Origin of the sequence: Psychrobacillus sp. FSL H8-0487, assembly GCF_038008385.1 — a bacterium.
GTDB lineage: Bacteria > Bacillota > Bacilli > Bacillales_A > Planococcaceae > Psychrobacillus > Psychrobacillus psychrotolerans.
In genome coordinates, this window is the sequence record NZ_JBBOZA010000001.1 from 2,970,001 (window position 1) to 3,085,343 (window position 115,343).

At 36.5% G+C, this 115,343-nt stretch carries 116 protein-coding genes, 1 pseudogene, 3 riboswitches and 1 other annotated feature (1 of these 121 running past the window's edge); of the genes and pseudogenes, 38 read left to right on the forward strand and 79 right to left on the reverse strand.

Annotated elements, in window-relative coordinates; all coding sequences use genetic code 11:
• Positions 1-655: the 5' portion of a nucleotidyltransferase-like protein gene (locus MHI47_RS15245; protein ID WP_093538187.1), read on the reverse strand. The gene continues 212 nt to the left of window position 1, outside the view; 655 of the gene's 867 nt are visible here — the first part of the coding sequence; its start codon is at positions 653-655; the stop codon falls past the left edge of the window.
• A gap of 132 nt (positions 656-787) precedes the next feature.
• On the opposite strand from MHI47_RS15245, the gene MHI47_RS15250 reads away from it, so the two are divergent.
• A complete protein-coding gene (locus tag MHI47_RS15250) occupies positions 788-1,132 on the forward strand; it encodes a YgzB family protein (protein ID WP_093538186.1) in 345 nt (114 codons plus the stop codon).
• A gap of 118 nt (positions 1,133-1,250) precedes the next feature.
• On the opposite strand, the gene perR is transcribed toward MHI47_RS15250, so the two are convergent.
• The 3 genes from perR to bcp all read right to left on the reverse strand — a co-directional run bounded on the left by perR (position 1,251) and on the right by bcp (position 3,233).
• A complete protein-coding gene (gene perR, locus MHI47_RS15255; protein ID WP_139185114.1) occupies positions 1,251-1,694 on the reverse strand; it encodes a peroxide-responsive transcriptional repressor PerR in 444 nt (147 codons plus the stop codon).
• A 113-nt stretch (positions 1,695-1,807) separates the two neighbouring features.
• Positions 1,808-2,749 (reverse strand): D-2-hydroxyacid dehydrogenase, encoded by a 942-nt coding sequence (locus tag MHI47_RS15260; protein ID WP_340831381.1) that lies wholly within the window; start codon positions 2,747-2,749, stop codon positions 1,808-1,810.
• Between the two features lies 1 nt (position 2,750).
• Positions 2,751-3,233, reverse strand: a complete 483-nt coding sequence (gene bcp / locus MHI47_RS15265; protein ID WP_340832072.1) for a thioredoxin-dependent thiol peroxidase — start codon at positions 3,231-3,233, stop codon at positions 2,751-2,753.
• A 181-nt stretch (positions 3,234-3,414) separates the two neighbouring features.
• Between bcp and MHI47_RS15270 the strand changes: the two genes are divergently transcribed.
• Together MHI47_RS15270 and MHI47_RS15275 are read left to right on the forward strand one after the other, a co-directional pair.
• Positions 3,415-4,704: a glutamate-1-semialdehyde 2,1-aminomutase gene (locus MHI47_RS15270; protein WP_093538183.1), complete on the forward strand. Its 1,290-nt coding sequence runs from the start codon at positions 3,415-3,417 to the stop codon at positions 4,702-4,704.
• Between the two features lie 36 nt (positions 4,705-4,740).
• Positions 4,741-5,823: an FUSC family protein gene (locus MHI47_RS15275; protein ID WP_093538182.1), complete on the forward strand. Its 1,083-nt coding sequence runs from the start codon at positions 4,741-4,743 to the stop codon at positions 5,821-5,823.
• Between the two features lie 171 nt (positions 5,824-5,994).
• On the opposite strand, the gene nikC is transcribed toward MHI47_RS15275, so the two are convergent.
• The 10 genes from nikC to mutY form a co-directional block, all read right to left on the reverse strand.
• Entirely contained in the window at positions 5,995-6,885 is an 891-nt protein-coding gene (gene nikC, locus MHI47_RS15280) for a nickel transporter permease (protein WP_245762752.1), read from the reverse strand.
• A 23-nt stretch (positions 6,886-6,908) separates the two neighbouring features.
• Complete coding sequence (locus MHI47_RS15285) at positions 6,909-7,913, reverse strand: ABC transporter permease (RefSeq protein WP_093538180.1); 1,005 nt, start codon at positions 7,911-7,913, stop codon at positions 6,909-6,911.
• A gap of 231 nt (positions 7,914-8,144) precedes the next feature.
• Positions 8,145-9,773: an ABC transporter substrate-binding protein gene (locus tag MHI47_RS15290; protein WP_093538179.1), complete on the reverse strand. Its 1,629-nt coding sequence runs from the start codon at positions 9,771-9,773 to the stop codon at positions 8,145-8,147.
• 28 nt (positions 9,774-9,801) lie between these two features.
• Positions 9,802-10,785, reverse strand: a complete 984-nt coding sequence (locus tag MHI47_RS15295) for an ABC transporter ATP-binding protein (RefSeq protein ID WP_340831382.1) — start codon at positions 10,783-10,785, stop codon at positions 9,802-9,804.
• Complete coding sequence (locus MHI47_RS15300; RefSeq protein ID WP_093538177.1) at positions 10,760-11,779, reverse strand: ABC transporter ATP-binding protein; 1,020 nt, start codon at positions 11,777-11,779, stop codon at positions 10,760-10,762. The genes MHI47_RS15295 and MHI47_RS15300 overlap by 26 nt, the downstream gene beginning before the upstream one ends.
• A 176-nt stretch (positions 11,780-11,955) precedes the next feature.
• Positions 11,956-13,707, reverse strand: coding sequence for an ABC transporter ATP-binding protein (locus MHI47_RS15305; RefSeq protein WP_093538176.1), 1,752 nt, complete (start codon positions 13,705-13,707; stop codon positions 11,956-11,958).
• A 59-nt stretch (positions 13,708-13,766) separates the two neighbouring features.
• Entirely contained in the window at positions 13,767-14,306 is a 540-nt protein-coding gene (gene ntdP / locus MHI47_RS15310) for a nucleoside tri-diphosphate phosphatase (protein WP_093538175.1), read from the reverse strand.
• A gap of 137 nt (positions 14,307-14,443) precedes the next feature.
• Positions 14,444-14,596, reverse strand: a complete 153-nt coding sequence (locus MHI47_RS15315; RefSeq protein ID WP_245762747.1) for a gamma-type small acid-soluble spore protein — start codon at positions 14,594-14,596, stop codon at positions 14,444-14,446.
• A gap of 416 nt (positions 14,597-15,012) precedes the next feature.
• Positions 15,013-15,756, reverse strand: a complete 744-nt coding sequence (gene fabL, locus MHI47_RS15320; RefSeq protein ID WP_340831384.1) for an enoyl-[acyl-carrier-protein] reductase FabL — start codon at positions 15,754-15,756, stop codon at positions 15,013-15,015.
• A 2-nt stretch (positions 15,757-15,758) separates the two neighbouring features.
• Complete coding sequence (gene mutY / locus MHI47_RS15325; RefSeq protein WP_245762746.1) at positions 15,759-16,823, reverse strand: A/G-specific adenine glycosylase; 1,065 nt, start codon at positions 16,821-16,823, stop codon at positions 15,759-15,761.
• Positions 16,824-16,943: 120 nt separating this feature from the next.
• Between mutY and MHI47_RS15330 the strand changes: the two genes are divergently transcribed.
• Positions 16,944-17,927: a metal-dependent hydrolase gene (locus MHI47_RS15330; protein ID WP_093538171.1), complete on the forward strand. Its 984-nt coding sequence runs from the start codon at positions 16,944-16,946 to the stop codon at positions 17,925-17,927.
• Positions 17,928-17,963: 36 nt separating this feature from the next.
• Here the strand turns inward: MHI47_RS15330 and MHI47_RS15335 are convergent, their stop codons facing one another.
• The 3 genes from MHI47_RS15335 to recX are packed head-to-tail and all read right to left on the reverse strand — an operon-like array spanning position 17,964 to position 19,366.
• Positions 17,964-18,230: a YfhJ family protein gene (locus tag MHI47_RS15335; protein ID WP_340763324.1), complete on the reverse strand. Its 267-nt coding sequence runs from the start codon at positions 18,228-18,230 to the stop codon at positions 17,964-17,966.
• Between the two features lies 1 nt (position 18,231).
• Positions 18,232-18,561: a YfhH family protein gene (locus MHI47_RS15340; protein WP_093538169.1), complete on the reverse strand. Its 330-nt coding sequence runs from the start codon at positions 18,559-18,561 to the stop codon at positions 18,232-18,234.
• Positions 18,554-19,366 (reverse strand): recombination regulator RecX, encoded by an 813-nt coding sequence (gene recX / locus MHI47_RS15345; protein ID WP_093538168.1) that lies wholly within the window; start codon positions 19,364-19,366, stop codon positions 18,554-18,556. The genes MHI47_RS15340 and recX overlap by 8 nt, the downstream gene beginning before the upstream one ends.
• Positions 19,367-19,468: 102 nt before the next feature.
• Here recX and MHI47_RS15350 point away from each other — a divergent pair, with 102 nt between their 5' ends.
• Genes MHI47_RS15350 through rlmD form a run of 3 tightly spaced genes read left to right on the forward strand, consistent with a single transcriptional unit; the run spans position 19,469 to position 22,646 of the window.
• Positions 19,469-20,365, forward strand: coding sequence for a TIGR01777 family oxidoreductase (locus MHI47_RS15350; protein ID WP_340831386.1), 897 nt, complete (start codon positions 19,469-19,471; stop codon positions 20,363-20,365).
• A 52-nt stretch (positions 20,366-20,417) separates the two neighbouring features.
• Positions 20,418-21,230: a polysaccharide deacetylase family protein gene (locus MHI47_RS15355; RefSeq protein WP_340831387.1), complete on the forward strand. Its 813-nt coding sequence runs from the start codon at positions 20,418-20,420 to the stop codon at positions 21,228-21,230.
• 42 nt (positions 21,231-21,272) lie between these two features.
• Entirely contained in the window at positions 21,273-22,646 is a 1,374-nt protein-coding gene (gene rlmD / locus MHI47_RS15360; RefSeq protein WP_340831388.1) for a 23S rRNA (uracil(1939)-C(5))-methyltransferase RlmD, read from the forward strand.
• Between the two features lie 59 nt (positions 22,647-22,705).
• On the opposite strand, the gene MHI47_RS15365 is transcribed toward rlmD, so the two are convergent.
• Positions 22,706-24,039, reverse strand: a protein-coding gene (locus MHI47_RS15365; protein ID WP_340830615.1) for an IS3 family transposase whose coding sequence is annotated in 2 segments (ribosomal slippage) — positions 22,706-23,652 and positions 23,652-24,039 — 1,335 coding nt in all. Because the reading frame shifts where the segments join, the coding sequence is not laid out codon by codon here.
• Between the two features lie 240 nt (positions 24,040-24,279).
• On the opposite strand from MHI47_RS15365, the gene MHI47_RS15370 reads away from it, so the two are divergent.
• The gene (locus MHI47_RS15370) at positions 24,280-25,419 is read left to right on the forward strand and encodes a zinc-dependent alcohol dehydrogenase (protein ID WP_093538165.1); all 1,140 of its coding nucleotides are present in this window, start codon (positions 24,280-24,282) and stop codon (positions 25,417-25,419) included.
• A 46-nt stretch (positions 25,420-25,465) separates the two neighbouring features.
• Here the strand turns inward: MHI47_RS15370 and MHI47_RS15375 are convergent, their stop codons facing one another.
• From MHI47_RS15375 to MHI47_RS15385, 3 genes are all read right to left on the reverse strand, one after another.
• A complete protein-coding gene (locus MHI47_RS15375; protein ID WP_340831390.1) occupies positions 25,466-26,305 on the reverse strand; it encodes a DUF2785 domain-containing protein in 840 nt (279 codons plus the stop codon).
• Positions 26,306-26,368: 63 nt separating this feature from the next.
• The gene (locus MHI47_RS15380; RefSeq protein ID WP_340831392.1) at positions 26,369-26,806 is read right to left on the reverse strand and encodes a hypothetical protein; all 438 of its coding nucleotides are present in this window, start codon (positions 26,804-26,806) and stop codon (positions 26,369-26,371) included.
• A gap of 228 nt (positions 26,807-27,034) precedes the next feature.
• Positions 27,035-28,231 carry an MFS transporter gene (locus tag MHI47_RS15385; protein WP_340831394.1) on the reverse strand — a complete coding sequence of 399 codons (1,197 nt, stop codon included), beginning with the start codon at positions 28,229-28,231 and terminating at the stop codon, positions 27,035-27,037.
• Positions 28,232-28,467: 236 nt separating this feature from the next.
• Here MHI47_RS15385 and MHI47_RS15390 point away from each other — a divergent pair, with 236 nt between their 5' ends.
• Positions 28,468-28,626: a hypothetical protein gene (locus tag MHI47_RS15390; RefSeq protein WP_340831396.1), complete on the forward strand. Its 159-nt coding sequence runs from the start codon at positions 28,468-28,470 to the stop codon at positions 28,624-28,626.
• A gap of 128 nt (positions 28,627-28,754) precedes the next feature.
• On the opposite strand, the gene MHI47_RS15395 is transcribed toward MHI47_RS15390, so the two are convergent.
• Both MHI47_RS15395 and MHI47_RS15400 read right to left on the reverse strand, forming a co-directional pair.
• A complete protein-coding gene (locus tag MHI47_RS15395) occupies positions 28,755-30,506 on the reverse strand; it encodes a methyl-accepting chemotaxis protein (RefSeq protein ID WP_340831398.1) in 1,752 nt (583 codons plus the stop codon).
• Complete coding sequence (locus tag MHI47_RS15400; RefSeq protein WP_340763341.1) at positions 30,503-31,681, reverse strand: MFS transporter; 1,179 nt, start codon at positions 31,679-31,681, stop codon at positions 30,503-30,505. Before MHI47_RS15400 ends, MHI47_RS15395 begins: the two co-directional genes overlap by 4 nt.
• A 391-nt stretch (positions 31,682-32,072) precedes the next feature.
• On the opposite strand from MHI47_RS15400, the gene MHI47_RS15405 reads away from it, so the two are divergent.
• The 3 genes from MHI47_RS15405 (at position 32,073) to MHI47_RS15415 (ending at position 36,289) form a co-directional block, all read left to right on the forward strand.
• Positions 32,073-32,258: an SE1561 family protein gene (locus MHI47_RS15405; RefSeq protein ID WP_093538158.1), complete on the forward strand. Its 186-nt coding sequence runs from the start codon at positions 32,073-32,075 to the stop codon at positions 32,256-32,258.
• Positions 32,259-32,704: 446 nt separating this feature from the next.
• Complete coding sequence (locus MHI47_RS15410; protein WP_340831399.1) at positions 32,705-34,234, forward strand: fumarate hydratase; 1,530 nt, start codon at positions 32,705-32,707, stop codon at positions 34,232-34,234.
• 144 nt (positions 34,235-34,378) lie between these two features.
• A complete protein-coding gene (locus MHI47_RS15415) occupies positions 34,379-36,289 on the forward strand; it encodes a heavy metal translocating P-type ATPase (RefSeq protein ID WP_340831400.1) in 1,911 nt (636 codons plus the stop codon).
• Between the two features lie 30 nt (positions 36,290-36,319).
• On the opposite strand, the gene MHI47_RS15420 is transcribed toward MHI47_RS15415, so the two are convergent.
• Complete coding sequence (locus MHI47_RS15420; RefSeq protein ID WP_245762745.1) at positions 36,320-37,288, reverse strand: YihY/virulence factor BrkB family protein; 969 nt, start codon at positions 37,286-37,288, stop codon at positions 36,320-36,322.
• A gap of 26 nt (positions 37,289-37,314) precedes the next feature.
• Positions 37,315-37,698, reverse strand: a complete 384-nt coding sequence (locus MHI47_RS15425; protein ID WP_093538154.1) for a hypothetical protein — start codon at positions 37,696-37,698, stop codon at positions 37,315-37,317.
• A 190-nt stretch (positions 37,699-37,888) separates the two neighbouring features.
• Between MHI47_RS15425 and MHI47_RS15430 the strand changes: the two genes are divergently transcribed.
• Positions 37,889-39,247 carry an alanine/glycine:cation symporter family protein gene (locus MHI47_RS15430; protein WP_340770061.1) on the forward strand — a complete coding sequence of 453 codons (1,359 nt, stop codon included), beginning with the start codon at positions 37,889-37,891 and terminating at the stop codon, positions 39,245-39,247.
• Positions 39,248-39,311: 64 nt separating this feature from the next.
• Positions 39,312-39,533 (forward strand): DUF1128 domain-containing protein, encoded by a 222-nt coding sequence (locus MHI47_RS15435; protein ID WP_093538152.1) that lies wholly within the window; start codon positions 39,312-39,314, stop codon positions 39,531-39,533.
• Positions 39,534-39,957: 424 nt separating this feature from the next.
• Here the strand turns inward: MHI47_RS15435 and MHI47_RS15440 are convergent, their stop codons facing one another.
• The 4 genes from MHI47_RS15440 to motA form a co-directional block, all read right to left on the reverse strand.
• Entirely contained in the window at positions 39,958-40,869 is a 912-nt protein-coding gene (locus MHI47_RS15440) for a pseudouridine-5'-phosphate glycosidase (RefSeq protein ID WP_093538151.1), read from the reverse strand.
• A complete protein-coding gene (locus tag MHI47_RS15445) occupies positions 40,866-41,966 on the reverse strand; it encodes a carbohydrate kinase (protein ID WP_340831402.1) in 1,101 nt (366 codons plus the stop codon). The genes MHI47_RS15440 and MHI47_RS15445 overlap by 4 nt, the downstream gene beginning before the upstream one ends.
• Before the next feature lie 109 nt (positions 41,967-42,075).
• Entirely contained in the window at positions 42,076-42,849 is a 774-nt protein-coding gene (gene motB / locus MHI47_RS15450) for a flagellar motor protein MotB (RefSeq protein WP_093538150.1), read from the reverse strand.
• Positions 42,833-43,636 carry a flagellar motor stator protein MotA gene (motA, locus tag MHI47_RS15455; RefSeq protein ID WP_093538149.1) on the reverse strand — a complete coding sequence of 268 codons (804 nt, stop codon included), beginning with the start codon at positions 43,634-43,636 and terminating at the stop codon, positions 42,833-42,835. Before motA ends, motB begins: the two co-directional genes overlap by 17 nt.
• A gap of 190 nt (positions 43,637-43,826) precedes the next feature.
• Between motA and MHI47_RS15460 the strand changes: the two genes are divergently transcribed.
• The 4 genes from MHI47_RS15460 (at position 43,827) to MHI47_RS15475 (ending at position 47,312) form a co-directional block, all read left to right on the forward strand.
• On the forward strand, positions 43,827-45,059 hold the full coding sequence (locus MHI47_RS15460) for an aminopeptidase (protein ID WP_340770070.1): 1,233 nt from the start codon (positions 43,827-43,829) through the stop codon (positions 45,057-45,059).
• An 89-nt stretch (positions 45,060-45,148) separates the two neighbouring features.
• Entirely contained in the window at positions 45,149-45,283 is a 135-nt protein-coding gene (locus MHI47_RS15465; RefSeq protein WP_281249761.1) for a hypothetical protein, read from the forward strand.
• 255 nt (positions 45,284-45,538) lie between these two features.
• Positions 45,539-46,546, forward strand: coding sequence for a rod-share determining protein MreBH (mreBH, locus tag MHI47_RS15470; RefSeq protein WP_093538147.1), 1,008 nt, complete (start codon positions 45,539-45,541; stop codon positions 46,544-46,546).
• A 196-nt stretch (positions 46,547-46,742) separates the two neighbouring features.
• The gene (locus MHI47_RS15475; protein ID WP_093538146.1) at positions 46,743-47,312 is read left to right on the forward strand and encodes a beta-class carbonic anhydrase; all 570 of its coding nucleotides are present in this window, start codon (positions 46,743-46,745) and stop codon (positions 47,310-47,312) included.
• Positions 47,313-47,410: 98 nt separating this feature from the next.
• Here MHI47_RS15475 and MHI47_RS15480 read toward each other — a convergent pair whose 3' ends face one another.
• Positions 47,411-47,959 (reverse strand): GNAT family N-acetyltransferase, encoded by a 549-nt coding sequence (locus MHI47_RS15480; protein ID WP_340770072.1) that lies wholly within the window; start codon positions 47,957-47,959, stop codon positions 47,411-47,413.
• Positions 47,960-47,965: 6 nt separating this feature from the next.
• Positions 47,966-49,768 (reverse strand): M3 family oligoendopeptidase, encoded by a 1,803-nt coding sequence (locus tag MHI47_RS15485; RefSeq protein ID WP_340831403.1) that lies wholly within the window; start codon positions 49,766-49,768, stop codon positions 47,966-47,968.
• 157 nt (positions 49,769-49,925) lie between these two features.
• Here MHI47_RS15485 and MHI47_RS15490 point away from each other — a divergent pair, with 157 nt between their 5' ends.
• Positions 49,926-50,654 (forward strand): tryptophan-rich sensory protein, encoded by a 729-nt coding sequence (locus MHI47_RS15490; protein WP_340831405.1) that lies wholly within the window; start codon positions 49,926-49,928, stop codon positions 50,652-50,654.
• Positions 50,655-50,958: 304 nt separating this feature from the next.
• On the opposite strand, the gene map is transcribed toward MHI47_RS15490, so the two are convergent.
• Both map and thiT read right to left on the reverse strand, forming a co-directional pair.
• Positions 50,959-51,708 (reverse strand): type I methionyl aminopeptidase, encoded by a 750-nt coding sequence (gene map / locus MHI47_RS15495; RefSeq protein ID WP_093538142.1) that lies wholly within the window; start codon positions 51,706-51,708, stop codon positions 50,959-50,961.
• Positions 51,709-51,755: 47 nt separating this feature from the next.
• The gene (gene thiT / locus MHI47_RS15500) at positions 51,756-52,337 is read right to left on the reverse strand and encodes an energy-coupled thiamine transporter ThiT (RefSeq protein ID WP_093538141.1); all 582 of its coding nucleotides are present in this window, start codon (positions 52,335-52,337) and stop codon (positions 51,756-51,758) included.
• 65 nt (positions 52,338-52,402) lie between these two features.
• A riboswitch (TPP riboswitch) is annotated at positions 52,403-52,494 on the reverse strand.
• A gap of 104 nt (positions 52,495-52,598) precedes the next feature.
• Between thiT and MHI47_RS15505 the strand changes: the two genes are divergently transcribed.
• Together MHI47_RS15505 and MHI47_RS15510 are read left to right on the forward strand one after the other, a co-directional pair.
• Complete coding sequence (locus MHI47_RS15505) at positions 52,599-53,684, forward strand: M20 family metallopeptidase (RefSeq protein WP_340831406.1); 1,086 nt, start codon at positions 52,599-52,601, stop codon at positions 53,682-53,684.
• A gap of 31 nt (positions 53,685-53,715) precedes the next feature.
• Positions 53,716-54,048, forward strand: a complete 333-nt coding sequence (locus tag MHI47_RS15510; protein ID WP_340832074.1) for a DUF4870 domain-containing protein — start codon at positions 53,716-53,718, stop codon at positions 54,046-54,048.
• Positions 54,049-54,361: 313 nt separating this feature from the next.
• On the opposite strand, the gene MHI47_RS15515 is transcribed toward MHI47_RS15510, so the two are convergent.
• The 6 genes from MHI47_RS15515 to MHI47_RS15540 form a co-directional block, all read right to left on the reverse strand.
• Positions 54,362-55,222, reverse strand: coding sequence for an SGNH/GDSL hydrolase family protein (locus MHI47_RS15515; RefSeq protein WP_340832075.1), 861 nt, complete (start codon positions 55,220-55,222; stop codon positions 54,362-54,364).
• Between the two features lie 21 nt (positions 55,223-55,243).
• Positions 55,244-56,473 carry an aminopeptidase gene (locus tag MHI47_RS15520; protein WP_340763367.1) on the reverse strand — a complete coding sequence of 410 codons (1,230 nt, stop codon included), beginning with the start codon at positions 56,471-56,473 and terminating at the stop codon, positions 55,244-55,246.
• Between the two features lie 2 nt (positions 56,474-56,475).
• Complete coding sequence (locus MHI47_RS15525) at positions 56,476-57,627, reverse strand: DEAD/DEAH box helicase (protein ID WP_093538137.1); 1,152 nt, start codon at positions 57,625-57,627, stop codon at positions 56,476-56,478.
• Between the two features lie 112 nt (positions 57,628-57,739).
• Positions 57,740-57,898, reverse strand: coding sequence for a Fur-regulated basic protein FbpA (locus MHI47_RS15530; RefSeq protein ID WP_139219931.1), 159 nt, complete (start codon positions 57,896-57,898; stop codon positions 57,740-57,742).
• 52 nt (positions 57,899-57,950) lie between these two features.
• On the reverse strand, positions 57,951-58,532 hold the full coding sequence (locus MHI47_RS15535) for a VanZ family protein (RefSeq protein ID WP_340831407.1): 582 nt from the start codon (positions 58,530-58,532) through the stop codon (positions 57,951-57,953).
• Positions 58,533-59,267 (reverse strand): AAA family ATPase, encoded by a 735-nt coding sequence (locus MHI47_RS15540; RefSeq protein ID WP_093538135.1) that lies wholly within the window; start codon positions 59,265-59,267, stop codon positions 58,533-58,535.
• 57 nt (positions 59,268-59,324) lie between these two features.
• On the opposite strand from MHI47_RS15540, the gene MHI47_RS15545 reads away from it, so the two are divergent.
• Positions 59,325-59,933 (forward strand): DUF3298 and DUF4163 domain-containing protein, encoded by a 609-nt coding sequence (locus MHI47_RS15545; RefSeq protein WP_340831409.1) that lies wholly within the window; start codon positions 59,325-59,327, stop codon positions 59,931-59,933.
• Between the two features lie 60 nt (positions 59,934-59,993).
• Positions 59,994-60,773 carry an HAD family hydrolase gene (locus tag MHI47_RS15550; RefSeq protein ID WP_340831410.1) on the forward strand — a complete coding sequence of 260 codons (780 nt, stop codon included), beginning with the start codon at positions 59,994-59,996 and terminating at the stop codon, positions 60,771-60,773.
• 798 nt (positions 60,774-61,571) lie between these two features.
• Here MHI47_RS15550 and serA read toward each other — a convergent pair.
• Positions 61,572-63,158: a phosphoglycerate dehydrogenase gene (gene serA / locus MHI47_RS15555; RefSeq protein ID WP_340831412.1), complete on the reverse strand. Its 1,587-nt coding sequence runs from the start codon at positions 63,156-63,158 to the stop codon at positions 61,572-61,574.
• 115 nt (positions 63,159-63,273) lie between these two features.
• Positions 63,274-63,506 (reverse strand) — a binding site (T-box leader).
• A gap of 376 nt (positions 63,507-63,882) precedes the next feature.
• Between serA and MHI47_RS15560 the strand changes: the two genes are divergently transcribed.
• On the forward strand, positions 63,883-65,247 hold the full coding sequence (locus MHI47_RS15560) for an aspartate kinase (RefSeq protein ID WP_340763374.1): 1,365 nt from the start codon (positions 63,883-63,885) through the stop codon (positions 65,245-65,247).
• 177 nt (positions 65,248-65,424) lie between these two features.
• Here the strand turns inward: MHI47_RS15560 and MHI47_RS15565 are convergent, their stop codons facing one another.
• The 11 genes and pseudogenes from MHI47_RS15565 to MHI47_RS15610 all read right to left on the reverse strand — a co-directional run bounded on the left by MHI47_RS15565 (position 65,425) and on the right by MHI47_RS15610 (position 75,550).
• The gene (locus MHI47_RS15565) at positions 65,425-66,402 is read right to left on the reverse strand and encodes a GNAT family N-acetyltransferase (protein ID WP_340831413.1); all 978 of its coding nucleotides are present in this window, start codon (positions 66,400-66,402) and stop codon (positions 65,425-65,427) included.
• A gap of 400 nt (positions 66,403-66,802) precedes the next feature.
• Positions 66,803-68,077, reverse strand: a complete 1,275-nt coding sequence (locus MHI47_RS15570) for an MDR family MFS transporter (RefSeq protein ID WP_093538130.1) — start codon at positions 68,075-68,077, stop codon at positions 66,803-66,805.
• Positions 68,078-68,337: 260 nt separating this feature from the next.
• On the reverse strand, positions 68,338-68,778 hold the full coding sequence (locus tag MHI47_RS15575; protein WP_340763379.1) for a cell wall hydrolase: 441 nt from the start codon (positions 68,776-68,778) through the stop codon (positions 68,338-68,340).
• A gap of 63 nt (positions 68,779-68,841) precedes the next feature.
• Positions 68,842-69,810 carry a UV DNA damage repair endonuclease UvsE gene (uvsE, locus tag MHI47_RS15580; RefSeq protein WP_340831414.1) on the reverse strand — a complete coding sequence of 323 codons (969 nt, stop codon included), beginning with the start codon at positions 69,808-69,810 and terminating at the stop codon, positions 68,842-68,844.
• Between the two features lie 104 nt (positions 69,811-69,914).
• Positions 69,915-71,189, reverse strand: a complete 1,275-nt coding sequence (locus tag MHI47_RS15585) for a nucleobase:cation symporter-2 family protein (RefSeq protein ID WP_340831415.1) — start codon at positions 71,187-71,189, stop codon at positions 69,915-69,917.
• On the reverse strand, positions 71,186-71,773 hold the full coding sequence (locus tag MHI47_RS15590; RefSeq protein WP_093538126.1) for a xanthine phosphoribosyltransferase: 588 nt from the start codon (positions 71,771-71,773) through the stop codon (positions 71,186-71,188). The genes MHI47_RS15585 and MHI47_RS15590 overlap by 4 nt, the downstream gene beginning before the upstream one ends.
• A gap of 148 nt (positions 71,774-71,921) precedes the next feature.
• Positions 71,922-72,023: riboswitch (purine riboswitch) on the reverse strand.
• A 114-nt stretch (positions 72,024-72,137) separates the two neighbouring features.
• Positions 72,138-72,428 (reverse strand): hypothetical protein, encoded by a 291-nt coding sequence (locus tag MHI47_RS15595; protein WP_093538125.1) that lies wholly within the window; start codon positions 72,426-72,428, stop codon positions 72,138-72,140.
• Between the two features lie 65 nt (positions 72,429-72,493).
• A complete protein-coding gene (locus MHI47_RS20215) occupies positions 72,494-72,985 on the reverse strand; it encodes a methyl-accepting chemotaxis protein (RefSeq protein ID WP_411747672.1) in 492 nt (163 codons plus the stop codon).
• Between the two features lie 45 nt (positions 72,986-73,030).
• Positions 73,031-73,369 (reverse strand): annotated as a pseudogene (locus MHI47_RS20220) (PAS domain S-box protein); the annotation flags it as partial.
• A 57-nt stretch (positions 73,370-73,426) separates the two neighbouring features.
• The gene (locus tag MHI47_RS15605; RefSeq protein WP_340831417.1) at positions 73,427-74,515 is read right to left on the reverse strand and encodes an NAD(P)/FAD-dependent oxidoreductase; all 1,089 of its coding nucleotides are present in this window, start codon (positions 74,513-74,515) and stop codon (positions 73,427-73,429) included.
• A 3-nt stretch (positions 74,516-74,518) separates the two neighbouring features.
• The gene (locus MHI47_RS15610) at positions 74,519-75,550 is read right to left on the reverse strand and encodes a S66 family peptidase (protein ID WP_340831418.1); all 1,032 of its coding nucleotides are present in this window, start codon (positions 75,548-75,550) and stop codon (positions 74,519-74,521) included.
• A 121-nt stretch (positions 75,551-75,671) separates the two neighbouring features.
• Between MHI47_RS15610 and ypfJ the strand changes: the two genes are divergently transcribed.
• The 3 genes from ypfJ to MHI47_RS15625 all read left to right on the forward strand — a co-directional run bounded on the left by ypfJ (position 75,672) and on the right by MHI47_RS15625 (position 78,330).
• Positions 75,672-76,520 (forward strand): KPN_02809 family neutral zinc metallopeptidase, encoded by an 849-nt coding sequence (gene ypfJ, locus MHI47_RS15615; protein WP_340831419.1) that lies wholly within the window; start codon positions 75,672-75,674, stop codon positions 76,518-76,520.
• Positions 76,521-76,592: 72 nt separating this feature from the next.
• Complete coding sequence (gene dapF / locus MHI47_RS15620) at positions 76,593-77,435, forward strand: diaminopimelate epimerase (RefSeq protein WP_340831420.1); 843 nt, start codon at positions 76,593-76,595, stop codon at positions 77,433-77,435.
• Positions 77,436-77,763: 328 nt separating this feature from the next.
• Positions 77,764-78,330 carry a 3D domain-containing protein gene (locus MHI47_RS15625; RefSeq protein ID WP_340831421.1) on the forward strand — a complete coding sequence of 189 codons (567 nt, stop codon included), beginning with the start codon at positions 77,764-77,766 and terminating at the stop codon, positions 78,328-78,330.
• Positions 78,331-78,346: 16 nt separating this feature from the next.
• Here MHI47_RS15625 and MHI47_RS15630 read toward each other — a convergent pair whose 3' ends face one another.
• The 5 genes from MHI47_RS15630 to MHI47_RS15650 form a co-directional block, all read right to left on the reverse strand.
• Positions 78,347-78,988 carry an NUDIX hydrolase gene (locus MHI47_RS15630; RefSeq protein WP_340831422.1) on the reverse strand — a complete coding sequence of 214 codons (642 nt, stop codon included), beginning with the start codon at positions 78,986-78,988 and terminating at the stop codon, positions 78,347-78,349.
• An 89-nt stretch (positions 78,989-79,077) separates the two neighbouring features.
• Positions 79,078-79,557 (reverse strand): hypothetical protein, encoded by a 480-nt coding sequence (locus MHI47_RS15635; RefSeq protein WP_340831423.1) that lies wholly within the window; start codon positions 79,555-79,557, stop codon positions 79,078-79,080.
• 190 nt (positions 79,558-79,747) lie between these two features.
• Positions 79,748-80,401, reverse strand: a complete 654-nt coding sequence (locus tag MHI47_RS15640) for an HAD family hydrolase (RefSeq protein WP_093538118.1) — start codon at positions 80,399-80,401, stop codon at positions 79,748-79,750.
• 138 nt (positions 80,402-80,539) lie between these two features.
• On the reverse strand, positions 80,540-81,019 hold the full coding sequence (locus MHI47_RS15645) for a hypothetical protein (protein ID WP_340831425.1): 480 nt from the start codon (positions 81,017-81,019) through the stop codon (positions 80,540-80,542).
• A gap of 63 nt (positions 81,020-81,082) precedes the next feature.
• Positions 81,083-81,781 carry a Type 1 glutamine amidotransferase-like domain-containing protein gene (locus tag MHI47_RS15650; RefSeq protein WP_340831426.1) on the reverse strand — a complete coding sequence of 233 codons (699 nt, stop codon included), beginning with the start codon at positions 81,779-81,781 and terminating at the stop codon, positions 81,083-81,085.
• A gap of 267 nt (positions 81,782-82,048) precedes the next feature.
• On the opposite strand from MHI47_RS15650, the gene MHI47_RS15655 reads away from it, so the two are divergent.
• The 3 genes from MHI47_RS15655 (at position 82,049) to MHI47_RS15665 (ending at position 84,261) form a co-directional block, all read left to right on the forward strand.
• Positions 82,049-82,273, forward strand: coding sequence for a hypothetical protein (locus MHI47_RS15655; RefSeq protein WP_340768304.1), 225 nt, complete (start codon positions 82,049-82,051; stop codon positions 82,271-82,273).
• Positions 82,274-82,850: 577 nt separating this feature from the next.
• Complete coding sequence (locus MHI47_RS15660; RefSeq protein WP_340831427.1) at positions 82,851-83,576, forward strand: GNAT family N-acetyltransferase; 726 nt, start codon at positions 82,851-82,853, stop codon at positions 83,574-83,576.
• A gap of 178 nt (positions 83,577-83,754) precedes the next feature.
• Entirely contained in the window at positions 83,755-84,261 is a 507-nt protein-coding gene (locus MHI47_RS15665; RefSeq protein ID WP_340831428.1) for a hypothetical protein, read from the forward strand.
• Between the two features lie 215 nt (positions 84,262-84,476).
• Here the strand turns inward: MHI47_RS15665 and MHI47_RS15670 are convergent, their stop codons facing one another.
• The gene (locus MHI47_RS15670) at positions 84,477-85,700 is read right to left on the reverse strand and encodes an IS110 family transposase (RefSeq protein ID WP_340830698.1); all 1,224 of its coding nucleotides are present in this window, start codon (positions 85,698-85,700) and stop codon (positions 84,477-84,479) included.
• Positions 85,701-86,094: 394 nt separating this feature from the next.
• Here MHI47_RS15670 and MHI47_RS15675 point away from each other — a divergent pair, with 394 nt between their 5' ends.
• Positions 86,095-86,274, forward strand: coding sequence for a hypothetical protein (locus tag MHI47_RS15675; RefSeq protein ID WP_340763414.1), 180 nt, complete (start codon positions 86,095-86,097; stop codon positions 86,272-86,274).
• A gap of 511 nt (positions 86,275-86,785) precedes the next feature.
• On the opposite strand, the gene MHI47_RS15680 is transcribed toward MHI47_RS15675, so the two are convergent.
• Together MHI47_RS15680 and MHI47_RS15685 are read right to left on the reverse strand one after the other, a co-directional pair.
• A complete protein-coding gene (locus tag MHI47_RS15680) occupies positions 86,786-87,031 on the reverse strand; it encodes a DUF3006 domain-containing protein (protein WP_093538112.1) in 246 nt (81 codons plus the stop codon).
• Positions 87,018-88,220 (reverse strand): MBL fold metallo-hydrolase, encoded by a 1,203-nt coding sequence (locus MHI47_RS15685; RefSeq protein WP_340831429.1) that lies wholly within the window; start codon positions 88,218-88,220, stop codon positions 87,018-87,020. The genes MHI47_RS15680 and MHI47_RS15685 overlap by 14 nt, the downstream gene beginning before the upstream one ends.
• Before the next feature lie 114 nt (positions 88,221-88,334).
• Positions 88,335-88,379, forward strand: a riboswitch (PreQ1 riboswitch).
• Between the two features lie 7 nt (positions 88,380-88,386).
• Between MHI47_RS15685 and MHI47_RS15690 the strand changes: the two genes are divergently transcribed.
• Complete coding sequence (locus MHI47_RS15690) at positions 88,387-88,869, forward strand: QueT transporter family protein (RefSeq protein WP_090568286.1); 483 nt, start codon at positions 88,387-88,389, stop codon at positions 88,867-88,869.
• A 41-nt stretch (positions 88,870-88,910) separates the two neighbouring features.
• Here MHI47_RS15690 and MHI47_RS15695 read toward each other — a convergent pair whose 3' ends face one another.
• The 6 genes from MHI47_RS15695 to MHI47_RS15720 form a co-directional block, all read right to left on the reverse strand.
• Positions 88,911-89,804, reverse strand: coding sequence for a glycine betaine ABC transporter substrate-binding protein (locus tag MHI47_RS15695; RefSeq protein ID WP_340763420.1), 894 nt, complete (start codon positions 89,802-89,804; stop codon positions 88,911-88,913).
• A gap of 4 nt (positions 89,805-89,808) precedes the next feature.
• Positions 89,809-90,396 carry an ABC transporter permease gene (locus MHI47_RS15700; RefSeq protein ID WP_411747102.1) on the reverse strand — a complete coding sequence of 196 codons (588 nt, stop codon included), beginning with the start codon at positions 90,394-90,396 and terminating at the stop codon, positions 89,809-89,811.
• A 57-nt stretch (positions 90,397-90,453) separates the two neighbouring features.
• Positions 90,454-91,416, reverse strand: a complete 963-nt coding sequence (locus MHI47_RS15705) for an ABC transporter ATP-binding protein (RefSeq protein ID WP_340831430.1) — start codon at positions 91,414-91,416, stop codon at positions 90,454-90,456.
• 304 nt (positions 91,417-91,720) lie between these two features.
• Positions 91,721-92,698: a ring-cleaving dioxygenase gene (locus MHI47_RS15710; protein ID WP_340831431.1), complete on the reverse strand. Its 978-nt coding sequence runs from the start codon at positions 92,696-92,698 to the stop codon at positions 91,721-91,723.
• A 185-nt stretch (positions 92,699-92,883) separates the two neighbouring features.
• Positions 92,884-93,867 carry an ornithine cyclodeaminase family protein gene (locus MHI47_RS15715; RefSeq protein ID WP_340831432.1) on the reverse strand — a complete coding sequence of 328 codons (984 nt, stop codon included), beginning with the start codon at positions 93,865-93,867 and terminating at the stop codon, positions 92,884-92,886.
• Between the two features lie 63 nt (positions 93,868-93,930).
• Positions 93,931-95,271: an MFS transporter gene (locus MHI47_RS15720; RefSeq protein ID WP_093538105.1), complete on the reverse strand. Its 1,341-nt coding sequence runs from the start codon at positions 95,269-95,271 to the stop codon at positions 93,931-93,933.
• A gap of 167 nt (positions 95,272-95,438) precedes the next feature.
• On the opposite strand from MHI47_RS15720, the gene MHI47_RS15725 reads away from it, so the two are divergent.
• Positions 95,439-95,951 (forward strand): helix-turn-helix domain-containing protein, encoded by a 513-nt coding sequence (locus MHI47_RS15725; RefSeq protein WP_093538104.1) that lies wholly within the window; start codon positions 95,439-95,441, stop codon positions 95,949-95,951.
• Positions 95,952-96,133: 182 nt separating this feature from the next.
• Entirely contained in the window at positions 96,134-97,588 is a 1,455-nt protein-coding gene (locus MHI47_RS15730; RefSeq protein ID WP_093538103.1) for a phospholipase D family protein, read from the forward strand.
• Between the two features lie 109 nt (positions 97,589-97,697).
• Here MHI47_RS15730 and MHI47_RS15735 read toward each other — a convergent pair whose 3' ends face one another.
• From MHI47_RS15735 to MHI47_RS15780, 10 genes are all read right to left on the reverse strand, one after another.
• Positions 97,698-98,168: an NUDIX hydrolase gene (locus MHI47_RS15735; RefSeq protein WP_340831433.1), complete on the reverse strand. Its 471-nt coding sequence runs from the start codon at positions 98,166-98,168 to the stop codon at positions 97,698-97,700.
• 96 nt (positions 98,169-98,264) lie between these two features.
• Positions 98,265-98,531 (reverse strand): hypothetical protein, encoded by a 267-nt coding sequence (locus MHI47_RS15740; RefSeq protein WP_093538101.1) that lies wholly within the window; start codon positions 98,529-98,531, stop codon positions 98,265-98,267.
• Between the two features lie 28 nt (positions 98,532-98,559).
• Positions 98,560-99,315 carry a class I SAM-dependent methyltransferase gene (locus MHI47_RS15745; protein ID WP_340831435.1) on the reverse strand — a complete coding sequence of 252 codons (756 nt, stop codon included), beginning with the start codon at positions 99,313-99,315 and terminating at the stop codon, positions 98,560-98,562.
• A 423-nt stretch (positions 99,316-99,738) separates the two neighbouring features.
• Positions 99,739-100,188: a GNAT family N-acetyltransferase gene (locus MHI47_RS15750; RefSeq protein ID WP_340832077.1), complete on the reverse strand. Its 450-nt coding sequence runs from the start codon at positions 100,186-100,188 to the stop codon at positions 99,739-99,741.
• 219 nt (positions 100,189-100,407) lie between these two features.
• Complete coding sequence (locus MHI47_RS15755; protein WP_340831436.1) at positions 100,408-100,908, reverse strand: hypothetical protein; 501 nt, start codon at positions 100,906-100,908, stop codon at positions 100,408-100,410.
• A gap of 60 nt (positions 100,909-100,968) precedes the next feature.
• Positions 100,969-101,745 (reverse strand): methyltransferase domain-containing protein, encoded by a 777-nt coding sequence (locus tag MHI47_RS15760; protein ID WP_340831437.1) that lies wholly within the window; start codon positions 101,743-101,745, stop codon positions 100,969-100,971.
• On the reverse strand, positions 101,735-102,445 hold the full coding sequence (locus MHI47_RS15765) for a YwaF family protein (RefSeq protein WP_340831438.1): 711 nt from the start codon (positions 102,443-102,445) through the stop codon (positions 101,735-101,737). Before MHI47_RS15765 ends, MHI47_RS15760 begins: the two co-directional genes overlap by 11 nt.
• Positions 102,446-102,749: 304 nt before the next feature.
• The gene (locus MHI47_RS15770; protein WP_340831439.1) at positions 102,750-103,142 is read right to left on the reverse strand and encodes a DUF4870 domain-containing protein; all 393 of its coding nucleotides are present in this window, start codon (positions 103,140-103,142) and stop codon (positions 102,750-102,752) included.
• Positions 103,143-103,340: 198 nt separating this feature from the next.
• Positions 103,341-103,844 carry a GNAT family N-acetyltransferase gene (locus MHI47_RS15775; protein ID WP_340831440.1) on the reverse strand — a complete coding sequence of 168 codons (504 nt, stop codon included), beginning with the start codon at positions 103,842-103,844 and terminating at the stop codon, positions 103,341-103,343.
• A gap of 15 nt (positions 103,845-103,859) precedes the next feature.
• Positions 103,860-104,858 (reverse strand): glutathione S-transferase family protein, encoded by a 999-nt coding sequence (locus tag MHI47_RS15780; RefSeq protein WP_340831441.1) that lies wholly within the window; start codon positions 104,856-104,858, stop codon positions 103,860-103,862.
• A gap of 351 nt (positions 104,859-105,209) precedes the next feature.
• Between MHI47_RS15780 and MHI47_RS15785 the strand changes: the two genes are divergently transcribed.
• From MHI47_RS15785 to MHI47_RS15795, 3 genes are all read left to right on the forward strand, one after another.
• Positions 105,210-105,464 (forward strand): phospholipase, encoded by a 255-nt coding sequence (locus tag MHI47_RS15785; RefSeq protein WP_340764545.1) that lies wholly within the window; start codon positions 105,210-105,212, stop codon positions 105,462-105,464.
• A 121-nt stretch (positions 105,465-105,585) separates the two neighbouring features.
• Positions 105,586-106,329 (forward strand): GTP pyrophosphokinase, encoded by a 744-nt coding sequence (locus tag MHI47_RS15790; protein WP_340763442.1) that lies wholly within the window; start codon positions 105,586-105,588, stop codon positions 106,327-106,329.
• A 186-nt stretch (positions 106,330-106,515) separates the two neighbouring features.
• Complete coding sequence (locus MHI47_RS15795) at positions 106,516-108,324, forward strand: sulfatase-like hydrolase/transferase (protein ID WP_340831442.1); 1,809 nt, start codon at positions 106,516-106,518, stop codon at positions 108,322-108,324.
• A 110-nt stretch (positions 108,325-108,434) separates the two neighbouring features.
• Here the strand turns inward: MHI47_RS15795 and MHI47_RS15800 are convergent, their stop codons facing one another.
• Positions 108,435-109,124, reverse strand: a complete 690-nt coding sequence (locus MHI47_RS15800) for a hypothetical protein (protein ID WP_340831443.1) — start codon at positions 109,122-109,124, stop codon at positions 108,435-108,437.
• Positions 109,125-109,297: 173 nt separating this feature from the next.
• On the opposite strand from MHI47_RS15800, the gene MHI47_RS15805 reads away from it, so the two are divergent.
• On the forward strand, positions 109,298-109,792 hold the full coding sequence (locus tag MHI47_RS15805) for a L,D-transpeptidase family protein (protein ID WP_340832079.1): 495 nt from the start codon (positions 109,298-109,300) through the stop codon (positions 109,790-109,792).
• 190 nt (positions 109,793-109,982) lie between these two features.
• On the opposite strand, the gene MHI47_RS15810 is transcribed toward MHI47_RS15805, so the two are convergent.
• The 3 genes from MHI47_RS15810 to MHI47_RS15820 form a co-directional block, all read right to left on the reverse strand.
• A complete protein-coding gene (locus MHI47_RS15810) occupies positions 109,983-112,355 on the reverse strand; it encodes a polyprenyl synthetase family protein (protein WP_340831444.1) in 2,373 nt (790 codons plus the stop codon).
• Positions 112,356-112,572: 217 nt separating this feature from the next.
• A complete protein-coding gene (locus MHI47_RS15815; protein WP_340831445.1) occupies positions 112,573-113,637 on the reverse strand; it encodes an LLM class flavin-dependent oxidoreductase in 1,065 nt (354 codons plus the stop codon).
• Between the two features lie 231 nt (positions 113,638-113,868).
• Positions 113,869-115,056: a DHH family phosphoesterase gene (locus MHI47_RS15820; protein WP_340831446.1), complete on the reverse strand. Its 1,188-nt coding sequence runs from the start codon at positions 115,054-115,056 to the stop codon at positions 113,869-113,871.
• Between the last annotated feature and the right edge of the window lie 287 nt (positions 115,057-115,343).

The following is a 115,343-nucleotide window of genomic DNA, read 5'->3' on the forward strand; positions in this document are numbered from 1 at the left end:
ATCGGGAATGAATCAAAAAGTCACTCGCTAAAAACAAAAGCTCTAATCTTTTTTCTAATGATTCATCACTAGAGATTAACTCATCGTACAATTTATATATAGAAGGATCTAATGCTTTTACTTGATTCCATACCATCACTTCTGGGTGCATACCATTTTCAAAAACAGCTAATCGTGCTAGATGATGTAAAGAATCTACCATATGATTATAAGCATCTAAGAAATTACGTTGTTCAAAAAATAGCTTCCCTTCTAAATACCGTCTCGTTAGTTTGGCAAACTCTATACCCATTCGAGCTTTTCTTCCGTTTATCGGAAATACGTATAGCTCTTGTTTTAAACTTTCTACATATTCATTGCGATCAAATACCACACGACCGTTGATTAACCAATCCACCAGTTTCGGGTTAGTTCCCAACAAGAGCCATTTTCTTAACTGCTTTTCTGTAATTATATGAAGCGCAGTTTTTTTATCCTCATACGTATAATGCTTTGTAAAAACAGGTACCTCAGATTCTTTCGTTAATATTAATAAAATAGAGTCAAACATATCTGTAATAGGACTAAAATCTGCCCGTTTCTCTACTAAAATAACACCAAGTGTATTAGGTTCACTTGCTCTTTCTTGATAAATCGGTCTCAATAACGCTTCCAAAATGAAGCCTCCTTTATTTACTTCTACTATAAATTTTCGACAACTTTTCTATATTTCCTTCTATAATTCATTCCTAACTTAACTTTATACTAAAATATGATATAGTGTATGTAGAAATTAGGAGGCTGAAAAATGAAACCCTATAAAAACAAAATAAATCGTATACGTTCGTTTGCACTTGGACTTATATTCTTTGGTTTTATCATTATGTACGGTGCAATCTTTTTTAAAGATAACGGTATATTAGTTACCATTTTCGTAACGCTGGGGCTACTATCTATTTTGGCTAGTACAGCAGTCTATGGCTGGATTGGATTATTATCAACAAAAGCAGTGCCTGTTGTATGTCCTAACTGTGGTAAGCATACTAAAGTATTAGGTAGAGTAGATATGTGTATGTATTGTAAAGAACCTTTAACGCTAGATCCTAATCTTGAAGGTCAAGAATTTGATGAAGCATTGAATAAAAAAAGATAATGGACACTTTGCTTTTTTAGCAAAGTGTTTTTTCTATTCTAAGTAGGTAGAAGGTGGAAATGAAAATGCTATGTTTTCAAATAAAAAACCGAGCGTGTCTTACTACGCTCGGTTTTGCTTATTGAACTTTAGTTGCATGCTCTTTGCATGTTGGACAAACACCGTAAATTTCCATTCGATGATAACTTACATCAAACCCAGTTAAATGAGAAGCTAAATGTTCTACTTCATCTAATCCAGGATAATGAAAATCAACAATTTTACCGCAAGCGTCGCAAATCATATGATAATGATCATTCGTAACAAAATCAAAACGACTAGAAGAATCGCCGTAGGTTAACTCTTTAACGAGTCCTGCTTCTCTAAAAACACGTAAATTATTATAAACCGTTGCAACACTCATGCTAGGAAATTTACTTTCTAGTGCTTTATATATATCGTCCGCTGTGGGATGTGACATAGATTGGATAATAAATTCCAGTATCGCATGGCGTTGAGGTGTAATTCGTACACCAGTCGATTTTAATGTATCTAAAGCATCTCTTAAATGTACTTCCGTCATCGCAATGCACCTCTTTTCATATTCATTCTTTAATTATAATTGTTACAATAAGTATAAATAGAAAGGGCATGAACTGTCAAATTTATTACTCGTTAAGGAAAGATATACATAGATTAGTAACCCTTTTCCAAATCAATCTCATTTTCCAGTGGCTTTTGCTCCATCCAAGCATTTAAATTACTTGAGAAAATTTGTAGCGCTCTTATTACATATTGAGAAGAGTGACTGGAGATATGTGGAGAAACGATTACATTATTCATACTCCAAAATGGGTGTTCTGCGGCAAGTGGTTCCTTCTCAAATACATCCAGTACTGCATATGCGATTCTCTCTTCTTCTAATGCACGTAGTAAGTGTTGTTCTTTCACTAAATCACCACGTCCAAAATTCATAAAGATTGCACTCTGCTTCATAGACTGTAAATGCTCGTATGTGAATAATCCCTTTGTTTGCTCCGTACTTGGTAGAATGGAAATAACAATATCCGCTTTCGGTAAAACTTCATTTAGTTTATCGAAGGTAACTATTTCGTCCATAAATGGAGGCAGTTTTCCACTGCTATTACATCCAATTGTGTGCACGCCAAAAGCCTGTAGTATTCTTCCTACTTCCCCGCCTATTGCACCGGGACCTAATATTATTGCAGTTGAACCTAGTAATTCGGTTGGAGACACACGCTTAGACCATTCCCCTTTTCGTTGATTTTCATTGATCAACGGGAGTGACTTATTAATAGAAAGTATATGGGCTAAGATCGTTTCTGCCATTGGAGTTTTGTGAATTCCACGTACATTGGTAACGACAATGCCTCGCTTTGCAATTTCCAGTAACGGCATTTTTTCTAAGCCAGCAGAAGCCACCATAATCCATTTTAGCTGTTCGGCAGTTTTGAGATGAGGTGCATCTATGTCTTCGCCGTATGTAACTAGAATTGACGCTGACTTTAGCAGTTCTTCATTTAAACCTTTTTGAAATATAAATTCTGCATCTGGGTACTTTTTTACTAATTCATCCTGTTGCTCCGGCTTTGGTAAAAAAGAAAACAATATATTCATATTATTGCCCTACAGTCACTAATGATTTTAATGTTAGAAGTGCTTCTTCTACGTGTCCGTCGACTTTAACTTTATTCCATTCTTTTACGACCGTTCCAGTAGGATCGATTAAAAAAGTAGAACGTTCGATACCCATATACTCTTTTCCAAAATTCTTTTTCAACTTCCATACTCCATATGCCTCCGATACTTCATGCGTATCATCTACTAATAGCGAAAATGGAAGACCATGCTTGTCTATAAATTTTGTATGAGCCTTTTCATCATCTGCGCTAACTCCAAGAATAACTGCATTTAAATCAGTGAAACTTGTATGAGCGGCTTTAAAATCACATGCTTCCGTTGTACAGCCCGGTGTAGCATCCTTTGGGTAAAAATACAAAACGACATATTTCTTCCCTGCAAAGTCTTTTAATGAAATAATTTCTCCTTTTTCATTTTTCAATGAAAAGTTAGGTGCTACCATGCCTTCTAGTTTTTCCATCATAATCCCTCCTATTATATATATATCGTAACGAAGTTACTCACTTTGTTCAATTTTCTTAGCAATTTTCAATATTATTGTCTACAATTAAGAGGAACTTAAAGAATTAGTATACTAGACAATAATTGAATAGAAACGTTATACTTTCTATCTGTAAACAAACTGAGCGGAGGCTAGGACATTGAAACAAACACAATCAGAAAAAATTCAAATTGAGGCACTAGAACATATAGTAGGTGGTGTAAACAGTCCATCACGATCATATAAAGCAGTAGGTGGAGGAGCACCTATCGTTATGGAAAGAGCAGAAGGTGCTTATTTTTATGACGTGGATGGCAATAAATATATCGACTATTTAGCGGCATACGGACCTATTATTACAGGTCATGCACATCCTCATATTACCGAGGCCATCACAAAAGCGGCACAAACTGGTTTGTTATATGGGACTCCAACAAAACATGAAGTAACCTTTGCAAAAATGTTAAAGGATGCTATTCCCTCAATGGACAAAGTTCGTTTTGTTAACTCAGGAACAGAAGCAGTAATGACAACAATTCGAGTTGCTCGTGCTTATACTGGAAGAACAAAAGTGATGAAATTCGCGGGATGCTATCATGGCCACTTTGATTTAGTACTAGTTGCAGCTGGTTCAGGTCCTGCTACATTAGGTACTCCTGACTCTGCGGGTGTTTCTAAAGAAACAGCGAAAGAAGTAATTACTATTCCATTTAATGATCCAAAAGCTTTTGAGGAAGCTATGGAGAAATGGGGAGACGAATTAGCTTGTATTTTAGTGGAGCCAATCGTAGGAAACTTTGGCATGGTAGAGCCAAATGAAGATTTCCTTCCACTAGTTCATAAATTGGCAAAAGATAAAGGTGCACTAGTTATTTACGACGAAGTAATTACCGCATTCCGTTTCCATTACGGCGCAGCATCTACTATGTTAGAGCAAACACCTGACTTAACAGCATTAGGTAAAATCATCGGTGGAGGTCTTCCAATAGGTGCTTACGGCGGCAGAAAAGAAATTATGGAGCAAGTTGCCCCATTAGGACCAGCATACCAAGCGGGAACTATGGCAGGTAATCCAGCGTCTATGCAAGCGGGTATTGCTTGCTTAGAAGTTTTACAAACTCCCGGGTTATATGATGAACTCGATAGACTAGGTGGACTACTTGAGGTCGGTATTTTAGAAGCAGCCAAGAAAAATAATGTCACCATCACTATTAATCGTATTAAAGGCGCACTTTCCGTTTACTTCACAGATGTGAAAGTAGAGAATTATGAACAAGCAGAAGCAAGTGATGGGGAAATGTTTGCGAAGTTCTTTAAGCTAATGTTAAACCAAGGTATTAACTTGGCACCTTCAAAATACGAAGCTTGGTTTATCACAACTGCGCATACAGAAAGTGATATTCAAGAAACACTTTCTGCAGTTAATAATGCATTTGCTAAACTTCAATAAACAAGTGCGCTGTTTCTTACGAAAGGATTGGATTTAATGAAATTAGGAGCTCGAATATTTAAAACTGGAGTAGCTATTGTATTTTCTTTATTCATAGCTGAATTACTTCAGCTTCCCAATCCTGTATTTGCAGGAATAGCAGCTATTTTCGCCATTCAACCTTCTATATATAGGTCGTATAAAACAGCCACTGAACAAATTCAAGGGAACTTAATCGGAGCCATTGTTGCGGTTATCTTCTCTTTAGTTTTCGGTAAAGATTATGTAATCGTAGGATTTGCTGCAATCATCACCATTACAATTATGCTTAAACTAAAATTAGAGAAAGCCTTAACACTTGCTCTTGTTACGGTAATTGCGATTATGGAAATACAAGGAGATGACTTTCTACTATTTGCAGTATTACGATTTGCTACCATTCTAGTTGGAGTAATATCTGCTTTTATTGTGAATTTAGTATTTTTACCTCCTAAGTTTGAAAAGAAGCTATTCAATGCAATTCACTATACACAGGACGAAATAATTCGTTGGTTACGAATAGCAGTTCGACAAGCATCCGATCATCAATCGACTAAACAAACCATTAGTCAATTAAATGAAAGACTTGTTCGTGTTGATCAAATATACTCATTCTTTAAAGAAGAACGTGGATACACTAAGAAAGCAAACCACACAAAGGGAAGAAAATTAGTCGTCTACCGCGAATTAATTTCGGCTTCCTATAAAAGCTTAGATGTACTAAAAAAGTTGCATCACCATGAGCATGAATTTACTCTTCTTCCCGAACATTTTCTAATGATGATAAAGGAAAGATTGGATACTCTATTAACCTATCATGAACAGCTCCATTTGAAATTCATCGGTAAGTTAAGACCCGAGCATATTGAAGAGAACGATTCCGAGGCATTTTTACAAAGGCAAGAAGTAATGGATATTTTCGTCAAACAAATTACTATTACACAAATGGAAGAGGAGTTTTCTTCATACCATCTGCTACATTTACTATCTGCTATTTTAAGCTATGAGGAACAATTGGAACATGTGGATAAACTCATCACCTCATATCAAAACTTTCATAGCGAAGAGCTGACTGTTGAAATTGAAGAAACTCCTTATTAAAAAAACTGGTTGATCGTGAGTTTTCTCGCGACCAACCAGTTTTTTTTTAGATATTATTAGTTGGATCGTCCGATTGTTGTTTAGCAAATACAACAAATAAAATAGTAACGCCTCGTAAAAGTTCTTCTAAAAAAATGCCACTTAGCGTTAGAATGCTAAGTGGCACGGTTATTAATTTTTCATCTTCGGATCTAGTGCATCTCGGAGTCCATCACCCATCAAGTTAAATCCTACAACTGTTAACATTATTGCTACTCCTGGGAAAATCATCGTCCACGGTGCATTTCTTAAATACATACGGGCATCCGCTAGCATTTTCCCCCATTCAGGAGCAGGCGCTTGAGCTCCCAATCCTAAGAACCCTAGAGCAGCTGCTTCAATAATAGCTGAAGCGATTGCCAGTGTTCCTGCAACAATAACCGGTGCCATAGAATTAGGTAGAATATGAGAAAACAAAATTCGAATGTCCCTCATCCCAATTGCTTTAGCAGATGTTATGTACTCTTCTTCTTTAATACTTAGAACTTTCGAGCGTATTAGGCGACCAAAGTTAGGAATATTAATAATCGCAATAGCAATCAATGCATTTTGTAAAGACGGTCCTAAGACAGAAACTACAGCAATGGCCAATAATATACTTGGAAAAGCTAACATGATATCGAAAATTCTTGAAATAATCATGTCTATCCATTTCCCATAGTAACCTGCAATAATACCTAAAATACTACCAGCTACTACAGAACCAATAACAGAGAAAAACCCTACCATTAAGGAGATTCTAGCTCCATAAATAATTCTAGAGAATATATCACGACCAAAATCATCCGTACCAAACCAATACTTACTAGACGGTGGTTTCAATCGATCTGTTAAAAGCTGATCATTAATACCTTGTGGTGCAAGCCAAGGACCAAAAAATGCTAAAAATAAGAAGAATAAGACAATCCCTGCTCCTACAAGCGCTCCTTTGTTTTTTCGAAAGCTACGCCATGCATCTCGCCAAGGACCGGTCGACGTTTCTTTAGTTACTATTAGTTGATCATTTGTCGCATTCGGAACCATTTCGGACATATCTATTCCTCCTTTTAATCATATTTAATCCTCGGATCTACTAACCCATATAAAATATCTACAAATAAGTTAATCATCACGAATATAAAAGCGACAACCAATATACCCGACTGAATTACTGGATAATCACGGAACGAAATAGCTTCGTAAATATACCTGCCGATTCCTGGCCATCCGAAGATAGTCTCCGTTAAAATAGCGCCTCCAAGTAAAAGCCCAGTTTGAAGTCCAATTACAGTTAATACGGGTATAATTGCATTTTTTAAAGCATGTTTGTAAACTACAAAAAACATTTTCTGCCCTTTAGCTCTAGCAGTACGAACATAATCCGCTCTCATTACTTCAAGCATACTTGATCTAGTCATACGAGCAATTATCGCCATCGGAATTGTTGCTAACGCAATACCAGGTAATATTAAATGTTTCAGTACAGTACCTAGTTGATCGAATCTTCCCTGTATAATTGTATCTATTACATACAAGCTCGTGATGGAGTTAATGGGATCTCGAACCTCTTCTCGACCAGTCGTTGGAAGCCATTGTAATTCAATACCAAAAATCCACTGTTCCATCAAACCTAACCAAAAAATTGGCATGGATACTCCGATTAAAGCTAAGACCATTGCCATATAATCGAACCAAGAGTTTTGGAACCAAGCCGATATAATACCTGCATTAACTCCAATTATTACTGCAATAATAATGGCAAAGAAAGCTAGCTCCATTGTTGCAGCCAAGTATGGCCAAATCTCTTTAGCAACTGGTTGAACCGTTCGCATAGATTCGCCCAAATCACCTTTTAGGAGACCAGCTAAATAGTCAAAGTATTGTGTATACCAAGGCTGGTTCAAGCCTAGTTTAATCTCCAATGCTTCTATCGCTTCTTTAGATGCTAATTGTCCTAATATTACTTGTGCGGGATTACCAGGAATTGCTCGTATGATCATGAAAACAACAAATGTCATACCAAGTAATACAGGTATCAATTGTAATAATCGTTTACCGATATAGTGAAGCATTTTCTTCACCTCTCTAATTTAAATTAAGAAAAGCACAAACGCCTATGTAATTGGAAGTCAGTATATGATTATGATCGTCGTGTCACAACTACTGACCCTCATCATACGCCCCTGATATCTTGAAGCAACTCGAGGGACTAGACGTAGGAGCTAAACAAATGCTGAATAAATACAATTTCTAATTTAATGAATAAAGGGGAGAAATCACGAAGACCTCCCCCCTTAAGCTTATTACTTAAAGTCGACCTTGTTTAATCTATCAGAACCAGTTGGATGTGGGAAGAAATTAGTAATTTCAGCATCTCCAGCTAGTAATGGTGTTGAGTGAGCAAGTGGAACCCACGGAGCATCCTCAAAGATTAATTCTTGTGCTTGTTTATAAAGTTCATTACGTTTGTCTTCGTCTACTTCTGTTTGTGCTTCGATTAAGATTTTATGTGTCTCATCGTTTTTGTAGTAGCTATAGTTGTTACTTCCGATATTATCTTCGTCAAGTAAAACATAGATAAAGTTGTCCGCATCTCCATTATCACCAGTCCAACCTAATAAGAATGCATCTGCTTCACCATTTTTAGCTTTTTCTAAATAAGTAGCCCATTCGTAAGATACGATATTAGCAGTAATACCAACATCAGCTAAGTTCTTTTGAATAGCTTCAGCAACTTTTGCACCATCTGGCATATAAGGACGTGGTACAGGCATTGCCCATAGTTCCATTTCAAAACCGTCAGCCATACCAGCATCTGCTAATAATTGCTTCGCTTTTTCTGGATCGTACTCATAACCCGGAATATCTTCATTGTATCCACTAATAGAAGATGGCATAGGGTTTTTCGCTACCTCTGCACGACCTTCAAAGAAAGCGTCCACAATAGCTTGTTTATCAATTGCATAGTTTACAGCTTGACGAACTTTTGGGTTATCGAATGGAGGACGAGTATTTGTTAACCCAAGGTACCCAACATTCATAGATGGACGTTCGAATAGTTGTAGAGCTGCCTCTGACTCAACTGTAGCTCCGTCCGAAGGATTTACACCATCAGCTAAATCAATTTCTCCAGTTAAAAGAGAGTTTAAACGAGCAGAGTTATCAGGAATTGCACGGAAAACAACACGATCTAATTTCGGCTCTTCTGAATTCCAATACTCTTCATACTTTTCAATAGTGATAGAATCATTACGTTTCCACTCTACAAATTTGAATGGTCCAGTACCGACTGGGCTATCTCCATATTTATCTCCTGCTGCTTCAAATGCAGTTGGACTTGCAATAGCGAATGGACTCATTGCAATATTTTTCAAGAAAGGTGCTTGTGCACGCGTAAGTTTGAATATTACAGTGTAATCTCCCTCAGCAGTAACTGATTCAATTACATGACCTTCATCACCAGCATATCCACCGAACATAGACCCATAATAAGGGAATAGATCTTCAGAACCACTAGCCCAACGTTCAAAGTTTTTAACAACTGCTTCTGCATTAAAATCAGTTCCATCATGGAATTTTACACCTTCACGAAGTGTGAATGTATACGAAAGTCCATCTTCTGATGGCTCCCACTTTGTAGCTAATCCTTCATTAATTGTTGTATCTTGCTCACCAAAGTTTAATAAAGTTTCTTGCACGTTTTGTGTAACTTTGAATGATTCACCATCCGTTACAGCAGCTGGATCTAGTGAAACAGAATCTCCTCCACGACCAAAGATTAATACTTTATCTTCCGCAGTTTCTGTAGTTCCCTTGTCATTATCTTTTTTTGTATCGCCGTCTGATGAATCGTCAGATGAACACGCAGCAAGTACCATAGTAAGTGCAACGAACATCAGCAGCAAAAATGACCATATCTTCGTTTTTCCCATTTGGACCCCTCCAATTATTTATTTATTATCAATGTTGCAATTGCTCATTATATAAATGGCATGCAACAAAATGACCTGTTTTAGCTTCTTGTAAATGTGGAACATCCTTCACACAAATATCCATCTTAAAAGGACATCTTGTATGGAAGGTACACCCAGAAGGTGGATTTGAGGGACTTGGAATGTCTCCTTCTAAAATAATTTGTTCCCGTTTAAACTCCGGATCTGGAACTGGAACTGCAGAAAGTAAAGCTTTTGTATAAGGATGTAAAGGTTCAGCATACATGGATTCACTTGTAGCGAGTTCTACCATTCTTCCTAAATACATTACCCCTACACGATCACTGATATGGCGAACAACTCCCAAATCATGAGCAATAAAGATATAAGTTAACTTGAGCTCCTTCTGTAAATCTTGCATGAGATTCAAGACTTGTGCCTGTATCGAAACGTCGAGTGCCGACACTGGCTCATCCGCTATTATCAACTTCGGATTAGTCATCAATGCTCTTGCTATTCCTATACGTTGCCTTTGTCCTCCACTAAATTGATGTGGATAACGTTTGGCATGATAGCTACTTAAACCGACAATTTCTAGAAAGTCATGTACTTTCTTTTTTCTACTCTTTGGGTCTCCAATATTATGGACAATTAAAGGCTCCATTAGAATCTTTTCAATTGTATGACGTGGATTTAAAGAAGCATAAGGATCTTGGAATACCATTTGTATTTCACGTCTAGCTTTTCTCATCTCATCATTTGAAATACTCGTTAGTTCTTTTCCGTTAAAGGTCACTTTTCCTTCAGTAGGCTCTAGTAATCTCATAAGCATCCTGCCTGTAGTAGATTTACCACAACCAGATTCACCCACTATTCCTAGAGTTTCTCCTTCATTTACAAAGAAAGAAATATCATCTACAGCTTTCACATTACCTGTATGTTTTCCTAACATCCCAGTACGTATTGGAAAATACTTTTTCAATCCTTCAACTTTTAACAGCGGCTCTGTCATCTTGCAAAACCTCCTTTTCATCGTATAAGAAGCATCTTGTTTTATGACCTTCCGCTGTTTCATATAGAGGAGGATTTTCTTCCGTACATCTTCCTACTACAAATTCACAGCGAGCTGCAAATCTGCAACCTTGTTTGATGGATCCAGGTTTTGGAACACTCCCAGGAATAGAGTAGAGGCGCTGTTTTTTATATCGCATATCTGGCACAGAAGCAATCAAACCTTTTGTATATGGATGCTGTGGGTTATTAAAGATTGTATCCACGGTGCCCTCTTCTACTACTTTTCCTGCATACATCACTACAACTCGTTCACAAGTTTCAGCTACTACGCCTAGATCATGCGTTATTAATATTACCGCCGTATTCAGCCGTTCATTTAACTCGCGCATTAACTTTAATATTTGGGCTTGAATAGTTACATCTAAAGCTGTTGTCGGTTCATCAGCTATCAAGAGCTTGGGATCACAAACTAATGCCATAGCTATCATTACACGTTGTCTCATTCCACCGGAGAGCTGATGTGGATAGTCATTCATAAGTTCTTCTGCTCTCGGAAGTCCAACTAGTTTTAGCATTTCTATCGCTCTTGCTTTCGCTTTCTTTTTGTTCCAGTCTTTCTTATGTAAGGTTATTGCCTCTAGTAATTGATTTCCAATTGTAAATAAAGGATTTAATGATGTCATTGGTTCTTGGAAAATCATTGCCACATCGTTGCCGCGAACTTTGCGCATTTCTTTCTCAGAAAACTTTGTTAAGTCTTTGCCCTCAAACAATATTTGACCACTCGTAATTTTCCCTGGTGGACTTGGAACTAGTCCCATGATGGAAAGAGAAGTAACACTTTTTCCACATCCTGATTCTCCAACAATACCTAGAATCTCGCCTTCTCTTACATGAAAATCAATATGATCTACGGATGGAATAACACCATCATCTGTGAAAAAGGACGTTTGAAGATCTTTCACTTCCAAAATTGTTTGTCGTTCACTCATGATGTTCCCTCTTTTCACAAATATTTGAATCTTCTAACTAAAGTACTATAAATGATATTTTACACAAAAAATTCTGTTATGCAACACTTTTCTGAAAAGTCATACGACTATCCTCCCTTCCTAAATATAAAAAAACATCTTATAAGCGGAAGAAACACTTATAAGATGTTTGAGTATTATTCTGTATCAAGTTGTTGAATTTGAAATAGATTGTAATAAGTATTTTTTTGTTTCATCAATTGCGCATGTGAACCGTTCTCAATCACTTTACCATTTTCAATAACGATTATATTATCGGCATGCGTAATAGTAGATAGACGGTGTGCTACGATTATGGTCGTACGATTGGAAGCTAGCTTCTCTAAAGAATCCTGTATTAAAGATTCACTCTCTAAGTCTAATGCTGAAGTTGCTTCATCTAGAACTAAAATAGATGGATTTTTCAAAAATACTCTGGCGATCGCAACACGCTGCTTTTGACCTCCTGAAAGTTTCACTCCACGCTCGCCGACTTTTGTTTCATATCCTTCAGGAAGCTCCATGATAAAGTCATGTGCGTTTGCTGCTATAGCCGCTTCCACTACTTCTTCATCTGTAGCACCAGGTTTCCCCATTAATATATTGGACTTGACCGAATCACTAAAAAGAATATTATCTTGTAGCACTATACCAATTTGCTTTCTTAAGGATTCAATGGTGACATCACGAACATCCTTACCGTCAATTAGTATTTGTCCCTTAGTAACATCATAAAATCTAGGAATTAAGCTAATAATAGTCGATTTACCACCGCCACTCATACCTACAAAAGCTACTGTTTCTCCTGCATTAACACGGAAATCGATATCCTCTAAAATCATATGTCCATCTTTTTCATACTGGAATGATACGTTAGAAAATGTCACTTCTCCGCTAGAGGTTCCTAAAGTAGAAGCACCTTTTTTATCGACAATATCATACTCTTCATCCATTAGCTCAAATACACGATCCATCGAAGCGAATGATTGCGTTAATGTTGTGGATGAATTTACTAAACGTCTTAACGGGCTGTATAAGCGCTCCACATAAGCAATAAATGCAGCCATTGTCCCTACAGAAAGTCTTCCATGAATAGCTTCATAACCCGCATAAGCAATAACAAGTAAAGGAGCAATATCTGTAATCGTATTAACTACTGCAAATGCTTTTGCATTCCATACGGTTTGTTTTACTGCTGCATCTAAAAATTCTCCATTTGTCTCATTAAATAATTTTTGTTCATGCTTTTCTAGCGTAAAGGTTTTAATAATACTCATTCCTTGTACACGCTCATGTAAGTAACTTTGAACACCAGCTAATGCTTGAGAACGCTCTTTTGTTAAATCCCGTAATCTTCCGAAGAAGTATTTAACGCTGAATGCATAGAACGGAAATGCTAATAATGTAACTAAAGTAAGCTTTACATTCATCGTTAACATGATGCCAATAGCGATTAAAATAGTCGCTAGGTCCAACCAGACGTTCATCAATCCAATCATGACAAAGTTTTTCGTCTGCTCCACATCATTGATAACTCGAGAAATAACCTCGCCAGCACGTGTGTTGGAGTAGTACTTTAAGCTAAGCTTTTGTAAATGGATATACATTTTCTTACGTATATCAAACAAGATTTTATTACTCACTAATTGCGCTAAGTATTGTCTATAATACTCTATTGGTGGTCGAACGATTAAGAATACTAATGCAGTCCCGCCAAGCCAATATATTAATTGAGTCATTTTTTCATCATTGGTTAATGCTTCTGCTCCGATAATATCATCAATTACAATCTTGATAAGAATCGGAATAAATAATGGGATAGCAAATTTTATAACCCCTATGACGATTGTCAAGAAAATTTGAAAGTTATACGGTTTTACAAATTCCATATATCTTTTCATCGAATTCATATAAAAACTCCCTTCTACCATGAGAAAAACCTGTTGCATATTTCAACAGGTTTCTCTAACTACTCATTCAACTGTTTTTGGAAATGATAACGACTTGTCCAAGCCTCAATAAAATCTGGTGCAAACGGACCTTTTCTTTGTTTGATCCAGGAAATGAGCTTCTCGACATTTCGATTTAAAATACCATCAATTTCTTCTGGATACTTCATTTCTTTTTTATGTTGCTCATATTCGTCTTCATCCAGAATTGTGTAGGTCATATCAGGAAATACCTTCACATCTAAATCATAATCAATGTACTTTAGCATTCCATTGTTATAGACAAACGGAGAACTCATGTTGATGTAATAGTATACACCATCTTCTCGTAGCATACAAATAATGTTAAACCAATATTCTGCATGAAAGTAACAAATAGAAGGTTCTCTAGTAATCCAAGTTCTACCATCGGATTCAATTACAAGTGTTCGTTCATTTGCTCCAATTACAATATTTTTGGTTCCTTTTAAAACCATCGTTTCTTGCCAGACCCGGTGGATTCGACCATTATGCTTGTAGCTGTGAATTTGAATAGTTTCTCCTTCATTTGGAATCGCCATGATTTAGCCACCTTTTCATCAAGCGTAAATTTAGAATTTTTATACTTATTTTCTTATTATAGCAATTCAATGTAAAAAACTATAGTAAAAAAATCAGCGAGGGTTATTTACCCTCGCTGATTTTTGGTGAATCCATGTTATTTAGTTCGGTTAGAAGAACGATTTGCTTGTGGACCGCTAGCTTGTTGTTTTTTCAACTCTGCTTGACGATTTTGTTCTTTAACTTTTTGAATATCAGTTTCAGAAGCAAACTCTTGGTTTTGGTTCTGCTGTTTTCTGTTATTCTTCATGGATTGTTCACCTCCGTACATAATTATCATGTGCAGATGGCTTAATTTTATTCATTCTTTGAGTCAATTTCATATAGTGTGCTAGCAATAAAAGAAGTTTCACCCGGATGTGCGCTGCCGCACGCTACGCATGAGCCTTTAAGGATGAGTCACTCCGTTCCTTCACCCTTTTAAAGTCTCATTCTTCGCGCTCATGCGGCTTGGAAGGCGCACATCCAACCGACCACTGTGTATGAAGTATATAGCTACTATAAATAGATAGTCATTTATGAAACTAGCTTACATTTGCATCTTCGCCTTCAAGTTTAGATAGACAGTCTTCATTATACGAATATAAGAAGTTTTACTCAGATGTGGCCGTCGCACGCCACGCATTTATGTCTTCCTAGCTGAAAAATTAGTGGGAGTGTAAGACACTACATTTTTAACGATCTTCCGCCATCGACAATAATTGTTTGGCCTCTAATCATGGAAGCGTCATCAGATAGCAAGAACATAGCTGTTTTGACCATGTCATCTATTTCTACCATCCGTCCTGCTGGTGTATTTACTCTGGCATCGTCTAATAATTCATCTCGATTTGGAAAATGCTTGAGTGCGTCTGTGTCGAGCGCACCACCAGATACAGTATTTACTACAATTCCTTTAGGTGCAAGCTCCACTGCTAAATACCTTGTGAGTGATTCTATTGCGGCTTTTGAAACTCCGACTGTTGTGTAGTTTTCTAAATAACGGATAGACCCTAAAGAACTGATCCCCAAAATTTTCCCACCGTCTGGCATTAACTTAGCCGCTTCTTGGGCACCAAATAACATTCCTTTGGCGTTAATATTCATTGTCCAGTCCCAATGTGATTCCTCTAATTCCATAATAGGTCTTAAAACACCGGAAGCTGCATTGCTAACAAAAATATCTAAACGACCAAACTCTTCTTTAATAGTGTGGAACATATCACGAAGCTTTTCCACATCTCCTACATTCGCCTTTACTAAAAGTGCTTTTCTTCCTAGGTTTTCAATTTCCTTCACTGTCTCAAGAGCAGCGGTTTTACTTCGAGCATAGTTTACGACGATATCATATCCGTTTTTGGCAAGTTCGATAGCAATAGCTTTCCCTAAACCTCTGCTACTACCTGTAACTAAAGCTTTATTTGTTGTCATTTTCAAATCTCCCTCTCTTTCCATGCATTCCAAATTTTCAACATCGGGACGGGCATCGGTTGTAGATTTATTTCTTCTATAGTAAGCCACTTACAACGATTAGGAAGCTCTTTTTCCTGCTTCAAGATTGCTTCAAAACTTTCCATTTCCCATACTAGGTGCGAAAACACATGTTTAAACTCATTGATTAACGGACCTTTTTCAATCTCTATTCCGTAATCATGTTCGACAATCTCTTCTACTGTATGGTTAGGCGTTGGTAACTCTACCATTGGGAATTGCCACATATTCGCTAGTAAGCCTTTAGAAGCTCGTTTTTCAAGTAATACATGTCCATCCTTATTCTGTATAACTACTGTTTTCACTTTATGGGTCTTTGATTTCTTTTGAATTGTTTTTATAGGCAACTCATCTTGCACACCTTCAAAAAATGCAGAGCAATTTTCTCTTAATGGACACAAAAGACATTTTGGTTTAGTTGGGGTACAAATTACTGCACCTAGTTCCATAAGACCTTGGTTAAAGGCAGAGGGATTTTCACGATCTATCAAATCCATTACTGCCTCTTCAAATATTTTCTTTGTTTTTGGCTTCGCAATGTCTTCTTTTATCAATAAGACTCTAGAAAGTACACGCATAACATTGCCATCTACAGCATGTTCTGGCACTCCGTATGCAATACTTAAAATAGCACCAGCAGTATATGGACCAATACCCTTCAACTTGGAAATTTCTTTTCGATTGGAAGGTACAACGCTATTATAATGTTCAACTACTTCTTTAACACCACTCTGTAAGTTTCTGGCACGGGAATAATATCCTAATCCTTCCCACTCTTTTAATAGTTCTCCTTCTTCTGCATTAGCTAATGATTGTGGTGAAGGATATTTTGCGATAAATCTTTCATAATAAGGAATAACCGTATCCACTTTTGTTTGTTGTAGCATTACTTCGGAAACCCAAATTTTATATGGGTCTGTTGTTTTCCTCCACGGCAAGTCACGTTTTTCTTCTAAGAACCATGAAACTAGGGATTCTCTAACATTTTTTTTGTATAATTCGTTCACTGTAAAATCCTTCCTTGCGATTATTGACATTAAATTTGGGTATATGAATATTAGCGGCTTTGTTTTTTAACTAATCTATTTTAAGATGTAGTAAGCTGTAATCCTAAAGGAGCTGGTTGTATGGACACAGGTACACATGTTGTTATGGGTGTTGCACTAGGCGGTCTATCTCTTATTGACCCCGTTGTTGCAGGGAGCACACTTACAACGACTGCAGTTATAGCAGGTACAATTATAGGCTCTCAAGCCCCTGATATAGATACTGTTCTAAAATTACGCAATAATGCAGTTTATATTCGACATCATCGTGGAATTACTCACTCAATTCCAGCCGTTATTTTATGGCCTATTTTAATAGCAGGTGTGTTATGGCTTATTTTCCCTGAAGCCAATTTACTGCATTTATGGTTATGGACTTTTCTTGCTGTATTTGTACATGTTTTTGTAGATATCTTCAATTCTTATGGAACTCAAGCTTTAAGGCCATTTTCAAAGAAATGGGTTGCCCTGGGAGTTATTAATACATTTGATCCAATTATTTTTGGTATTCATGTGGTTGGTATACTTTTATGGATGTTAAGCTTAAATCCTGTACCAACTTTTCTTACTATGTACGCTATTATTTTCCTGTACTATATTTTACGATTCGCCGTACAGCATGCAGTGAAAAATTCTGTTAAGCATACTATTCCCGATGCAGATGAAATTATTGTTGCACCTACGATGAAATTTTTTCAATGGAGAGTAGCTGCAAATTCTAAAACGCATCATTATGTAGGAAGAGCATACGGCAGATCTATCACTATTTATGATAAGTTCGAACGTAATCCGCTGCCCGAATCTGATTTAGTAAAAGCTGCTTTGAAAGACCAAAATATGAGTGCATTTACTTCGTTTTCTCCTATTTACCGCTGGGAGATTACGGAATTTGAGCATATATATGAAGTAAGACTAATTGACTTACGATATCGCAGTAATGACTTTTATCCATTCGTAGCCGTGGCACATTTAAATGAAGATTTAGAAATAGTCAATTCCTACACAGGTTGGATATTCAGTGAAGATAAGCTACGTAAAAAACTAGATTTTATCCCACATAACTAATAAAGAAAAAACGCTAGGATACATTTCCTAGCGTTTTTAATTGCTAAAATCGTCGGTCTCCAATAAATGTTTATACTTCTCGTTCGTATTTGCAAATTCATGTAGCTGTGCACCGTAGCCATCTATCCATTTTCTAATGACCATTTCTGTGACAGCAGCCCCTTTATAATCATATCCAGCTTTGGCATACGAGGATTCAAAGTCTGACCATAGTAACTCTATCCAAGCTCTTGCCTTTGCAGAAGATAGCTTATCATTTTTTTCTAGAAGTGCGAAAGTTAATTCATCTATTTTTGTTTGCATATTATTTTCTTTCCTCCAGTGATTCTAGCATTGAGATTGGCAAGGCTTCTTCATATTTTTCTCCACCTAATCTGTAACCCCATGCAAATCTTCCTTTTAAGTATTCTACCTGAAAAAACACACCAGGATCTCCAATAATTCGATACATCTCACCTGGTTTAATAGTAGCAGGATCTATTAGGAAAGCTTGGGCCATCAATGCTTTTCTTTCGTAAACGGCATATTCATTTACTATTCCTAGTTGCTCGGCTTTTCGTGATTTCTCTTTTAAATTTGCAATTTCCGTTCTAAGCTCTGGTACAGTCATATCACCATATTTTTTTTCACTCATCTTGCTCTTCCAACTCCTTCTTTTCTATATATAGATCAATTTGTTCTGCAGGAAAACCTTTTTGATATAACGCTGTCTTTATACGTCTTCGTAAATCGTTTCCTTTATATTTAGCCGAATGTTTTCGCCAAATTTTGTCTCCCTGCGTAGCAATTATATCGATCCATTCTTCTTCATTTTTTTCTAATTCGAATGTTGAAAGTGCTTGGGTAATTATACTAAAATTATACCCTTTTCTTTGAAGTGTATCTTGGACTTTTTGTTTTATCTGCCTTGGTGTTTTATCCTGATTTTGATTGATAATCTTTTCTGCCAAAGTTCTCGCTATATCTACTTGCTCTTCTTCTGAATAATTGCCCAATACTTTCTCTTGAAGATCTTTATCAATTCCTTTTTTCTTCAGTTCCTGACGTATTGCAGTAGGTCCTTTTTTGCTATTTTTCTTTTGTGTTTCTACTAAGGCTTTCGTAAAGCTTTCATCATTAAGAAAGCCATACTCATATAATTTTCGAATTGCTTCTAATATAACTGCTTCACCATACTCATTTTGCAATAGTTTTTGTTTTACTTCGTACTCACTTCTCATACGGTAACTTAAAAAGTTAATGGCTTTGTTAAACGCCTTTCTTACTTCATCGTCAAAAACAATTTCATCTAGTGTAAATTCTTCGATGACTTTGCCCTTAGATAATTGGTACTTGATCAGAACTGCTTCATCCAAACTAAATGCATACTTTTCATCCAAATATAAGTTATACCGTTCATTATTATTCTTTTGTCGTCCAATTCTCGTAATAACCGGCATTTTCACTCTCTCCATTCGCCTTTCTTCAATTATAGCGTATAAGTTGGTTGGTGATAAATGATTGAACTGTTATGATAAAAATAAGAAGGAGGTTGAAGATAAATGAAAATTGCAATTACTGGAGGAACTGGATTTGTAGGAAGCGAACTGACAGAGTTACTGTTGCAAAAAGGCCATGATGTATATATACTATCTCGTTCTAAACAGGGAACGGAACATGGCATAACATATGTACAGTGGCTATCTGAAAATGCCCACCCTGAAAAACAGTTAGAAGGCATCGATGCTTTTGTAAATCTGGCTGGTGAGTCCATTAATAATGGGCGATGGACAGAAGTACAAAAACAAAAAATCTATGACAGTCGGATGCAAACAACGGATGAACTGCTCCGGATATTAAAAGCGCTTGCTGTAAAACCGAAAGTACTAGTAAATGCAAGTGCGATTGGCATTTATCCAGCCTCGACTAGTACAAGATATACAGAAAAATCGAAAGAAGTTGGTACTGACTTTCTAGCTCGAACGGTTCGAGATTGGGAGCTGAAAGCTAAAAGTGCAGAAGAGCTTCAGATACGTGTTGCTTATGGTAGATTCGGAATTATTTTAGGTAAATCTGAAGGTGCACTTCCATTGATGGCATTACCATACAAGCTTTTTGTTGGTGGACCTATTGGAACAGGTGATAATTGGATGTCGTGGGTACATGTTAAAGATGTTGCAAGTGCCTTATTATTTGCAATAGAACAACCCATTAATGGTCCATTTAATATTACTGCGCCGCATGCAAAAAAGATGAACGATTTTGGAAAAACCTTAGCAACTGTATTGAAAAGGCCACATTATTTTCCCGTTCCATCTTTTGCTTTAAAGTTTGCTTTAGGTGAAAAAAGTCAGCTTGTCATAGAAGGCCAACATGTTATACCACAGGTTCTACTGGATGAAGGTTATACATTCCATTTCCCTAATTTAGAAAGTGGTTTACGCGCTATTTATAAATGAATAACTAACTCTTATTGGCGCAACCTACTTAAAAAAGAAAGGTTGCGTTTTTATGTGGAAATCTCACCTAGTAGGAATTATTATTGCAACAATCATTTTAAGTATCGGATTTATGAATAAACCTTTTTCTGCCCAAGCTGATAAGGAAATCCATTGGGGCTTAAAAAAAGCTACAAATGAACAACAAGCAGAAGCAGGTGGAGAAATGGATGCCTTGCTCAAAAAACATGGTTCCATATATAAGGGATCTGCAGATGAAAAAATTCTATATTTTACATTCGATAACGGCTATGAAAACGGCTATACCGAAAGTATTTTAGACACTTTAAAAGCTGAAAATATTCAAGCTACATTCTTTTTAACTGGGCACTATTTAGAAAGTGCAACTCCTTTAGTAAAAAGAATGATTGCAGAAGGACACCAGATTGGCAACCATTCATATGGACACCCGAACCTAGCAAGGCTCTCTAAGGATGGTGTGAAAAAAGAACTGCAAAAATTTGATAAACGTTTAAGTGAACTAACTTCATTAACCCGAACAACCGTCACTCGGCCACCGGAAGGCATTTTTAACGAACAAGTGCTAGAGGCTGCCAATGAAATAGGACATCAGCATATCTTTTGGTCTGTAGCTTTTATTGATTGGCATAAGGATCAGAAAAAAGGCGGTAAATATGCTTATGATGAGCTAATGTCCCAAATCCACCCTGGTGCAATCATCTTAATGCACACAGTATCTCCTGATAATGCAGAGGGCTTACCAATGTTCATCAAGGATGCTAGAAAAATGGGATATACATTTGGAACACTAGATGATTTAGTCATGAATAATCTGGATATTCCGCTTACTTTGCTTCCTGAATAAACTCCTTTATAATAGAAGGAAGATTATAAAGGACGTGAAGGTATGAGTGAAAAATCAGTTATAGAAGTAGGACAAGAATTCCCCCTGACGATTAAACGACTTGGTATCAATGGAGAAGGCGTTGGATTCTTTAAACGTAATGTTGTTTTTGTTAAAGGTGCACTTCCAGGAGAAGTAATTACTGCGAAAGTGACAGTAGCAAATCCTAAGTATGCCGAAGCAGAAGTTAAAACATTAAGAGAACCGTCTCCGCATCGTGTTACTCCACCTTGCCCAGTATATGAATCTTGTGGGGGATGTCAGTTACAGCACATGACTTATGAAAGTCAGCTGCTTGTAAAAAGAGATTTAGTTATACAGGCTTTAGAACGATATGTGAAAGACTTAGCCCCATCAATTGATGTAAGACCAACGATTGGCATGGAAAACCCATGGCACTATCGCAACAAAAGCCAATTCCAAGTGAGAGAATTAGGCGATAAAGTTATTGCTGGATTATACGCGGAAGAATCCAATATGTTAATCGATATTAACGAATGTTCCGTTCAACACCCGGCTACTACCCATATTACAAATGAAATAAAAAGATTCTTGGAAGAAATGAAAATTTCTATCTATGATGGAAGAAATTCTAAAGGAGTCGTCCGCACAATTGTCGTTCGTACGGGTATGAAAACTGGACAAATTCAAGTTACCCTTGTGACAACTCAAAAGAAAATGCATCAAAAAGAAGAACTAGTTCAAAAAATAAGAGCAATTGATCCTAATATAGTGTCCATTAGTCAGAATATCAATGCAGAAGATACTTCGCTAATATTTGGTGATACGACGATTAACTTACATGGGAAAGAAACGATTCATGAAAAGCTTGGGGAATTAGCTTTCGATTTATCTGCTCGTGCATTCTTCCAGTTAAATCCGGAACAAACAGTGCATTTGTACAATGAGATCGAAAAAGCTGCGGCTCTTACAGGAGAAGAAACAATCGTAGATGCTTATTGTGGTGTCGGCACCATCGGACTATGGCTTGCAAAAAATGCCAAAGAGGTTCGTGGTATGGATATTATTCAAGAATCTGTTCAAGATGCTAAAAAGAATGCCAAGCGAAATGGCTTCAAAAATACGCAATATGTACATGGTACAGCACAACATTGGTTACAAAAGTGGAAAAGTGAAGGATTCGTTCCAGATGTATTAACAGTAGATCCACCACGCGCAGGTTTAGATGATGAATTGTTAAAAACGATCTTGGATATTAAACCAAAACGTTTTGTATACACATCATGTAACCCATCGACACTTGCGAAGGATTTAGCTGCTCTTAAAGAAATTTACAATATAGAATACATCCAGCCTGTTGATATGTTTGCTCAAACTGCACATGTTGAAGCAGTAACATTATTAATACTAAAATAATAAAAAATCCCGAGAATTATAAAGTGTACCCTTTGTAAAGGACATTTTAAAAAAAGCTCTTAAGCAACTTGAAGAAGATGATGTCTGTATTGTACAGGCGTCATCTTTTTTAAGTTCCATTGACCTCGATAATGATTATAATACGTCATATAACTCTTAATCTCTCGTATTAAATCCTCTAAAGTTTTGCAAGACTTCAAGTCTACTTCATCCTTAAAATGGCCAAAGAACGATTCTTGAGGTGCGTTATCCCAACAGTTTCCACGACGTGACATGGATTGACCTAATCCCATTTTCTTTACCAGTTTTTGAAATTGAGGACTTGTATAATGGAAGCCTTGATCTGAGTGGATAAATGCCTCTTTAGATAGTTTTATCTCTTTCTTTTTTAATTTTTTTAAGGTACTTAGTGCGATATCTAAGGTTACTTTATCGGATACTTCATATACTAGTATCTCATTCGTTTCTGCATCTTTAATGGTGGATAAATAGGCACGTTTTCCTTTTCCATAACTTAAATATGTAATGTCTGTTAATAGAACTTTACCAATGACTCCTTGCTTAAACCGGCGGTTTAATAGATTTGGTAATGTGCGATGTTCCTGTGTTGCCTTTGCCATTCTTCGATAAGGATTCGCTTTTCGAAATGGACAAATGATCCCAAATTTTTTCATTATGCGACGAATTCGTTTTAAGTTATATGTAATGAGATACTGATTTTCTAACGTCATTTTTATTTGACGCGCGCCTTTTTTTCGACGGCGGAAAAGAAACGCTTTTAGAATAATTTCTTTTACTTCTTCATCTGCTAACTTGCGTTCTTCGCGGTTTTGCATGGCTTTTTCTGAGAAATAGTTGTAGTAGCCCGATCGAGATACGCCAATTAATACACACAGAAAACGAACCATACGCTTTAATTGATATTTTTCAATCGTGTCGTGGATCAATTGGAATTTCTGTTCGCTTAGGAGTTTTGTTTCTTTTTCATCATCTGCCTTTCGAGTAAATCGAGCTTTTTTAGGAGTTCATTTTCCGCTTGTAATAATCGATTCTGCGCCTCTAATCGAGCGTATTTTTCTTCTAAACTTAGTTCTCTCTCTAAAGGTCTACCACTATTCTTTTTCCTCGTATCTTCTAATCCGAATATCCCTTTTTCATGATAGGCAGCTCGCCACCGCTTAGCTGCAGATTTAATACGCTCCATACCAATTAACTCCACATCAAAGCCAGCTTCCTCAAAAATAGCACGAGGTAATTTCCCCATTTCATTTTCAGAAATAAATCTACGTTTAAATTCGTCGGTATAGGTAATTCCTTTTTCACTAACTGCACGTACATTTGGATTGCATTTCAGCAGTTCTATTTCATTTTCATTAAATAAACTTATTGTCATTTTGATCCGCCCTAACATGTTTTTTCTCATTATAAACAAAAGTACCCCATAGGATAGACTTTTTTAAGTGTCTATTCTATGGGGTACATTTTATTATTTCTCGGGATTTTTATTTTTTCTATCAGATTTTAATGATTATTACTTTTCTCACTCCCCACCCTCATCATATCTTCGTGAGTTTTAATTTGGAGATCATAGGGAAAGATTAAATTGAACATACTTTTAAAGGAGGAGATTTTTTTGAAAGCTGTCACATACCAAGGTGCCAAAGATGTCCAAGTAAAAGAAGTTCCAGATGCCAAATTAGAAAAACAAGATGATATCCTTGTACGTATTACCACTACAGCTATATGTGGATCAGATCTTCATATTTATAGAGGTGCCATGCCTACTCGAAAGGACTATGTCATCGGGCATGAACCAATGGGAATAGTGGAAGAGGTTGGACCAGCAGTAACGAAAGTTAAAAAAGGAGATAGAGTAGTTATTCCATTTAACGTATCATGTGGCGAATGTTTTTATTGTCAAAATGAGATGGAAAGCCAATGCGATAACTCTAATGATAATCCTGCCTTGGACACAGGGGGTTACTTTGGTTTTACTGAACGTTATGGTAATTTCCCTGGGGGTCAGGCAGAATACTTACGAGTACCATATGGAAACTATCTGCCGTTTTTAATACCGGAATCTTGTGAACTAGAAGATGAATCTTTGTTATTTCTTTCAGACGTTCTTCCTACTGCCTATTGGAGTGTTGAAAACTCTGGCATGAAAGAAGGAGACACCGTTGCCGTTTTAGGAGCAGGTCCTATCGGTCTGATGGTACAGAAGTTTGCTTGGATGAAAGGTGCAAAGAGAGTAATTGCAGTGGATCATTTAGATTATCGTTTAAAACATTCTATAAAGATGAATAATGTTGAAGTGTATAATTTTGAACAATACGATGATATGGGTTCACATATTAAAGAAATTACTAACGGTGGAGTAGACGTAGTGATTGACTGTGTAGGTATGGACGGTAAAATGTCGATGGTTGAAAAAGTGGAACAAAAGCTAAAACTCCAGGGTGGAACTTTAAGTGCTCTAGATATCGGAATAAACGCAGTAAGAAAGTTTGGGACAATTCAATTAACAGGCGTTTACGGGTCATTGTATAATATGTTCCCACTAGGTAATATTTTCGAACGAAATGTAACCCTAAAGATGGGACAAGCCCCAGTTGTACATTATATGCCTACCTTATTTGATAAAATTACGAACGGTGAATTCGATCCAAAAGAAATTATTACACATAGTATGCCATTAGACAAAGCAAGCGATGCTTATAAAACTTTCCATGATCATGAAGAAGAAAGTATTAAATTCGTGTTAAAACCTTAATTATATATAATACATTGGACAGACATTCAACTTGTCTGTCCTTTTCTCATGACATAAGATTCCATTCCGATTCAAGGCAATCTTCAATACTTTTTTGCAAAGGATATAATTTTGGTCTTTTTTGAACTTCAATCAAAAAGCTTTTTAAGAATGACTTGCAGTTTGCATATAAATACCAATACTCTTCTTCCTTCACTAACATTTTCTGTTTATGTAATTCATCTGGTATTTGCTTTAACAATGATTGTATTTCTTTTATTTCTAGACCTCGTTCGAGCATCTCCAGTATTGAAACTAATATTCTTTCCTCCTCTTCGTGAATGTAAACAGTAGTGGAAACAAGGACTTTATCCCACAGTACATTTAAGATTTCTCCAAAGTATTTTACGTCCACTTTTTTACTTTTTATCAATTCATCCAAGGTATCTGCGACATGCGCTACACTGTGAGCCCATCCTTTATATGGAATATACCCTCTTAAGTCATTTTCAAGATTAATATAATCTACTATTTTATTTTTTACTTGCAAAATTACATCTTGGCTAAGAAAGTCATCTTCGTTGTCTCTAGATAGGATAAGTGCTATTAAAAGAGTAGTAAAAGACCTTGTGAATACAGTATCTGTGTCTTTATCTCCAATACCTTTCAATAACAAATCCTTTAGTGCCACTTCTAATAGTTCCTTCAACAGATCCTGATCTAGCAAATTCTTTTTTATTATTAAATGATAAAACCAGCTATATATTAATTGATCTCTCAACTCGCCATCTGAAGAACCAATATGTTCAATCATCGATTTGATAATAATGACTGTTTCCTCGGCTTCCCAAATTCTTTCCCCACTTTTAAGCTCCGATAATATCTCTTTAAGTTCCATTGCTTCCATTTGAAAATATCATTTCCTTCCATACTTCATTAAACAATATTTATTTTTCATTTTAGTTGATCTTCAAACTATTAATTTCCTAATTACTTCATTTACAAAAAGGAATCTATCTATATAGACAAAAAGAGCCCCTATAAAAATAACGATATAAATAGCTGATATTATAAGGGCTGGCTTAATACTCCCTTGTTCCAGTAAGTTAACAAGATTAATAAAGAACATGGAGAATACTATAATACCCACAAGCCAAAGTACCTTCAGAAAATTTACCTCATAATCTATCAGCGCAACTTTTAAGGTGGATTCCTCTGTTTTGATAACCTTATGTTGCTCCGAGTGAAGCATACCTTTCTTAGTTATAGTAAAAGATTGCTCATCACTATAATTTATTTGATGTACTCCTGGATATAAATCCAAGGTGTATGTGACCAGCACAAAAGCTATGAGAAGCAAGTATAGAAGTAAATTTATAAACTTTTTTTCTGCATTCAGCGTTATCATCGATTCCACTCCTTTTTTTGAAGTAGTGTATTTATTGATTATACGTAAAATAAGCAGAAAAGTTACACAATTACGGTTATGGTAAAGATACATACATCATTGTCGTGAAGGTTATCACTTAAACTAAAGGGATACAACAACTGGCATCATATTGATGGAGTAGCTTCTTATCACATGTCACTCCAATCAAATAGTACCTGATGCTCATTCGCATCAAGTACTAAAAAATTATGAATGAACCGTTTTCCGCTTCATTCGCCATAAGAAATAAAGAACGGGTAAAATTAGGAATGCAGATGCCGAAATGCCTCCTGCAATTGTTGTGTATAATGCTAACAATCCTACTAATGGGCCCCCAACAATTTGTCCGAAAGCATCAAGTTGCCCAAACATGGAAAGTGTTGTTGCTCTACCTTTCGATTTAATTTGTTCATTTGTAATGATGCTCATTAATGGATAGTTTACGTTTCTCAGTGCACTTGTCACCCAGTACATCACCACAGCTATCCAGAAATGACCTGTCCATGCGAAAATTAGCATCGTTCCTGTCAACACTGCATTTATAAGCAATAGCACAGCCGCGTAGCGACCTTTCACGTTTTTCTCAACAAAACGTAGTACGACAATATTAAGTAAAAATGCAATCGCATAAAAAGCACCAAACCAGTAGATGGTCTCATCTTCCGACAAATTATAGTCAGTAATGAAATGGGCTCCATATAAACGGTCGAATCCTTCACTCGCAAGTCCCCATAATAATGTAACTACCGCTATGCTAACTAGCATAGTATTCCCACGAATCTGTGATAGTCCAGCTTTGATAGTGGTAACCATATGAGTGACACCCGAGACACCTTTTTCACGTGTTACTTTGACAAACTTGGTTTCGGGTAGCTTGATGAATGCCCAGAATGAAAGGGCAATCAGCATGACACCTGCAAATATAATCGCCGTTTGCACCGACCAAACAGCCGCAATTGCCACACTGGCCAAAATTGCTACGAAACGTGCAAAAGAAGAAAATTGGGAACCACGAAGGAACGTGGTGTCTAAGTCTTCGCCGTCTAACTCATCCGCAATCCATGCTTGTTCAGCTCCACTTATGAAAGTCCAGCCTATTCCCCACATCGCAGAAGCGAAAGCAATCGCCCAAAATTCTGGCGTACTACCTTCAAGAACATGTGCCAAACCAATAATAACTGTGCCCAGTGCTAGTGAACGCTTTCGTCCGTAGTGATCTGCATACAAGCCAGTTGGCATTTCAAACAAGAGAACGGAAACTTCCATAATTGTGCCGATTAAAACCAGTTGCAATGCATTTAAGTTTGCTTGCGTTACATAATAAATAGCATTTAATGTAAATACAATTTGGATAAAAAACGATCTAGAACTTGTGATTGTATAATAAAAATTTTGTATGCTCACTATAATTCCTCCGATTTAGTTGATTCTGGATTTGAATCAAATCGGAGATCATATTATTAAACCAACATGCCCTCCAATTTGAATGAAGAAGTCAGTGTTATTCTTTGCATATGAATCTCTCCCTTTACTATAATTAACTCAGACTAACCTATTACTCAGAATATTGTCAAGATTTGTTTATATGATGTTATTTTCAGGAATGGGACGTAGGAAATGAACTTAAGGGGGAGATTTTCATGGAAATAAAAAAAGTAGATAACAAAGTGATAGTAGATGACTTTGAATTTTATGGTCAAATTGAACAAGAAAAGTATTGTTCTACATGCAAGTTTAATTTAGTTTATTATGATAATTTTGATACGTATTTTTGTCCTAAATGTAATAGTTGGATATAGAATCTAAATGTAGTGACCCTAGTTGTAAATATTGCCCTAATAGACCAGAAAAGCCTTTATCTTTAAAATAGCCAAAAGAAAAAGCACTAAGGTTGTTCTTAAAAAAGAACAACCTTAGTGCTTCGCTATTACAGATTAAATTGGTTAATTGCTTTTTGAAGCTGATGGGCTGATTGTTGTAGAGTTTGAATCGTTTTGTCTAAGTTTTCAACGGTATCCACTTGATAATCTGCCGAAACAGCAACAGTTTTCGTTTGTTCTACTGACTCATTTACAATAGCGGTAACTTGCTCCATGGATGCAAGTACTTCTTCGGAGCTTGCAGACATTTGTTCTGTTACAGCTGAAACATCTTGTACTTCTTCATTTACACGGACAACAGATTCCAGTACCTTATTCAAGTCGTTTCCGATCTCTTCGACGGCTAATGATCCACTTTGTACATCTTTTGCGCTTCTAGCCATTTCTCCTAGTGCTAGAACAGTTACTGTTTGGAATCCTTGAATATGATCACGTATTTCTTCCGCAGAGTTTCTCGACATTTCTGCTAGTTTTCTAACCTCATCTGCAACAACAGCAAAGCCCTTCCCTGCTTCACCTGCCCGAGCCGCTTCAATAGCTGCATTCAATGCTAGTAGATTCGTCTGATCAGCAATACCTGTAATCACTGTAACCATCTCTTCAATGGATTGATATTTTTCTCCTAGATCTTTCACATGTTTTTCAGTTGCCAGTACAGAAGCCTCTACGTTTTTAATCTGGTGAACTACTGTCATAGAATTTGCTGCACTTGAGGTAACAAGTTCTGTCATATCACTAGATGATGTGGCCACTGAGGTAGAAGAATCTGCAATTCTCTGGATGCCAATAGTCATCTCTTCCATAGCAGTTAGAGCTTCATCATTATTTGTTTTCTGTATTTCAGATCCAGAAGCTATTTTATAAATACTCTCTGATATTTCATCATTTGAGGATCTAACTGACTTCATTACTTCCTCTAATTCATCAGATACTTTTAATAGCGAACCCGCTGTTCCATTCATATTTGTTAAAATAGAGGATAATTGAACAATGGATTTTCGGAATGATTTAGCAAAATCGGATATTTCATTATTCTGTTTTAATGACACCGATTTTAATACTTCTTCAGCCCCTCGAAGGTCTCCATTTGCAAACTTAATAGAAGCATCTTGCATATTTGTTAGTGGCTTCAATGCAGTTCGAACATAACGATAGAGTATTAAGGTGATGACTGTACCTAACAGAATAACCATTATCAAAGAAAAAGGAACAGATTCTTTTAAGCTTTTTTGTTGAATTACTTGGACATTCGCTGCAGAAATATCAACTCCTACAATCCCAATTATTTCTCCTGCTTCATTTTTCAAAGGAGCATACGATGATAAGTATTCCCCATATTCTTCATCCTCAATTAAGTCTGTGTAGCTTCCACTTCCAGTTAATGCACCTTCTACAGCTTCATAATTTGTTCCTTCACTTATATCCCCTGGTAAATAAGCACTATCATCATCTTTTCCTGCAGCATCAATAATGATGGTGGCTGTTTCTCCTTCTTTAGGAATATCAGTAACATACGCATATAATATGCCATTTTGTATTAGTAAATTATTTAACTCTTCTCTTAATTCCCAGTACTTTTCATTTTGTTCAGGGTTCTTTTTAAATTCTTCATAGGCTGGAACATCTACTAACGTTGCGATATTTTGCGCAATATGTATGCCATTTTCTCCTAATGAATCTTTTACAGTTTTGTTCGTGTTGTAAACAAGGACAGTGGTAAATAATGCTACTAGTAATAGTATCCCTACGACAATATAGAGTGTAATTTTACTTCCTAACTTAGATGATTTTTGCTTCATAACAATCGACCTTTCTTCTGTGGATTGGAGATGAGTATAAGAAATGATAATGAACCTAACAATAGAGCTATAAGTATTAAGAAACTTAGGCCATCAAATAGTTGTATGAAAAGCCCACCTAAAAACGGTCCAGATAAGCTTCCTAAACTAAAGAAAATTCCACAGAGTAAATTGCCAGTTGGTAGTAATTCTTTTGGTGTTAAATCGGTCATATACGAAATACCAAGGGAAAACGTTGAACCTACAAATGTACCTGCTATAAAAAACATACTTCCTATGACTAGGACGGAAGTTTCGAACATACTAGCTATACCAAATGTTAAAGAGCCCATGGCCAATGCCACGATTAACACTTTTCTTCGACCTATGCGATCACTTAATACCCCTAATGGTAGCTGAGATACAACACCCCCGATAGAAAATGCTGCTAATATATAAGAAAGATCTGTAACGTCTAGAGCATTACGTAGTGCATACACAGGATAGATTGCGTTCAGTGAGGACTCCAAAAAACCATAGCTAAACGGTGGTATAAATGCTATCCATGCAACTGCAAATGCTGCTCCAAAGCGTTTCCAGGTCCCAGCTATTAAGGCACTATCGGAAAAAACTTCAGGCTTCTCATTCTTAATGAAGAATACAAGAACCCACGCACTTAAACAAAGGATACTCGATACAATGAACGGTAAACCTTCAAAGATCTCCACTAATTGGACAAATAAAGGTCCCACCGCAAAACCTACGCCAAATGATAATCCGTAAATTGCAATATTTCTACCTAATCGATGCTGTGGTGAAAAGCTAGTAATCCAAGTTTGTGTCGAAAAATGAAGAGCATGATCACCAATTCCGATCAATAGCCGCAACACAAACCAAAAGGCTACACTTTTCCACAAAGGAAAAAGCATTAAGGACACAATAACAAGAAGTCCACCTACAATTATTATCGGTTTGTATCCGAATTTTCGTAGAGGTGGTTCCATAAAAGGAGAGATTAACAACGTACCTATGTATAATCCAGTTGCACTTAATCCATTTAAAGTAGCACTAACACCATCTTGTTCAAAAATTACAGAAATTAAAGGAAGCAACATCCCTTGCGAAAAACCAGATATCGAAACAATAGCAACTAATATTCTAAAACGTCTTTTTTCTTCTAATGTAAATTCATGCATATTAATACCTCTTTTTATCCAAACTAATTTCATATTAGCTTTAGTTTAGCAGAGAATAAGAATGGGTAATATATAAATTTACATAACAAAAGGCTCAGCCGATATCTCTGTAAGATAATGGACTGAGCCTTTACATATAACTATTATTTACTTGTATATTCATAACTGCATTTTCGGCCTGTCTGCCGGTGAAATGTCTATACACCCTCTTTCAACTGATTAGAATGGTCGACTGTTCACTACGGCCTCCCTTCTATGTATCTTATTGATACTTTATCATATAAACAGAATATTGTAAACATTGTAAATACACAAATCATTAAATTAACTCTTTAGACCTATCTTTTCTTTACAATTTCCTATATCCTATACTAAAGTGAGGTGTTATTCTGTGGGTAAACAAATTTCAAATCCAGAACAACAAGTATCTTATTTAAAAGATCGACTTCAAATGTTTCTAGAAGTTTTGGACACAATCGAACCTGAAACAACTGAACTTGAAGATATAGACCGCCTGATTCAAATGATGGACGACCTTGAGTTAAAAGTTGAACAGTTTAAAAACACAAAGGAATAATTAAGAAGTTCGGAATGAAATCATTCCGAACTTTTTTTTCGCAGTTGGATGGTTGTAGTTCTCGGACGGATAAGCTGTTCTCTTGAGCGCTCGGGCGTTTCGTGGGCGGATAGCAGTGATTCCCGAGCGCATACCTACTTCGCTCGGGCGGATAAGCTGTTCTCTTGGGCACTGGGCATTTCGTGGGCGGATAGCCGTGGTTCTCGGGCGTATGGCTCCTTCTCTCAGGCGGATGACCACTCTACTTGGACACTCGGGTGATTCCCGACGGATACACCTCTCTCCTAAGCCTCTACTAGTATGAGACATTTTCCCCTGAAGCTACTGTCCCCGCACTTACGCCATTCCAAGTATTTATTCCCTCAGCTACTCTTTTTTTCATCTCCATAAAATAGTATACTTGTAATGTTTGTTACCTATTTACATATAAAAGGAGCGTTCACCTCATGCAATTGGAGCAATTAGAAATAAGTATTTATGATTTAATTACCGAAACTTCTACAAATTTACCTAAGGATGTTCGACGTGCGATAAAAAAGGCAAAAGCTGCTGAAAATGCTGGTACTCGAGCTGCGATGAGTTTAGATACGATCACAAATAATATTCAAATGGCAGATGATAATGTTTCTCCTATTTGCCAAGATACGGGTTTACCAACTTTCAAGATTAAAACACCTATTGGCGTGAACCAATTAGAAATTAAAGCAGCGATTAAGCGTGCAATAGCGTCAGCTACTAAAGATGCAAAGCTTCGTCCGAATGCTGTTGACTCTTTAACTGGTACTAACAGTGGGGATAACTTAGGTGATGGTCTTCCTGTCGTTAAGTTTGAGCAATGGGAAAACGACTACATTGAGATGAAGCTTATTTTAAAAGGTGGCGGCTGTGAAAACAAAAATATTCAATATAGCCTGCCTACTGAGTTAGAAGGATTAGGTCGTGCTGGTCGTGACTTAGACGGAATTCGCAAATGTATTTTACATTCTGTCTATCAAGCACAAGGACAAGGCTGTTCAGCTGGCTTTATCGGAGTAGGAATCGGTGGGGATCGATCTTCTGGATATGATTTAGCAAAAGAACAATTATTCCGTCATGTAGAAGATACAAACCCAAATCCTGACCTAGCAAAATTAGAGCAATATATAGTTGAAAAAGCTAACACACTAGGCATTGGTACAATGGGCTTCGGTGGAGAAGCTACATTACTTGGCTGTAAAATTGGAGTAATGCACCGTATTCCTGCAAGTTTCTATGTGTCTGTTGCTTATAATTGTTGGGCTTACCGTCGTATGGCGATTAATATAAACTCCACTACAGGTGAAATTATCGAATGGCACTACCAAGATGGAGAGAAAATTGAGTTCAAAGACCAATCTTCCGAAGAAGCTCCTCAAAAAGTAGTAGAATTACAAGCTCCTATCACAGAGGAACAAATTCGTGCACTACAGGTCGGAGATGTTGTTTCAATCAGTGGTCGTATGTATACTGGCCGTGACGCAATACATCACCACTTGATGAGCCATGATGCACCAGTTGACTTAAATGGGCAAATTATTTATCACTGTGGTCCTGTCATGCAAAAAGATGACGCAGGTGACTGGCATGTACGTGCTGCAGGTCCAACTACATCTATCCGTGAAGAACCTTACCAAGGCGATATTATGAAGAAATTTGGCATTCGTGCAGTAATCGGTAAAGGTGGAATGGGTCCCAAAACACTTGCTGCTCTTTCTGAACATGGTGGAGTTTACTTAAATGCAATCGGTGGAGCTGCTCAGTATTATGCAGATTGTATTAAAGGCGTAGAAGGTGTGGACTTGATGGAATTCGGTATTCCTGAAGCTATGTGGCATCTTCGTGTCGAAAAATTCACAGCTGTAGTAACAATGGATTCCCATGGTAACAGCTTACATGCTGATGTAGAAAAATCTTCACTTGAAAAACTGTCAGCTTATAAAGAAAAAGTATTCAGTTAATGTAAACAGTTGACTTATAAAAACCTCTAGATTATAATAATTATAAATTAGTAATAAATACAAAGTGGATTTCCTATTGGAAGTCCATTTTCTTCATTTATAAGGACTATTAATATTGAAAATCATTATCAAGGAGGTTTTTATATGACAACAATAACTGAGAGTAAATCTACCCCATTATTTCTTGAAACCTTAAAGTCTCATATTGAATTGATCGCAGCACTTTTCTCTGGGATACTAATCCTCATAGCTTGGCTGTTAGGAAACACCGAGCAAGAAACTGCATCAATTATTTTCTACTTACTTGCATTTATAATAGGTGGATATGCAAAAGCCAAAGAAGGTTTAATAGAAACATTTAAAGAAAAAGAACTAAATGTAGAATTACTGATGATACTTGCAGCAATAGGCTCATCCATCATTGGTTATTGGACGGAAGGTGCCATTCTAATATTTATATTCGCTGTAAGTGGTGCCCTTGAAACGTACACGATGAATAAAAGCAAAAAGGAAATTTCCTCTCTTATGGAGCTCCAACCCGATGAAGCGTTGCGTTTAAATAATGATGGCACTAGCTCTCGCGTTGCAGTAAGTGAACTTTTAGTAGGCAATCACTTAATTGTAAAGCCAGGTGAACGAATTCCTGCAGATGGTAAAATACTAAGCGGAACTACTGTGGTTGACGAGTCTGCTATAAGTGGCGAGTCAATCCCTGTAACTAAACAATTAAATGATGAACTTTTCGCAGGAACTGTTAATATGAGCGGTGCTATTACGATGGAAATGACGAAGGATAACAAGGACTCGCTATTCCAAAAAATTATTAATCTTGTGCAAACAGCTCAGGATGAAAAGTCTCCTGCTCAACAGTTTATCGAACGCTTTGAAAGTACGTATGTGAAAGTGGTTCTAATTTCAGTAGCATTTATGCTGTTCCTTCCCCACTACCTACTTGATTGGGACTGGAACACCACATTCTATCGCGCAATGGTTTTATTGGTAGTGGCATCTCCTTGTGCTCTGGTCGCTTCGATCATGCCAGCCACTTTAGCAGCAATTTCGAACGGTGCTAAAATGGGGATATTATTCAAGGGTGGAGTACATTTAGAAAACATCAGTGAGATGAAAGCAATCGCATTAGACAAAACTGGCACATTAACAACCGGGAAACCCGTTGTAACAGATTATTTAGTTAGACCAGATTTAGATAGAATAGCTACGTTAACAAAACTTGCAACTATTGAAGGTCAATCCAATCATCCACTAGCTCAGGCAATTACAGCCTTTGCAAAATCTGAAGGTGTAGGAAATTTACCCCTTATTCCTATTGAAGACAAACCGGGATTTGGAATACAAGCTACTATCGATGGAGAGACAATACTAGTTGGAAAACCGGACTTTGTTAATAGGAAAGATGCCTTTGCCTTTCAAAATGGTATCGCTATTACACTTGCTGAAGAAGGAAAAACAGTTATCTTTATGCGAGATGAAAAAGGAATAGCTGCAGTCGCTGCATTAAAAGATACGGTCCGTGAAGAAGCAAAGGCTGCGATTAAACAACTTCAATCCCTTGGTATTAAAACGGTAATGCTTACAGGGGACAATGAAAAGACTGCAAGTGTCATCGCAAAAGAGGCTGGTATTGACCAATATATTGCAGAGTGTTTACCAGAAACTAAAGTGAAGCATATGAAAGAATTACTACAGCAACATAAGTTTGTTGGGATGGTTGGAGATGGTATAAATGATGCTCCAGCACTTGCAACAGCAACTACTGGATTTGCCATGGGAGAAGGTACAGATGTGGCACTAGAAACCGCTGACATTATACTAATGAAAAATGATTTATCTAAAATTGCGTACGCAGTGAAGATGTCACGTAAAATGCGACGTATCGTTAAGCAAAATATCGTATTTTCCGTAACGGTAATCGCCCTACTCATTGTCTCTAATTTCCTTCAAGTAGTAGATCTTCCATTAGGAGTTATTGGTCATGAAGGCAGTACCATATTAGTTATATTAAATGGATTACGTATGTTGAATCGAAATATATAGGAGAACTTAAAAAGAAACAGAAGACCACGTTTAAACGTGTCCTTCTGTTTCTTTTTTTTCTAATGCTATTTTACGTTCCTGCATAACTGCATTTATTTGACCGCCAACCAATAAAATATTCCCTGATATATATAACCATAACATTAATACGATGATTCCCCCGATACTTCCATAGGTGGACGAATAGTTAGAGAAATTACTAACATAGAAAGAGAATCCTAATGATACTAGAAGCCAACCAATCGCTGCAAAAGCAGCTCCTGGTAATACACTTCTTAAGAATAGTTTTGTATTCGGGACAATCCAATATAATGCGATTAAAACGATAAACATGATTAATGGACTAATCGTCCACCTTAAATTATTCCAAAGCGTTACAAAACTTTCTTCAAACCCAAAGTATGAGAAGAGAATTGTTCCGATTTGCTGACCAAAGACTGGTAATACTAGTGCTACTACAAACAACATAATCATTAATAACGTAAACACGATAGATAATAGTCGAACAATTATAAAGGGTCTTGTTTCTTCCAATCTATATGAAAGATTTAACGACTTAACTATTGCATTCACTCCATTAGAAGCAGACCATATCGTACCAATGATCCCGATGGATAATAGCCCACCATTTCTATTTGTAAGAACTTCAGATAACGTATCACTAATAAGAATATATACTTCCTGTGGCGCGATGTTCTCTAATAGACGGAAGACTTGCGCCTCGTCTATATTTAAGTACGGCAACAAAGTAACTATGAAAATTAGTAAGGGAAATAAAGATAATAGAAAGAAGTAGGCTAACTGAGCTGCTAATCCAGCAATATCTGTTTTTTGAATATGTTGTATTAAATGCTTTATGTATCCCGACCATGTTGTAAGATCATGGTGCACGTCTTGCTTTTCCTTCTTCTTTATATTAAGAAATTTTAACTTCTCGTACCAACTACTATTTGAGGATGAAGGGTTCGCATGTTCTTCAGTCTTATGAAATTCTTTCACTTCATCCTCTCCTTTCGTTATGGCCATTACTTTTTTGGTTCAAAAATACTTTTTTCTTCTTGTTCAGGAACTACAATTGATTTGTATTCTTCTTTTGATTGGGAAAATGCATCTTTTGTATCTGTAAATAAAGTTTTAACCTGAGGCGTTATTTCTTTAGCCTCGTTCACTTTTTCTGTTAAATACATAGCATCCGATGAAAATTGATCATAGACAGATTTCCACTTTGTTATTTGCTGTTCAATATTGTTTTTTAACTCTTCTCTATTTTTGCTGTAATATTTAATTTCATTTCGTACGTATCTTGTTTTGTTCATAACTGAATCTCTAGTTTTTCTATCTAGTAGGGTGATTGCTCCCCCCACAACTGCTCCATATAAAATGCCTTTTACAAATTTATTTTCACTCATCCGAATTACCTCCAAGTTTAACTATATAGATGATTTAATTATACCCTCAGTAAAAAAGAATCAAACAATAATTTTATATATTTAAAAAATATCCTTGACTAGAACTCATAATTTTACGAATATTGTAACAAGGAGAAATAATTTGAAAGGATGATAGATTTCATTTTAAAAAATGTGGAGGTTCTTGTCGATGGAAAAATTAAATGAGTTTTTAGGTTCCGTTTCAACTTTTTTATGGGGTATCCCACTTCTTGTATTAATAGTAGGTACAGGTATTTATTTGACAGTGCGTTTAGGAATTTTACAATTACGCTTGTTACCTGCTGCTTTAAAGCAAGTTTTCTCCAAAAACCATGATAAGTCGGCAGAAGGAGATATTTCACAGTTTCAAGCTCTTACGACTGCACTGGCTGCAACAGTGGGAACTGGTAATATTGTTGGGGTTGCCACTGCTATAGTTCTAGGTGGACCAGGTGCAGTATTTTGGATGTGGGTTTCCGCATTCTTCGGGATGGCAACAAAATATGGAGAGGCCGTACTAGCAGTTAAGTATCGAGTAAAAGATGCGAATGGCGAAATGGCCGGCGGACCTATGTACTATTTAGAGCATGGCTTAAAACAAAAGTGGCTAGCTGTTTTATTCGCAATTTTTGGAGCAATTGCGGCATTCGGTATTGGGAACGGTACTCAATCGAATTCCGTTGCTGGAGTAGTTAATGCTACGTTTGGTATTGATAATTGGATAACAGGAATTGTACTAACTGTATTTGCTGCTTTAGTTATTTTAGGTGGTATTAAATCTATCGGTAAGGTTACGGCAATTTTTGTTCCTGTAATGGCTATATTCTATGTAGCTGCTGGATTAATAGTCATGGTTATGAATGTTACTGCAATACCTGAAGCTTTTGCTACGATTTTCAAAATGGCGTTCTCTGGTGAAGCCGCTGCTGGTGGAGCAATCGGTGCAGCTATTCGTTACGGGATTGCTCGTGGAGTTTTCTCCAATGAGGCTGGTTTAGGATCTGCTCCTATTGCGGCTGCTGCTGCAAAAACAGATCTTGCAGGTAGACAAGGACTTATCTCCATGACACAGGTGTTCTTTGATACATTTATCATTTGTTCCATTACTGGTATTACAATTGTTATGTCTGGTATATATACGGATAAAAGCTTAGCTGCAAATGAAATTACAACCGGAGCATTCGGCCACTTCTTAGGTGACCTCGGACCAATAGTAGTGGCAATTGGATTGATATTCTTTGCTTCTTCTACCATTATCGGATGGGCGTATTATGGCGAGAAATGTTTCCAATATTTATTTAAAAATCCTTCTCTTCTAATTGTATATCGTATTGCTTTTGTTTTGATGGTATTTGTTGGGTCAGTTATTTCTCTAGATTTAATCTGGACGTTCTCTGATATTACCAATGCATTAATGGCAATTCCTAACTTAATAGGTCTTCTAGGACTGTCTGGAGTAATTATTTATGAAACGAAGAAAATCCAGGAGAAATTAAAAGAAGAAAAAGAGGCATCAAAATCTATTTAGTGTTTGACATTGTAGGCGTAGCGTGAAATGATAATTCTAATGTATGAAAGGCAGGTTACTAAGAATGGATCTATCACAACCCTCAGCGGAAAATGTAACGTATATGATTGAAACAATTAAAGAGAAGCTTCGTATGGTCAATGTAGACGCAATGAGAGCAGAAGACTTTAATGCAACACAATATGAAGATCTTGTTTACTTATATGAAATGGTAAAAAAACGAGATACTTTTAGTCCAAGTGAAATGCAAGCAATCGCATCTGAACTAGGAAACTTACGTAAATAATCATATGATAATGGTTGACCATGAATTCGTTCATGGTCAACTTTTTTATTTTATTCCATTTAAGAGATCAAGGAAGAATTAAGGCATATTACCACTAGATAGCCATTTACTTGCTCTTGATGGAGATTTACTTTCGGAAAGAATAATTTATCCATTTATATTTCAAATGTTTCCCATAAGAAAAACCGAGCAAAATACGCCCGGTCCTTTTAAAACAAATACGGAGATATGCCATTGATTTCTACTCCGAGCGGACGCTTTCTGCGGCCTCGCCTTTGTTCTCCACATGTAACGTAAATCAGTAGTATTATTCATTCTTAAATACTCTGCAAATCAAGTGTTCATACTGTATTTTTATATACTTTCTTATCTTGTAAAAAAGGGCTATCTATTGTCTTCTTCCGACAATAGATAGCCCTTATGATTATAGATTATTTAACTCAACTGCAATTTTAGATCCAACTCGAGCATTATTATAAACTAGTTCGATGTTAGCCTCTAAAGATTTACCTTCTGTTAGCTCTTTTACTTTACCTAGCATGAATGGAGTTACGTCTTTTCCTTTGATGCCATTTGCTTCAGCTTCCTGTAAAGCAGTTTGGATAATCGAGTTAATATAAGAGTCTTCTAAAGAATGTTCTGTTGGGATAGGGTTTGCAATTACTGCTCCTCCATCTAACTTAAGATCCCATTTAGCTTTTAACATTTCTGCTACTTCTTTTTCGCTGTTTAAACGGAAATCCGCATTGAATTCACTTGTCGTTGTATAAAATGCTGGGAATGAGTCAGTTTTGTAGCCTACAACTGGAACACCTTTTGTTTCTAAGTACTCTAGAGTTAAACCGATATCTAGAATAGATTTTGCTCCTGCACAAACTACTGCAACGTTTGTATTTGCTAGTTCTTCTAAATCAGCCGAGATATCCATCGTCGTTTCTGCGCCTCTATGCACCCCGCCAATTCCACCTGTAACAAATAGCTTAATGCCGGCCATTTCTGCACAAATCATTGTCGTTGCTACTGTAGTTGCACCAATTTCTTTTGAAGATACAACGTATGCAAGATCTCGTCTAGAAGTTTTTCTTGCATTTTTGCTTGTTCCTAGTGTCTCTAATTCTTCATCAGATAAACCGATTTTAATCTTCCCGTCCATGATAGCAATAGTCGCTGGAACAGCACCATTGTCACGTACAATTTGCTCTACTTTTCTAGCTGTTTCTACATTCTGAGGGTATGGCATACCGTGTGAGATAATCGTCGACTCTAGGGCTACTATAGCCTTTCCTTCTTGCATACCTTTTGCTACTTCTTCTGAATAAGTGATATATTGTTTCATTTTATAAATTCCTCCATCTCATTAGTTAAATTATTTCTGGAAAGTTCTGTTCTTACCGTTTCGCTTGAACGAATTGTATTACTGGCATTTAACATACCTGTTTGTATTGCAGTTGAAATAACATCACCATTTAACCATGCATATAAAGTTGCGGATACAAATGCATCTCCTGCTCCTGTTACATCAATTACATTCTCCACTAGTATTGCTAGAAAATGCGACGTTTCCATATCACTACCTGCATACATGATGCCCTGGCTCCCCCAAGTTATAGCTACATGAGAAATACCTTTTTGCACAAATAGTCTTGTGGCCTTTTCCCAAGACTCCTTATCGTTAATGCTCACACCTAAATACGTTTCTGCCTCATCTTTATTGGTGATTAACCACTCAATCCCCTCTAAGGATTCAGGCATTCTATCCATTTTCGGGGAAGATACAGGTATTAAAGCAAGCGGTATATTATGTCCAATAGAGACAGTTCGGATATATTCTATTACTTCTTTCGAGCAGTTCATGTCTATAATGATTAGCTGTGCATTGGTCAAATGAGCTTCGTGTTTCTTTAAATAATCCACAGTTAACTGTTCATAAATATCCATATTAGCTAAAGCAAGGAGCATTTCTCCAGTCGAATCTAACACTGCGGAATATGTTCCAGTTGTGTAATTTGGTAACTTTTCGACTGAAAATAAATTCATCCAATGACTAGAGGCTTTTTCAATCGCTTCGTATTCCATATCGGTTCCTACAACAGATAACAAGCGTACAGATTGTCCTAGTCTACCTAAGTTTTCTGCAATATTCCTTGCAACCCCTCCTACACTTTGTATGCTGGATGTAGGATTGGATGTACCCATTTGGAGTTTATTATTCAATGTATATTTTCTATCTACATTTGCCCCGCCTATGCAAATAATTTCTTTATTCTCAGGTAATATATACGCTCTTCCTGTAATATTCCCATTTTTGATTAATTGGGAGATTATATTCGCAACGGCTGGTCGAGACATTTTTAATTCATTTGCTATTTCCATTTGAGAAGCATACGGGTTTTCTCGCAAGTACTTTAAAATACTTGTTTCTTTTGAATTCATTTACTTTCCACCTCCTCACCTTTTTAAACTTATGTTTTAATTATAAACTTTTGTTTTAATAAGTCAAATAAAAACTGACAACCATTAATATAGTTGTCAGTTTCTCTAGTTACTCAGGTTTATCGTTTAATGTACCATCTTCTAAAACACGTGGTTGAATGAGTACTTCAACTCTTCTATTTTTTGCTCTATTTGCTGGAGTATCATTTGCAGCTACAGGTTTAAATTCACCGTAACCCTTCGCACTAAAATATAGAGGATCTATCGTATTGTTGCCTGCTAATATTTTTAGGAAGTTTACTGAACGCATTACACTCAGCTCCCAGTTAGAAGAATACTCACTACTAGAGATCGGAATATTGTCTGTATGACCAGTAATAACTACATTTCTTGGTGGATCAAACACTAATAAATCAGAAATATCTTCTGCAATTTGACGATATTCCCCTTTTACTTCGGCTTCCCCGGTATCGAATAAGATACTATCTCTTATAGTTACAAGTAATCCTTCATCCGTAAGTTTCGTAATAAATTGTTTTTCAAGTGCGTTTACTGCTATATATTCATCGACACTATCTTGAATTTCGGACAGTGCTTGCTGATCTTCCAAATAAGCCGTACTCTCTCCGTCTTCTCCCTTGCCTGAATCATTAGGAGTATCAGGCATTTCCACCGGAGACGGTTGTTCAAAAATACCAGTCCCACCATTAAGAACTTGATTAAACGCTTGAGACATTTGTTCCAGTTTTTGCTGATCTACTGAACTAGTAGCAAATAACACGATAAATAATGCTAATAATAAGGTTAAAACATCCGAGTATGGAAGAAGCCATGCTTCACTTACTTCCTCTTCATGCTTATGTTTTTTATGCTTCTTTGCCAAGGCCAGCCTCCCCGCTTTCATCTAAAACTTTTTTACGCTCAGACATAGATAAGTAGGAAGCTAGTTTTTGTTCAATAACTCGCGGAGCATCTCCTTCTAATACAGAAAGTATCCCTTCTAGCATCATTGTCTTTTGTCTAACTTCTTGTTTCGATTTACGTTTTAATTTATTTGCAAATGGATGCCATAAAACATATCCAGTGAAAATACCTAAAAGAGTTGCGACAAAGGCTGCTGAAATAGCATGAGCTAGTTTATCAATATCACTCATATCACTTAAAGCAGCTATTAAACCTACTACTGCTCCAAGTACACCAAGCGTTGGAGCATATGTACCAGCTTGAGTAAAAATTTGAGCACCACCAGAATGTCTTTCCTCTAGTGCGTCAATTTCCTCTGTTAACACATCTCGAATATAGTCTGCATTTTGTCCATCTATTGCTAATGTAAGGCCATTTTTTAAAAATGGATCTTCTACATCTGTTGTTTTACTTTCAAGGGCTAATAATCCTTCTCGTCTTGCTAAATCTGCCCAACTGGAAAACATTTTAATAACTTCAACATCTGGTACTAGTTTTGTTTCTTTAAATATAACGCCAAAAATCTTCGGTATTCTTTTTAATTCGTTCATTGGGAATCCAATAACTATTGTTGCAATCGTACCGAAAATGATGATTAAGATTGCTGCAGGATTTAATAATGCACCTACGGTAACACCTTTCATAATCATCCCAACAAATAACGATACAAATCCTATTATTAAACCAAAAACTGTAGACTTATCCATTCAACTTCCCCCACATTCTATTTCTCTACTTTATTTCGGCTATTATCATATATTATTAATAAAATTTACCCGAATGTTTAATTAAATTTCTTAATTATGAACAAATTTTTACTAATAGACAAATTTGAATATTGATAATACATGTTCAATACTGATACTATGGAGATAATAATAGAAAGGAAGTATCTAAATGACATCTTTCAACACAAAACTAGAAAATTATGCTTCTCTTGTTGTAGAAGTAGGAGTTAATATTCAGCCTGGTCAAAATTTATTTATCGCCGCTTCAACGGATAGTGTGCAACTTGTTCGATTAATTACTAAAAAAGCATACATAGCCGGAGCTAAACAAGTATTCGTAGATTTAACAGACGATGAGATTACTCGTCTTCGATATGAACTGGCACCCGAGGATTCGTTTGATTTCTTCCCATCTTGGAAAGCACAAGAAAAAGAACTATTAGCTGATGGTGGTGCAGCATTTATAAGTGTTGTCAGCCAAAGTCCCGACCTATTAAAAGGCATGGATTCTTCTAAAATTTCAGCATTCCAAAAAGCTGCTGGTCAAGCTTTGAGCAAGTATCGTCAATATGTGCAATCCGATAAAATAAGTTGGTCAGTAATTGCATCTCCATCTACAGCTTGGGCTAAAAAGGTATTCCCTGAGCTATCAGAAGAGGAACAAGTACCAGCATTATGGGAAGCAATCTTCCAAGCGGTTCGTGCGGATGTTGCTAACCCAACGCAAGCATGGATTGACCACGATAACCTTTTACACACGAAAGTAGATTATCTAAACGAAAAAAATTATCAAAAGCTTCATTATACTGCTCCAGGTACGGACTTAACTATTGAATTACCAAAGGGTCATTTATGGTGTGGAGCTGGCAGCACAAACGAAAAAGGATTTTCTTTCATGGCTAACATGCCTACGGAAGAAGTATTCTCTGTCCCAATGAAAACAGGCGTTAATGGTTATGTAGCAAGTACGAAGCCATTAAGCTATGGTGGAAATATTATTGATAATTTCACTATTACTTTTGAAAATGGTCGTATTGTTAAAGTGGTGGCAGAACAAGGTCAAGAAGTTCTGGAGAACTTAGTGGCAACGGACGAAGGGTCTCATTATTTAGGCGAAGTTGCACTTGTACCACATGACTCACCGATATCTAATTCAAATCTATTATTTTACAACACTCTTTTTGATGAAAATGCATCTAACCATCTAGCAATCGGAAGTGCATATGCTTTCTGTTTAGAAGGCGGCAAAAAAATGAGTCGTGAAGAACTAGCAGAAAATGGATTAAACGAAAGTATTACACATGTTGATTTCATGATTGGTTCAGATAAAATGGATATTGACGGTATAAAAGAAGATGGGACTACAGAGCCAATATTCCGTAATGGGAACTGGGCATTTTAATTGTTAACTATAATTCAATATTTTACTAGTTACTATTCTTTCGAATTTGGGTTATAATCAAATAAACAAGACTAGTGAGGTGTTTAATAATGGCTTTATTCATATCTACAGTACTTGGATTTTCTGTAGTAATGGGAATCGTTGGTTATGCGATTTTACATTTCTTCGGAAAAGGCATGAATTCAAAAGATTCTACTACGATAGATCCAAAACCTTTTCAATAATACCAAAAACAACCGTCGAATAAGCTGACGGTTGTTTTTTTATATGTTATGTTATCTCTTTTTGTTCTCAAATTAACTACAAAACTATTACAAAGAGATGACAAACCAATACTATTCGTTTATTTTTATGTCCCTCTCTATTTCTATTGACCTAAAATCTGATGAAATATATGTAAAATACCATAATGTGACAAATGGCAAACCTCTGTTTATCTATTATACTTATTTAGTATGATTGGAATAGGAGGAAGACAAATGTTTTCAAACTCACATATTGGAATAGATTTAGGTACAGCAAATACATTAGTTTATACAAAAAGCAAAGGCTTGTTAATAGATGAACCTACCATAGTAGCAGTAAATACTAAAACTCGTGAAATTGTAGCTTTTGGTGAAGAGGCAAAAAAAATGGTGGGCAAGACTCCCACTTCTATTGAGGTAATACGTCCTCTAAAAGATGGCGTAATTGCCGATTTTGATATTACAACACAATTATTAAAACTTATTATGCAAAAAGCAGGAAAAAAACTTGGCACTTCTTTGAGAAAACCAACTGTTGTTGTATGTACCCCATCTGGTGCAACCTCTGTTGAACGAAGAGCTATACAAGATGCTGTAAGACAAAGTGGAGCAAAGGAAGTTCAGTTAATGGAAGAACCTGTTGCAGCTGCAATCGGTGCTGGTCTGCCTGTAGATGAACCAGTGGCAAGTATGATTGTGGATATTGGTGGAGGTACTACGGAAGTGGGTATTATTTCTTTCGGTGGTGTTGTCGCATCTAATACAGTAAAGGCTGCTGGTGATCGTATGGATGAAGCGATTATTCACTTTGTCCGAAAAGAATATAATGTCATAATTGGCGAGCCTACCGCTGAGCTTATTAAGATGACTATTGGACATGCTTTAGTTCCCCATGCAGTAGAACAAATGCAAGTTACCGGGAGAGATGTAGTGAGTGGATTACCAAAGACCATTTATCTATCGTCTACTCAAGTTCAAGGAGTTTTAACAGAATCACTGGAAACAATTTTAGAAGCAATTCGCGCTACGTTGGAAACTTGCCCGCCTGAACTTGCTGGAGATATCGTCGATCACGGGGTAATACTAACCGGTGGTGGAGCACTACTAAAAGGTATTTCCGAATGGTTAACTCAGGTCATTGAAGTTCCAGTTCACCTCGCACCGGAGCCATTACAATCTGTTGCTATTGGGACAGGGAAATCCTATATTGTCTCAGACCGAAAACAAAAACTAGCGAAATAAAATAAAGTTCACTTAATGGTTTCTAGACCTTAAAATATAAAAATACCTAATGAAAAAGCAAAATACTGTTCATTTAGATGAACAACATTTTGCTTTTTTGTATACTATTAAATTGAATAGGAAGTACTAAGTATTAAATAAAGCAATTATCTTTCATTTCCTATAAAATATAATTATAACCTAAAGGAGGAATACGATGCCAAGCTTACAAGAAATTCTAACTTACAATGATCATTTTGTAGAAAGTAAACTTTACGAACCTTTTTTAACTACAAAGTTTCCAAACAAACGAATTGTTATTTTAACTTGTATGGATACAAGACTCACAGAAATGCTTCCAAAATCCATGAATTTTAAAAATGGCGATGTCAAAATCGTTAAAAGTGCTGGCGCAATTATCAACCATCCATTTGGTGGAATCATGCGTAGTCTTATGGTAGCTGTTTATGAGCTTCAGGCCGATGAGATATATGTAATTGGTCATCACGATTGTGGAATGAGTGCTATACAAACCGATAAAATGATTGATAAAATGATTACACGTGGGGTAGATCCTCGTGTATTAGATACGCTTAAAAATTCTGGCGTGGACTTAGAAAAATGGTTGGAAGGTTTTTCTAACGTAGAAAGTAGTGTCTTACATAGTGTTGAAATGATTCGTAATCACCCGCTTATGCTTCCGGAAATCCCTGTTCATGGTCTAATTATAGATCCGGAAACCGGGCGTCTAGATTTAGTGACTGATGGGAATATCGACAAGAAATAAACTATTTCCCAGGAAATCGACAGGGAGACTTACAAAATAATGAATTCTAAAGAAAACCCACCTATTCATGAAAAATGAATAAGTGGGTTTTAAGTTTGTTAAATATCTTCTTCTGTTAAGGATGCGTAGATAAAATGATCCTGCCATTTACCATTAATATAAAGTAGTTTTCGAAGTAATCCCTCTTGGTTGAAGCCATTTTTCTCTAATACTTTAATAGAACCAGGGTTATTTGGAGATACATATGCTTCAATACGATTTAGTTGGACATGCTCAAATCCGAATATTTTCACAAGGTGAACCGCTTCAGAAGCAATCCCTTTTCCAATATTGGATTCGTCCATAGAATATCCGATAAGCCCACTAGAAAAAGGCATTCTTTTAATACTGTATAAGGATACACTACCAATCATTTTGTCTGACTGATGTTCAAAAATCCCGAAGCTATACTCTCTTTTTTCCTTTGAGAGCATAAGAGATTCCCGAATTTTCTCCCGTTGGACAGAAGTAGTATAATAATCATCCCGATGCAGCGGTTCATAAACAGACCAATACATCTTATTGCGATAAGTCAGATCCGCTAGAGCTGGTGCATCTTTCGTATTTAATGTTCGTAAATAACATGTATCTCCTTCTAGATAAATCAAACACCTTCACCCTTTTGCGTTAGTCAATTGAATAAACTCTTTAACATCTTGGATACATAGATCAATTCCTTTTATCCAAAATGCTTCTTGAGTAATGTCTTCATTTAAATGTTTCATCGCTAAGTCTTCTACCGACATTACTGCCGTATCTTGCAATAATGCAATGTACTTCTCTTCAAAGTTCGCACCTTCACTTATAGCTTTAGCATAGATACTTAAAGAGAATAAGTAACCAAATGTATATGGGAAGTTATAGAATGGTACTCCCGTTATATAGAAATGCAGTTTAGATGCCCAGAAATGAGGATGTGTTGTATCTAATGCATCCCCGTATGCTTCCTGTTGAGCTGCAACCATTAAATCATTCAAACGAGCAGCAGATACTATTCCATTTTTACGTTCCTCATAGAATCTAGTTTCAAATAAGAACCTAGCATGGATATTCATAAAAAATGCTACACTACGTTGAATTTTGTCTTCTAGTAAAGCAATTTTTTCGTCATCAGTTGTTGCTTCCTTTACAGCAGCATCAGCAACTATCATTTCAGCAAATGTGGATGCAGTTTCCGCAACACCCATAGCATATTGACGGTTCATCCAATGTACTGGTCTTAAAGCATATGAATGGAAGGCATGACCCAATTCATGAGCTAACGTAGAAACATTGGACATAGACCCACTATACGTCATGAAAATGCGTGATTCCTCTGATACAGGCATTCCTGTACAAAATCCTCCTGGACGCTTGTTTGGACGATCCTCTGCTTCAATCCAACCTTTTTCAAACGCATTTCTTGAAAATGACTCTAACTTTGGTCCAAATTCTTTAAAATGTTTTAATATAAACTCAGCACCTTGTTGATAATCCATTTTCTCTGTAGAAGTACTTACAGGTGCTTCTAAGTCGTACCAATGCATTTGTTTTTCGCCTAGCATTGCCGATTTTTTGTTTAAGTATTCTACGAATGGAGCTTTATTTTTAGAGATAGCTCCCCACATTGCATCTAGTGTTTGTTCACTCATACGATTAATATGAAGAGGTTCTTCTAAAACAGAATTCCATCCTCTTTTTTCATAAACTGCAAGGCGGAAGCCAGCAATATGATTCAGTGTTTTTGCAAAGAACTCCTCTTTACCTGTCCAAGCAGCCTCAAGTGCTTCAAATGATTCTTTTCGAATCGTTGCATCTTCATGGGAGCTCAGATTGTTAACCTGTCCAACTGACATTTCTTTTACTTCTCCATCTATTGTAAGTTTAATACGAATATCACCTACAAGTAAATCATAAAGTTGTCCCCATGAATGATAGCCATCTACCTCAAGTTTAGTAATTATGTCTTCCTCTTTTTCAGAAAGCATTCTTTTTGCTTCTTCTCTCCATTCATTCAACACAAATGCAAATGAAGAAAGCTCAGGTGTTTGAAGTAGGCCTTCCCATACAGATTCCTCTGTTTTACTTAACACTTGTTGAATTGTGAGCATTTGAGAAGAGAATCTAGCATAAAGTGACCCTATCTCCCCTTCTAATAATGCTGCCTGCTTATCAGTTGTATCCTGTGCCATAAAGCAACCTATTACTGCTCCAGCTTCAGATAAATTTGTTGCGATATCTTTTAATTGTTCTATTGTTTGCTCAATAACGGAGACATCTGCTATAGATGTCGGTGAGTTAAAGTCTTGGAGTTTTGCGTCAAAACTGCTTAGCTTTCCTTTTACTTCATCCAAATGGCTTCTTAAAGATGGAGAGCTACTACCCCCTTCAAAAAAGCGATCAAGATCCCATACAACCGGATAAGTTTGTTCAATCATCTAAATATTCCTCCTATATTGACAATTATATTAGATTTCTAGTATATCATGTTTTCCTCATACAGATTGTCCCAATTTCGTCACATAACATTCATAATTCTAATTTGTTGTTGGTATATATCAAAGGTATACTTATTAAATAGAAGGAGGCAGCTGAATGTTTAAAATAATCCTTTTAATATTATTTTTTATATCTACTGTAATCGTTAAATTACTATCTATTCTACTTCCCATAAATGGTCAAACCAGTGGCGAGATTTTCAATAGACTTCCCGTCTTTTTTACTCCAGCAAATTATGTGTTTTACATATGGATTGTTATTTTCATCTCATTAGCTTGGTGGATTTGGAATATGATGAAAGATTACAAGTCTTCTCATCCTATCCCTTCTAGACGCATTCTATTATACGGGGCATCATCTGTGTTATATATTTTGTATATATTCAGTTGGCATTACGAACTGTTTGGTTATGCTTTTGGTATTCTCACTGTCTTACTAAGTTGCTTGTTTAAATTATATTTAACCTATCCTTTAGATGATATAAATCGAAAAAATCGATTACCAATTTCCTTCCTTTTAGGATGGACATTTATCAGTTTCTTCATAAATCTATCTTATCTCCTCACGTTTTATGAATTCGGTGGATTTGGTATGACAAAATCACTTTGGGGTGTTATCTTCTTAACCATTGCGACAGCGATAGCTCTTCACTTCCGCTATCATTATTTTGATCGTCTTATGTCAGTTGTGTTTATCTGGACTTTCGTCGGGGTAGCAATCCAACACAACTTTAGTCAACTGCTCCTGACCTCAGCTTCTCTTTTCCTAAGCTGTGTCTTGGTCGTTGGGATAATTTTCCTTAAGAAAGGTTCCAGAACCCCTTAAGGTTTGGACAGACATTTTACAATATTATTACCGAGTAGAGGCTGTTTGTGGTAGTTGTCACAAACAGCCTCTCTTTTTTCGTTAAACATATTTATCTGTCTGTCTCCAACAACTTTAAGAAATAGTTAATGTATTTTTAAATAACTAGATATAAATGTTTTCTAAGCGAGGAGGCTGAGGCAACGCCCACGGAAACCGTCCATCAGCCGAAATTTACTATGAGCACTTACTTCGTAGTAGGATAATTCATATTCTTAATTTAAAAAACGCCTTCAAAAGAGTAAACTCTTGAAGGCGTTTTGTTTTAATCTAATTTAGTTAATAAAATTGGTGCACCTTTTGTGACAACAATTGTATGCTCAATCTGTGCTACTAAGGATTTATCAGGAGTGATAAATGTCCAACCATCACCTGATTCCACAATATGCTCTGCCTTCGCAGAAATAAATGGCTCAACTGCTAAAACCATTCCTTCTTTTAATATTGTTGGATCCCATGCATCATAATAATTCAATACATGTTGAGGAGCTTCATGAAGTGATTTCCCAATACCATGTCCAGTTAGGTTCATAATAACATGCAAGCCATTATCTTTGGCTTCTCTAGCTACTGCTTTACCAATTTGGTTCAATCTTGAACCTGCTTTAACTTTTAGCATTGCACGCTCAAATGCACTCTCAGCTACAGCACACAACTTCTCTTTCTCTTCATATCCTTCGCCTACGACAAAAGAAATTCCTGTGTCTGCAAAATAACCATCAAGCGATCCTGAAACGTCTATATTCACGATATCACCATCTTTTATAACACGAGCGCCTGGCATACCATGAGCTACTTCCTCATTAACACTAATACAAGTATATCCCGGAAAATCGTATTCTCCCATTGGTCCAGAAATCGCGCCATGCTCTTTAAATAGCTTTCCGCCGATTTCATCTAACTCTTTCGTAGTCACACCAGGTTTAGTAGCAGCCTTCATTACATCTCGAATTTCTGCAACAATACGCCCTATTTTTTTTAATGCTACTAACTCTTCGTCAGTTTGTACAATCATCTTAACAAGATCCCTTCTTCACTAAATGTATTCTAATCATACCATATTTAGTGAAGATTCGGCAGTGTGAGGCGTGGAGCTTTAACAAATAATATCGAACAAATGAAAGCTGCTACTAAAAATACAGGAATCATATAAGTAGAATTATAGATCAACGAATACAAAATAACATTTTGCTCACCAGCAAATTCACCAAAGAATAGAATACCTGAAGTTACATGTGCTAAATAACGAAGAAAAGCTGCGATGAACGTTCCCAAGACAACTGCTCTAACCATTTTCATTTTATCCTTTTGTTCAAATGCATGTAAAAACGCAGGTCTCAGAAAACCAGCAAAACCAGCTACCATAAATGCGATGAAATAATCTATTGCTACTTGTGCTATCACTATTTCAAATGATAAGGGAGCTGCGTAAAAACGGCCTGTAACGACTTGTAATACACCTATTAAAAATCCAGTAGTTAAACCTGCTACAATACCACGACGAAAAGCCATTAAAATAACAGGTACTAAAACGAATGTAACTGATCCACCTTGCGGCATTCCAAAGCCGATCATATCTAAAACATATCCTAAAGCTGCAAAAATAGCGATTTCCATTAATATTAATACTCGATTATTCTTCATGACAATCCCCTTTTTTTGACCACAAAAAAAACGACCCCCGGGATAGACCCAGACATCGCGCGATTGTCAGTTTCCATCCACATCCCTACGCAAGTATTAACTTACAGGTTCGAAGGGTACTATCTCAGCCGTATCAACGGCGCCCCTTGTGGTTTGAATTATTTAGTTCGAGTTCATTGTAGCTGAATAGATAAAGTATTGCAACCTTCTTTTGTTCTTTTGTTATACTTGTAAAAACTATATGCGTAAGGGGATGTTTACATGATTACATTATTAAAAGATTTAATACGTATCAAAAGTGACACATTGGAAGGCGCAAATAATGCTTTGTTATTTTGTGAGAATTGGCTAGAGGAACGAGGTATTACTACTACGATCTTAAAGCATGAGGAAAAACTGATGCTTATGGCAGTAATAGGAGACGGTGATAAATGTATGATTTGGAATGGTCACGTAGATGTTGTTCCAGGAGAAACTTCACAATTTCAGCCTTATATTGAGGGAGATTATTTATATGGTCGTGGAACAGCTGATATGAAAGCGGGAGTTGCAGCGATGATGCAAGCCTTTTATGAGCTATCTAAACAACCTGAAAATCTTGCTCAAAAAATCCAACTACATATCGTAACCGATGAGGAAACAGACGGAGAGACATCCAAATTTTTGGTCGATCAAGGATATATCGGTGACTTTGTTATATGTGGAGAACCTACCTATCTACAAATTGGCTTACAGGCAAAAGGAATTATCCAGTTTGATGTAATACTTAAGGGCAAATCTAGTCATGGTAGTCGTCCTTGGGAAGGAATAAATGCAATTGAACAAGCGTTTCTTTTTGACCAACAGCTTCGCAAACTTTCTTTTTTAACAGCAAGCAATGAGTTCTATGATTATCCTTCCTTAAACTTGGCAAAAATACAAGCAGGAGAACGATATAACGTAGTGCCCGATGAGTGCATAGTAAGTTATGATCTTCGTTACGTACCTGGACAAGATATGCATAGTATTCTTTTAGATCTCCAAACGTTGACAGAAGAATTTCCCAATAGTGAAATACAAGTGCACACTACCGCTCCTGCAGTAACAACTGAAGCTATTAACCCATATATCGAACGTATTGCTCAGGTCACTTCACAGTTTATAGGAAAACCTGCTGTGTTATTTGGGCAGCATGGAGCAGCTGATGCTCGCTTTTATGCAGAAACTGGAGCAGGCGCTATTGAGTTTGGACCAAGTGGTGGGGATTGGCATGGTGAAAAAGAATATGTATCTATTTCCTCTACGGAAACTTATAAAAACATCTTAGTCTCCTTAGGTAAAAGTGAGAAAAATATCATAATTTCGTAGGATATATTAGAAAGAATAGAGGTGATATAAACTGGATAATCCAAGAATTTTATCAGCACTTTCCTATTTTAGTGTTTTGTTTGCTCCCTTTTTATTGCCCATCATCGTTTATTTTGTCTCACAGGATCCTGAGGTTAAATATCATGCAAAAAAATCCTTAATCTCTCATATCATACCTGTTGTTTTATTAGTAATTTTGTTCATTAGTATCTTTTCAAGTTTTATGCCTTTTACAACTGGATATAATGAACAGCCTACCCTTTGGATGGCAGTGGGACCTTTAATACTAATCGGTATATATATGCTTGTGTATGTTATAGTAATGGTTTGGAATATTGTTCAAGGCATTAAAGTATTAAGATAACGTTTATTTATAGGCTCTTAAGGGTACATAATTATTAATAACGAAAGCCAAGGAGCGATTATGATGAAAGTAAAAAACTTAGTTAAAACAGCAATTAAATTTGCACCAATTGTTTATCCCATTATCCGCAAAGTGTTAAAATCTAAAAAAACTACTCGCTAAAAAACTGTCCTCCTAAATAAGGGGACAGTTTTTTTAGTATAGGAGGTGCTTTTGCGCAGCATTCATCAGTAAACTTGCAACTTCTACCCCTATTTAAGCAACTTCCCCCAAGCGTCAATACAGCTAAGCATTTGGAAAGGTAAGCAACATGCTATATTAGTGGCTTCAATTCTGTTAATGAGTAGTAGTTGTCCATTCCCTCTGCCTTAGCTACAGGAGATTTTCCTTCTTCTTTACTAGCATTCAGAATTTGTTCAAACGATAGTGGATTCGGTGCTGGCAACTCACTTTGGGTCACAAATATTCCCTTGTTGTACTGTGAAAAAAATGCATTTGCCATAATACGATAACCTTCCATCGTTGGATGGACATCTGCAGGATTTGGTAATAATGTCGTTGCATTAACTCCAAATGACTCTTCTACTGACACATAAGTTGCTCCATTTGCCTCTGATTGTTTTTTTAATATAAGCTGCAAACGGTCTAACTCTTTTTTAATACCACTCTTTTGCGACTCTCTGACATGAGGATAAGCAAAATAATAACCCATGACATAAATTTTTGCTTTTGGTGTTAGTACTTGCACTTCTTTAATAATCTGCTCTATATTTTTTCGCGCATTATTTAAAGCAAAATCAGCTGAAATTTGTTGATATGCTACAGAACCACTCGTTGAATTCACTTGTACCATTTGTAGCAAATCATTTGCTCCTGCGGATATCGTAACTAACGTAGCCTTCTTCAGCAACTCTTTCGCTTCATCTGTCTGAATACTCTCAAGAACATCTGCTGTTGTATATCCTGGAAATGCTAATGCTTTTGAATAGAAAGCCAGCTGTCCTGTTGTAGTTAGTTTCTGTGCGATTAAGTCTGTATAACCAGTATCGATGGCACGATTTGGTGTTTGACCGGCTGCCAAAGAATCGCCAAGTGCTATATAGACTTCAGTTCCCTTTGCATCTACTGTGATAGAGCCAAATGAGATAAACAGAATGATTAAAGTACCAAGCATTTTTTTCAAACTACTCACTCCTTAAAAAGCCCATGCTCCTTTTTTGAATATAGGCTCCATTGATCCATCTGCTAATTCTCCCATAATATCCATGTCGCCACTACCAATCATAAAGTCTTCATGCACAATGGAGGTGTTAATACCCATAGCTTCTAATTCACTATGAGTTAAGCCACGAGCACCTTCCACACAGGTAGGGTATGCTTCTCCAATTGCAAAATGGTTGGAGGCATTTTCATCAAATAAGGTGTTAAAGAATAATACATTCGAAGCCGAAATAGGTGATTCATGTGGCACTAAAGCAATCTCTCCTAAATACTTTGCTCCCTCATCTGTTCCAATTAACTCTTGCAATAGTTTCTCACCAGTTGCAGCTTTAATAGAAGTAATCTTCCCATTTTCAAAAGTCAAAGTAAAATCATCTATTACATTTCCTTGATAAACAAATGGCTTTGTATTTTTCACATAGCCATTTACACCTGTTTTAAGTGGTGCAGTATATACTTCTTCTGTTGGCATATTTGCTATAAATGGTGTGTTTTGACCATTTTTACTAGCTCCGGACATCCAAATATGTTCTTTTGGAAGTTCCACTTGAATATCTGTTCCTTCTGCTTTATAGTGTAGCTTTTTGAAATGCTTATTATTTAGTAGTGCCGCTCTACTTTCCAAGTTATCAATATGTTCTTTCCACTGTTGAACTGCTGTGCCTTCACCGATGCGCACAACTTGGAATATTAACTCCCAAAGGGCTTGCATTTGTTCTTCAGGCTTCAGATCAGGGAAAACTTTGGCAGCCCATTTCTCTGAAGGCATTGCAACGATGGACCATGTAATTACATCATTCATCACAGCTTTTCGATAATTTTCTAACGCTTTCCCACTTGCCTTTTGAAAGCTTGAAATACGGTCAATCGAAACACCTTCTAGTAGATCTGGGTTATCCGCGTCAATCCATAATAATGCGCCTTTATTTTCGATTAACTCGTCGCGCTGCATAGCAGCCCACTTAGGAAATTCATGGAACGCTTCATCTGGAGCAAAATCATAAAATGCGCGTGCATTTACTTCATCTGTATAGTTGACATCTACTCTTTTTGCGCCAGCTTCATAAGCTTTTTTCACTATTAATCGTGTAAATTCAATTGTATCTGTCGTCGTATTTATAAGAAGTGGTTGGTTCGGCTGTATATTCAGGCCAACCTTCACTACTAATTCTGCATACTCTTCAAGCTTTTGTTGAAAATCCATCTTTATTTCCCCTTTTGACTAATAGTTTTAGATGTCCCCTCGATTAACTCTCCGCGATACCATACTTTTTGAATTGGCTTTTTAGGAAGCTCTTTTGTCCACTTTTTAAAAGTCTTTTCATCGGAATAAGTTAATAATGTCATTACCTCTCCATCAGCACCCGCACGACCTGTGCGTCCTGAACGATGTAAGTATTGTTCCACTGAATGTGGTACATCTACATGGATTACATGAGTAAGTCCAGATATATCTAATCCTCTTGCTGCCACATCTGTAGCAATTAGTAAACTTACTTTACCGCTTTTAAAATCATCTAATGCTTTCTTCCGTTCATCCTTTTTCATTTCAGAATGTAGGGATACAATCGGCGCATCTCTATAAGAAAGTTTTGCATCCTTCATTAATAGCTGATCTAAACTATTTACAAATGCAAGGCCTCGCATACCTTTCAAGTAAGATATTCTACGCAGTAATTCAGTTTTATCACGAGGTTCTGTCTTCACGAAACTATGGATAACTTCCCCTTGCGAAGGAATATCTTCTGCTGCTACTTGAATACGCACAGGATTCTTCATCATACGTTCCGCAACAAGTTCTATTTCTTCTGTGATTGTTGCAGAAGTTACTATTAGTTGGCTTTCGACAGTTGCATCAACTAAACTTTTTACAGTTGTGCGATGTTCTCTGCTCAGAAGTTGGTCTCCTTCATCTAGGACAACGATGTTTATTTCATGCATTTTTAGTTTTTTCGTTTTTACTAGTTCTTGCAATCTACCAGGGGTTCCAACGACAATTGTCGGTTTCTTTTTAAGTACATCAATTTGTCTGTGAATATTTGCTCCACCAATTAATTGTGCAACTGAAATGTCTGTACCTTTCACCCATTCACGAAAAACCTCTACAATTTGCATTCCAAGTTCTTGAGAAGGAATGATTACCATTGCCTGAATATGTTTTTTGGTAGGGTCAACCATTTGCAAGATTGGAAGTACATAAGCAAGCGTTTTTCCCGTTCCTGTTGGAGATTCTGCAACAATATCAGAGCCATCCAGCATATGTGGGATTAATTGAGATTGTATAGGCATTGGTGATGCAAAATTTGCATCCTGCCATTTGTTTTGTAATGTTTCATTTAAGTTAGTTATAAAAGTCAAATTTGTTTCCACCTTATCCGTATTTAAGTCAAGTGTACCATATTTTTTATATCGACTATTATTTATAGATTATAGAGATTTAGATAAAAAAAAGTGCCTGTTAAAAAGGCACTTATTTACTTTCCTCTTCAGTTGTATATTCCTTCATTAATTCATAAAAATTCAACTCATATAATTGTCTTCCATCAATTTTATATACACCTTTATTTACAAATTCTTCAATAATTCCATCACGTTTTTGTTCTGTTTGTGATTCTTTTATCATCATCATGTTAATGTCTCCTTGCAGATTTTATTCCATTGTATTTTACCCATTCTAAGGTTTAATAAACTTGTCTTTTCATTCTTTTGAAAGCACCCGTAAATAATGGGAAAGCTTTACGAACAAAGTAATAGCATACATAGCCTAGAAATGTCCCAAGTGTATTCAGCCACAAATCATCCACGTCACTACTCCTACTTTGTGGAATCTGCATAATTTCAATAAATAAGGAGATACATAATCCCACAAATACAGGTAATATAAAAAGTTCCATCCTTTTAAATAGTAAAGGTAGAAGAAATCCAATTGGCATAAATAGAATGATATTACCAAGGAAGTTTATATAAAATGGTTGCCAAAAACCTAGGTATACAACTGACTTGTAGGTTTCTTCCACAACACGAAATAACTCCAAATTTACACCAGTAGTATAAGCAGGTACCTCCCCTACTTTAGGTATTATTGTTTGAGAAAAAAGACCAACAAGTACTGAGAAAAACACTAATATTCCAATCTCATGTAAAGTCTCTTTAAGCTTAAATCCTCTCTTCTTCCAACGAAATAGTCGCCAAATGACGATCAATGGAAAGGCAATCCCTATAAAAAATAACATATCATCTAAATAATTTATGATTACATACATCTACTCACCTTCAAATAACTCTTCTAAAAATTTTTCCCTATGATCTAAAAAATACTTTGTAATTTGATAATGCGCTGTCAGTTCATAATCGATTTCCTCAATTTGTCCTTCATCAAAACTTAGGATCGTCGCTTCAGGATATCCTAATAATATTGGAGAGTGTGTCGCAATGATAAACTGGCAATTCTGTTCTTTGATCAAATCATGCATGATACGTAAAAATGCCAATTGTCTCTGCGGTGATAATGCTGCCTCTGGTTCGTCTAACAGATAAATAGCCCTACCATTAAATCGATTTTTAAATAACGACAAAAATGACTCACCATGGGATTGCTCATGAAGGGATTTTCCACCATAACTGTCTAACACACCAAGGCCAGGATTTTCTCTTTCCAGTTCATCCAGATGTGAAGCAAACTGATAATAGGATTCTGCTCGTAAAAAGAAACCACTAGTTACTTTGGGCATCCAAGAAAGTCTTAGATATTTCCCCAATGCACTTTCTGCAGCATCTACATCATAAAGGTTATTTCGACTTCCTCCAGCAGTATTAAACTCACATTTATCTGCAATTCCTTCTAATAATGTCGATTTCCCAGTCCCGTTCTCTCCCACAAAGAAAGTGACAGGAGAAGTTAACTCTAATTCATTAAAGTTACTAATTGCAGGAATGGTGAATGGATACTGCCTTTCCATTTGCGGCTCTTTGAAAAGGGTCACTCTATTTAAAAACATATGATTCCTCTCCCACTCATATCATAAATTATTACTTCTGAAGAAAGGTTGTTTGCCTTGGATCTACCTATTCGTATAGAAACGAAATATATTAAGAAAAGTTCGCTAAAAATTAACGTGTATTATCCTATAGTAACTAATCTACCCAATCCTGCCGTTGAAAAAAAGATTAATGCAGATATTATTCATGAACTAAACAAGCTTTTAATCGAACAAGGATTTTACAGTGAACATTTAGTTGAAATGGTCGGTACCTATGAGATTAAAACGAATGAACGCGGCGTTCTCAGCTTAAGTTTAACTGTCTATTCGTTTACAGGTGGTGCCCATGGTCTAACAATTACGAAATCACTCACCTTTGATGTCAAGACTGGGAAGCAGTATAGACTAAGTGAATTGTTTAAGCCAGACAGCAATTATGTAAAAGTCCTCTCTGACATGATTGAAAAGAAAATTGTCGAGTGGGATGTACCTCTATTAGAGGATTTTACACAAATACGAAGTGATCAAGATTTTTATATAGCGGACCATTCACTTGTCATTTATTTTCAAGTGTATGAATGGACTCCGTATGTATACGGCTTCCCCTATTTTCCAATTACCATTAAAGATATAGAAAATCTTATTCGTGAAGGTGGTATTCTTGAAAAAATGATTCCATTCTAGTGACACACTCTCTTTAGTACGGTAAAGTATTATATAAATACGTACTGGGGGTTTATGGGAATGAAAAAAGCAATTTTCTTTGACTTAGATGATACTTTACTATGGGACAATAAAAGTGTGTCCACTGCGTTTCACAAAACATGCGTATATGCAGCCACTCAGGTTAATGTGGATCCATTTGCTCTAGAACAAGCCGTACGTTCAGAGGCAAGCACATTGTACGATACATATGAAACACGTGCTTACACTAAAATGATCGGCATTAATCCTTTTGAAGGGCTATGGGGAACTTTTGACGATCCTTCTGAAGATTTTCAAAAGATGAAAGCTATCATACCCGAATATCAGCGTTTAGCTTGGACGAAGGGATTAGAACAGTTAGGGATTAATAATGAAGAATTAGGCAGAGAGCTGGCGGAGTATTTCCCACGAATGCGAAAAGAAAGCCCCTTTGTATATGAAGAAACCTATGAAGTATTAGACCAACTAAAAGAAAAGTATTCATTATTATTAATGACAAACGGTTCACCAAGTCTTCAAAATACTAAATTAGAAATCACACCGGAGATTGCTCCATATTTTGATCATATCCTTATCTCTGGATCCTTCGGTAAAGGAAAGCCTGACCCATCCATTTTTGAACATGCCTTAGAGATTGTAGGATTATCGGCAGAAGAAGTATTGATGGTCGGAGATAACTTAATGACCGACATATTGGGCTCTTCTAAGGTTGGCATTCAATCTGTATGGATTAACCGCGAGGAAAAACCGGTAATTGAAGAAATAAGGCCTACATATACAATTGAAAACTTGAGAGAGCTTTTAACATTGCTCTCGTAAGAAAAACCGGGCAAAAAAACGCTCGGTCCTTTAAGATTAAGACCTGTTTCTATCGCTTTCGAAGCGCTTTGGACAGACTTGTTGCTATACTTTAAGCTAATTTTTGAAGGGTGGGCGTGACTAACGTCACGACCACCACTTCTTTTTCCGGTAATCTTATGGCATTTCTCTGTCCGTCGCACATCTATATCTTTTCGAAACAGGCTAGTGCTTTTTTGGATAACTAGAGAAACGATGCTTTCCTATTGATAAAGCTAGCTCACGAAGATGCAATTTCGTTCGCTATTTCACTTCTTTATTTAAAATTTCCTAACTATTTCTCTTTATTTCCACTAGTTAAAAGAAAATCTACTTTCTTCATCCTTTATTACAGAATAATATCCCTAATTCAACAGACGATTTTATATCTATATTAACTTTGACTACTATTAACATCTAAGCGAGAAGCTATGCTTAATCTTAGAGTGGAGTACTACTCACTATATTGATTAGAGTGCAAAGTGGCGACTCCAGCGGGAAAAGCGAGAAAGTCGAGACCCCGCAGGAGCGTAGCGAACGAGGAGGCTCGACCTCGCCCGCGGAGGACAACAGGAGGTTGGTCACAAAGGCTTTGCCACAGGACGTGGCGCACTTAGCCTTTGTTCTCCACCTGAAACGGAAATCAGTAGTATCATTGTATAGATCTTATTCTTCATAATAACTAGATAGATGAACTCACTGCACTAAATTTTATACTCTTCTTCTATTAAGAAAAGGTGGATCCTCGACATATAATTGTCGTGAATCCACCTTTTTATTTTATAGATCAATCGGTGTTGCATCAAAGATATCTTCTAATGCCTTAAGCTGCTCAACACCTGACTCTTCCACATGCTTATCAATTGAAATCATCATAATCGCATCTCCACCTACTTCTGAACGACCCACTTGCATCGCTGCGATATTGATACCTTCCGAAGCAAGCAGTGTTCCTACGCGACCAATAGCACCCGGTTGGTCTTTATGACGGATGAATAATAAGTAACCAGATGGAACTACATCTACGATAAAGTCATCTACACGTACGATGCGGCCACCTAGACCATTTAATAATGTTCCTGCTACTTTTCTTGTTCCAGTCGCTGTTTTCATTTCAACCGTTATTAAACTTGTAAAACCTTTGGACTTGGAAGTTTTTAATTCGTTTACTGTAATGCCCAAACGGTCTGCAAGGAATTTCGCATTTACATCATTTACTGATTCACCTAATTTGCTTTTCAGTAGACCTTTTATAGCATTACGTGATAATGGACGAGTGTCTAGATTTGCCAATTCCCCAGAATAAGTAATATTGACCTCCTCAGGTACTCCATCCGCAAGATCGCTTAGGAATGAACCTAATTGCTCCGCTAGATTAAAGAATGGCTCAATTTTAGCTAGGACATCCTTTGGTACAGAAGAAAGGTTAACAGGATTCTTCACTGTCCCATTTTGTAAGAAGCTAACAACGTCATAAGACACATCAATTGCTACAATCTCTTGTGCTTCTATCGTACTAGCACCTAAATGGGGTGTTGCAATAACCTGTGGAAGTGTTAATAATTTATGCTCCACAAAAGGTTCTTCCTCAAATACATCCAGTGCCGCCCCCGCAACTTTACCTGACATGATAGCATCATATAATGCATCTTCGTCGATAATTCCACCTCGAGCACAGTTAATAATTTGAACCCCGTCTTTCATTTTTTCAAAAGCTTCTTTATTTATTAAATGACGAGTTTCTTTCAATAGAGGCGTATGTACTGTTATAAAGTCTGCCGCTTTGATCACCTCTTCTACTGTACCAAACTGAACTCCTAGTTTCTCCGCTTTTTCAGCTGTTAAAAATGGGTCATAGGCAATGACATTCATACGTTGCCCTTTTGCACGGAAAGCAACCTCCTGCCCAATTCTTCCGAAGCCTAGAACACCTAATGTTTTGTTCTTCACTTCTACGCCGATAAAAGTTTTGCGATCCCATTTTTTATTTTTCAAGGAATGGAAGGCTTGTGGGATATTGCGCGCAAGCGACATAAGCATAGCAATAGAATGTTCTGCAGCTGAGTTCGTATTTCCATCAGGAGCATTAACAACGATGATCCCACGTTCTGTTGCAGCAGTTAAGTCGATGTTATCCACCCCAACTCCTGCACGACCAATAATTTTCAAATTAGTTCCTTTTTCAATAATTTCTCGAGTAACCTGTGTTTGGCTACGAACTAACAATGCATCAAACCCACCAATTTTTTCGCCAAGTTGTTCTGGAGTTAATGAAGTATCAACAACGATATTAAATCCTTCTGCATTTCTTAATGGGTAAATACCATCTTCGCTTAGTGGATCACTGATTAGAATATTAAATGTCATATGAATCTTCTCCTTTTATTACTATATTTTTGTACGATTATTTAGCATCAAATGAAATACCAGTACTCCTCCTTATTTTAAAAACATAAAAAAGCCCTCCACTCCCTACAAACATGTAAGGGGCGAAGAGCTTATACACTCACGCGGTACCACCCAAATTTTACTGCAATCATCTCGCAGATTCTCAATTAGTATGCTTAACGCGCATTTCACGGATGAACCTAAATCCTCTGTTTTCAGTCCACCAATTCTAGAGTGCTACTCTACAAACAAAATCACTGATTTACACCAACCATCAGCTCTCTGAAGATCTCAAATTGTAAAGTCTATCTCCGTCAAAATTGTTTACGCTTTATTGAATTAAATTCATCATACTCACCAGTAGACTAATTGTCAATATAGTCAAAATACTTGAAAACGCTATCATTTTTATTTGTGTCAAAAAAACATTGATATGAAGCAGTTTAACAATCCCAAAAAACTTTATAAATATTTTTAATTCGTGTTCTAATGATATAAGCATTAAAAATATAATTAATATATGGAATTTAAATGAAAAGGCGAACTTTATTTATTATAAATCAATTAAAGTTCGTATATATAAAAATATATTTAAAAAATAGCTATAAAGTTATTGACCTTAAAGAGTTTAATTTGTACACTGTATAAAACCATTTGTTTTTCCTGTGAGTACAATAACATTAAATTATAAGGATTTGATTAGATGAAAGTAAGTAAATTTGGTGGAACATCTGTTGCAAGTGCAATCCAAATTAAAAAAGTAGCTGCAATAGTTAAAGCAGATCCATCTCGAAAATTCATTGTTGTATCTGCACCAGGTAAACGCTACGATACCGATAAAAAAGTAACGGACTTACTAATTGAATTGGCAATCGCTGCTATACATAAAGAAGAAGTAGAAGAAAAACTATTCAAAGTCTTGGATCGCTATAAAGAAATCGCACAAGGCCTAGAACTAGATGATACAATTTGTAACGTTATTGAAGAGGACCTACGTTCACGTATTAACAAAGACCAAAGTATTCTTGAATTATTTGTAGACAATATTAAAGCAAGTGGAGAAGATAATAATGCAAAACTAATTTCCGCTTATTTCACTAGCATTGGTCTCGATTCTCAATATATTAACCCGAGGACTGCAGGGTTGCTTGTAAATGATCTTCCTGAACGAGCACAAGCGTTACCACAGGCATATGACAATCTATATGCACTAAACCACCTTTCTGGCGTTGTTGTATTCCCCGGTTTTTTTGGGTTTACACCTAATGGCACTCTTCGCACATTCGATCGTGGTGGATCTGATATCACCGGATCTATCCTTGCAGCAGCAGTGAAAGCCGATTTATACGAAAACTTTACGGATGTCGATTCTGTGTTTTGCGCTAATCCTAAAGTAGTGAACCATCCTGCTGAAATTGAAGAAATCACATACCGTGAAATGCGAGAGCTTTCCTACGCTGGCTTCTCTGTATTTCATGATGAAGCATTAATGCCTGTATTTAAAAGTGGCATTCCAGTATGTATTAAAAATACAAATAACCCATCAGCTCCTGGAACGAAAATAGTAGCTAAACGTAAAAACAACAAGCGCCCAGTAACTGGAATTTCCGCTGATAACGGTTTTTCTATTTTATATGTAAGTAAGTATTTGATGAACCGAGAAATTGGATTTGGTCGTAAGCTGCTTCAAATTTTAGAAGAAGAGCATATTTCTTATGAACACACACCATCTGGATTAGACGATATTTCTGTTATTGTACGTAGTCATCAACTGGACCCAGAGAAAGAAGCACGTATTATGAGTAGAGTATTGAACGAACTTAAAGCAGATGATGTCCACTTCCGCCATCATTTTTCCATGATTGTAATTGTAGGAGAAGGTATGAACAATAGTACAGGACTGGCAGCACGTGCTGCATCCGCTATTGCAAATACTGGAGCAAATATTGAAATGATTAACCAAGGATCTTCTGAGGTCAGTCTGTCATTTGGTGTTCAAGAAAGTAGTGAGAACAAAATTCTGCGTGCATTATACAATGAATTTTTCTCAGCAGTAACAGTTGGTTAATGAAAAACGGATAAAAATGACATGGGTCCTTTTAGATTAAAACCTCTTCGAAGGACTTTGAAGAGACGTTTTGCTATATAGTTACTGAGTAAATTTTTAGGGATGCTAGTTAATTGTGATATCCACCACAATTAACTAGCATCCCTTTTTACCGGTATATATAACTTAATACACTTATTAAAATGATATTAACTGGTTTAAACCATTCGTTTTCATATAGTGAATGAGGGTCATCTGCTCATTTACCTTCCATTCATCACCAGTCTTCACATAGCCCATTTTCTCATATAGGTAACAATTTCTTTGTTCTTGCTTAATTGTATCTAGCTCCCACTTTATCGCATGTGGATACATGCCCTCAATACGGCTCATGACTTCTTGGGCTATACCTTTCCCTTGAAATTCCTCGAGAATATTAATCATGTGTAATCTCATCACCCCTTGCGACTTCGGATATACATGAACACTCCCTACCAACAATTCATCTTTTAAGATTTTAAAATAGTCCCCTGTCTGTAACCGTTCATTAAACCTTTCAAACGTCTGGAAAACAGGACTAGTATCATGGTCTTGGTATTTTTCATAGATAGGTTGAAACACTTTTTTTTGTATTGTAAATAGTTCAGAAGCGTCTGATAAACTAGCTTTTCTTAGAGAAATAGTGGACTTACTTATTTCAAAAAGCGCTTCTAAAAGATGATAGGGGATAAAATCTCCACTTTTAACCAGTCCATATATTTCATCGATTGATGCCCATTTAGCATCCGCTACCTCTTCGTATTGTAAATTTAATAGATCCGCCTCTATTTCTTGTTTGACTAGCCAATGGTCATCAAAACCACGAGAAAACTTTACAGTGAATATCTGCTCTGCGTGTTCCATTTGCAACTCAATGCCTAATTCTTCTTTCGTTTCACGAATAGCACCCATTTCACTAGTTTCTCCTACAAGAACAGCCCCTGCTGCTGCACAATCCCACATACTTGGCCACCCTTTTTTCCACGGCTGACGCTGTTGAATAAGAAATTGACCTTTTTCATTCATGATCCATACATGAACTACTTGATGAAAGTCACCCTCCATCATCTCATTTCCTCTTATCCATATCTTTCCCGTACTCTCTCTGAACTCATTCATAATATCCCAACGTTCCATTTCTACACCCTCTTTACACCTTATTCGTTACAAATAGTATATCATTCAAGCATCTTAGTTTTAATCATGTTTGACAATTATTTTCATGTGTGAGATAATACCTTAGTTAACATTTGGTACGACATAGTTTTTCGATATTGGCATTCTGCTATATGTGTTTTTGATAATACTTATTCACACTGGAGCGGCTATAGGGTCGCAAGGACGTAAAAGAAGGTAGGGTTTACGTTGCTTAGGTTAGAAGGCAACCAGTGGAACAATTTACCGCGGCATTGAAAGGTTTCTTTCATGGAAATTATTCCCCGAGCTTTTCGGGATGAAAATTTTAAAATTCAAAAGTTATGTTATACCTATACAAAATCAAGGGGTGTTCTCATTATGAGAGCGCCCCTTGTCCAATTTATCCAGCTATTTCTTTTTTTCGTTTGTTGTATTCTTTGAACATCAGCAAATAGATGAATCCACTCAGTAAAGCTAAAGCTGCAAGTATCGCGAATGTCCACGTAAACCCAATCCAAGCTACTAGCGGAAATACTAAGGGTGCAATTGTTCTACCAATAGTATAGCGGAGACTTGCCGCCGCAAAATATTGTCCCCTCATATCGTCAGGAGCTAATTTGGACACAAAGCTTTCCTGTAATCCAACTGTTGCTAATTCTCCTAAAGTAAAGATTGCCATCGCTATTAAGAAAACCCAGAAGTTCGCTGTCATCGGGAATATAATCATTGCCACTGCGTATAAAAATGAAGATAGAAAAAACACCCACTTCTCCGGATATTTTGTCATCCACCTTGTAACAATTACCGTAAACAGTACTACTAATAATCCGTTTTCGGAAAGAAGAATACCAAACGAGCCTTCTCCTGTTACAGACCATTCCCTATTAAAAAGAGTACCAAGCACTTGCTTGTCGATAACCTCTTTCATATAAACTGGTATCAGCATATCCAATTGCATATAGGTTTGTCCTAGTAAAATACCTGCTATAACGAATAAGAAGAAAACCTTATCCTTTACGATTAATCCGTAAGTTTTAACCTGAGTGACAATCACCTGAGTCCAATTATTCGATCCGCTCGCCATCTTAGCCTTCATATCGTCGGGCAAAGTTTCTTCCGTTAAAAATCTAATTGCCAAACCAACGATACAGAAAATAATTCCCGAAACTAATAAAAGTATAAAACGGTGATTAAAGAATAATACCGCCCCAACTATTGGACCAATTACTACCGAAATATTTATAGACGTATAGAACACCGAAAATACAGTGCTTCGGTCTTTTTCCGGCACAACATCCGCGACAATTGCTTGACTTGCAGGATGATATAACGACCCTGCCATCCCCGCAATCGTAAAGGCTACAAAGCTTAGCATCGGTGAATCTAACCAGGGGGAGTTCGCAAACGCAAATAATATGAATGCCACCCCTTCTGCTATTGCTGAGAAAAACAGCATTGTCCGGCGACCAAATCTATCCGCACAATAGCCCCCTACCAAATTAGCCCCTACTGAAAAAACTTGCGATGCAACTAGTAAAACGCCTGCCATACTCGTGCCAAATTCATCAGCAAAATAAATAGCTAAAAAGGGAAATACCATCCAAAAGCTTAAATTACTAAAAAACTCCCCAAACAAACGGACCTGTAAACTACGATCCCAATCTCTTATTCTCATTCTATATCCCCACAACTCATAGTTTAGATTAGACTATACTACCACATTACTTCGCTTTTCGAAATAGTTATTTTAAAAGAGCTAAACCACGATTAACTATTTCTGAAAAAGCCCATTGAACAGCTAATATAGTCCTTAAATTTTCTCATATAGCCCTTATGTTTCAGTAATGGCTCAAAGACCAATATAGCCCTTAATGTTTCGCAAATAGCCCATAAAAAAGCCTTACCACATCCCACAATGTAGTAAGGTTCTTGTTTCTATCCCCTATAAACACTTTCACATGTCCCAGCTGCTGGTTCATAAAAACAATGTTGTTTAAATTGACCTGTAAAAGGTTGATCGTACCATGTTGGCGGACATGGACCATAGGGATTAAAATACCATAGAGCAAATTTTGCTGGATGGTCTCTCCAATAATCCAAAGTCTGTTTTGCTAATTTTTTTTCAACAGATCTTGCTCTTTCATAAAACAAATTACCCTTTTGAACAGCTTCAAAAGAATAATTTCCTCCTTGTATCTGAAAAATGACATCTTCGATTGTTCTTACATCTCTAAAGTCTAAACAATCTGCTATAGCACGATTAACAATTACATTTCCAACATATAACATTCCTTGCTGTCCTTCTGCTTCGGCTTCTGCTCTCATCATCCTTGCCATTAAATCCACGTCTTTACTTCGGTAAGCTATTCTTGGCATTTTTTTCACCCCACAGTATAGTATGAAAAAAACCCATTATTGGTGTCTTTCTATGCTTGGCTATTACTTTAAATAAAAAGAAGATCCATCAATAATCTCAACATCTTCTCTCTTACCAATCACATCCATTAAGTAAAATAAGGCTTCATCCTTCTTTTTCGCCTCAATCATACAATCAATTTGAGGAACTGTTCCTTTGATGACATTTAAAAAACGGAAAAACATATCCACATCCACATAATCGGAATGATGACGGAATGCCGTCTCACTTTTAGGACTTGAGATATGCATTTTGATGGGGAGGGGCGAGTCATCCCATGTTGCAACTACGCGATTCCAATTATCTTCCCAATTATTATTACGATGATGCACAAGATGGTGGTGAAAATCAAATACAAGTGGAACTCCTAACTTTTCGCACAAATAAAGAGTGTCGTCGAATGTAAAAGAAGTATCATCATTCTCCAGAATAATCATCTTCTGAATGGGGTTCGGAACGTCATTCCAAGTTTCAACAAAACGCTCCAGTGATTTTTCTGTATCCTTATAATTACCACCAATATGAAGCACACAGCGATGAGTAGGATCTATTTGCATTTCCTTTAATATCGAATAATGCATTTCTAAAGTCTTTAATGAATTATTAAACACTTCTGGTTTAGAGGAATTCAAGATTACAAAATGGTCTGCATGAAAATCAATTCTCATATTGTGTTTTTTTGTAAACTCGCCTATCACTTGTAGCTTATCTTTTACCGAAGGTATCATATAATTCCAATCAGGAAGTTCTTCATGGTTGGCTAAAGGAATGAGTCGAGAAGATAAGCGATAAAAATGAATTTCACTAAAACGATTATGCTTAAGAATTCTAAGTGTATTTTCTAAATTAGCTAGGGCAATTTGTTCTAGTTTGTAGATTGCTGCTTCCCGATCCCTATACTTTTGAAATTGGGTAAACGTCATTGTTTTAGATGGGGAAGCATTTTTTAGTTCCATGCTCATCGCAACATACCCGAGACGTACAATTGTCATTTTTATCACCTCCTCCCTTAGTATGGAGAAAATAACTAGGAAGTAGACTATTTCCAAGAAAATAAAAACTACGAAGGATCATCTCCCTCGCAGTCTCTCAAAAGTTATGAAATTTTCTTTCTTGGAATCATGTTAAACACAATATTTAAAACAATTGCAGTTATACTCCCTGCCACAATCCCATTGCTCGTCAAGATTTTCATGCTCGTTGGTAATTCCGCAAATAATTCAGGAACGACTGTTACTCCAAGTCCTATACCAATAGAACATGCAATAATCATTGAATTGTCTTCTGTATCAGATACGACTTTACTTAACATTTTAATCCCTTGTGCCACAATCATCCCGAACATAGCAATCATCGCTCCACCTAACACAGACGCGGGAATGATTGTTGTTAGAGCAGCAATCTTGGGGATGAAACCAAGTACAATTAGCATTACCCCAGTTATATAAATAACCGTTTTCGTTTTCACCCCAGATATTTGCATTAGCCCAACGTTTTGAGAAAACGTAGTATAAGGGAATGAGTTGAAAATACCACCTAATACTACAGCGATCCCTTCCGCACGATAACCTTTAGTTAAATCCTCTTTTTCTATCTTTTTACCAAGCATATCCCCTAAAGCAAAGTACACACCTGTCGATTCAACTAACGATACGATGGCTACTAACGTCATTGTAATAATAGGAGAGATTTCAAAAGTAGGTGTACCAAAGTAAAAAGGTTGAATCATATGGAAAAAATCTGAATCTCGCACTGGAGAAAAGTCTACTTTTCCCATAAATGCCGCTGCAATCGTTCCGCCTACAATTCCTATTAATATAGAGATAGCTTTTATAAAGCCTGTAGAGAATCGGTATAACAATACGATAAATAGTAGAGTTCCAAAGGCTAATAGAATATTCGGCAAGGAACCAAAATCAGCTGCTCCTTGACCACCGCCCATATTATTAATAGCAACGGGTATTAACGTAATCCCAATAATCGTTACTACAGAGCCTGTTACAACTGGTGGGAAAAACTTCACAAGCTTCCCAAAAAAGCCACTTATTAATATAACGACTACCCCAGAAACAATAATTGCTCCATAAATAGCGGAAACCCCATAATCCCCACCTATTGCAATCATTGGTCCAACTGCTGTAAACGTACATCCTAAGACTACAGGAAGTCCGATTCCAAAAAAGCGATTACTCATAACCTGTAAGATGGTTGCCACACCACACATTAATATATCAATTGCTACTAAATATGTAAGCTGTTCTGTTGTAAGACCTATTGCTCCTCCAACTATTAAGGGTACAATTACCGCTCCTGCGTACATTGCAAGGACATGCTGAATTCCGAGCGCAGTATTTTTTAAGGCGCTATTCATCTTACAGTTTCCTCCTCAAAAAACTCAACTTTACCATTTGCCAATGATTTAATATTAGCTAGTGAATCTACTCGGATACCTTTGTCACGAATTAGCTTTCCTCCTGGCTGAAAGCCTTTTTCTATTACTATTCCAACACCTGCAGTATTTGCTTCTGCTTGATCTAAAATTTCTAAAAGCCCTAATGCCGCTTGTCCATTCGCTAAGAAGTCATCAATGATCAATACCGTGTCTTCCTTGCTTATAAAATCTTTTGAAACAGAAATATCATTTGTTTCCCCTTTAGTAAATGAGTGCACCTTAGAAGTAAATAAGTTGTCTGATAGAGTAAGTGATTTACGTTTTCTCGCGAATACTACAGGCACACCTAGTGTAAGTCCAGCAAACATAGAAGGAGCAATACCAGAAGATTCAATCGTTAGTATTTTAGTAATTCCAGCATCTTTATAACGTGCAGCAAATTCATTTCCTATTGCTTGCATTAGCACAGGATCTATTTGATGATTTAAAAAAGTATCCACCTTTAATACATTTTCTGATAATACTTTACCATTTTTAATAATTTCCTCTTGTAATAATTTCATAATCAAACATTCCCTCTCTATTTTTAATTTGGACAAACAAAAAGCCCGAATGATATTGCAACCACTCAATTATGGAGTGGAGCAATGTCATTCGAGCTAAAAAAGTCGAATAGAAATAAAATAGACTATGACAAAAATGCCATAAACTAAGTACTTCATCGCCACCCATAGTCAGCTTGTTTACGGTAAGCTGGTAGAAACTTGCAGGCCATATCCCTGCTATTATACGAGTTCTTATTATTTGAATATTTCTCATTATAGCATGCTTATCCCCATTTTCAATTACCCTTCAAAATGTTCAATGATTCATAAAATTCAGTCGGGATATCAAAAAAACACCCACGTTTTATGAAATCGTAGATGTTCAGGAGTGTTCAGTTTTCAATGACTTAAAACCTTGTATAAATGTTGATGGATTTTCTTGAATTTGGAAAGGAAAAACGCCTTGGTTTGTATGAAGGTATAATAGGCCGCCTCCAAACGAGAATGGTTTATGAGATACATCGTATACATGTTGTAACATAAACTGATGACGATCAGATATGAACCCATCTACTGTTAACTGAAGTTCGAACTTCTTTTCAATCTGCTTCATTTGATAATAAAAATCTATTTGTCGTTCAATCTCAATATAGCTTATAAGATATTTACTCATCTGTTGCACCTCCTATACCTCACCTATTTTAGCATGATTGAGGTAAGAATATACATTTTACAACTTTAAATCAGCTTCACAAATTCTGCTGCTTGGCTTTCTAATTTGATCGCTGCTGATGAAATATCCTTGAACTCTTCCAAAGCAGAACGTATTTCTTTCTGACTTTTTTCGATACTTGTCTGCGAATTACTATTACTAGTCGTTACTTTTTCCACTTGCTTCGCAATTCCTTCAATATTTTCACGTACTTCGACGATAGAATTCTCCACTCTGCCAGCTAATTTACGCACTTCCTGGGCCACTACATTAAACCCACGTCCGTGCTCTCCTGCCCTCGCTGCTTCTATTGCAGCGTTTAATGCAAGTAAATTCGTTTGAGCAGCTATCTCTCGAATGGTTTGTACAATTCCTCGAATCGAATCTGCTTGTCCTTGGAGGCTCTGCAAAGAAGCAGTATTTTCTTTGGAGCCAGTTGCAATTTCATCTATTCGCTGCAGCAGTTCCTCACTTCTATTAGTGCCAACTTCTGCACGCGTACTCAATTCCATGGACATTTCTTTCAGTTCTTCTGTCACGCTTAACAATATTTCATGACGTTTTGTTACATTCGTTGCAACTTTAGTTACCCCTAACACCTTTCCAGTAGATCCGATTATTGGCATATAAGTAGCTTCTAGCATTACACTCTTACCCAGTTTACTTTTACGCTCTACTTTATCCTGAAGCATATTTCCATCCATCAAATCTTTCCAAAATTTTTCGTATTCCGGACTTTTGGTAAATGCGGGAAAACATAGCTCTTTATGCTGTTTTCCCATTAGTTCGCTAACGGAGTAGCTAATCTCTTTTGCAAAATTTTCATTTACATACGCAACACGACGGTCTAAATCAAATCGGATAATAGCTAAATTCTTTTCTAAAGCCTCTACCACGGTCATATCATTTACTTCTTCTGTTTGTGAATAATTCACAATCCCCAACCCCCATATTAATCTTTACATTGGTGCATAATCAGTTAGATCTAAAACAGTCTTTTCTCCTAAGATTAATCTAGCTAACTCAGAGCCAACAAACGGCCCTGCGGTTAAACCAGATGCCCCTAACCCATTGGAGAAGTAAATGGACTCATAACCAGGCAATTTTCCAATTACCGGAAGAAATTCTGGCGTGTATGGTCTAAATCCTACTCGAACTTCTGAAATCTCCGCACTTCTTAATGAACTAGCGATACTAACAGCATTTTCTAAAAGCTCTTTCTTACCAGCCTCCGTCACGCTAGTATCATAACCGGTATTTTCTTCATACGTAGATCCAGCCACAACCTTACCATTATCAAATGTTAATAAATACTGATTCGTTGGGGGTAATACCACTGGCCACTCTCCAGTTTCCAACTCATTCACTTGGAAATGCATGATTTGGGCTTTTTGAAAACTAACTTTCATATCAACACCAAGCTCCTGTGGTAACTCATTGCCCCATGCACCTGCAGTTAACACGATTGCATCTGCCTCCATTGAGTGACCATTCACTAGTAAAACACCATCCGAAAATGTAGCATCGCCGTTAATCACTACTGCTCCAAGCTTTTTAGCTGCACTTATTAATGCATCACGCATTGCTCCGCCATCCACTCGTGCAGCTCCTTCCACGTACAAGGAAGTAAAATCTTCTGAAATTAGAGGAAATCGTACTTTCGTTTCTTCTAGTGATAATATTTTCAACTCACCTATTTCAGGAGCATCTACTCTTTTCTCTAGTGCACGTTCTAGCATTTTCTGTAGTTTTTTCGGATCATTTTGAAGTGCAATAGCACCTACCCGCTTATAACCTGTGGAGTATTCACCGAGAGATTCTAATTCTTCTACAAGTTGTTTATAGTAGCTTGCTCCATTTTTTACTAATGCGTACCACTTTTTATTTCTTCGTTGAGAAATCCAAGGGCAAATTATCCCAGCAGCGGCTGCCGATGCCTGCCCTTTATCGTGACGATCGATAAGGGTGACTTTCACATCTCGCTTGGCAAGATGATAAGCGGTCGATGCTCCTAGAATTCCTCCTCCGACAATAATATAAGATGACATCAATTACTCCACTCCACTATCTAAAATGGAAAACGTCCTATTTTCACAATTAATCTCTGCCATTGCGCCATATGGTAGTACAAATTTAGGTTCTGTGTGACCGAAGTTTAAATTATATAAAACTGGTAAATTTTCTAAAGAAAGTTCTTTCATGATTACTCGAATGGACTCCTTATATTCCTCATAGTACTTCTGATTTTGAGGCTTACCAAAAATTATCCCCTTTGCTTGCTGAAGGATTCCCTGAGTGCCATAATTACGTAGCCAATATTCTATATTACCAGGTGTTGGTAACTCCTCAGACGTTTCAAAAAATAATATACTGTCTTTCCAATATTCTTTTGCTGGCCAAAGTGATGTACCTTTAGCAAATTCTAATACTTCGATACAACCTCCGATTAATCTACCTTGTGCTAACCCAGAACCTTGTAATAATTCATAGCCTTTATTTGTATTCATTTTCCGTTTTTTATCTTTATTTTCGATAATCCATTCCAATCTTTCACTTGTCCACTCAGTTGCAGGTTTTACCTCCCCTATTGCACTTGCTGTAAACAATGCCTTCTTCAATGCTTCTACCGTATATTCATGCATCTCTACATTTTCCGCGAAATCCGTCAATATAGCTGGTCCGTAAAAGGAGGATATTCCTGCTTTGTGACAAAATAGATGCGTGACAGTAGAGTCCGAATAGCCGATAAAAACTTTAGGATTATCTCGAATTACATCAAAGTCAATATAAGGTAATAGTCGAATGCTTTCGCTGCCCCCAATATTAGAAAAGATACCTTTAATAGTAGGATCCTTGAATGCATTCATTAAATCTTCTGCACGTGCTTGTGGGTTTTCATATAAATAGTCTCCACCCTTTAAACTATTTGGCATCGCTACCACTTCCAAGCCAAACACATTACGCAATCTATCTATTCCTTGTTCATACCTCCAACGAAGATCAGGTTCACCAGCGCCACCCCACGATAAACTAATAGTCGCCACCTTGTCTCCCGCTTTTAGCATTTTTGGTTTTTTCAGCATGATTAATCCCCCTTTTTAATTCATTATAAAGGAATCTATCCTTTATGAATGACTAATATGAAAATTTTTGGGTATAAAAACAATATACATATAATCTGCAATAGAGAAGGATGTGGGCAACATGAAATGGAAAGGTAGAGCCGGTAGTTCCAACGTAGAAGACCGCAGAGGAAAAGGTGGCGGTAAGGCCATTGCCGGAGTAGGCGGAGGAATCGGACTAATCATTGTAATTATCATTACGTTACTTGGTGGAAACCCAGATGATCTGATTGGTAATCTTGGAACAACAGATCAGTCGAGCAGTGTACCCTACGAGCAATCAGAACAAGAAAAAGAGCTATCTGAATTCGTTTCCGTTGTTCTAGCTGATACGGAAAAGGTATGGGCAGAAATATTTAAAGAAAACGGTATGGAATACGTGGAGCCGACTTTAGTGTTATATACGGATAGTGTCAATTCTGCATGTGGTGCAGCTGGAGCATCCGTTGGACCTTTTTACTGTCCTGGTGACCAGAAATTATATATCGACTTAAGTTTCTATCAGGAACTACAAACGAAGTTCAATGCCCCAGGAGATTTTGCCATGGCTTATGTAATTGCCCATGAAGTTGGCCACCATGTGCAAACTTTACTCGGGACAACCGAACAAGTAATGCCTCTACAGCAGAAGCTAAGTGAAGAAGAATTCAATAAATACCTTGTCCGCTTTGAGCTTCAAGCTGATTATTTCTCTGGAGTATGGGCGAAGCATGCACAAGGTATGGGCTACTTAGAAGAAGGGGATTTAGATGAGGCACTGACCGCTGCAAGTGCAGTTGGTGATGACACACTCCAAAAACAAGCTATGGGCTATGTCGTTCCCGAAAGTTTCACACATGGTACATCTGAACAACGTAAGAGTTGGTTTTACAAAGGGTATGAAAACGGCACAATCCAGGGTGGAGACACGTTTAATAGCAAAACTCCATAACATATTCCCTTGCTTATCCCTATGCTATAATGGGATAAATAAGAAGATTGTGACAAAGGAGTTACATTGAAAATGAAGATACCTTTTACAAAAATGCATGGCTGCGGAAATGATTATATTTATATTAATTGTTTTGAGCAAACTATAGATGATCCTAGTACACTAAGCCAGCAAATATCAGATCGCCATTTTGGTATTGGTGGAGATGGGATTGTATTAATATGCCCTTCCGATGAAGCTGATGCTAAGATGCGCATGTTCAATATAGATGGCAGTGAAGGTAAAATGTGCGGAAATGCTATTCGTTGTGTTGCCAAATATGTGTATGACAATAATATCGTTGCAAAAGAAGTATTAAAGATTGAGACACTTAGTGGGATTAAAACGATAGAACTTTTTATGGAAAATGGCAAAATGACTACTGCTAAAGTGGATATGGGCAAAGCTATTTTAGAACCAGCTCTTATACCAGTTCAATCGAAAGAAGAAAATCCATTAATAAACTTCCCCTTGCAAGTGGAGGACATATCCTACCACATAACAACCGTATCTATGGGGAACCCTCATTGTGTTGTATTCGTGGAAGACCCGATGTTAGTAGACTTACCAGTTATTGGACCAAAATTTGAGCATCATTCATTTTTTCCGGAGAGTGTAAATACAGAATTCATCGTAGTTATGGACCGTAACACCCTCCATATGCGCGTATGGGAACGTGGCAGTGGAGAAACACTTGCGTGTGGAACCGGAGCTTGCGCGGCAGTTGTAGCAGCAGTCTTAAATGGATACTGTGATAAAGATTCCAATATTACTGTAAAACTTTTAGGTGGGGATTTAGTTATCCGTTACACCGATGAGGGAGTATTCATGACAGGACCTGCAGTGAGTGTGTTTGATGGAGAGATTCCAGTGTAACTATAATGGATGGAATAAAGGCTTCGCTAGTAAAAACTAGTGAGGCCTTTTCGTTGTGAAGTGAGTTTATGGCCTATGTTTGTGAGTTTATAGACTGTTTTTTGTTTTTATGGGCTCTTGATACCGTTTTAAGGGCTATATTGCGAAGTTTATGGGCTATCTTCTATCTTATTGGTATAAATCACCAGTCTATTTAATAGACTATAATCTAGTGATATATATCTGTAATATTATTTATATTTGTCATGATAATGCCAAATTATCGTAATATTCTCGTAATAATGTATTGGTAAGATATGCTTAGACTAAATAGCAAGGGGTAGAGTATTTGAGAAGAATTCTTGGGACACTCATCATCACAATTGCACTATTGGTTAGCGGGTCAAGCATAAGCCTAGCCGCATCTTCAACTTATACAGTTCAAAAAGGAGATACTTTGTTTAAAATTGCTAAAACACACAAAGTGTCTGTATCCACTTTAAAATCTTGGAACAATTTAAAATCCGATACGATTAAGCTCAATCAAAAATTAAAAATTTCGGCAAAAACGGCAACTGCAGCAAAGAAAAAGAAAAATCCGTCTAGATCCACAGACGATAATGTAGTGAAAGAAATTGTTGTTTCTGCAAGTGCATTCACAGCAAACTGTAACGGTTGCTCCGGTGTTACTAGCACAGGTATTAACCTCAAACGTAATCCCGATGTAAAAGTTATCGCAGTTGATCCAAAAGTAATTCCATTAGGAACTAAGGTTTATGTGGAAGGTTATGGATATGCAGTAGCTGGTGATATAGGAAGTGCGATCAAAGGAAATAAAATTGACGTGTTTTTTTCCTCCAAAAGCGAAGCCTATAAATGGGGACGTAAAAATGTAAATGTTAAAATCTTAGAATAAAATATACAACCAACTTTCAACTAGAAAGTTGGTTTTTTGATGTAACAAATATTATTCCTCTGCATATTTCTTCATAGTACGATTGCGCATGTGGAACAAAATTTGTCTTTCCAACTATTTCATGAATCGGGCTTGTTGTTCCATCGTCTTCTACTCTGAAACCAATGATTTCTAGTTCCTCTAATTCACCCTTCCATAAGCTTACAAATTGAGAAATCTCGGCTCGCACAATCCCAGATACTTCCTCTGCCTGTAACGTAAATTGGTCCCATTCCAGTGAACAATCATATATAAATACATGTGCTAGCTCATTATCTATTAAATCAGCCGTTGTAACTGAATACTTCAGCACACCCAGTGAATACAATTCCTCAAAAATGACATCGATTCCAAGTTCCTCTTTTACCTCGCGTATTCCATCAAAGACAGTTTCACTTTCCAACAAATGACCTGCGGCAGTAATATCCAATAATCCTGGATAATCCTTCTTTAAGTTACTACGTAATTGTAAGTAAACATATTGTTTTCCTTCATGGTTACCAATGAACCAACATTGAAATGTTTCATGCCATAAACCGAGTCGATGGATTTCCTCTCGGGACTTCACTCCTATTGGGTTATGCTTATCATCAAATACCTTTAGTAACTCCTGCTCCATCTGAATCCCTCATCATTTATTTATTTTCAATCAGCTTTATGAAATTAGTCAATTTATCCAACAGAATTGAACAAGGTTTTTATATGCAACTATTGAATCCATTCCATTACAAATAGTTTTTGTTCTTTCACATTTGAAATTACAAGGATATAGCTATTATCTTCCTCTAATTTATAAAAGTATTTATCATTATTATTGTAAGTCACGGGATTCTCTTGAAATAACACATTCAGGTTCTGCATATCCTTATTGATACTGACTACATCTTTTTGAAATGTTTTAAGGTGTCTTGAAACAGTATCAAAAGATTCTTCATTAATAGGAATCCAACCATCTTTCTCCTTTAACTTCTTTTCAATAGACCTATATTTAAGGACATGAAAGGTTTCCCCCTCATTTGGAAACCCATTCCTTGTATGAAATACTGTTTCTATCTTACTTGTTATAGGTGCCGTAAATCCCCAATTCAATTTCCATTCAATAGATTTGGAAACATAATTCCAGTTAACTAATACAGACCCTACCAATAAAAGCGGAATGGCAATCCATATTATTATTTTCTTTTGCATAAAAAAATTCCTTTAGACTTGAGTGAAAATAGCATTTTATACAATCTCTCCCCAAATTCATTATTCAAGAAAAATGTTCTTTAAAAAATCCGTATTAAAATCTTCTATATCCCCCACATAGGTTACGTCGTTATGATCCTGCCTTTGATGTGAAGTGTTTTTTAATTTTCACGGGAGTTGAATTAGTTTTTTACATTTTAGGTATTATTGTTATTAGTTCCATTAAGTCATCTATTACCAGATCAGCATACTCGAGCTCATCTTCTTGTGCAAAATCGAAATTACATCCAATTGCAATTAAACCATTATCCTTAGCCGCATTTATATCTGAAAGACGGTCTCCGATTACTGCCGCTTTTTTTATATCATATTTCTTTAATATAGCTTTAACTAATTCTCCTTTATCTAGCGACTGTATTTGTTGAATACTAAAAGTTTCAGTAACCCAATTATTTAAATTATAATAATTTACTATTGCTTTTAAGTACTCTGTTAACCCATTACTCGCTATGTAAATGGAACAATTATTCTCTTTTAAATAACTGAAAACTTCTTTTACATTAGGATATAAATCCCCTTTTCCACTTCTTATGTTTTTCACTAACATTTCCAGAAAGTAGGCATCAGTCTGTTCTCTGTCTACCTTGGAGTGATTGGGTAACAAAGCTTCCCATACTTTTGGTAAAGGTACGCCCATAATTTCACGATATTTATCAATAGGGGTTACTGTATCCCATTTATTTAATGACCGTAAATGATTAAATGTATCATCTAGAGATATTTCTAAAATTTTATCTGTTTGAAATAGAGTTCCATCCATATCAAAAATCAGTGATTGTACCATTATTTCCTTCCTTCTTTCCATAATAGAATAGCTACCAAATTGCTACAGAATGACTATTAAATTCCTGTTGAACTAAACTTCGCCGGTAGTTCAACAAGAAAAGGCTTTACTCCTTCTTGAAGTAAAGCAACCAATAGCTCAATTAGTTAGTGTCAAGTAATAGTACTTTGTATCTTGTAATAAACTAATTAAATCAAATGATGCTTGGAAGGCAATATATATTGCAAAACCAGCAAATATAGATATAATAATTCCGCTATCTTTAAGTATTTTTCTATCTTTCTTAAAGAGGATAACAGTTGTGATAATAACGATTAAAAAGTAGGATAACGATGTAATTAGTTTTACTAATACTAATTTACTATCATTTACAGCATACATAAAATTTATTAAATCCTTTTTATTCGCATCACTCTCTTTAATAATAGATATATCTCCTTTGTATCCAATCTTCCAAGAAAATTTATTGTTTTGTTCTTTTGTTACGGTGTACTCATAACCAAAAGCTTTTCCTTCACCAATAACCCCTAAATATTCCTGTGTGTCCTCTTCAGCTTGAGAACAAGCAGATAAGATTAAGGTGAAGCTAAATAAAATTAGCAGTATACATTTTTTCAATTGAATTCCTCCGTCTGTTAGCCAATTCATTACAGCCTTGTTCTGGTAAAGCACGGCGGTATTTCAATAAGAGCCTAAAAATTCTGTTTGAAGTTCTGTCTCTATAACCTTAGTTTCGAAGGAAACACTATACGCCTTAGCGTTAGGCCGAGAGCTTACTATTTTACTAATTCCTTGTTCCTTGTAATGAATAGCAACCCCATCATCTGTCGCAATGCCTGATTTTATTTTTTGGGATTCCATAAGTTTGTGATATGCAGCTCTTCTTTCTATTTCTCCATCGTAATGCGGACAATTACTCCCGTTTAAAAAACCCAAACATTTTATTGGTTCAAGTCCATCTCCATACGAGTCAGTAATCCCTTCTTCAAACCAACAAATGGAACCTGCACTTAACCCTGCCAAAATAACGCCTTGATTCCACGCTTTTCTTAAAATGTCGTCTAAATTCCATTCTTTCCACAAAGCTAAAAGGTTTTTAGTATTTCCTCCACCAACATAAAGTATGTCTTTCTCTAAAATAAAACTCTCCAGATCCCTTGTCGGAGGTGCAAATAATGATAAATGGGATGGCTTACAATCTTGTTGGTTAAAAAAATTATAATACCTTGATATATAACTTTCAGAATCACCACTTGCAGTAGGGAAAAAGCAAATTTGCGGATTAACTTTCTTTGCTTGTTCCAATATATACAAATCTAACAAGGGATTTTCTGGTTCCATCGAAAAGCCACCACCACCAAGAGCAATTATTTGTCTCATCCACATGCTCCTTTCAGAAAAAAGTAATAGTAATTAATTCTACAAATAATAGATAATCCCTTCTTCAATACCGGCACCTAAAGTACAAAAAGGCTATATTAAGGGCTCGGATTGATTTTAATGAAGGAATGGGTTTCCCGTTCTGATACCTATGTTAATATAAATGTTAGATTGTGAAAGCGTTCACTTAAACTAACGCGGCAGGTTAGTTTAAGAAACAAATTGGTTAATTGTGGTAATATATTATCAGATATGGGAGGGATTTCATTGGACTCATTTTATATTTTAAGGTTCTTTACGACGTCAGAAATCATAATTTCTACTTTTTTTCAAAATGGTATTTGGGTAATTGGCTTTTTTTACTTGCTAAATAAGACATTTGAAAATAATAGACTTAAGTATTTTTCTAAATATACTTTATGGATTGTTATGGCTATATTATTTATTCATTCAGTAGTAATGGGTATAGAAACTTTATTCTTATTAAACTAAAGCAGCAGTTTAGTTTAATAAGAAGGTTATTTTTACTTTTGTGTTGAATGTATGTATAAGTTAGTACATGAAAATAGAAATAAAGAAATGAGGACAAGGTAATGAGACCTATATTATTGATAATCGGATTAATGGTTTGCTCTATGATTATCTTGACAGGTTGTTTCATGCTAATTAAAAAGAGGCCAGTTTCAGGAACTCCATTTATTGTTGGAGGTATAATAGGAATTATTACTTTGTTTATATATTCTTTTTTCTTCGCTTAATCTCGGTTAGTTAAAACAAGTTGAATATGGATATGAGAATAGACTCTTATAATACTAACTTGTGCGTTAGTTAATCAAGTGGCTGCCTGAAATGGTAGCTTTTTCTTATTGAACTAACGAAGCAGTTTAGTGAAAGAAGGGATATACGATTTGGATGAAGAATTTAAACAATAAATAGGCATTGAAGTAATTAAGGTTTCTTGAACTAACGAAGCAGTTATATACAGTTTAGATGAATAAAAGATTGTTGTAAGTTATGTGAATTTTTAATTATTTTATTCTGAAATTGGAGAAAATGAAGAGGTGACAGAGTGGTTCAAGAAAAAACCAGACATAGTGTAAATAGAGATTGGGCAGAGCGACTTGGGTGTAAGATTTCAGATATGACTACTCCAAACTTAATCGTTAAGCAACACTCTGAGTCTTTGAAAGAATATCATGGTATTTACTGCTTTTATAACGGAACAACTTGTGTCATATCAGCACCTCCTAAGTATGTTTCAAGAATCAATACAGCGTTAAGTGAATGTCGTCCAGAGGAAGCGTTTGATGTGGAACTGCTTACTGATGCAATTGATTCAGATAACTATCAAATCATCGGACCAGCTTTTCAAGGATACGTTGATGCTAGTTCGTTTATGGAACAGAAAACTCATGAAGTCGTTGAACTTGTAACCGAACATCAACTAGCTTTACTTCAAGAGCTTCGTTTATCCTGCTCTGAGACCGAATGGAAACACAGCGATATAGATTTTCAGAGACGCCCTATTATTGCACGATTTTGTGATGAAAAGATTGTAACGGCTGGTTCGTGGAGAGTAGAAAGTTCAGGAATTATTAGTGTTGGTATTATTAGTCACCCCAATTATCGAGGTAATGGACATGCAAAGGCAGTAGTTTCTGCTTTAACAAGTAAAGGATTAAAAACTGGTGCAACGATGCATTATCAAACACTAAAGTCTAATACTTCGTCGGTGGCGATTGCCCATTCTTTAGGATATAAGGAACTTGCTCATACCATTGCAATTAGACTTTAGGATTAATTCGGCTAACAAGAGCTTTGTTAAAAATTGTCGATGTTACTAACGTAGATTACTTTTTTCACTAACGGGTGCTTTACTTCAAGAAGGAGTAAAGCCTTTTTTCTTATTGAACTAAAGCGGCAGGTTAGTTGAACAAGAGGCAATTGAAAATTAATGGAGTTGAAGTTAAAGAATGAATAGCAAGACTAATATTCAAGAACAGTTTTATAAAATTTATAAAGAACAAATTAGTATTTCAGAATTTGAAGAATGGCTTTATAAAACACAAGAAATTGAAAGTATTTATGGCAATGATTTTTACTACAACTTACTTGATTTGGATTATAGAAAGAAACATATAAAAAACGAATTAGAGAAACTTATTGAGATGAAAATTCCTTTTAATGAATTTGAACAGAAGCGGATTATTTCACTTTTGGAAAATATAAAAGATGAAAAAGGCGACATAGTAGAGATATTAGAACAATTATACGATGATTATTGCAGTGGATACTCATTTCTACGATATTTAGGGCTTACCTATATTACTGGTATTGATGCACTTCCTAAGTTACAACAAAAAGATGAATGGGATAAAAATGAATTTGATAGTAAAAGAGAAATACTAAATAGTATTAAACCTAAGATTTTTCATGAAGCTATGCGGTTATTGTCTTTTTTTCAAAAAGGACTAATATAGATAATTGAGGAAAATGATTACAGCGATTATCGAAAAGAAGAAGAAAAAATAGAACTTAATAATATTGAAAGTATGTTTAAAGAATAAATCCTTACTGTACTCCCATGAAAATTAAAATCTTCGATTTATAGAAAAAGACAATACGAAATTTGACGCAGCCCAATAATTTTTTAAAAAAGTGCAGCGCCTAAAAGAGAATTAAATTGTGGGTTGGACTAGGAGGCATTTGGTTCAGTGATTGTCACGTTGTAACCTAAGTTTTCAAGTCTTCGAACTGAATATCGTACAATCGATTGTTCTTTTTGCTTGTCAAAGTAATCTTCCCCTAGGTCTACGTACATTTCTTTGCGAGTTAGGAGATAATAGCTGATTCTTAAAATGGCATGAGCCACTGATATTCCTGCACGCTTTTTACCCTTTCTTGATGCAGTGCGCCTATACAGGGCTCCCAAGTAGGTTTTGGATCCTCTAACAGAATGAGCTGCTTCAATTAATGCCGATTTCAAGTACTTGTTTCCTTTTTTCATGGTAGTTGATTTCCTCTTGCCCGCACTTTCATTATGTCCAGGTACTAATCCTGCCCAGGAACATAAGTGCGCCGAACTGGGAAATTGCTTCTCCACATCTGTACCAACTTCGGCTAAAATTTGTTCGGCCATTCGAGTGGCGATGCCGGGAATGGAATCCAATCGTTCTATATCATCTTGATGGGAGGATAACCTAGTAGCTACCTCTTCGTTTAATAGCTCAATCTGCTCAGTTAGAAATTCTATATGGACCAGAATGGTTTTTAACATGAGACGTTGATGTGGATTGATATACCCTCGAAGAGCTAGCTCCAGTTCACTCTTTTTCTTCTTCATTGATCGGCGAGCAAAGCTAGCTAGTTTCTCAGGATCATTTTCGCCATCGGCGATAGCACGGAGCATATCAAGTGACGAAACACCCATGATGTCGGAGACAACGGAACCGAGTTTGATATTGGCTCCTTCTAAAACCTTTTGAATCCGATTATGTTGTTTCGCTCGCTCTTCAATAATACTTCGACGGTATCGAACCAACTCCCGTAATTCCCGCTGATTTCGGTCTGGAATAAAACTTGCTTTAAGTAGACCGTGACGAAGAAGTTTGGCAATCCATTCGGCATCCTTTACATCGGTCTTGCGACCTGGTACTGCTTTCATATGTTGGGCGTTCACTACTAAAAACTCAATGCTCTCGGCTTCTAGCAAGTTAACAATAGGCTTCCAAAATACACCTGTACTTTCCATTGCTACGTGAGTACAACCATGCTCCTTAATCCAGTCAATTAACTGTAATAGAAATACAGTTTTAGTGGAAAACGTTTGAATCTCCTTTCCTTTTGGCGTAATAATACAAGCAGTAATGGAATCCTTATGGACATCCATCCCACAAGCACGTTCAATGATTACTTCCATTGAAATCATCCTTTCTACGGCAAATAGTATTGGAGGCTGGTGCAATAACCAGAGTAGGATTAATCTCCCATGAGTGCTTCCCGTAAGGGAGCGACAGTCTGTGATGCACCGTGGTCGTTGGAGTCAGACTAACGGATGGGCTCTATGGCACCATAGTTCATCGACCTTCCTCTCCCAGCCGTAGTATCCTATACCCAGGTTTTCATATTTTCATTCTCTGTGGTGTAGCGCTGTTTTTGCGCTACATGGGTGGCTAACGGGTGCTTTACTTCAAAAAGGAGTAAAGCTTTTTTCTTATTGAATTAACGAAGCGGGTTAGTTGAAGAAGAAAATCCTTTAAAAAGATTGTAGGTTTCAAGAGTTCGAATATACTGTAAATAAAGGAGAGATAAATATGATTTGGTTAATAGTTCTTATTATTCTTTTTGTTATTATCACCTTTGCTTTATTAGTTGACAGAAGAAATAATAAAATTAGTAACAATAATCAGAATCCAATTAATTCAAATGCAAAACCAGGAGAAAGTTCCAACATCTATTTGATGGGAGATAATAGACATAAAAGTGGAGAATAACTCGCAAAATTTACCGTGTTTGTGAAGTAGTGTACCTTAGCTTTAGTTTAACAAGGCCATCTTAAGGGGGGAAATAGTGACTAAAAGCCAATTTAAATCGTGGTTCTCATTTATGTTTGTAATAATAATCGTGGTAATTGCAAAAAGTTTATGAAGAACGAAGAGGTTTATTGGGGCGAAATTGTTACTGTAATTATAGCTGGTCTTATAGGAGGAATAATAGGGATAGCTTTGATATTAATAATAAAGATTTTTAAGAAGTTATTGGAAAAACAGGGACTTTAGCAGAACAGAAATATTAGGAGTTAGTCGTAAGTGTTATTCAACTAACTGGCGCTTTAGTAAAAAAGACAGCAACATAAAATGTGCTTGAGAAACATATCCCAACTCATATTTAGGTACATTTTAAATCACCCTTTATCTTTTAACATAACCTACAAAAAAAGAGTTGCCGAAGCAACTCTTTGATCTTAAAATACAGCAAGGCAATTATAATATTGTCAAACTCCAGTCAGCTTCTTTCTTTTAGCTGTTCCAGTAATCGACGAACCTTTTCCTTCTGATTAGTTGTTTCTTCCACAAGAGGTTCGATTTCATACTTATCTTCTATTGATGAAATGTTCACTATGTCCCCTTGTTTTAGTTTAACTTTTATATCAGAACAGAGAATTTGAAGGATCTCTGTTTCATTTGGAGTTTTTAAAAAGACTGCATAATCTCCTTCAAAACGATCGAGCGTATATTTATTCGAATTCACTCACAATCTCTCCTTTGTTATTCAATAATATAGCTGCATCCCCATCATTTCTCCACATTTGCGTAGTAGTCCATTTCAAATAGCCAGCGCCCTCTTTTACTTTGGGTCCACTTGTGACGTATATTGTTTTCCCTGCTTGCAAGCTAATGTTCGGAAACTTAAATGTTTGATTACCAGCTATGGAAACTAATTGCCATTCTTCTAAATTAACAGCTGATGCACCGGAGTTGGTAATTCCCACTATTTCGCCTCTAAGGTCTTTACTAGAAATATTAATACCTATGGCTTCCGTATTAGCAATTTCAGTTGGCCCAACATTACCATTTGTTATTACGTTATAATCTACTCCATCTGTTTCCACTACTATATTACCAACTATTGCTGTGGCATATAATTGTGAACTTATCCGCTCCAGTTTTGACTTCACCTCTGCATTTGGATGACCATAGGAATTATCTTTTCCATAACTTAAAATGGTAACCTCTGGATTTACTGCTTCTATAAAATCTTGCGAGCTACTAGTGTCCGAACCATGATGTCCTGCTTTCAAAACGGTTGCTTTAACATTCGTCTCTTCTAGTATGTCTTTCTCTACCCTGATATCTGCATCTCCCATCAATAAAAAGGAAGTTTCTCCGTAAGATAATTTTAATACAATAGATGCTTCATTATTATCAGCTGATTTGTCTCCCATATGTATGACAGAGATATCTAACTCCTCATCTAGAGGAATTGTATCGCCAGTTTTTGGCACGATGAATGGTATATTTTTGTCTAATATAAGCTGTAACATTTCCTCATACGTTTGAGAAGTATGTGTTTTTCCAGAGTCCACGAAATTTTTTATAGATATAGAATTCAACACGGAATGTAGGCCTCCGATATGATCGGCATCTGGATGGGTTGCCACAACATAATCGAGCTTCTCAACCCCGTGTTTTCGTAGATAATTTACTACATCTTTTCCAGCATCTTTTGTCCCCCCATCTACTAACAAATTTTTTCCGTTTGGCGATTGTACTAATATTGAATCCCCTTGCCCTACATTTATAAAATGAACCTTCATTTTGTCTCCAGGTTCCACTGGCACTTGTGATGCTTGTATTGTTTTATCTGGTTGCTGATTGAATGTACAGCCACTAAGCAAAACGGCTATACATAGACTTACTAAAAATGTGAACTTTCTCATATAAAACCTTCCTTTTCATACTTTGCATGATTCTACCATAGGACACTAAGATTCATATATTAAAGATTCCCTTGACAGTTGATAGCTATTCGCATAGAATAACTGTTTGTGAAAACTAACGTGGTTCGAGAACCTCCCACGGAAAAAAACTAAGGAGAAATGAATAATGAAAACAAAGACTATAGCAGTAACTGGTGTTATTGCCGCTCTTTATGTCGCGGTATCTCTACTAGTGGCTCCTTTTGCATTTGGTGCAGTACAGTTTCGTATTGCGGAGATGTTCAATCACTTAATCGTATTTAATAAAAAATACTTTTTTGGTATTGTATTAGGAGTATTTATAACAAATATGTTCTCTCCAATGGCCGCTTATGACCTAACATTTGGAGTAGCACATTCCATCATTACGTTATCCCTAACGATTTTGGCGACTAAATATGTAAAAGGAAACATAGCACGCATGGTTATTAATACAGTGCTCTTTACATTTACCATGTGTATTATCGCATTTGAACTAATGCTTGCGCTAGATTTCCCATTCTTCTATACATGGTTAACCGTTGCAGCTGGCGAGTTCACCGTATTAGCTGTCGGTATCCCGATTATTATCGCTTTAGATAAACGGTTGAATTTTAAGACGCTAATCTAAATAACTTCACCCGATTCTAGAAAACTAGAACCGGGTGTTTTTTATTTTTCTATTAATCCTTTTTCCACTAAAAAGTCGTGGGCTACATCTTCGGGTTTATCTCCATCAATGTCAACTCTCGCATTCATCTTCAACATATCCTCTTCGGATATTTTACCCGCTAACTCGTTTAGTACATCCTCAAGCTCTGGAAACTTTTCTAAAGCATCCATACGTACGACTGGAGCTGCATCATATTTAGGGAAAAATCCCAAATCATCCGTTGTCGTTTGCAAGTCAAATCGTTCGATACGTCCATCAGTCGTAAAGGCAGGTATAACATCGACGTCTCCGTTTTTCAATGCTTCATACATAACATTAGGATCTAGACTTTGCGTTTCAGAAAATACAAATGGGTATGTATTTATTAAATCATCAAAGCCGTCTCCTTTTCTTTCATAAAATGCATGAGGGGCCCCAAATACCATACCACCAGTTTTAGAAGCTTCTACCAATTCTGAGTAAGTTTCTGCATTGTACTCATTATCCTTTGTATAAGCTAGTGTATACGTATTTTCAAATCCAAGTGGACTTAACCAAGTAGCCTCAAACTTTTCCTCATAGCCTTTCCTTACTTTTTCTAATACACTATCTGAGCTTTCTCCTACTTCAGATTCTTCTTTTAAAACATCCTTTAAGCCTGTGCCAGTGTACTCAACATAAAGATCAATATCACCTTTTTCCAAAGCAGGAGTCATAATTGCTACTTCTCCTAGACCTTCCTTATATTCCACATCAATATCTGTTTTTTCCTCAATATATTGGCCTAAAATTTGTGGGAGTATAAATTGTTCCGTCCACGGCTTCCCACTAATTACTAATGCTTCATCTGAATTCGAACAAGCACTTAAAAGCATCACTCCTGCAATTCCTACTAATCCTATTATCTTTTTCATCTCTTCATCCTCCAGTTTTCATTCCTTTTGGTGTAGCTTTTTTCTCAATCCATTTCAATAGCAGATCAAACAGAATTGCTAGTAATGCAACTGGTAATGCCCCTGCTAATACGAGCGAATTATTGTATGATTGCAATCCACGGTAAATTACGTCTCCCAACCCACCTGCTCCAACAAATGTTGCCAAGGTAGCAATACCTACAGTTAGAACTGTAGCCGTTCGAATACCCGCCATTATAAATGGCAAAGCAAGCGGAAATTCAATTTGCCAGAGCAACTGACCTTTCGTCATACCCATTCCTCTTCCGGCTTCAATCATAGATTCGTCGATATTTGAAATCCCGGTATATGTATTACGTAAAATAGGTAAAAGTGCATAAATTATTAAGGCTATTAAAGCTGTTTTAGCACCAATTCCTATTAATGGAACGAGGAAGCCAAAAAGCGCTAAGCTAGGTATTGTCTGAAAGATCGCGGTGATTCCTATAACTGGCTCTGCTATTCTACGATACCTTGCAACTAATATACCTAAAGGTAAGGCAATGGCAATACCAACGGCTAAAGCTACAAATGATAAGTAAATATGCTGCATAAACGCCTCTTGTATTAAATCTGAACGACTTTGAACCGTCTCTATAAAGGTACTCACTTATACCACCTCTTCCTTCACTAATATTGCACGAAGTAGGATAGATTGATTTACAAAGCCCAGCACCTTGTTGTTACCCTTCACTAGAAGGCCATGTGTAGTTCCGTTTTCTAGTAAAGCAATAGCCTCTTCTATTAACATAGCTGCATCGACTTCTATATACGGAGCTTCCCATTCGCCGTCAAAAAAGGAGGAAAAGTCCTTTAGTTCCCTTTTTCCAACAGATTTTTTCCGATTAATTCTTTCGATTCCGATATAGTTTTTCACAAAATCATTGATAGGGTTTTCTATTAACTCTGTAGGTGTCCCAATCTGCTCAATCATGCCATCTTTCATGACTATAACCATATCTGCAATTTTCAGTGCTTCATCAATATCATGTGTAACAAAGACAATTGTTTTCTTTATCTTTTCTTGTAAATACTTTATCTCATTTTGCAATTGTTCCCGGCTAATCGGATCCAGTGCACTAAATGGTTCATCCATTAATATAATATCTGGATTCGCAGCTAGTGCCCGCACAACACCGACTCGTTGTTGCTGACCACCACTTAACTCAAGTGGGTATTTTCGTAAAAACTGTTCGGGTTTAAGTCCTACCATATTCATTAATTCGAAAATACGGGTTGCCGTTTTTTCCTTTGGCCAGCCCTTCAAGTTTGGGACTAGAGCAGCATTTTTTTCAATAGTCATATGAGGAAATAAGCCAATTCGCTGAATTACATATCCAATTGTTTTCCTTAGTTCAACAGGATCAATAGTAGAAATTACTTTGTCGCCTACGTAAATTTCTCCAGACGTCGGAGTTTCTAAACGATTAATAAGTTTTAGAAGGGTTGTTTTACCACAACCACTCGGTCCTATGATGACCACTAACTGCTCCTTTGGAATTGTTAAAGAGACCCCTTGCAAAGCTTTCGTTCCGTCTGGAAACACCTTCGTAATATTCTCGAAACGAATCAAATTGTATGCCCCCTTACCTATACTATATTTACTAACCTCTATGTATACCCTGAAAAGTTTAAGATAAAGCATTCGATTGCTCTATTTATGACTTTTATTTGAAATCTGTTTTAATGAATCTACTACATAGTTCAGATAGCTTTATAAGAAAGTTTTTACTCACTGTTAAACTGAATTTACTTGGCTCATCGCTCGTTTACTCACTAAGCGGATACTATTCCTAGAAGCATTTTTTTACTCTCAACTATTAATGCAGCCATATAAAAAAAACCGCCTCCCTTTTAGGAAACGGTTTACTCTATTTTTATTCTTTTACAAATTCGATTGTGCTTCGAACTGTATCGATTGGACGAACTAGTCCTTCAATTTGTTTGCGCTGTGGTTCTAGGAATGGAGGTAATGACAATTTTTCCCCAAGTGTTTCATATGATTCGTCCCCCATAAATCCTGGACCATCTGTGGCAAACTCAAACAGAATGCCGTTTGCAACTCTTGAATACAAGGATTGGAAAAAGAAGCGATCGACAAATCCAGATGTTTTGAAGCCAAAGCTTTCCATCCGTTGTGTCCATTCATCTAATACTGCTCGATCTTCCACTCGGAAAGCTGCATGATGAACAGTTCCGAAACCTTGACGACCTGGAGGAAGTATGATGTTTTTTTCTATTATAACCTGTGCACCATTACCACCCTCACCTACTTCAAATAAGTGGAATGACCCGTTTTGTCCAATCTCTTTAAATAATAATACCTTTTCAAGCACTTCTTTCATGTAGTCAAATTCAGCAATGCGTATAGTAATCGGTCCTAGACCAGTTATAGCAAATTCTAGTGGGATGGGACCTTTTTGCCATGGTGTGCCTGCTGCTACACCATTATTGTTTTCATCTGATACTAGTTGATATTGTTGGTCGTCAAAATCTACAAATGATAATACCTGAGTTCCGAATTGCTCTTGTATGCCAGTATGTTTTACATTTAGGCGGTCAAAACGTTTTACCCAGTAATCTAACGCAGCATCAGTAGGCACGCGGAAGCCAGTACGATATATTTCGTTCGTACCGTGTGTCCCTTTTGGTATGTTTGGAAAATCGAAGAACGTCATATCCGTTCCTGCCCCACCAACATCATCAGCAAAAAACAAATGATAAGTTTGAATATCATCTTGGTTGACTGTTTTCTTAACGAGTCTCATGCCTAATACATAAGTGAAAAATCTATAGTTTTCTTCTGCACTACTTGTAATAGCAGTAACATGGTGTATTCCTTTTAAGTGATTCATCTATATTCCTCCAATAATTTATCTTTAATTTAAGTATCTCTAATTCAAAGTAATTTTATCATGGATATTAAAACCTGTCAATAATGCTATCCTTCCACAGATTTATAAAATAAAACCTCTCATAGAGTTAATTTTTCTCCTAATAAAAAAACTGTCCCATAGTGGAGACAGTTTTAGTTTGTTCATCAAACTTCTATATGTGTTCCAATGTTTTTTTCTTTGGCTTTTATATAGGCGCCTTTAGCTACAGCCAAATCAAAATAGGCCGCCCCTACAGATTTGAATATAGTAATTTCATCTTCCTCTTCTCGACCATTTACTTGTCGTGCAACAAGCTGCCCTATTTCTCCGTGCACATCATTAAATGACCACTCCCCAATACTCTCAGCATGTATCAGTTCACCAGCTTCATCCTTCACTCCTGCCAAATCATCCACAACTACTTTAGAAGCACGTTTTATAGTTGTTACATCTAGCTCCAACATATGTGGTAAATAAGAACCTACACCATTAATATGTGTGCCTGGTTGTAAGTCATTCCCATTAAATACAGGTTCGACTGAACGAGTTGCACAGCAAATGATATGTGCCTGACGAACTGCTACAGATACGTCTTCTGCTATTTCAAAAGGAACCTCTATACCAAAATCTTTTAACTGCTCTCCAAATTGCTGTGCTTTTTTTGCAGTACGATTAAATAATATAATTCGATCGATATCTCGAACTGCAAGTACGCCTAAAGTTTGTTCAAAAGCCATGGCCCCAGTACCAATAACCGTCAGTACCTTTGCATTTTTTCTAGCTAAATAATTGGTAGCAATAGCACTTAGGGCTCCCGTTCGTAATCGAGTTAAGTAAGAAGCGTTCAACATTGCCACATGCTCCCCATTTTTGGCGTCCGATAATAGAACAACCCCTTGTGTCGTTGGTTTTCCATTAGTTGGATTGTTTGGATAGATAGTTACTACTTTAACAGCAGTTACTTCTTCTACTAAATCCGCACTCGGCATGTAAAGGGCTGATGCCTCATGTTGTGGAAATTCGATTACAGTCCGATGCGGGTTTGAAATTTTCTCAGCTACTATCGCCTTCAACACTTCTTCTACATCTTTTATTGCTTCATTCATATTATATGTACGCATAATTTCTTGTTCATTCACTATTAACATTATGTGACCCTCCAATGATGAAAAACTCGTCTTTTCACTCACGTGCAAAGACGAGTTTTGTTATTAGACTTTGCTTAATTCTTTTTCAACTTTAATACTTTTGCTACCTGGTTTTATTAACGGACTTTCCTCATCTAAGTTTTCCTGACTGCGGTCTTTTACTGCCCAAATAGCGATTAAAGAGATTACTGCCGTGAACATGATATATACTGCAACTGGCACATAAGAACCGTTAAACTGTAACATCAGGCTCGCCGCTACCAATGGGGCAGTTCCTCCAGCTAAAGCCGCTCCAATTTGGTACCCTAATGTAACTCCAGTATAACGAACCTTCGCATTAAATATTTCAGAGAACATAGTACCAAGTACCGCTGTAATTGGAGCCCAAATAATACCTAGACCGATTACAGTTGCCACAACTAGTAAAACAACTGATTGTTGTTGTAGCATCCAGAAATATGGGAAAGCAAATAATAGCATCCCAATGGTACCAGCTACATACACTTTTTTACGACCGATTCTATCGGATAAGCTACCCATAATAGGAATCAATATAGTTGTAATAATCGTCGCTACCATTACGGTGTTCAAAGTCGTCGTTCTAGAAAAACCTAGTTCCGTAGTTGCATAGGAAACAACAAATGTTCCAAATATATAAAATGGCGCCGTTTCTACTACCTTCGCACCAATTGCTATTAATACTTCACGCCAGTGATACCTTAATGTATCTACAATTGGTAATTTAGGAATATCTCCAGTTTCTTGTACTTTTTTAAATGAAGGCGTTTCGTCAATTCCTTTACGAATCCACAATCCGAAAATTACTAGTAAAGCACTTAATAAGAATGGTATACGCCAACCCCAAGTCATGAATGACTCTTCCGGTAGTAGAGTCATTATAGATAAGGCAACTGTACCCATTACCATCCCAATCGTCACACCCATTTGGGGGATGGATCCGTAAAGACCTCTTTTTTCTTTTGGCGCGTATTCAACCGCTAATAATAGGGCTCCTCCCCATTCTCCACCAATACCTAGCCCTTGAACTAAACGTAAAGTGATTAACAAAATTGGTGCCCAAATTCCAATCGCCTGATAGGTTGGAAGTAACCCCATTCCAAAAGTAGCGACGCCCATCAGTGATAGTGTAACTACTAAAGTTTTTTTACGCCCAATTCTATCTCCAATATGACTGAAGATAATCCCCCCGAATGGGCGAATGAAGAATGATAGAGCAAATGATGCATAAGCAAGTATTAGTCCAACTGATGGATCTTCTGTAACAAAAAATATTTGATTAAATACAAGTGCTGCAACTGTACCATACAAGAAATAATCGAACCATTCAATCGAGCTTCCTACTAAACTTGCAATCCAGACTTTCCTCATTTTCTTTGGATCCATCGCACATTTCCCCTTTAATAATTGAAGTGACACTTTAATTCTCCCGTTTTTAACATTCTAAATAGTTTTAAATTTTCTGTCAACATTATTTTTAATATAATAATTGGAAGAATATCAAAAGGGTAAGGTATGATGTATATATACATCATAGTTAAGGAGAATAATAGATGTCTTCTCATTCAATTGGTAAGATTTTAAAGGAATTACGAAAAGAACGAAAACTAACCTTAAAGGATTTAGCAGCACAAACCAATGTCTCCATCAGTTTCCTATCTCAGGTGGAGCGAGGAAAATCGAGCGTTACACTCGAATCCCTAAAAAAAATAGCAGACGCATTAACAGTGAATCCAACCGTATTTTTCCCAGATAGCACACACGCAGAAGAACTAGAAGAAATAAGACAGCAATTCTATTACAAGGATTTATCCTGTGATATGAAAGAAGCATCCTATGCCCCTATACTAGTAACTCTCCAGCCAGGTGAAAATGAAGGAAATGCCTTTTCTCACGGAGGTCATGAATTTTTATTTGTTCTAGAAGGTACATTAACTGTTGTCGTAAATGAGTCAAAAAGGGAATTACAGGAACAACAATCCATAATGTTCGATGCGAATATGCCTCATTACTGGTATAACTATTCAGACAAGACTATCCGATTTTTGGTAGTTTCTTCTAAATAATAGACAACAGAAAAGAGCCCATATCATAATATGATTGGTCTCTTTTTTCATTGATATTTAATGGAATATCTAGGAGTGTCCACTTTCCTAAGAAACCATGCTACATGACTTCTATAAGGTGGTTTGTATTCCAAGTTATAAGGGAAAAGAACTAGAAAAGAGAATTAGTAGGGGGAAGAAAGATGGTTAGAAAGAAGAAGAAGCCATGGAGTAAACGAAAAAGAATAGTGGTCGGTTCTCTATGTGCGTTTGCGGTAGTTTATATAGCAGTCATGCTGTGGCATACATATAAACCCTTACCAGAGGGAGTTTCCTTTAAAGGGGACATACATAATACAGATTCAGTTGAGATGATTACTGATTTAACCTATGCACAGGACCAAGAAGGAACTGGCATGGTTCACGAAAATCATATATTTGAAGAAGTTTATAACATGATTGAGGAAGCAGAAGATTTTGTCGTAGTGGATTTTTTCTTGGTTGATGGCTATTACGATGAAAAGGAAGACTTCCCTAAGATTGCAGATACATTGTCTTCAACTTTAGCCCAAAAAAAGATAGACCATCCAGATATGCCTATCGTATTTATCACCGATCCTCTAAACAAGGGCTACGGGTCCTTTGAAAGTAAGTGGTTTAAGAAAATGCGAGAAGCTGGTGTAGAAATAGTTTATACCGATTTAGATCCTTTGCGCGATTCTACCCCCGTCTATTCGGGTATTTATCGTACCTTTTTCCAATGGTTTGACTTTGGAGGCGAGGGCTGGATTGCGAATGCGATGGCAAGTGAAGCCCCTAAGATGACAGTTGCTTCCTATTTGACTTTGCTTAATGTGAAAGCAAACCATCGGAAGGCAGTAGTTACGGAAAAAGAAGCAATGGTAACGTCTTCTAACCCGCATGATGCGAGTGGGTTTCATGGTAATATTGCACTGAAAGTTACCGGTCCCATCTTAAATGATATTTTAAAATCAGAAGAAGCCGTTTCCTTGTTTTCCGGTGGTCCTAAATTGCCTCGTGTAGATACAAAAGAATCCAACGGACAATATCAGGTGCAGTATTTAACAGAGAAAAAGATTCTCGATGCTTTACTCGAAGACTTAGCAGCAACCAAAAAAGGCGATAAAATTTGGCTCGGGATGTTTTTTGTTGCTAAGCGAGATATCGTAAATGCACTAATAGATGCCGCAAATCGAGGTGTAGAAGTTAATATGATTCTCGATCCAAACGAAAATTCATTTGGTCAGGAAAAATCTGGACTTCCAAATCGTCCGGTAGTACAGGAAATGGTTGAAGATACAAAAGGTAAACTGAATATACGATGGTATAATACGGTGATTGGTCAATACCATACAAAAGCAATTTGGATTCAATCGGACGAGCATACGATTATTTCTAGTGGTTCTTCTAATTACACGGAAAGAACGCTAGATGATTATAATCTTGAAAATAATTTAAAAGTAGTAGCACCAAATGATAGTGAATTAGTAATTCAAATGGAAACTTATTTTGAACGACTTTGGAATAACGAAGACGCTATGTACACAGTAGAACTGGAAGAGTTCCAAGATGGATTTACTTGGTGGCAAAGATGGATTTATACATTGCAAAAGTTTACGAAAGTAACTACCTATTAACAAGATTATTTCTACCAAATATCAACATAATAAAAACGCTGAGTCAATTCAGCGTTTTTTATTATTCCATTACTCACTTCGCTTAACTATAGTATCACCACGACTTATTTTAAGTCACTACAATATGTTTTATATGCAAAGGCAGCTCAACTATCTTCTCTCTCAAAAACTGTGGATACAGATTAATAAGTTTAAGTTCATTCAGCGTTTTCCAAAAATATGTATGTATTTCCCCTTCTTCATCTACTACAAATTCATTATTTTTTAGGAGTTTTTCATCTTCTAACTCCAGCAAATAAAAGAAGCAAATTTCATGAAATTGTTCATTAAGTGTTTCCTCTTTGAAAAAATTTTCATTTACCCAAAGCATTCGCTTTACAGTGACTTCCACGCCTAGCTCTTCTTTTATTTCACGCTTGACTGCATCTTCGCTTTTTTCGTTCATTTTAATACGTCCACCTGGTACATAATAGTATGGCTGACCTTGGTCTTGCATGATTAGCAGCTTGTTATCATGCACTATCAATCCCCCCACACGATAATTAAATCTACCTTCTGCCGTTTTAAAAGATATATCCATAATATCCCCTCTATTCTGGTTGAACGTTTTGTCCAAACTAATATTTCTACACTACTCGATATTAACCTGCCCCGTAAAAGTAACCACGGTATTAGATTAATAAAATAAAACCTTTGAAATTAACAGCAACATAATAATTGATGAAATCGATTTGATCCAAATAATCTTTTTACTAATGCCTGCTCTACTTTCCAAGTAATTTATATAAGAAAATGTAAGAATAAATCCAAAGAAAGGTAATAGGTAACTAGAACTAAATTCAACAGTTTCATAATATTTTATGATAGTTACTATTAAAAGAACCAGACCTAATGCACCTGCATAAGCATAGAAATATAAAGCGAACTTATTGTTCTCCTCCAAATTATCACCTCCCATAAATACCCTCTGATTATTTTTTTATAACTTTGATAATCAGAGTAGTAGGGAATCTTTTTGCTTTATATAATGAATAATATCTATCAGAAACTTCTTCCTCAGTCGACTCATAATTAACAGATACTTCACTTTCTATTACAGAGTCAATCGTAAATCCTACTTTAATCAATTCGTTAATATATGTACTTAGCTTTCTATTAGGAATTACCATTGGAGCATCTTCACCTTTAAAGTTCAGATATGTTGTAAAACCTTCCTCCTGGTATGAACCATTTAAACTAAATTGTCCATTCTCAGTTGTAATATGAGCGTATAACGGATGATCCCAACTGAATACAAAGCTTCCTCCTTGCTTCAAATAGGAATAAATTAATCTAAACGTAGTGGTTAAATCAGTAGTCCACCCAATAGCATAAATGGAATAAACACAGTCAAAATACAATTTTGGTAATCCAATTTCAACTTCCATCGGGGAACAGAATAAATGTGTGTCTAAACCATCGAGTGTTTCCTCAGCAGCCTTAATTTGTTTCTCAGATAGGTCGACTCCCCATAGTTCTCTAGCACCCCTGTCCGCCATATATAATAATGAGTGTCCACTTCCGCAACCAATATCTAACACTTTCTTATTTTCCATTTCTTCCAGTAATCCTAACTCTTCTTCAGTTTGAGCAAATGGGCCATAACTAGGTAAAGCATCTATACCATGAAAATGGTGAGCTACCATATCCCAACTTATCTTGTTCTGTTTTATGATTTCAGTAGTCATTTTTTAGCTCCATTTCTAAATTAATACACAGCTTATTTTTTTATATAGATAAATTAACGAATAGAATATTTATGAGGAATGCACTGCAATCCCGTAACCATCTTCACCATGCCAGACTATCCGCTTATCCTTAAAACCTGCTCTCAAAACTGAAAGTAGTAATCTATTTCGCATTCCATATGAGTATTCTTTTACCCACTCTATTGCGTTGATATACTTTTTATTCATTGAATAAAAGATTACCATTTTCCACTCTAAGATTGAAACATAAATATTGTTTGCACTTTCGATAGCTAATATTATCTGAAAATATAAGTCACTAGTTCTTCAAACTCTTCTTGTGATAATTTTTCATCAATTGAATATTGAACCGATATTCCACTATATACTCCGAATGAAAGTTCATAGATAAATAGCACTCCTTTAGCGAACACATGGATAAGTCATTTTAAGGAACTCATAACAACCTCCATTTGTTGTCTGCATAAATGTCTGCACTTCCTTAAATCCAACTTTTTTATATACTTTTATAGCTCGTTGATTAAAGGTTGCTACCGATAATGTAATATAGTCAGGATTATACGTAAATTTAGCAAAATCTAGGCCTGCTCTTAGGAACTCCACTCCTCTTCCATTTCCAGTTAAATTTGGTTTCAGCCCTAAACCTATATCAATCGTTCCTTTATCTACTCTATTAAAACTAAAGTAACCAATAATATCTTGACCATTCATGACAGCAAATGTAGACTCCTTACGTTGATTTGGATCTAAGAATTCAACAAGGTCCTCTTCATCTGCATCCATATCATAAAAAGAGTATTCATCATTATAATGCCAATTACTAGCTATATCTTCAGCTTGTGTCTGTGTCATTTTCTTTAATATATACAAAATTTCAATCCCTTCTATAATGCTTTCTACTCTTAAATTCTCCCGTATAGCAATTAATTCCTCTTTTATAAATAATATTTCTCAAGCGAAGGAGTGACCACATAGCCCATAAAATAGCAAAATAGCTCATAATCGATAAACTAGAACAAAAAAAACACCTGGATTACTGCTTATTTACAGTAATCCAAGTGTTTTCAATCATTAAGGCATATACTTTTCTTCGACTCTCACTACTTCATCATCTTTAACAGTTACATTATAAGGACCTTTAACACCTAATAAATAAGTGATAAATTCCTTTTCATCAACCGGTCTTGGCTCCAATGGATTTTCTTGATTTACTAAAAACAGTTCTGCATCATCAGCTAGTTTTATGCTTACTTCTTCCATGGTTTCGTTATAAATTGCAAATCCAGTAACAGCAAATGACGTAGGTAGATCTTTCTCTACATCTAACCCCAATTCCTTAATCCTATCCGTATCCGATTCATCAATCCATTCAACCTCATCCAAAGTGAGAAGCTTTGTAGAAAGCTCATAATTCATAATATTAACGAGTTTTTCACCTGCAGACATTGATTCTTTTGGTGTTGCTTCTTTTGGTGTTGCTTCTTTTGGTGTTTCCTTTTCTGCGCATGCGCTCAATACAATCACAGTTAACATGACTAGAATAGCCATGCTCGTCTTTTTTAATAACTTCATGCTGTAAATTCTCCCCTTTATATATAGGACACTTTTACCACAAAAAAAGTTTCAGTCCCTTTAAACAATTAAGCGAACGATGTAGAAGGAATTGGTCACTGCTAGACCATTCGTTGTACTATTTTCATTAAATATTTTAGTAACTTCCTCTAAATCTTCTTCCTTTAGCTTGTCGTAAACTGAAGCCCGCTGACCAAAGCAGCGTAATTTTAATACGTCTAAAGGTGAATGAAGATATTCTGTACTTACCACATAGTCAATTTTAGAAGTGGTGTACTTATTATTCGCTAATTGTAATTCTATTTTATCTAAGAAAGGCGTACCCAAGGATTGTTCAAATAACTTTGGGAATATTTGAGGCAGTTCTTTGCCGAAGTCGTCTCCAGGATGAAGTCCCAGAATGATTCCTCCCTTTTGAACTATTTCAGCAAGGGAGGAATATGCCGAGGTAGGTCCCTTTCGTATGTAAGCACATTCAAACTCCTCTTTTTCGAAAGGCATCCCATGTTTTGTATTTCCAGCTTGGAAAGATAGATTCGACTTCTCATTTACATTCGCAATTTCCAAGAAGTTTTCGGTAACATCAAAACCTACAATCTGCCTTGCAAATGAACTACAATACTTAGTAAACTCGCCATGCCCACAACCAACATCCAAAACCTTTTTGTTTTTGATCAACCTCGTCACTTCTTCATCAAAAACAGACTCTCCATTTGGTATGGTTATTGTGGAATTCCAATTGTACTTATAAACACGTTGCAATGCTGACAGTTGTTCATACCACTCTATAGAATGTGGTGTTACCCAGTCTGATAAGGTGGTCGGATTATTTAACATATACACTCTCTCCTTGCTTACTCCGGTTCCTAAACAAAAGCCATAGACAGCAAAATACACCAAACGCTACAAATTCCAGTGATAATACATACCACGGATAAGGACCTAGAAAATCCAATAAACTCCCACCCTTTGGCTTTTCCTGTAAAAACATATAATTGCCATCTACTATAAAATTTATAGCGAATAAGAAAGGTAGCAATATATTCAAAATAACCATCGTCTGGATAAGCCCTTTAAAAGTTGGTCGGTAACCTCTCACCCACGTGAAATAAAGGGCAGTTAAAATAATTCCAAAATGTGTATAGAAGAAATGAAAGAACCTGAAGTGAGGAAAATTTATATCTAATACCGGTGTGGCAACTGCCTGAATAGCTCCTCCAATTCCAGCAAAAAATACAAACGGATAGAACTTCTTGTTACCAGTCCAAAGTAAAACCATTGTAACGATTAAACTAACGCTGCATAGCTCAAGGGGCAATGAGTTTCCCCAATCCCACCTTCCTGTTTGAACAAGCCACATATAATAACAACCATCCATAATAAGTAAAGTCAGAGCGAAAAAACGTTCCCTTAATTGGATTTTCTGTTGTTGATGAGACCACTTGTTTCTAGTGAAAAATAACAGCAAGATTAATATAAATAATGTAATAGCGGAAGTTAAATGTACTCCAGAAAACATTTTAAAGGCATATTCCAATCTTTTCCCTCCCTATCTACTCTATTAATATTCGGCTTAGTCTTTTGAATTTCCTCTATAAAAAACTACTCGTGTAATTCCCTGAGCAGCTTTCATCATTTGAATTTTATTTTGACGTTATTATATCCAGTCGATTTTGCTTGATAGAGCTCCTCTTCTAGCAATAGGTTATATCACTCCTTTTAACTCTCTTTTTCTTTCACTCATTTTAAACAAAAACACCTAGCTCTTAAAACAGACTATGCTGTAAAGAACTAGGTACCCCATTTTAGTTTCATCTATTTACGGAAACTTTATATCTAACTTACTTTAACTGTTTTTCAGTAATATCACCAAGAATTGGAAGCTTGTAGTATTTCCCATTGTAAGCCTGGTACATTAAGAAAACTACCAGTGCAAGGACAAGTAAAGGCAACCAGATACTCAGTATCCAACCGATTATTGGGATAAAAGGCAAGACCATACTTATTATAATAAGAGCTACCCCTAAAAATACGGACTGCAATGCATGAAAACGAATGAAGCGATTTTCCTTCTCTACGAATAGAAAGATAAGTCCGACGATGAAAAAATAACAAAGCATACCAGCAATATTTTCATCTAAACCAATAGCATTATTTTTATTTACTCCTATCTCTGTTTCCTTTTGTTTAGGAGAAGCAGCTTCTTCTTTACTGTTATTTTCCTGTTCGTTCATACATATCACCTCCTTGTTTTGATCAAGAGTTAAAACGATGAAGTCTATAATATGGTTGGTGATTTAGAAATACCACATTTATGAAAGAACTGGCTCCATCCTTTCATCATATGAAAATGTTCATTATTCAGCTACATAATCGGAACAACGTAAAAAAAAGATCCTCTTATTTAACATAAAGAGAATCTTTTTCCTTAGCTATACTTTAATTCGAAATGCTTTTACAATAATCCCGTCATTTGCTGGTTCAAAATCATATTGTGGTAAGCGTTCAAAGCCTAGGTGCGTATATAATGTTATGGCATTTTCCATAAAATCTGCAGTATGCAGTCCCATCTCTATAAAACCTTTTTCTTTTGTGCGCTTCATACATTCATGGATAAGTGCTGTTGCTACACCCTTACTTCTAGCTTGTCGAGAGATAGCTAGCATACGTAACTCTGGATAATTGAGCACTTCGTCCAGTAAACCTTCATAAATTTGTTTATCAGGTGCAAACAAAGCAACACTTCCTGCAATTTCTCCATCAATTTCTGCCACGATTCGTTCAATACCAGGTTTGGAATCTGCATCCGATAGAATAGATTGTTGAAGTGCATTCCAGTGGGCCTCCGGTATTTTAGGTGCATGCTCTTCATATGCATGTAATCTCATTTCACGTATATGAACTAACTCTTCTTCTTTCGCATTACGAATGATCATCTTTTCATCTCCTTATTATTGAATAAGAAATTTTTCTTCCTTACCGCTTAAAGCCTCACGGTCATGCTTTGAGTTGAAGATAGACGTATCCGGACCTTTTGGTAATATATTATTTGGTCCTTTTTGATCGTCACTAGCAATATGGTTTGATAAATGATAATGTATTTTAATCGCTTCAAAATCTGTTGTATCACCAAATCCAGGTGTTTGGTATAAATCACGTAAGTAACCCCATAAATTCGGAAAATCAACAATGCGGTTTCGATTTGTTTTGAAAGCCGCATAGTACGCAACATCGAAGCGTACAAGTGTCGCGTATAGGCGAACATCTGAGTCTGTAATATAATCCCCAAACAAGAAACGTTGCGTAGAAAGACGATTTTCTAGTTCGTCCAAACGGGCAAATAACACGTCGTATGCTTCTTCATATGCTTCCTGGGAACGAGCAAAGCCACATTTATACACTCCATTATTCACTTCATGGAAAATGATATCGCTTAATGCATCAATCTCTTCTCGTAAATGCTCTGGATATAACTCAGGTGCATTTTCTTTGTGGAACGGCTTCCAAGCTGTCTCAAAATGATTGGTTAATCGGAAATAGTCATTATTCACAGCTTTTTTTTCTGCTATATCCACAATGACCGGAACAGTGGGTCTGCCTTCATATGTGGCATCTGCTTGTAAATATACTTCACTTATATATTTAATACCTAAAACGGGGTCAACGCCATTCTTATCTAAGGAAAACTCCCAATCTACCCGATCAATATTCGGACGCATTGGACTTGCAGTTCCTAAGCTAATAACATCTTCTAACCCAAGTACACTTCTCACAATGACAGAGCGATGTGCCCATGGACAAACAGCTGCCCAAAGTAGACGATACTTTCCTGCTTCTACTGAAAGTTCACCAGCTTCACTTCCAAAAGTTGTTGAGAAACGATTTTTTTGACGAATAAATTTACCCTTTTCATCCACTTCAGTTGGACCTTGCTTCTTAGTCTCTCCCATGTCTCATCATCCTTTTCTATTAAACATAGTATTTCACTTGGTTTAGTTAAGTGTATGGATTTATTATCTTGAAGTCAAGGTAATAAATTTTAAAATAGATACCATTGTATCCAGATGGATTATTTAATTCTCATAGTCTCATCTGTGTTATGAACATCCTAGCATTCTAGCTATGATGGCTGTTTTGGAAAAACAGCTTTTTTTGCTTTTATAGACTACTAGTGGACAATCCATGAATGGGTCGGATAGTTTATACAATACCAAATTTTAGGAATAGACTATAAGAAAGAAAACAATGATAAGGAGGTCATATATTTGGCATATAGAAGAAATGGAAATCCCCGTTTTTGTGTGTTCCCTGGTTATAATTGGTGTGGACCCGGTTGTAGTGGACCTGGTGCTCCTATAAATGATGTGGATGCGGCTTGTAAAGCACACGATGAATGCTATAGAAGAGGAAATAATCGATGTGAATGTGATCGTGAGTTTCTCCGTCGGCTACAGCCTAAAGTAAATAATCACACACCAAAGGGAAGACATGCCCGGACGCTCTATAATTATATGAAATTGCAAACAGCTTTTACTTGTAGAAACTCTAGATACTAAAAATTTTATCCAAATACTTGTAAAATATTTCTTCCTAAAATCGTTACTTTGCAATACGTTTGTTTAGAAAGGATAAGTTTGTTATCATTTCTACAGGTAGTTATTGAAGGAGCGCTTATAGATGAATAAAGAACAAGTAGAACAGTTTCAACAGATGAAAAAGAAAATGACTCGAATGATGCTGTTGTATAAGTTTGCATTGAGTGAGCTTGAAACAAAAATTGAAATTCTTCGAGAAGAATTTTTAATGATCCATGATTATAATCCAATTGAACATACGAATTCCAGATTGAAATCTCCAGAAGGTATATTAAAAAAACTTAATCGCAAGGGTAAAAATATTTCAGTAGAAAGTATCCGTGAAAATGTGAAAGACATTGCAGGAATGCGTATTACTTGCTCTTTCATCTCTGATATATATCGAGTTTTTGGTATGTTGGAAAAACAAAGTGATATAAAGGTATTAGAAGTAAAAGATTATATTAAAAACCCAAAAAGTAATGGCTATAAAAGTTTACATGTTTTATTGGAAACACCTGTTTTTATGTCCGATGGTAAAGAAATTGTAACCGTTGAAGTGCAGATACGAACTATTGCGATGGATTTTTGGGCAAGCCTTGAACATAAAATCTTTTATAAATATGATCAGTCTGTACCGGAACAGTTATTAATCGAGTTAAAAGAAGCAGCCGATTCAGCATTTGCATTAGATCAGAAAATGGAACGACTGCATAATGAAGTAAAAGTAATCAAAAAAGAAAACAAAGTAACCGAAGTAGATGAATTGACTAAGTTAATAAGTAATTCAAATCAACAAATAACAATCCCCCCTGCTTTCTTAGAAATGTTGGAGAAAAGTAAGTAATCCGATAGTTGATAGCCATTACTAAGAAATAGGAGTGAAAATAATTCAATAAGAGTTGCAATGACTATTTGTCGTTGCAGCTTTTTGCGTTAATTGGACATCTCTCTAGACTAACTATCCATATCCCCTGCTCCTTTTTTCATAAACTAAACAGATATATAAAATAAAGAAGGAGGAGTTATTAAATTGAGCAAATCAAATGAGAACTTTTCAAATTCTCATCATCACAATAAAAGACCTAACATTCTTTTTATCATTGTAGATGAAGAGAGATTTCCGACTGTTTATGAAACTGAAGCAATAAAAGAGTGGCGAGTGAAAAATTTAAAAACGCAAGAGCTGTTACGCAAAAATGGAATGACATTTTCAAATCATTATATTGGGAGTACCGCTTGTTCACCAAGTAGAGCAACGCTTTTTACTGGCCAGTATCCGTCACTTCATGGAGTGACACAAACGACTGGTGTTGCAAAAGGTGCATTTGATCCCGATGTATTTTGGTTAGATCATAGCACAGTGCCTACTTTAGGGGAATACTTTCGCACAGCGGGATATCAAACGTACTGGAAAGGAAAATGGCATCTATCGGATGAGGATATTCTAATACCTGGTACGCATGACGCATTACCGAGCTACGATACAAAAACTGGTGTACCTAACAGTGCGCAAGAGCAAATTTATGAAAAAGCCAATAGATTAAGTGATTATGGCTTTGATGGTTGGATAGGTCCTGAACCTCATGGATCAAATCCGCGAAATTCTGCATCTTCGGCAGGTGTCGGAGTAAGTGGAAGAGATGAAGTTTACGCTAAAGAGGTAGTAGATTTAATACATTCACTCGAAAAAAATGCAAAATCACCTAACGATCAACCTTGGTTAATCGTATCCTCATTCGTGAACCCACATGATATTACCCTGCTTGGTCTATTCACACGATTCAATCCCTCCTATAATTTTGAGATTGATCCGACTCTTCCTTTCGTTCCACCAGCACCTACAGCAAATGAAAACCTACTTACCAAACCTTCTGTTCAGTTAAGTTATCGTGATATCTACCAACAAGCCCTTCAGCCCACATTCGATTCGCTACTTTATAGACAACTCTACTATTCTCTACAAAAGAAGGTAGATGATGAAATGTACAAAGTATTTCAAGCCCTTCAATCATCCATCTTTTATGAAGACACAATAATAATTTTCACAGCAGATCATGGAAGCTTAGTAGGAGCACATGGTGGACTATTTCAAAAGTGGCATAATGCTTATGAAGAATCCTTACATGTTCCTTTAATAATTCATAGCCCAAAATTTTCAGTCCCTAGAGAAACGGACATAATCACAAGCCATCTAGACATTATTCCTACACTTTTAGGTCTTGCCAATATTAATGCAGTCGATGCTCAAAAAGAACTTAAGAAAAGCCATAGCGAGGTGCACCCATTGGTTGGACGAGATTTCTCCCCGTTAATAAATGGAAATACCAATTTCCCTCGGGCCAACGAGCCTATATATTTTATGACGGACGATGAAGTGACAAAAGGATTAAATCAGTTTACTGTAACGGGAAAACCATATGAATCAGTTATTCAGCCAAACCATCTAGAAACCGTTATTTTGAAATTGCCTACTGGTAAAGAAAAAACCGATGAGGTCTGGAAGCTTACCCGTTATTTTGACAATCCACAGTTTTGGAGCAATCCCGGTGTAGAAGATAAAGTGACAAGTCAGGAGGATTCCACCCCAGTTACAGATACGAAGGAAGTAGCTATTTGTATAACTACCACGAAACAAACTCCTGTTGACGATGAATATGAATTATATAATGTCACTAGAGATCCAACGGAAGAATGTAATCTTGCATTTCATTTGAATGAAACTCCCGAATCTAAACTAATTCAAAAAGTATTAATAAGTATTCTCCAAGAACAATCCAAGCAAAAAAGATTATCTCCGACAAGTGGCACAGTTCCAGGTATGCCAACTTGTGAGAGCTAGGGAGATCTCATTAAATCACTTATACTTAGTATAAAAAGGTGCCGCCTAAGTCATTTTTCCGTTAATTGGTTCGACACCTTTTATATTATTATTTCTTCCCACGTTTCATCTTATTGCCAAAGTCTCACAGCTACATTGGTATGTTCATAGCGTTTAATAATAATACATACTTTTTGATACCATTCATTACAAAGTGCATTTACTTCTGTGTATTCTTCCGAATCGATTTCAAAGGATTGGTCATCTGCAATAAATGGATATTCTAAAATAGGATTGATCAAATCATCCACTACTATTCTCAAACATAATGCTTCTATAGATTCAACGTCATCATCATCTTCTTCATCTTCCTCGTCAACATCTTCTTCCATTTCGGCTTGATCATGCAATAGTGTACTGCCTAACAAACCTTTCCTCGGATATAAGTTTATAACCTCTCCCTCTTCTACTAAGCCGACCTCTAATACTTTAGAAAAGGAAATAGGATCTATACTAAAATCTTCTTCTATGGAATCTCTTTGAAGTATATAAAGAAAGTTTCCTACATCATCTATTAACATGACATTTAACAAATTGTTCGAGATCAGAGACTGTGTATGGGGAATTTCTGCAAGTTGTTCCTCTAATCTCCTTCTACTTTCAGCGTTTCTTCTATTTAAAAAAAATTTCCATTCTATAACTCCCCAAAAGAATAATCCCAATGAAATGACCAAATACAATCCAATTGCATTTGTACTTTCTAGTGAAAGTGATAATGCGAAATAAACAAAGAATAATAGAAATATAACTAGTATTTTCAATCTCATTCCACCTTTAGAATTCTGTTATAAGAGATTCTATTCGTGAAACTATGTCCTTATACTTAAGTCTTTGAAATTGTCTACTTCCAATCACCGAAATAGACGAAAATAAATTACCAACTTCAATCATTTAGCATATAATATATTATTTCATTAAAGCGGAGGTGTTTATGCTGATTCATACTGTTCAACAAGGGGAAACACTGAGTCAAATAGCTCGAGACTATCGTACACCCCTATCCAACATCATTAGCGCTAACCCATCTATAAACCCCAATATACTTTATATAGGTCAATCCATTGTCATACCAGGTTTTCCAGATCCTAACTCACTGCCATATCAAATCGAGGTTTCCATAAACAATCGGCGACTACGGTTGTTTAAAGATGGGCTTTTACAAAAAGAGTATCCTATTGCGGTAGGAAGAATGTTATTCAATACACCTGTTGGAGATTTTATCATTATAAACAAAGCACCTAATCCGGGAGGACCTTTCGGCACCATGTGGATGAGTTTATCGAAAGAACATTATGGGATTCACGGTACTAACGATCCCAGTTCGATTGGCAGAGCAGTATCACGTGGTTGTATCCGTATGAACAATAAAGATGTGGAGGAATTAGCACGTATTGTCCCGATAGGTACACCAGTTTCAATAAGGCCATAAGACAAACTGGTTAAAGAGACGCCAGGTCCTCTAAAAAAGAAAACGTAGGTAGGTATGCAGTTGATTTCCGCTCCGAGCGGACGCTTTCCATGGGCACGGCTTCAGCCGCTTCCTTACTTTATTCAAAATAAAAAGAGATTACCATTAAGTCTTGAAAATAAAAACTTAATGGTAGTCTCTAAAACTATGTCTACTTGTCTCGATTAATAATATAATCCAAAAAGTGCTTCAAAAAAGTTGTATCTCTTGGCACGTCATGTAATGATTCCATGGCAACACAGTAATTTTCCCACATCTCTTTTTTGGCATCATCAACCCCTAATATAGAAACGAAAGTAGAGCTGTTATTTTCGGAATCCTTCCCAACCGTTTTCCCTAACAAAGCTGTATCTCCTTCTACATCAAGGAGGTCATCTTTAATCTGAAATGCAATACCTGCATGGCGTGCAAACTTTTTCAATGCTTCAATTTCTAATTCGCTAGTATTGGCAAGGATTGCAGGCATTAGAATAGATGCTTCAAATCCAAGTCCTGTTTTGTAGAAGCACATGTTATTTAATTGGTCCAAAGATAATTGTTCGCCTTTTGAATTTAAGTCCATTGCCTGACCTCTACACATATCGGCCGTCACTTGGGCAGAATACTGGATGAGTTTCAACACAACTTTCGAATCGAACTGATCCAATGTCGTTTGCTCCCAAATAGCTTTCTGAGTCAAGAAAAGTCCTGTTAACTCTGCGATGGAAACATTATAAACCTCATGGAGGGTAGGCCGACCTCTGCGGAGTGAAGCATTATCTTGAGATGGAAGATCGTCAAAAATGAGAGAAGCTGTATGCATATACTCTAATGATTTTAAAAGTGGTTCTAGCTCTGAGCTTTTTAACCCATATGCATTGACTCCCATAAACCAAGTGACTATTGGTCTTAAACGTTTTCCATCACCTTGTAGACTGTAATTCGCAGCATCTATAATGGAATCAGGCGACTTATCAGGTTTTGTGAGATCTAGAACTTCGTTAATCTGATTCCGGACAGTTTTGGCGTTTTCTATAAATTCTTCCTGTCCCTGTCTATTATTTTTCAAGCTTGTAATCATATGGTCACGCAGCAGCTTATCGAAGAAATCTACATCATCTGCTTTTCGAACCATCTCTTGGATTAGTTTATTGAAAGTAGGGTTTCCAGAAGCAAAAAGGTTCATTACCTCCTTATATTTTCCGGAACCTACCCGCTCCTTAAATCTTTTAAGACCATTGATAGCTCGGTCTAAAATAACTTCACGCGTCATTTGATCCGAATCATAAACATGATGAATCAAATTAGAGATTACTGTCCAGTACATTTCAAATGGATTTATGAGATCTGGCCGTTTATCGTGATACTTCAAGTAATATGTGTAGGGAGTTACCGCCCCTTCCTCCATATCATCAAACATATCTGCAAAATCATCCGCAAGTTGATTGTAGATTCCGTAAAAAAATGTTCGACTGTCAAAACCTTCATCCTCAGAAGCACCAATTACAGAACGAACAATCAATCGAGAAGATGCAGATTTTAGAATGACTGGTATATAAAGCTCCTCATTCGTATATTCTGGATAAGCCAAATCATTTTTGCGATCCACTTCTTGAGAGTTGAAAAACACATAAGATTGCTCGAAAAAGTTATTTCTTGTCTCTGGTCGCTGATGTTCCTTAATATATTCAAATGCTTCACTAAGTTCTGAGTGAATATAGCCAATCAGTTCCGCATTTTCCCCTTTCCAATCACCTAGTTCGGGAACTATTCCCGTAGTAAGGGTAGTGCGTATCAGATTAGCATATTGTTTTTCTTCCTCTACTGTTAGAATTTTGGCATCTAGAAGATCGTCAATAAATGGATACGTAAGTCCATAGGAAAACCCTAGCCTTATCGCTTTATCAAGCCTATACTTTCGCTCTTCTGGAGAAACATCCCCATTCATTTCTTCTATTTCTTGCATGATTACCCCTGCAATGATTTTAATAAGTTTTCGTTGGGCATGCTCAGCCTCCATCCCTGTAGGAATATTAGCGGATACATTTTTTAACTTATTGATCAGCCAGATGAATGTCGATTCCACGCCTTCTTTCTGAGCCAGGCGATACAAGGCAGTCATATTGAACATTTCACTATCATTCTCTCGATCTGTTGCTGAAGAGATAAGATGAGTTTTCAAACTTCCCACTACATTTCGGATTCGACTTTCCGTTTCTGGGGAATTCAACGCTTTTCCTAAATCTCTCATAAATATATATGAAATGCTTCGATTCAAATAATTATCTAATTTCCCTGTATAATTTAGCCACTTTATATAACTGTGATATCCACTCGTATTAGCTTTTCCTTTCCCCCTGGAAAACAGAGAAAGTATTGAATGGTGTCGTATATGATTATGTTTCCACAAATGTATATCTTCTGTAAGAACTTTCACATATGTCTTCTGTTGAACCTGCGTATAAAGTGATTGAAAATAATGATTGGCCTTCTCTTCTGCCTGCTTGTAACAAGCATCGGTATTAATGATTAATTCTTTGTTCATATCATTACTCACCTTCACTTCTTATTTATAAATTCCACTCCAATTACTATTATAATTATAACATTCAACGTATTGATGATTTACTTTAAGCTACAGAATTATTCCTCTTTCTATTTCTATGAGTCAAACCGCTGCTTCATAATAGCAAAAACAAAAAAAAGAGAACGAAAATCGTCCCCTTTTTTATCTTCTTTATAAACTGATACGCAGAAATAAATTAATTACTTTCAACTTCACCAGCTGATTCCCATCTATCTATTTCTGCACGAACAATTGGTGCCACTTCTTTGCCAAGTAGTTCAATTGCTTTCATCACGTCTTCATGAGGCATTGATCCAACTGGTACATGCAGCATAAAGCGAGTAATACCCACATTTTTACGTAAGAAAATAATCTTTTCAGCTACTGTCTTCACATCTCCAACGTATAAAGCACCTTCCAAGCTACGTGCATCATCGAATGTCGAACGAGTATACGGACCCCATCCGCGCTCTCTTCCTATAACGTTCATTGCTTGCTGTGTTGGTGGGAAAAATTTTTCTACTGCAATATCCGTAGATTCTGCCACAAACCCGTGCGAGTGCGATGCAACCGTTAACTTTGATACATCATGTCCTGCTTGAGTCGCGGCTTTCTTATACAGTTTCACGAGTGGCTCAAACTGGAGTGGGCTACCTCCGATAATTGCCAACACTAGTGGCAATCCAAGGAATCCAGCTCGAGCAACAGATTGCGGTGTTCCACCGCTCGCAATCCAAACGGGAAGTGGGTCTTGTACGGGACGTGGATAAACCCCACGATTCTGAATCGCAGCTCGATGCTGACCACTCCATGAAACCATTTCAGACTCACGTATTTTTAAGAGTAAATCTAACTTTTCTTCATACAATTCATCATAATCCTTTAAATCATATCCAAAGAGTGGGAAAGATTCGATAAAGGAACCACGCCCTGCCATGATCTCTGCTCGACCATTGGAAATAGCGTCTAATGTAGAAAATTCCTCAAATACTCGCACTGGATCATCTGATGAAAGTACTGTTACAGCACTAGTTAGTCTTATATTCTTCGTCCGTGACGCAGCTGCAGCCAGAAGAACAGCGGGCGCGGAAGCCGCGTAATCCTTGCGATGATGTTCTCCTACACCGAATACATCTAGCCCAACTTCATCTGCTAATACTATTTCTTCCACAACCTCACGAATACGCTCCGCATGACTAATTACTTTTCCAGTTTTTACATCTGGAGTGGTTTCCACAAACGTTGTTATACCAATTTCCACTTAATTTTTCCCCCAATCATTATTGCGTTCAATTGTTTATATAAGGATGCTTTCGGCCTTAATGATACCTTATTATCCTATTTATATTCAATCTATCAGTTTCATTGGAGAAAGAGGAATTTGGAAAGATATTCTGTTTCACGGGTAAAAATAACTCGAGAGCGAGTATGTAAGAACCATTCGCTAGTATTCAATAGAGTGAACGCCAGTAAAACTCAGTAACCCTTGTCCTCAAGCGTCCTCTCTCTTCTTCACTTCACTCATTAAATAATCGACAAACAGATCATCCCTTACTAAAGCTGCCTCATAGTTTCTCTTTAAGAAACGTTCGCCATCTTCAAAGCTTGTAAAGGTTTCTTCTAATTCGATTTTATTTTTTTCGAGAATCCAATCTTGATTATTTTTAGAATATAAGATGAACGTGTCATTATTTCTATTTTTATAAAACGAACCGAAAGCCGATTGTTTCAAATTATACTGATTTCTTTTTGCATCTTCTGGTATTGAGGACAGATGGAAAGTGTCCAAAACAAATAACTTATATGCTTCCTCCGTTAAAGTACATCCTGATGCTTTTTGATGTCCTCCGCCACCGAACTGTCCAGCAACTTCAGAAACATCGACATGATCATAAATTGTACGAAGAGAAATTCTTTTTCCTCCCATGATTACAATTGCGATGTAATCGAGATGTGGAAACTCTTTGCCAAGTTCATTACCTAACTCCGAATGATACGTTTCCGCGTAGACCACCCCAGCAATATGGTCTCCCACTTTTGCCTGTACAATCTCTCTTTTCTTACGACGAATATAGCGATCAATCTTCTCGGATTCCATTTTCAATATTTTCTTTTCAAATTCATCAAAATCAAAATGGTCACTCGTACGAAGTCGTTCCATTATTTTTTCTTCAAATTCTTCCATCGATATTAAATAGAACAATGAGTTTAGGGAATGTGCCTGATGATTCCCGTTCTTTTCCCATTCCCATGTATCATACTGTCTAACTAATTCTACAAATTCTGTTACTGCAGCAGTTGGTTCCAATAATTTGTTGGATACAAGGTACTCATATAATAAGGATGTAGCAGAAGTTAATTTGCCTTCCTGATCTTCCACTAAAATATATCCCCATTCATAATCATTAAAGTGCAACGCTGATTTATGATGATCGATTAGTTGTACCTTCCCATTTGCATTGTAAAAATCATTTAATCTTTTTTCATTATCCCCGTTCGGCGTCAAATCCGTTACGAATAAAAATGTATCAGGTTCATCATTTTCTAAAAAATATTCAATCTCCCGATTAAGAGATGAAATCGAATTATAGCGCACCTTTACATTCTCACCAAATGCTAGCTTTGCTAAAATACCACATCCGACACCATCTAAATCATTATGGGACAATAATTTATACATTCTCTTCACCTCTTATATAGTATGGTTTTTACATATTAAACTTATTAATAGAACTAACTTAAAAGTTATTTGGGTCAATTTCAAATTACTTATATCAATATAAAATTGGACTCCGTTGATTGTAGCGCAAGGTGGCGACTCCAGTGATGAGGAGTGAAGCCATATCCGCGGAAAGCGTCCACCTGGAGTGAAGATCAACTTTGACGGATTTTACTACTTAATATTTATTTTACAGGTAAACTGTTGCAATAGTATTAAAAGTCATGTATTATTTTAATAATTAAATA

Bases quoted from the DNA above. Each gene is read 5' to 3' on its own strand.
- MHI47_RS15250 (WP_093538186.1), top strand. From the start codon at position 788: ATGAAACCCTATAAAAACAAAATAAATCGTATACGTTCGTTTGCACTT.
- perR (WP_139185114.1), bottom strand. From the start codon at position 1,694: ATGACGGAAGTACATTTAAGAGATGCTTTAGATACATTAAAATCGACT.
- MHI47_RS15260 (WP_340831381.1), bottom strand. From the start codon at position 2,749: ATGAATATATTGTTTTCTTTTTTACCAAAGCCGGAGCAACAGGATGAA.
- bcp (WP_340832072.1), bottom strand. From the start codon at position 3,233: ATGGAAAAACTAGAAGGCATGGTAGCACCTAACTTTTCATTGAAAAAT.
- MHI47_RS15275 (WP_093538182.1), top strand. From the start codon at position 4,741: ATGAAATTAGGAGCTCGAATATTTAAAACTGGAGTAGCTATTGTATTT.
- nikC (WP_245762752.1), bottom strand. From the start codon at position 6,885: ATGGTTCCGAATGCGACAAATGATCAACTAATAGTAACTAAAGAAACG.
- MHI47_RS15285 (WP_093538180.1), bottom strand. From the start codon at position 7,913: ATGCTTCACTATATCGGTAAACGATTATTACAATTGATACCTGTATTA.
- MHI47_RS15290 (WP_093538179.1), bottom strand. From the start codon at position 9,773: ATGGGAAAAACGAAGATATGGTCATTTTTGCTGCTGATGTTCGTTGCA.
- MHI47_RS15295 (WP_340831382.1), bottom strand. From the start codon at position 10,785: ATGACAGAGCCGCTGTTAAAAGTTGAAGGATTGAAAAAGTATTTTCCA.
- MHI47_RS15300 (WP_093538177.1), bottom strand. From the start codon at position 11,779: ATGAGTGAACGACAAACAATTTTGGAAGTGAAAGATCTTCAAACGTCC.
- MHI47_RS15305 (WP_093538176.1), bottom strand. From the start codon at position 13,707: ATGAATTCGATGAAAAGATATATGGAATTTGTAAAACCGTATAACTTT.
- ntdP (WP_093538175.1), bottom strand. From the start codon at position 14,306: ATGGCGATTCCAAATGAAGGAGAAACTATTCAAATTCACAGCTACAAG.
- MHI47_RS15315 (WP_245762747.1), bottom strand. From the start codon at position 14,596: ATGAAGAATAACAGAAAACAGCAGAACCAAAACCAAGAGTTTGCTTCT.
- fabL (WP_340831384.1), bottom strand. From the start codon at position 15,756: ATGACAACAAATAAAGCTTTAGTTACAGGTAGTAGCAGAGGTTTAGGG.
- MHI47_RS15330 (WP_093538171.1), top strand. From the start codon at position 16,944: ATGGACACAGGTACACATGTTGTTATGGGTGTTGCACTAGGCGGTCTA.
- MHI47_RS15335 (WP_340763324.1), bottom strand. From the start codon at position 18,230: ATGCAAACAAAAATAGATGAATTAACTTTCGCACTTCTAGAAAAAAAT.
- MHI47_RS15340 (WP_093538169.1), bottom strand. From the start codon at position 18,561: ATGAGTGAAAAAAAATATGGTGATATGACTGTACCAGAGCTTAGAACG.
- recX (WP_093538168.1), bottom strand. From the start codon at position 19,366: ATGCCGGTTATTACGAGAATTGGACGACAAAAGAATAATAATGAACGG.
- MHI47_RS15350 (WP_340831386.1), top strand. From the start codon at position 19,469: ATGAAAATTGCAATTACTGGAGGAACTGGATTTGTAGGAAGCGAACTG.
- MHI47_RS15355 (WP_340831387.1), top strand. From the start codon at position 20,418: ATGTGGAAATCTCACCTAGTAGGAATTATTATTGCAACAATCATTTTA.
- rlmD (WP_340831388.1), top strand. From the start codon at position 21,273: ATGAGTGAAAAATCAGTTATAGAAGTAGGACAAGAATTCCCCCTGACG.
- MHI47_RS15375 (WP_340831390.1), bottom strand. From the start codon at position 26,305: ATGGAAGCAATGGAACTTAAAGAGATATTATCGGAGCTTAAAAGTGGG.
- MHI47_RS15380 (WP_340831392.1), bottom strand. From the start codon at position 26,806: ATGATAACGCTGAATGCAGAAAAAAAGTTTATAAATTTACTTCTATAC.
- MHI47_RS15390 (WP_340831396.1), top strand. From the start codon at position 28,468: ATGGAAATAAAAAAAGTAGATAACAAAGTGATAGTAGATGACTTTGAA.
- MHI47_RS15395 (WP_340831398.1), bottom strand. From the start codon at position 30,506: ATGAAGCAAAAATCATCTAAGTTAGGAAGTAAAATTACACTCTATATT.
- MHI47_RS15400 (WP_340763341.1), bottom strand. From the start codon at position 31,681: ATGCATGAATTTACATTAGAAGAAAAAAGACGTTTTAGAATATTAGTT.
- MHI47_RS15410 (WP_340831399.1), top strand. From the start codon at position 32,705: ATGCAATTGGAGCAATTAGAAATAAGTATTTATGATTTAATTACCGAA.
- MHI47_RS15415 (WP_340831400.1), top strand. From the start codon at position 34,379: ATGACAACAATAACTGAGAGTAAATCTACCCCATTATTTCTTGAAACC.
- MHI47_RS15425 (WP_093538154.1), bottom strand. From the start codon at position 37,698: ATGAGTGAAAATAAATTTGTAAAAGGCATTTTATATGGAGCAGTTGTG.
- MHI47_RS15430 (WP_340770061.1), top strand. From the start codon at position 37,889: ATGGAAAAATTAAATGAGTTTTTAGGTTCCGTTTCAACTTTTTTATGG.
- MHI47_RS15435 (WP_093538152.1), top strand. From the start codon at position 39,312: ATGGATCTATCACAACCCTCAGCGGAAAATGTAACGTATATGATTGAA.
- MHI47_RS15440 (WP_093538151.1), bottom strand. From the start codon at position 40,869: ATGAAACAATATATCACTTATTCAGAAGAAGTAGCAAAAGGTATGCAA.
- MHI47_RS15445 (WP_340831402.1), bottom strand. From the start codon at position 41,966: ATGAATTCAAAAGAAACAAGTATTTTAAAGTACTTGCGAGAAAACCCG.
- motA (WP_093538149.1), bottom strand. From the start codon at position 43,636: ATGGATAAGTCTACAGTTTTTGGTTTAATAATAGGATTTGTATCGTTA.
- MHI47_RS15460 (WP_340770070.1), top strand. From the start codon at position 43,827: ATGACATCTTTCAACACAAAACTAGAAAATTATGCTTCTCTTGTTGTA.
- MHI47_RS15465 (WP_281249761.1), top strand. From the start codon at position 45,149: ATGGCTTTATTCATATCTACAGTACTTGGATTTTCTGTAGTAATGGGA.
- mreBH (WP_093538147.1), top strand. From the start codon at position 45,539: ATGTTTTCAAACTCACATATTGGAATAGATTTAGGTACAGCAAATACA.
- MHI47_RS15475 (WP_093538146.1), top strand. From the start codon at position 46,743: ATGCCAAGCTTACAAGAAATTCTAACTTACAATGATCATTTTGTAGAA.
- MHI47_RS15485 (WP_340831403.1), bottom strand. From the start codon at position 49,768: ATGATTGAACAAACTTATCCGGTTGTATGGGATCTTGATCGCTTTTTT.
- MHI47_RS15490 (WP_340831405.1), top strand. From the start codon at position 49,926: ATGTTTAAAATAATCCTTTTAATATTATTTTTTATATCTACTGTAATC.
- map (WP_093538142.1), bottom strand. From the start codon at position 51,708: ATGATTGTACAAACTGACGAAGAGTTAGTAGCATTAAAAAAAATAGGG.
- thiT (WP_093538141.1), bottom strand. From the start codon at position 52,337: ATGAAGAATAATCGAGTATTAATATTAATGGAAATCGCTATTTTTGCA.
- MHI47_RS15505 (WP_340831406.1), top strand. From the start codon at position 52,599: ATGATTACATTATTAAAAGATTTAATACGTATCAAAAGTGACACATTG.
- MHI47_RS15515 (WP_340832075.1), bottom strand. From the start codon at position 55,222: ATGCTTGGTACTTTAATCATTCTGTTTATCTCATTTGGCTCTATCACA.
- MHI47_RS15520 (WP_340763367.1), bottom strand. From the start codon at position 56,473: ATGGATTTTCAACAAAAGCTTGAAGAGTATGCAGAATTAGTAGTGAAG.
- MHI47_RS15530 (WP_139219931.1), bottom strand. From the start codon at position 57,898: ATGATGATGATAAAAGAATCACAAACAGAACAAAAACGTGATGGAATT.
- MHI47_RS15535 (WP_340831407.1), bottom strand. From the start codon at position 58,532: ATGTATGTAATCATAAATTATTTAGATGATATGTTATTTTTTATAGGG.
- MHI47_RS15540 (WP_093538135.1), bottom strand. From the start codon at position 59,267: ATGTTTTTAAATAGAGTGACCCTTTTCAAAGAGCCGCAAATGGAAAGG.
- MHI47_RS15550 (WP_340831410.1), top strand. From the start codon at position 59,994: ATGAAAAAAGCAATTTTCTTTGACTTAGATGATACTTTACTATGGGAC.
- serA (WP_340831412.1), bottom strand. From the start codon at position 63,158: ATGACATTTAATATTCTAATCAGTGATCCACTAAGCGAAGATGGTATT.
- MHI47_RS15560 (WP_340763374.1), top strand. From the start codon at position 63,883: ATGAAAGTAAGTAAATTTGGTGGAACATCTGTTGCAAGTGCAATCCAA.
- MHI47_RS15565 (WP_340831413.1), bottom strand. From the start codon at position 66,402: ATGGAACGTTGGGATATTATGAATGAGTTCAGAGAGAGTACGGGAAAG.
- MHI47_RS15570 (WP_093538130.1), bottom strand. From the start codon at position 68,077: ATGAGAATAAGAGATTGGGATCGTAGTTTACAGGTCCGTTTGTTTGGG.
- MHI47_RS15575 (WP_340763379.1), bottom strand. From the start codon at position 68,778: ATGCCAAGAATAGCTTACCGAAGTAAAGACGTGGATTTAATGGCAAGG.
- uvsE (WP_340831414.1), bottom strand. From the start codon at position 69,810: ATGACAATTGTACGTCTCGGGTATGTTGCGATGAGCATGGAACTAAAA.
- MHI47_RS15585 (WP_340831415.1), bottom strand. From the start codon at position 71,189: ATGAATAGCGCCTTAAAAAATACTGCGCTCGGAATTCAGCATGTCCTT.
- MHI47_RS15590 (WP_093538126.1), bottom strand. From the start codon at position 71,773: ATGAAATTATTACAAGAGGAAATTATTAAAAATGGTAAAGTATTATCA.
- MHI47_RS15595 (WP_093538125.1), bottom strand. From the start codon at position 72,428: ATGAGTAAATATCTTATAAGCTATATTGAGATTGAACGACAAATAGAT.
- MHI47_RS20215 (WP_411747672.1), bottom strand. From the start codon at position 72,985: ATGTCCATGGAATTGAGTACGCGTGCAGAAGTTGGCACTAATAGAAGT.
- MHI47_RS15605 (WP_340831417.1), bottom strand. From the start codon at position 74,515: ATGTCATCTTATATTATTGTCGGAGGAGGAATTCTAGGAGCATCGACC.
- MHI47_RS15610 (WP_340831418.1), bottom strand. From the start codon at position 75,550: ATGCTGAAAAAACCAAAAATGCTAAAAGCGGGAGACAAGGTGGCGACT.
- ypfJ (WP_340831419.1), top strand. From the start codon at position 75,672: ATGAAATGGAAAGGTAGAGCCGGTAGTTCCAACGTAGAAGACCGCAGA.
- dapF (WP_340831420.1), top strand. From the start codon at position 76,593: ATGAAGATACCTTTTACAAAAATGCATGGCTGCGGAAATGATTATATT.
- MHI47_RS15630 (WP_340831422.1), bottom strand. From the start codon at position 78,988: ATGGAGCAGGAGTTACTAAAGGTATTTGATGATAAGCATAACCCAATA.
- MHI47_RS15635 (WP_340831423.1), bottom strand. From the start codon at position 79,557: ATGCAAAAGAAAATAATAATATGGATTGCCATTCCGCTTTTATTGGTA.
- MHI47_RS15640 (WP_093538118.1), bottom strand. From the start codon at position 80,401: ATGGTACAATCACTGATTTTTGATATGGATGGAACTCTATTTCAAACA.
- MHI47_RS15650 (WP_340831426.1), bottom strand. From the start codon at position 81,781: ATGAGACAAATAATTGCTCTTGGTGGTGGTGGCTTTTCGATGGAACCA.
- MHI47_RS15665 (WP_340831428.1), top strand. From the start codon at position 83,755: ATGAATAGCAAGACTAATATTCAAGAACAGTTTTATAAAATTTATAAA.
- MHI47_RS15670 (WP_340830698.1), bottom strand. From the start codon at position 85,700: ATGGAAGTAATCATTGAACGTGCTTGTGGGATGGATGTCCATAAGGAT.
- MHI47_RS15675 (WP_340763414.1), top strand. From the start codon at position 86,095: ATGATTTGGTTAATAGTTCTTATTATTCTTTTTGTTATTATCACCTTT.
- MHI47_RS15685 (WP_340831429.1), bottom strand. From the start codon at position 88,220: ATGAGAAAGTTCACATTTTTAGTAAGTCTATGTATAGCCGTTTTGCTT.
- MHI47_RS15690 (WP_090568286.1), top strand. From the start codon at position 88,387: ATGAAAACAAAGACTATAGCAGTAACTGGTGTTATTGCCGCTCTTTAT.
- MHI47_RS15695 (WP_340763420.1), bottom strand. From the start codon at position 89,804: ATGAAAAAGATAATAGGATTAGTAGGAATTGCAGGAGTGATGCTTTTA.
- MHI47_RS15700 (WP_411747102.1), bottom strand. From the start codon at position 90,396: ATGCAGCATATTTACTTATCATTTGTAGCTTTAGCCGTTGGTATTGCC.
- MHI47_RS15710 (WP_340831431.1), bottom strand. From the start codon at position 92,698: ATGAATCACTTAAAAGGAATACACCATGTTACTGCTATTACAAGTAGT.
- MHI47_RS15715 (WP_340831432.1), bottom strand. From the start codon at position 93,867: ATGTTAATAGTGAATGAACAAGAAATTATGCGTACATATAATATGAAT.
- MHI47_RS15720 (WP_093538105.1), bottom strand. From the start codon at position 95,271: ATGGATCCAAAGAAAATGAGGAAAGTCTGGATTGCAAGTTTAGTAGGA.
- MHI47_RS15725 (WP_093538104.1), top strand. From the start codon at position 95,439: ATGTCTTCTCATTCAATTGGTAAGATTTTAAAGGAATTACGAAAAGAA.
- MHI47_RS15730 (WP_093538103.1), top strand. From the start codon at position 96,134: ATGGTTAGAAAGAAGAAGAAGCCATGGAGTAAACGAAAAAGAATAGTG.
- MHI47_RS15735 (WP_340831433.1), bottom strand. From the start codon at position 98,168: ATGGATATATCTTTTAAAACGGCAGAAGGTAGATTTAATTATCGTGTG.
- MHI47_RS15745 (WP_340831435.1), bottom strand. From the start codon at position 99,315: ATGACTACTGAAATCATAAAACAGAACAAGATAAGTTGGGATATGGTA.
- MHI47_RS15750 (WP_340832077.1), bottom strand. From the start codon at position 100,188: ATGACACAGACACAAGCTGAAGATATAGCTAGTAATTGGCATTATAAT.
- MHI47_RS15755 (WP_340831436.1), bottom strand. From the start codon at position 100,908: ATGAAGTTATTAAAAAAGACGAGCATGGCTATTCTAGTCATGTTAACT.
- MHI47_RS15760 (WP_340831437.1), bottom strand. From the start codon at position 101,745: ATGTTAAATAATCCGACCACCTTATCAGACTGGGTAACACCACATTCT.
- MHI47_RS15770 (WP_340831439.1), bottom strand. From the start codon at position 103,142: ATGAACGAACAGGAAAATAACAGTAAAGAAGAAGCTGCTTCTCCTAAA.
- MHI47_RS15775 (WP_340831440.1), bottom strand. From the start codon at position 103,844: ATGATCATTCGTAATGCGAAAGAAGAAGAGTTAGTTCATATACGTGAA.
- MHI47_RS15780 (WP_340831441.1), bottom strand. From the start codon at position 104,858: ATGGGAGAGACTAAGAAGCAAGGTCCAACTGAAGTGGATGAAAAGGGT.
- MHI47_RS15790 (WP_340763442.1), top strand. From the start codon at position 105,586: ATGAATAAAGAACAAGTAGAACAGTTTCAACAGATGAAAAAGAAAATG.
- MHI47_RS15810 (WP_340831444.1), bottom strand. From the start codon at position 112,355: ATGAACAAAGAATTAATCATTAATACCGATGCTTGTTACAAGCAGGCA.
- MHI47_RS15820 (WP_340831446.1), bottom strand. From the start codon at position 115,056: ATGTATAAATTATTGTCCCATAATGATTTAGATGGTGTCGGATGTGGT.